Origin of the sequence: Longimicrobium sp. (genome assembly GCF_036399935.1) — a bacterium.
Lineage (GTDB): Bacteria > Gemmatimonadota > Gemmatimonadetes > Longimicrobiales > Longimicrobiaceae > Longimicrobium.
The window spans coordinates 1-112,362 of record NZ_DASWMD010000035.1 but is presented as its reverse complement, the minus strand read 5'-3'; the positions used below and the strand labels follow the sequence as shown (position 1 = coordinate 112,362).

Annotated in this window: 103 protein-coding genes and 1 tRNA gene (1 of these 104 only partly in view); 40 read left to right on the top strand and 64 right to left on the bottom strand. The window is 70.8% G+C overall.

What is annotated here, in order from left to right; translation table 11 throughout:
* The 3 genes from VGB24_RS12050 to VGB24_RS12040 all read right to left on the bottom strand — a co-directional run.
* Positions 1-211: the beginning of a zinc ribbon domain-containing protein gene (locus VGB24_RS12050; RefSeq protein WP_331073193.1), read on the bottom strand. 452 nt of this gene lie to the left of the window's left edge; the window shows 211 of its 663 coding nt (coding positions 1-211); it begins with the start codon at positions 209-211; its stop codon lies beyond the left edge, outside the window.
* A 69-nt stretch (positions 212-280) separates the two neighbouring features.
* Positions 281-1,297, bottom strand: a complete 1,017-nt coding sequence (locus VGB24_RS12045; RefSeq protein ID WP_331073192.1) for a tetratricopeptide repeat protein — start codon at positions 1,295-1,297, stop codon at positions 281-283.
* A gap of 34 nt (positions 1,298-1,331) precedes the next feature.
* Positions 1,332-2,459 carry a tetratricopeptide repeat protein gene (locus tag VGB24_RS12040; protein WP_331073191.1) on the bottom strand — a complete coding sequence of 376 codons (1,128 nt, stop codon included), beginning with the start codon at positions 2,457-2,459 and terminating at the stop codon, positions 1,332-1,334.
* A 205-nt stretch (positions 2,460-2,664) separates the two neighbouring features.
* Between VGB24_RS12040 and VGB24_RS12035 the strand changes: the two genes are divergently transcribed.
* On the top strand, positions 2,665-2,970 hold the full coding sequence (locus VGB24_RS12035) for a hypothetical protein (RefSeq protein ID WP_331073190.1): 306 nt from the start codon (positions 2,665-2,667) through the stop codon (positions 2,968-2,970).
* A gap of 840 nt (positions 2,971-3,810) precedes the next feature.
* Here VGB24_RS12035 and VGB24_RS12030 read toward each other — a convergent pair.
* Entirely contained in the window at positions 3,811-4,257 is a 447-nt protein-coding gene (locus VGB24_RS12030) for a MarR family transcriptional regulator (RefSeq protein WP_331073189.1), read from the bottom strand.
* A 71-nt stretch (positions 4,258-4,328) separates the two neighbouring features.
* Between VGB24_RS12030 and VGB24_RS12025 the strand changes: the two genes are divergently transcribed.
* Together VGB24_RS12025 and VGB24_RS12020 are read left to right on the top strand one after the other, a co-directional pair.
* Positions 4,329-5,018 carry an ankyrin repeat domain-containing protein gene (locus VGB24_RS12025; protein ID WP_331073188.1) on the top strand — a complete coding sequence of 230 codons (690 nt, stop codon included), beginning with the start codon at positions 4,329-4,331 and terminating at the stop codon, positions 5,016-5,018.
* Between the two features lie 65 nt (positions 5,019-5,083).
* Positions 5,084-5,575, top strand: coding sequence for a hypothetical protein (locus VGB24_RS12020; RefSeq protein ID WP_331073187.1), 492 nt, complete (start codon positions 5,084-5,086; stop codon positions 5,573-5,575).
* 106 nt (positions 5,576-5,681) lie between these two features.
* On the opposite strand, the gene VGB24_RS12015 is transcribed toward VGB24_RS12020, so the two are convergent.
* The 9 genes from VGB24_RS12015 to VGB24_RS11975 all read right to left on the bottom strand — a co-directional run bounded on the left by VGB24_RS12015 (position 5,682) and on the right by VGB24_RS11975 (position 12,620).
* A complete protein-coding gene (locus tag VGB24_RS12015; RefSeq protein WP_331073186.1) occupies positions 5,682-6,152 on the bottom strand; it encodes a hypothetical protein in 471 nt (156 codons plus the stop codon).
* 43 nt (positions 6,153-6,195) lie between these two features.
* Positions 6,196-6,699, bottom strand: a complete 504-nt coding sequence (locus VGB24_RS12010; RefSeq protein ID WP_331073185.1) for a hypothetical protein — start codon at positions 6,697-6,699, stop codon at positions 6,196-6,198.
* Positions 6,696-7,049, bottom strand: coding sequence for a 4a-hydroxytetrahydrobiopterin dehydratase (locus VGB24_RS12005; protein WP_331073184.1), 354 nt, complete (start codon positions 7,047-7,049; stop codon positions 6,696-6,698). The genes VGB24_RS12010 and VGB24_RS12005 overlap by 4 nt, the downstream gene beginning before the upstream one ends.
* Before the next feature lie 163 nt (positions 7,050-7,212).
* Complete coding sequence (locus tag VGB24_RS12000) at positions 7,213-7,434, bottom strand: hypothetical protein (protein WP_331073183.1); 222 nt, start codon at positions 7,432-7,434, stop codon at positions 7,213-7,215.
* The gene (locus VGB24_RS11995) at positions 7,435-7,938 is read right to left on the bottom strand and encodes a TlpA disulfide reductase family protein (protein ID WP_331073182.1); all 504 of its coding nucleotides are present in this window, start codon (positions 7,936-7,938) and stop codon (positions 7,435-7,437) included.
* Between the two features lie 13 nt (positions 7,939-7,951).
* Positions 7,952-9,190, bottom strand: coding sequence for a sialidase family protein (locus VGB24_RS11990; protein WP_331073181.1), 1,239 nt, complete (start codon positions 9,188-9,190; stop codon positions 7,952-7,954).
* 9 nt (positions 9,191-9,199) lie between these two features.
* The gene (locus tag VGB24_RS11985; RefSeq protein ID WP_331073180.1) at positions 9,200-10,813 is read right to left on the bottom strand and encodes a putative ABC exporter domain-containing protein; all 1,614 of its coding nucleotides are present in this window, start codon (positions 10,811-10,813) and stop codon (positions 9,200-9,202) included.
* A complete protein-coding gene (locus VGB24_RS11980) occupies positions 10,810-11,562 on the bottom strand; it encodes an ABC transporter ATP-binding protein (RefSeq protein ID WP_331073179.1) in 753 nt (250 codons plus the stop codon). The genes VGB24_RS11985 and VGB24_RS11980 overlap by 4 nt, the downstream gene beginning before the upstream one ends.
* Positions 11,559-12,620: a M20/M25/M40 family metallo-hydrolase gene (locus tag VGB24_RS11975; protein WP_331073178.1), complete on the bottom strand. Its 1,062-nt coding sequence runs from the start codon at positions 12,618-12,620 to the stop codon at positions 11,559-11,561. Before VGB24_RS11975 ends, VGB24_RS11980 begins: the two co-directional genes overlap by 4 nt.
* A gap of 879 nt (positions 12,621-13,499) precedes the next feature.
* On the opposite strand from VGB24_RS11975, the gene VGB24_RS11970 reads away from it, so the two are divergent.
* The gene (locus VGB24_RS11970; protein ID WP_331073177.1) at positions 13,500-13,778 is read left to right on the top strand and encodes a hypothetical protein; all 279 of its coding nucleotides are present in this window, start codon (positions 13,500-13,502) and stop codon (positions 13,776-13,778) included.
* A gap of 59 nt (positions 13,779-13,837) precedes the next feature.
* On the opposite strand, the gene VGB24_RS11965 is transcribed toward VGB24_RS11970, so the two are convergent.
* Positions 13,838-14,296 carry a YaiI/YqxD family protein gene (locus VGB24_RS11965; protein ID WP_331021396.1) on the bottom strand — a complete coding sequence of 153 codons (459 nt, stop codon included), beginning with the start codon at positions 14,294-14,296 and terminating at the stop codon, positions 13,838-13,840.
* A 139-nt stretch (positions 14,297-14,435) separates the two neighbouring features.
* Between VGB24_RS11965 and VGB24_RS11960 the strand changes: the two genes are divergently transcribed.
* Complete coding sequence (locus tag VGB24_RS11960; protein ID WP_331073176.1) at positions 14,436-15,749, top strand: pyridoxal phosphate-dependent aminotransferase; 1,314 nt, start codon at positions 14,436-14,438, stop codon at positions 15,747-15,749.
* Positions 15,750-16,155: 406 nt separating this feature from the next.
* Here the strand turns inward: VGB24_RS11960 and VGB24_RS11955 are convergent, their stop codons facing one another.
* The 3 genes from VGB24_RS11955 to VGB24_RS11945 form a co-directional block, all read right to left on the bottom strand.
* Positions 16,156-17,280, bottom strand: a complete 1,125-nt coding sequence (locus tag VGB24_RS11955) for a tetratricopeptide repeat protein (protein WP_331073175.1) — start codon at positions 17,278-17,280, stop codon at positions 16,156-16,158.
* Positions 17,281-17,372: 92 nt separating this feature from the next.
* Positions 17,373-18,146: a PP2C family serine/threonine-protein phosphatase gene (locus VGB24_RS11950; RefSeq protein ID WP_331073174.1), complete on the bottom strand. Its 774-nt coding sequence runs from the start codon at positions 18,144-18,146 to the stop codon at positions 17,373-17,375.
* Positions 18,143-18,697, bottom strand: a complete 555-nt coding sequence (locus VGB24_RS11945) for an FHA domain-containing protein (protein ID WP_331073173.1) — start codon at positions 18,695-18,697, stop codon at positions 18,143-18,145. Before VGB24_RS11945 ends, VGB24_RS11950 begins: the two co-directional genes overlap by 4 nt.
* A gap of 194 nt (positions 18,698-18,891) precedes the next feature.
* On the opposite strand from VGB24_RS11945, the gene VGB24_RS11940 reads away from it, so the two are divergent.
* Complete coding sequence (locus VGB24_RS11940) at positions 18,892-20,589, top strand: diguanylate cyclase (RefSeq protein WP_331073172.1); 1,698 nt, start codon at positions 18,892-18,894, stop codon at positions 20,587-20,589.
* Between the two features lie 133 nt (positions 20,590-20,722).
* Here VGB24_RS11940 and VGB24_RS11935 read toward each other — a convergent pair whose 3' ends face one another.
* The 8 genes from VGB24_RS11935 to VGB24_RS11900 form a co-directional block, all read right to left on the bottom strand.
* On the bottom strand, positions 20,723-21,859 hold the full coding sequence (locus VGB24_RS11935; protein WP_331073171.1) for a DUF3667 domain-containing protein: 1,137 nt from the start codon (positions 21,857-21,859) through the stop codon (positions 20,723-20,725).
* A gap of 89 nt (positions 21,860-21,948) precedes the next feature.
* On the bottom strand, positions 21,949-22,578 hold the full coding sequence (locus VGB24_RS11930; protein WP_331073170.1) for a class I SAM-dependent methyltransferase: 630 nt from the start codon (positions 22,576-22,578) through the stop codon (positions 21,949-21,951).
* A 9-nt stretch (positions 22,579-22,587) separates the two neighbouring features.
* Positions 22,588-23,334 carry a lysophospholipid acyltransferase family protein gene (locus tag VGB24_RS11925; RefSeq protein ID WP_331073169.1) on the bottom strand — a complete coding sequence of 249 codons (747 nt, stop codon included), beginning with the start codon at positions 23,332-23,334 and terminating at the stop codon, positions 22,588-22,590.
* A gap of 43 nt (positions 23,335-23,377) precedes the next feature.
* The gene (locus VGB24_RS11920; protein WP_331021407.1) at positions 23,378-23,737 is read right to left on the bottom strand and encodes a TraR/DksA family transcriptional regulator; all 360 of its coding nucleotides are present in this window, start codon (positions 23,735-23,737) and stop codon (positions 23,378-23,380) included.
* A gap of 225 nt (positions 23,738-23,962) precedes the next feature.
* Positions 23,963-24,280 (bottom strand): XdhC family protein, encoded by a 318-nt coding sequence (locus tag VGB24_RS11915; RefSeq protein ID WP_331021408.1) that lies wholly within the window; start codon positions 24,278-24,280, stop codon positions 23,963-23,965.
* A gap of 163 nt (positions 24,281-24,443) precedes the next feature.
* Entirely contained in the window at positions 24,444-25,496 is a 1,053-nt protein-coding gene (locus VGB24_RS11910; protein WP_331073168.1) for a hypothetical protein, read from the bottom strand.
* A gap of 21 nt (positions 25,497-25,517) precedes the next feature.
* Entirely contained in the window at positions 25,518-26,342 is an 825-nt protein-coding gene (locus tag VGB24_RS11905) for an XdhC family protein (RefSeq protein ID WP_331073167.1), read from the bottom strand.
* Positions 26,327-26,926, bottom strand: a complete 600-nt coding sequence (locus VGB24_RS11900; RefSeq protein ID WP_331073166.1) for a nucleotidyltransferase family protein — start codon at positions 26,924-26,926, stop codon at positions 26,327-26,329. The genes VGB24_RS11905 and VGB24_RS11900 overlap by 16 nt, the downstream gene beginning before the upstream one ends.
* 317 nt (positions 26,927-27,243) lie before the next feature.
* Between VGB24_RS11900 and VGB24_RS11895 the strand changes: the two genes are divergently transcribed.
* The 3 genes from VGB24_RS11895 to VGB24_RS11885 all read left to right on the top strand — a co-directional run bounded on the left by VGB24_RS11895 (position 27,244) and on the right by VGB24_RS11885 (position 30,875).
* On the top strand, positions 27,244-27,423 hold the full coding sequence (locus VGB24_RS11895; RefSeq protein ID WP_331073165.1) for a hypothetical protein: 180 nt from the start codon (positions 27,244-27,246) through the stop codon (positions 27,421-27,423).
* Positions 27,424-27,873: 450 nt separating this feature from the next.
* Complete coding sequence (locus tag VGB24_RS11890; RefSeq protein WP_331073164.1) at positions 27,874-28,374, top strand: (2Fe-2S)-binding protein; 501 nt, start codon at positions 27,874-27,876, stop codon at positions 28,372-28,374.
* Positions 28,371-30,875 (top strand): xanthine dehydrogenase family protein molybdopterin-binding subunit, encoded by a 2,505-nt coding sequence (locus VGB24_RS11885; RefSeq protein WP_331073163.1) that lies wholly within the window; start codon positions 28,371-28,373, stop codon positions 30,873-30,875. The genes VGB24_RS11890 and VGB24_RS11885 overlap by 4 nt, the downstream gene beginning before the upstream one ends.
* A gap of 751 nt (positions 30,876-31,626) precedes the next feature.
* On the opposite strand, the gene VGB24_RS11880 is transcribed toward VGB24_RS11885, so the two are convergent.
* On the bottom strand, positions 31,627-31,986 hold the full coding sequence (locus VGB24_RS11880; RefSeq protein ID WP_331073162.1) for a DUF3221 domain-containing protein: 360 nt from the start codon (positions 31,984-31,986) through the stop codon (positions 31,627-31,629).
* Between the two features lie 101 nt (positions 31,987-32,087).
* Between VGB24_RS11880 and VGB24_RS11875 the strand changes: the two genes are divergently transcribed.
* Positions 32,088-32,696 carry a YqaA family protein gene (locus VGB24_RS11875; RefSeq protein ID WP_331073161.1) on the top strand — a complete coding sequence of 203 codons (609 nt, stop codon included), beginning with the start codon at positions 32,088-32,090 and terminating at the stop codon, positions 32,694-32,696.
* A 113-nt stretch (positions 32,697-32,809) separates the two neighbouring features.
* Positions 32,810-33,178 carry a hypothetical protein gene (locus VGB24_RS11870; RefSeq protein ID WP_331073160.1) on the top strand — a complete coding sequence of 123 codons (369 nt, stop codon included), beginning with the start codon at positions 32,810-32,812 and terminating at the stop codon, positions 33,176-33,178.
* A 70-nt stretch (positions 33,179-33,248) separates the two neighbouring features.
* Here the strand turns inward: VGB24_RS11870 and VGB24_RS11865 are convergent, their stop codons facing one another.
* From VGB24_RS11865 to VGB24_RS11855, 3 genes are all read right to left on the bottom strand, one after another.
* Positions 33,249-33,851: a hypothetical protein gene (locus tag VGB24_RS11865; protein ID WP_331073159.1), complete on the bottom strand. Its 603-nt coding sequence runs from the start codon at positions 33,849-33,851 to the stop codon at positions 33,249-33,251.
* 172 nt (positions 33,852-34,023) lie between these two features.
* Positions 34,024-34,302 (bottom strand): DUF2442 domain-containing protein, encoded by a 279-nt coding sequence (locus VGB24_RS11860; protein WP_414676725.1) that lies wholly within the window; start codon positions 34,300-34,302, stop codon positions 34,024-34,026.
* Between the two features lie 28 nt (positions 34,303-34,330).
* A complete protein-coding gene (locus VGB24_RS11855; protein WP_331073157.1) occupies positions 34,331-34,591 on the bottom strand; it encodes a DUF4160 domain-containing protein in 261 nt (86 codons plus the stop codon).
* A gap of 223 nt (positions 34,592-34,814) precedes the next feature.
* Here VGB24_RS11855 and VGB24_RS11850 point away from each other — a divergent pair, with 223 nt between their 5' ends.
* A complete protein-coding gene (locus tag VGB24_RS11850; protein ID WP_331073156.1) occupies positions 34,815-37,469 on the top strand; it encodes a DUF5916 domain-containing protein in 2,655 nt (884 codons plus the stop codon).
* A gap of 220 nt (positions 37,470-37,689) precedes the next feature.
* Positions 37,690-38,847, top strand: coding sequence for a calcium/proton exchanger (gene cax, locus VGB24_RS11845; RefSeq protein WP_331073155.1), 1,158 nt, complete (start codon positions 37,690-37,692; stop codon positions 38,845-38,847).
* A gap of 130 nt (positions 38,848-38,977) precedes the next feature.
* Here the strand turns inward: cax and VGB24_RS11840 are convergent, their stop codons facing one another.
* The 10 genes from VGB24_RS11840 to VGB24_RS11795 form a co-directional block, all read right to left on the bottom strand.
* On the bottom strand, positions 38,978-41,806 hold the full coding sequence (locus VGB24_RS11840) for an insulinase family protein (RefSeq protein ID WP_331073154.1): 2,829 nt from the start codon (positions 41,804-41,806) through the stop codon (positions 38,978-38,980).
* 95 nt (positions 41,807-41,901) lie between these two features.
* Entirely contained in the window at positions 41,902-43,296 is a 1,395-nt protein-coding gene (locus tag VGB24_RS11835) for a CHAD domain-containing protein (RefSeq protein ID WP_331073153.1), read from the bottom strand.
* A complete protein-coding gene (locus VGB24_RS11830) occupies positions 43,293-43,811 on the bottom strand; it encodes a SixA phosphatase family protein (protein WP_331073152.1) in 519 nt (172 codons plus the stop codon). Before VGB24_RS11830 ends, VGB24_RS11835 begins: the two co-directional genes overlap by 4 nt.
* Positions 43,812-43,990: 179 nt before the next feature.
* Positions 43,991-44,512 (bottom strand): hypothetical protein, encoded by a 522-nt coding sequence (locus VGB24_RS11825; protein ID WP_331073151.1) that lies wholly within the window; start codon positions 44,510-44,512, stop codon positions 43,991-43,993.
* Positions 44,513-44,598: 86 nt separating this feature from the next.
* Positions 44,599-47,220, bottom strand: coding sequence for a polynucleotide kinase-phosphatase (locus VGB24_RS11820; RefSeq protein ID WP_331073150.1), 2,622 nt, complete (start codon positions 47,218-47,220; stop codon positions 44,599-44,601).
* Between the two features lie 113 nt (positions 47,221-47,333).
* Positions 47,334-48,104 (bottom strand): nucleotidyltransferase domain-containing protein, encoded by a 771-nt coding sequence (locus tag VGB24_RS11815; protein WP_331073149.1) that lies wholly within the window; start codon positions 48,102-48,104, stop codon positions 47,334-47,336.
* Entirely contained in the window at positions 48,086-49,039 is a 954-nt protein-coding gene (locus VGB24_RS11810; protein WP_331073148.1) for a nucleotidyltransferase domain-containing protein, read from the bottom strand. The genes VGB24_RS11815 and VGB24_RS11810 overlap by 19 nt, the downstream gene beginning before the upstream one ends.
* A gap of 54 nt (positions 49,040-49,093) precedes the next feature.
* Positions 49,094-50,683, bottom strand: coding sequence for a HEAT repeat domain-containing protein (locus VGB24_RS11805; protein ID WP_331073147.1), 1,590 nt, complete (start codon positions 50,681-50,683; stop codon positions 49,094-49,096).
* Entirely contained in the window at positions 50,680-52,098 is a 1,419-nt protein-coding gene (locus VGB24_RS11800) for a 3' terminal RNA ribose 2'-O-methyltransferase Hen1 (RefSeq protein WP_331073146.1), read from the bottom strand. Before VGB24_RS11800 ends, VGB24_RS11805 begins: the two co-directional genes overlap by 4 nt.
* Positions 52,099-52,190: 92 nt before the next feature.
* Positions 52,191-52,346, bottom strand: a complete 156-nt coding sequence (locus VGB24_RS11795) for a nucleic acid-binding protein (protein WP_349263916.1) — start codon at positions 52,344-52,346, stop codon at positions 52,191-52,193.
* Positions 52,347-52,642: 296 nt separating this feature from the next.
* On the opposite strand from VGB24_RS11795, the gene VGB24_RS11790 reads away from it, so the two are divergent.
* Positions 52,643-52,936: a hypothetical protein gene (locus tag VGB24_RS11790; protein WP_331073144.1), complete on the top strand. Its 294-nt coding sequence runs from the start codon at positions 52,643-52,645 to the stop codon at positions 52,934-52,936.
* Positions 52,937-52,962: 26 nt separating this feature from the next.
* Positions 52,963-53,535 (top strand): RNA polymerase sigma factor, encoded by a 573-nt coding sequence (locus tag VGB24_RS11785; protein WP_331073143.1) that lies wholly within the window; start codon positions 52,963-52,965, stop codon positions 53,533-53,535.
* Between the two features lie 74 nt (positions 53,536-53,609).
* On the opposite strand, the gene VGB24_RS11780 is transcribed toward VGB24_RS11785, so the two are convergent.
* Positions 53,610-56,234: an RtcB family protein gene (locus VGB24_RS11780; protein WP_331073142.1), complete on the bottom strand. Its 2,625-nt coding sequence runs from the start codon at positions 56,232-56,234 to the stop codon at positions 53,610-53,612.
* A 229-nt stretch (positions 56,235-56,463) separates the two neighbouring features.
* On the opposite strand from VGB24_RS11780, the gene VGB24_RS11775 reads away from it, so the two are divergent.
* Together VGB24_RS11775 and VGB24_RS11770 are read left to right on the top strand one after the other, a co-directional pair.
* A complete protein-coding gene (locus tag VGB24_RS11775; RefSeq protein ID WP_331073141.1) occupies positions 56,464-56,721 on the top strand; it encodes a hypothetical protein in 258 nt (85 codons plus the stop codon).
* 34 nt (positions 56,722-56,755) lie between these two features.
* The gene (locus tag VGB24_RS11770; protein ID WP_331073140.1) at positions 56,756-57,112 is read left to right on the top strand and encodes a hypothetical protein; all 357 of its coding nucleotides are present in this window, start codon (positions 56,756-56,758) and stop codon (positions 57,110-57,112) included.
* A 6-nt stretch (positions 57,113-57,118) separates the two neighbouring features.
* Here the strand turns inward: VGB24_RS11770 and VGB24_RS11765 are convergent, their stop codons facing one another.
* The 4 genes from VGB24_RS11765 to VGB24_RS11750 all read right to left on the bottom strand — a co-directional run bounded on the left by VGB24_RS11765 (position 57,119) and on the right by VGB24_RS11750 (position 60,348).
* The gene (locus tag VGB24_RS11765) at positions 57,119-57,433 is read right to left on the bottom strand and encodes a hypothetical protein (RefSeq protein WP_331073139.1); all 315 of its coding nucleotides are present in this window, start codon (positions 57,431-57,433) and stop codon (positions 57,119-57,121) included.
* Between the two features lie 70 nt (positions 57,434-57,503).
* Positions 57,504-59,153 carry a TROVE domain-containing protein gene (locus tag VGB24_RS11760; protein ID WP_331073138.1) on the bottom strand — a complete coding sequence of 550 codons (1,650 nt, stop codon included), beginning with the start codon at positions 59,151-59,153 and terminating at the stop codon, positions 57,504-57,506.
* Positions 59,154-59,677: 524 nt separating this feature from the next.
* Positions 59,678-59,805: transfer RNA gene (locus tag VGB24_RS11755), tRNA-OTHER, on the bottom strand.
* 330 nt (positions 59,806-60,135) lie between these two features.
* Complete coding sequence (locus VGB24_RS11750; RefSeq protein WP_331073137.1) at positions 60,136-60,348, bottom strand: hypothetical protein; 213 nt, start codon at positions 60,346-60,348, stop codon at positions 60,136-60,138.
* A 447-nt stretch (positions 60,349-60,795) separates the two neighbouring features.
* Between VGB24_RS11750 and VGB24_RS11745 the strand changes: the two genes are divergently transcribed.
* The 9 genes from VGB24_RS11745 to VGB24_RS11705 all read left to right on the top strand — a co-directional run bounded on the left by VGB24_RS11745 (position 60,796) and on the right by VGB24_RS11705 (position 71,343).
* A complete protein-coding gene (locus tag VGB24_RS11745) occupies positions 60,796-61,347 on the top strand; it encodes a Uma2 family endonuclease (RefSeq protein WP_331073136.1) in 552 nt (183 codons plus the stop codon).
* Between the two features lie 118 nt (positions 61,348-61,465).
* Complete coding sequence (gene thiD, locus VGB24_RS11740) at positions 61,466-62,284, top strand: bifunctional hydroxymethylpyrimidine kinase/phosphomethylpyrimidine kinase (RefSeq protein WP_331073135.1); 819 nt, start codon at positions 61,466-61,468, stop codon at positions 62,282-62,284.
* Between the two features lie 546 nt (positions 62,285-62,830).
* Positions 62,831-64,891 (top strand): thioredoxin domain-containing protein, encoded by a 2,061-nt coding sequence (locus tag VGB24_RS11735; protein ID WP_331073134.1) that lies wholly within the window; start codon positions 62,831-62,833, stop codon positions 64,889-64,891.
* Between the two features lie 291 nt (positions 64,892-65,182).
* Positions 65,183-65,533: a hypothetical protein gene (locus tag VGB24_RS11730; RefSeq protein ID WP_331073133.1), complete on the top strand. Its 351-nt coding sequence runs from the start codon at positions 65,183-65,185 to the stop codon at positions 65,531-65,533.
* 32 nt (positions 65,534-65,565) lie between these two features.
* Positions 65,566-67,146 (top strand): aminopeptidase P N-terminal domain-containing protein, encoded by a 1,581-nt coding sequence (locus VGB24_RS11725; RefSeq protein WP_331073132.1) that lies wholly within the window; start codon positions 65,566-65,568, stop codon positions 67,144-67,146.
* Between the two features lie 16 nt (positions 67,147-67,162).
* Positions 67,163-68,224: an alpha/beta hydrolase family protein gene (locus VGB24_RS11720; protein ID WP_331073131.1), complete on the top strand. Its 1,062-nt coding sequence runs from the start codon at positions 67,163-67,165 to the stop codon at positions 68,222-68,224.
* Positions 68,225-68,297: 73 nt separating this feature from the next.
* Entirely contained in the window at positions 68,298-69,110 is an 813-nt protein-coding gene (locus tag VGB24_RS11715) for a DUF429 domain-containing protein (RefSeq protein ID WP_331073130.1), read from the top strand.
* Between the two features lie 4 nt (positions 69,111-69,114).
* Positions 69,115-69,612 (top strand): hypothetical protein, encoded by a 498-nt coding sequence (locus tag VGB24_RS11710; RefSeq protein ID WP_331073129.1) that lies wholly within the window; start codon positions 69,115-69,117, stop codon positions 69,610-69,612.
* A 234-nt stretch (positions 69,613-69,846) separates the two neighbouring features.
* On the top strand, positions 69,847-71,343 hold the full coding sequence (locus tag VGB24_RS11705) for an FAD-dependent monooxygenase (protein ID WP_331073128.1): 1,497 nt from the start codon (positions 69,847-69,849) through the stop codon (positions 71,341-71,343).
* 610 nt (positions 71,344-71,953) lie between these two features.
* Here VGB24_RS11705 and VGB24_RS11700 read toward each other — a convergent pair.
* Positions 71,954-73,669 (bottom strand): AMP-binding protein, encoded by a 1,716-nt coding sequence (locus VGB24_RS11700; protein WP_331073127.1) that lies wholly within the window; start codon positions 73,667-73,669, stop codon positions 71,954-71,956.
* Positions 73,670-74,015: 346 nt separating this feature from the next.
* Here VGB24_RS11700 and VGB24_RS11695 point away from each other — a divergent pair, with 346 nt between their 5' ends.
* From VGB24_RS11695 to VGB24_RS11680, 4 genes are all read left to right on the top strand, one after another.
* Positions 74,016-74,894: an SDR family oxidoreductase gene (locus VGB24_RS11695; RefSeq protein ID WP_331073126.1), complete on the top strand. Its 879-nt coding sequence runs from the start codon at positions 74,016-74,018 to the stop codon at positions 74,892-74,894.
* Entirely contained in the window at positions 74,894-75,868 is a 975-nt protein-coding gene (locus tag VGB24_RS11690; RefSeq protein WP_331073125.1) for a TIGR03885 family FMN-dependent LLM class oxidoreductase, read from the top strand. Before VGB24_RS11695 ends, VGB24_RS11690 begins: the two co-directional genes overlap by 1 nt.
* The gene (locus VGB24_RS11685; protein WP_331073124.1) at positions 75,865-77,508 is read left to right on the top strand and encodes an alpha-amylase family glycosyl hydrolase; all 1,644 of its coding nucleotides are present in this window, start codon (positions 75,865-75,867) and stop codon (positions 77,506-77,508) included. Before VGB24_RS11690 ends, VGB24_RS11685 begins: the two co-directional genes overlap by 4 nt.
* 466 nt (positions 77,509-77,974) lie before the next feature.
* Positions 77,975-78,616 (top strand): hypothetical protein, encoded by a 642-nt coding sequence (locus VGB24_RS11680; RefSeq protein WP_331073123.1) that lies wholly within the window; start codon positions 77,975-77,977, stop codon positions 78,614-78,616.
* A 360-nt stretch (positions 78,617-78,976) separates the two neighbouring features.
* On the opposite strand, the gene VGB24_RS11675 is transcribed toward VGB24_RS11680, so the two are convergent.
* Genes VGB24_RS11675 through VGB24_RS11660 form a run of 4 tightly spaced genes read right to left on the bottom strand, consistent with a single transcriptional unit; the run spans position 78,977 to position 85,035 of the window.
* Complete coding sequence (locus VGB24_RS11675) at positions 78,977-80,299, bottom strand: hemolysin family protein (RefSeq protein ID WP_331073122.1); 1,323 nt, start codon at positions 80,297-80,299, stop codon at positions 78,977-78,979.
* A complete protein-coding gene (locus VGB24_RS11670; protein WP_331073121.1) occupies positions 80,299-82,572 on the bottom strand; it encodes a PAS domain-containing sensor histidine kinase in 2,274 nt (757 codons plus the stop codon). The genes VGB24_RS11675 and VGB24_RS11670 overlap by 1 nt, the downstream gene beginning before the upstream one ends.
* 4 nt (positions 82,573-82,576) lie before the next feature.
* Entirely contained in the window at positions 82,577-84,442 is a 1,866-nt protein-coding gene (locus VGB24_RS11665) for a CheR family methyltransferase (RefSeq protein ID WP_331073120.1), read from the bottom strand.
* The gene (locus VGB24_RS11660) at positions 84,439-85,035 is read right to left on the bottom strand and encodes a chemotaxis protein CheB (RefSeq protein WP_331073119.1); all 597 of its coding nucleotides are present in this window, start codon (positions 85,033-85,035) and stop codon (positions 84,439-84,441) included. The genes VGB24_RS11665 and VGB24_RS11660 overlap by 4 nt, the downstream gene beginning before the upstream one ends.
* Before the next feature lie 245 nt (positions 85,036-85,280).
* On the opposite strand from VGB24_RS11660, the gene VGB24_RS11655 reads away from it, so the two are divergent.
* Positions 85,281-86,312: a chemotaxis protein CheB gene (locus tag VGB24_RS11655; protein WP_331073118.1), complete on the top strand. Its 1,032-nt coding sequence runs from the start codon at positions 85,281-85,283 to the stop codon at positions 86,310-86,312.
* A gap of 691 nt (positions 86,313-87,003) precedes the next feature.
* On the opposite strand, the gene VGB24_RS11650 is transcribed toward VGB24_RS11655, so the two are convergent.
* On the bottom strand, positions 87,004-87,915 hold the full coding sequence (locus VGB24_RS11650) for a lytic transglycosylase domain-containing protein (RefSeq protein ID WP_331073117.1): 912 nt from the start codon (positions 87,913-87,915) through the stop codon (positions 87,004-87,006).
* 211 nt (positions 87,916-88,126) lie between these two features.
* Here VGB24_RS11650 and VGB24_RS11645 point away from each other — a divergent pair, with 211 nt between their 5' ends.
* Both VGB24_RS11645 and VGB24_RS11640 read left to right on the top strand, forming a co-directional pair.
* The gene (locus VGB24_RS11645) at positions 88,127-88,630 is read left to right on the top strand and encodes a hypothetical protein (protein WP_331073116.1); all 504 of its coding nucleotides are present in this window, start codon (positions 88,127-88,129) and stop codon (positions 88,628-88,630) included.
* A 156-nt stretch (positions 88,631-88,786) separates the two neighbouring features.
* Entirely contained in the window at positions 88,787-89,815 is a 1,029-nt protein-coding gene (locus tag VGB24_RS11640) for a hypothetical protein (protein ID WP_331073115.1), read from the top strand.
* Between the two features lies 1 nt (position 89,816).
* On the opposite strand, the gene VGB24_RS11635 is transcribed toward VGB24_RS11640, so the two are convergent.
* Together VGB24_RS11635 and VGB24_RS11630 are read right to left on the bottom strand one after the other, a co-directional pair.
* Positions 89,817-91,190 (bottom strand): hemolysin family protein, encoded by a 1,374-nt coding sequence (locus VGB24_RS11635; protein ID WP_331073114.1) that lies wholly within the window; start codon positions 91,188-91,190, stop codon positions 89,817-89,819.
* 109 nt (positions 91,191-91,299) lie between these two features.
* On the bottom strand, positions 91,300-91,599 hold the full coding sequence (locus tag VGB24_RS11630; protein WP_331073113.1) for a hypothetical protein: 300 nt from the start codon (positions 91,597-91,599) through the stop codon (positions 91,300-91,302).
* Between the two features lie 209 nt (positions 91,600-91,808).
* Between VGB24_RS11630 and VGB24_RS11625 the strand changes: the two genes are divergently transcribed.
* Together VGB24_RS11625 and VGB24_RS11620 are read left to right on the top strand one after the other, a co-directional pair.
* Positions 91,809-92,636, top strand: a complete 828-nt coding sequence (locus tag VGB24_RS11625) for an alpha/beta fold hydrolase (protein ID WP_331073112.1) — start codon at positions 91,809-91,811, stop codon at positions 92,634-92,636.
* Positions 92,633-93,427, top strand: coding sequence for an alpha/beta hydrolase (locus tag VGB24_RS11620; protein WP_331073111.1), 795 nt, complete (start codon positions 92,633-92,635; stop codon positions 93,425-93,427). The genes VGB24_RS11625 and VGB24_RS11620 overlap by 4 nt, the downstream gene beginning before the upstream one ends.
* 69 nt (positions 93,428-93,496) lie before the next feature.
* Here VGB24_RS11620 and VGB24_RS11615 read toward each other — a convergent pair whose 3' ends face one another.
* From VGB24_RS11615 to VGB24_RS11605, 3 genes are all read right to left on the bottom strand, one after another.
* Positions 93,497-94,072, bottom strand: a complete 576-nt coding sequence (locus tag VGB24_RS11615; protein WP_331073110.1) for a hypothetical protein — start codon at positions 94,070-94,072, stop codon at positions 93,497-93,499.
* A 164-nt stretch (positions 94,073-94,236) separates the two neighbouring features.
* Positions 94,237-94,629, bottom strand: a complete 393-nt coding sequence (locus VGB24_RS11610) for a hypothetical protein (protein ID WP_331073109.1) — start codon at positions 94,627-94,629, stop codon at positions 94,237-94,239.
* Positions 94,630-94,715: 86 nt separating this feature from the next.
* The gene (locus VGB24_RS11605; RefSeq protein WP_331073108.1) at positions 94,716-95,105 is read right to left on the bottom strand and encodes a type II toxin-antitoxin system VapC family toxin; all 390 of its coding nucleotides are present in this window, start codon (positions 95,103-95,105) and stop codon (positions 94,716-94,718) included.
* 425 nt (positions 95,106-95,530) lie between these two features.
* Between VGB24_RS11605 and VGB24_RS11600 the strand changes: the two genes are divergently transcribed.
* The 3 genes from VGB24_RS11600 to VGB24_RS11590 all read left to right on the top strand — a co-directional run bounded on the left by VGB24_RS11600 (position 95,531) and on the right by VGB24_RS11590 (position 98,103).
* Positions 95,531-96,043 (top strand): MarR family transcriptional regulator, encoded by a 513-nt coding sequence (locus tag VGB24_RS11600; RefSeq protein WP_331073107.1) that lies wholly within the window; start codon positions 95,531-95,533, stop codon positions 96,041-96,043.
* An 87-nt stretch (positions 96,044-96,130) separates the two neighbouring features.
* Positions 96,131-97,528, top strand: coding sequence for an NAD(P)-binding domain-containing protein (locus tag VGB24_RS11595; RefSeq protein ID WP_331073106.1), 1,398 nt, complete (start codon positions 96,131-96,133; stop codon positions 97,526-97,528).
* 65 nt (positions 97,529-97,593) lie between these two features.
* Positions 97,594-98,103, top strand: coding sequence for an arsinothricin resistance N-acetyltransferase ArsN1 family A (locus VGB24_RS11590; RefSeq protein ID WP_331073105.1), 510 nt, complete (start codon positions 97,594-97,596; stop codon positions 98,101-98,103).
* Between the two features lie 727 nt (positions 98,104-98,830).
* Here VGB24_RS11590 and VGB24_RS11585 read toward each other — a convergent pair.
* From VGB24_RS11585 to VGB24_RS11550, 8 genes are all read right to left on the bottom strand, one after another.
* A complete protein-coding gene (locus tag VGB24_RS11585; RefSeq protein WP_331073104.1) occupies positions 98,831-99,874 on the bottom strand; it encodes a hypothetical protein in 1,044 nt (347 codons plus the stop codon).
* Positions 99,871-100,620, bottom strand: a complete 750-nt coding sequence (locus VGB24_RS11580) for a DUF3108 domain-containing protein (protein ID WP_331073103.1) — start codon at positions 100,618-100,620, stop codon at positions 99,871-99,873. The genes VGB24_RS11585 and VGB24_RS11580 overlap by 4 nt, the downstream gene beginning before the upstream one ends.
* The gene (locus VGB24_RS11575; RefSeq protein WP_331073102.1) at positions 100,621-102,003 is read right to left on the bottom strand and encodes a glycosyltransferase family 2 protein; all 1,383 of its coding nucleotides are present in this window, start codon (positions 102,001-102,003) and stop codon (positions 100,621-100,623) included.
* A 691-nt stretch (positions 102,004-102,694) separates the two neighbouring features.
* Entirely contained in the window at positions 102,695-103,822 is a 1,128-nt protein-coding gene (gene aroB, locus VGB24_RS11570; RefSeq protein ID WP_331073101.1) for a 3-dehydroquinate synthase, read from the bottom strand.
* The gene (locus VGB24_RS11565; protein WP_331073100.1) at positions 103,819-104,967 is read right to left on the bottom strand and encodes a carboxylate-amine ligase; all 1,149 of its coding nucleotides are present in this window, start codon (positions 104,965-104,967) and stop codon (positions 103,819-103,821) included. Before VGB24_RS11565 ends, aroB begins: the two co-directional genes overlap by 4 nt.
* A gap of 41 nt (positions 104,968-105,008) precedes the next feature.
* Entirely contained in the window at positions 105,009-105,551 is a 543-nt protein-coding gene (gene folK, locus VGB24_RS11560) for a 2-amino-4-hydroxy-6-hydroxymethyldihydropteridine diphosphokinase (RefSeq protein WP_331073099.1), read from the bottom strand.
* A gap of 125 nt (positions 105,552-105,676) precedes the next feature.
* Positions 105,677-107,035, bottom strand: coding sequence for a RagB/SusD family nutrient uptake outer membrane protein (locus tag VGB24_RS11555; RefSeq protein WP_331073098.1), 1,359 nt, complete (start codon positions 107,033-107,035; stop codon positions 105,677-105,679).
* Positions 107,036-107,048: 13 nt separating this feature from the next.
* Positions 107,049-110,174, bottom strand: coding sequence for a TonB-dependent receptor (locus tag VGB24_RS11550; RefSeq protein WP_331073097.1), 3,126 nt, complete (start codon positions 110,172-110,174; stop codon positions 107,049-107,051).
* A 383-nt stretch (positions 110,175-110,557) separates the two neighbouring features.
* Between VGB24_RS11550 and VGB24_RS11545 the strand changes: the two genes are divergently transcribed.
* Positions 110,558-110,770: a DUF3343 domain-containing protein gene (locus VGB24_RS11545; RefSeq protein WP_331073096.1), complete on the top strand. Its 213-nt coding sequence runs from the start codon at positions 110,558-110,560 to the stop codon at positions 110,768-110,770.
* 39 nt (positions 110,771-110,809) lie between these two features.
* Here VGB24_RS11545 and VGB24_RS11540 read toward each other — a convergent pair whose 3' ends face one another.
* Positions 110,810-111,469 carry a hypothetical protein gene (locus VGB24_RS11540; protein WP_331073095.1) on the bottom strand — a complete coding sequence of 220 codons (660 nt, stop codon included), beginning with the start codon at positions 111,467-111,469 and terminating at the stop codon, positions 110,810-110,812.
* Positions 111,470-111,843: 374 nt separating this feature from the next.
* On the opposite strand from VGB24_RS11540, the gene VGB24_RS11535 reads away from it, so the two are divergent.
* Positions 111,844-112,362, top strand: a 519-nt coding sequence (locus tag VGB24_RS11535) for an ATPase domain-containing protein (RefSeq protein ID WP_331073094.1), incomplete at its 3' end; no start/stop codon positions are given.

The window sequence follows — 112,362 nt, the reverse complement described above, 5'->3', positions numbered from 1 at the left end:
CCGCGCGGTCCGTTTCCAGGTACTCGCGCTCGCCCGCCAGGAGCCGCAGCAGGGCGTGCTCGTACTCCGCCAGCTCCGCGAAGCCCAGCTCCGAGCGGATCAGCCGGTACGGCACCACCTCCTGGTACAGGTCGCCGATGGTCAGCGCCCGCCCGGGGTCGCGGGCAAGCGCCGTGGCGATGCGCCGGTACAGCCGGTCGAGTGCGTCCACTGAGAGTGCGTGAGTGCGTGAGTGCGGAAGTGCGTGAGTGCGAAAGCGCCGGGACCGGGCTTCCGCGCGTCAGGGTTGCGACTGCGCCGGCGCGCGCGGGGCCGAGCGCATCAGCGTGCGCAGCTCCGCGGGGGCGCGGCGCAGCTCCTGGTCGGCCTCGGCGGCGCGGCCCGACTCGCGCAGGGCCCGCACCAGGCCGCCCCACGCGCGGAGCGATTCGCCGTCGTGCCGCAGGGCCACGCGAAAGCGCTCCACCGCCTCGGGAGCGCGGCGCGCATCCAGAAGCAGGTAGCCGAGCTCTGCATGAAGCTCGGCGTGCTCGGGGTTGGCGTCCAGCCCCGCCTGCAGCTCGCGCCGCGCGTCTGCCGGGCGGCCGGCTTCGCGGTAGATGCGGGCCAGGTACACGCGTGCAAGCGCGTCGCGCGGATGCTCGCCGGCATGGGCGCGGAACTCCCGCTCGGCCTCGGCCACGCGGCCCGCCAGGAACGCCTGCTCGCCCCGCTGCAGTGCCCCGTCGTCTTCGCCGCCGCGCATGCGGACGGCGGCGACGAGCAGGAGGCCCAGGACGGCCAGCGCCAGCAGCGCCTGCCAGGGAAAGCGGCGGCGCGCCTCGGCGGGCACGGCGTGCACGGGCGCTTCGTCGTCGCGCACCAGCGGCTCGTCGTCGTCCGGGAGCGCGGGGTCTTCCAGGTGCGCCGGCGGGAGCGCCAGGACGTGCGATTCGATTCCACCCGCCACGGACACCGCCAGCTCGGCGTCGCGGGGCAGCGCATCCGCCCCGCGGCCGATGCGCTCGGCGGCGCCGTGCAGCTCGTGGAACGCCGCCGCCAGCTCCATGGGCACGCGGTTGCGGCGCCGCAGTTCGGCCAGCAGGTCGGGGGTGGAAAGGTCGTCCTCGGAAAGCGCGCGCAGCCGCAGCTCCACCGGGGCGGTGGTGTCGTCGCGCAGCATGCGGCGCAGCGTGGTGTCGGCCGCGTGTGCCACGCGCACGATGGCTCCGGGCGCGCTGGCGCCCGTGCGCAGCGCGTCCAGGTCGGAGGCGCGCTGGCGCAGCGGGCGAAGCGTGCTCTCGGGGCCGAAGGTCACGGGCGGCGGAGCGGGAGGATGAGGGGCAAGCCGGTCACTCCTCTATGCGCAGCAGGCCCATCCGCGCGCCCGCCCTGAGAAAGGCCTCGGCGCTGTGGACGGGAACGTCGCGGCCGGTGCGCTCGCGGATCTGCCGCGCCGCGCGCCGCATGAAGGCGCCCAGCGGCATCTGCGGCTCGCCGCACGAGTCGCGCATCCCCCGCACGATCTCGTCCCAGCTGCCCTGGAAGATGGAGCCCTCGGCCGTGCGCACGCGGTGCACGGAGGGGAGCGCGGCGTCGGGCGCGGGCGGGCCCAGGATCTTCATCATGAAGTCCATCTGCGCCGACAGCTCCAGCGCGGCCTGCGCCTGCTCGTCGACCGCGCCCTCGAACGAGGCTTCCACCTCGGCCAGCAGGTGGTCGATGTCGTCGGGCTCGGCGTCGAGCTCGGCCAGGCGCTCCTTCCACGGCGCGAACCAGGGGTCGCCCTCGGCCACGCCGTCCAGCTGCATCTTCAGCTCCACGTACCGCCAGACGGAGAGCGTGTCCCAGTGCTCCGCCGGGGGCACCTGCTCCAGCTCGGTGAGGGCGCCGCGCAGGTCGCCGCGGTCGTGAAGCAGGTGCGACAGGTAGATGCGCGCCTCGTGCAGGTCGGCGTCAAGCCGCGTGGCCCGGCGCAGCTCGCGGCGGGCGCCCAGGTCGTCGCCCAGCGCGTGGAGCGTGTAGCCGCGCGCCGCCGCCAGCTCGGCGTTGTCGGCGTGCGTCGTCGACAGGGCGGCGAAGCGCGCCCGGGCATCGGTGAACAGCCCCTCGCGGTACAGCGCCCGGCCCACGGTGAGGCCCAGCTCCAGGTCGTCGCCCAGCCCCATCTCGTCGATCTGCCCGAAGCAGCTGAGCGCTTCCTCCACCCGGCCGAACTTCAGCAGGGTTTCACCCAGCCCCACCCAGGCGTCCTCGTACTCCGGGTCCAGCTCCAGGGCCGATTCGAAGCACTGGCGGGCCCACGCGTACTCTTCGCGGGCGATGCGCGTGTAGCCCAGCCCCACGTGCAGGAGCACGGAGTCGGGATACTGCGTGATGCCTTCGCGAAGCACGCCCAGCGCCTCGTCGTAGTCGCCGGCGTCGTAGTGCTTGTGCGCCAGCTCGTCGTACTCTTCGGAGCTGAGATATGAGGTTCCCATTCAGCCTTTGCCCTGGTCAATCCATCAGGCGGGAAATGGGGCACGGACCCGGAGCGGGCCGTGGGGAACGTCGGGCGGGATCGCCCGGACAAATATACACTGGAACAGCCCCGGCATCCAAGCCCTTGCGCGGCCTTGCGGGTGTGGGGGCCGCCGGTCAGATTGATGGCGCTGCACAACCGGAACGGATCGACAACGGGGGACGATGTTCGACTGGCTGCGGCGCCGCCGCCTGAGCAACGAGGCCAAGCGCAAGCTGCTGATCGCCGCCGCGCGGGCGGAAGAGGCGATCGTGGAGACGCACGTGGCCAACGTGCTGGATCTCATGGCGCTTCTGGGCACCGAGGTGGACGTGGACCGCGGCCTGGAGCTGTACCACGAGATGCTTCCCATGGACGAGCACATCTCGGCGACGGTCACCAACCGCGTGCTTGCGCGCTACGATTCGCCGGGCGTTCCCCCGGCGCCGGGCCGCCGCTTCGAGAACGTGTTCCGCGACGGCGGCCGCTGACGGCCACCTTTTCCGTCACGCGCGCGCCTGGATTCCGCAGGCTTCGCGCCCGGCCAAACCAGAGCCGCCGCCCACCTGTACCCATGCAACGCCGCCCTCCCGGAGCGGCGTTCTTCGTTCCCCTCTTCCCGCTCGCCGGTGCTGCCGCCGGACGGTGGACATACACTCGACGGACGTTCGGGTGCCCCTCCCCCCATAAACTGCGTGCGGAGAGGGGGGAACTTCGATGGGGGTTCGCCTGGACCCGGTGCGGACCGCGGCGCCCCCCATCCCCAGCCCTTCCCCCGCAAACTGCGCGGGGGAAGGGAGCCAGTGCCGTGCGTCAGACCGGCCGCTTCGCACAAGCTTGTCATCCTGAGCCCCAGGCGCATCGTACTCGCCCGCACACCCTGCCTCGCGGGGCGAAGGATCTAGCCCGGGGCACTTCCCAGCCCGGGCGCGGCAGCGGCCACCCGTGCAGAGCCACGACGTTGGGGCGTTTCGAATTGCGCCGGCGCATGCCTCGGCTGCCCTCTCCCCCGACCCCTCTCCCGCAAGCGGGAGAGGGGAGAATTCGATCACCCTTCGGCATGCCTCGCGCGCTCGACTACGCGTGCAGTCCGCGAAGGCGGACTTTGGGCCGTCGTTGCCGCGACTTCAGTCGCCCCAGCAAGGCTGGGGGGGCGCTCCGGCTACGGGCCGCGGCTCAGGGTTCCGTGCCGCTGCCGCGCCCAGGCTCGTTCGTGGTTCAGGCTAGATCCTTCGGCCCGCGTGGTCTTTCGTGCGGGCTGGTCCGGTGCGCTCGGGCCTCTTGGTGACAGGCTCTCGGGCGAGTTACAGATGATCGGGCGTGGCGAGTGTTCATCGCACCACGCGGCCGATCAGCTCCGCGGCGCGCTCCAGGCACTCGATCTCGGCAGGGTCCAAAGCGCGCAGGCGCTCGGCCAGGGAGTGCACGCGGCGGGCGCGGCCTTCGTGCAGAATCCGCCGCCCCTCATCCGTGGCGCGCAGGACGATGGCGCGGCCGTCGCCGGGGTGCGGCTCGCGGGTCAGCAGGCCGTCCGCCTCCAGGTTGCGCACGATGCGCGTCATCGACGGCGGGCGAACCTGCTCGGCGGCGGCCAGCTCCCCCAGCGACAGCGGCCCGCCGAACACCAGGACGGAGAGCGCCGACAGGTGCGGCGCCGACAGCCCCGATCCGTCGTCCTCGCGGCGAAGGCGGCGCAGCAGGTGAATGCTCGCGGAGTGCAGCCGGTCCGCCAGCTGCTCCACCCGCTCGTCCGTGTCTCTTGCGCTCGTCGCGTCCATGCATCACAATATGGTTAGGAAGGCTAACGAAGCAAGTCTCTTTCGATCAACCACGGACGGGAGCGGGCACCATGAGCTTTGCGCAGCTGGCGGAAGCGGTGAAGGCGGGCGATGCGGACGCGCTCCGAACCCTGCTCCAGGGCGATGGACACGCGGCCCATGCGCGGGGAGAAAATGGAGAAAGCCCGCTGCTGATGGCGCTGTACACAGGACGGCGGGACTTGGCGGAGGTGCTGGTGGCGCACGGCCGCGAGCCGGACGGCTTCGAAGCCACCGCCCTGGGCGACCTGGATCGCGTGCAGGCGCTGCTGAATGAGGACGAGGGGCTGCTGACCCGCTACACGCACGACGGGTGGACGGTGCTGCACTACGCGGGCTTCTTCGGCCACCTGCCCCTGCTGCGCCTGCTGCTGGAGCGCGGCGCCGATCCGCACGCCATTTCGCGGAACGGAATGAGCAACACGCCGCTGCACGCGGCCCTCGCCGGACCGCTGCCGCTTGAAGGCGTCCGCCTGCTCCTGGATGCCGGCGCGGACCCCAACGCACGCCAGCACGGGGGATTCGTGGCGCTGCACTCGGCGGCGCAGCGCGGGGCCATCGACCTGATCGACGTGCTGCTGGACGCCGATGCCGACGTCAACGCCGCCACGGACGACGGGCGCACCGCCATCGACTTCGCCGAGGAGAAGGGGCACGCCGCCGCCATGGAGCACCTGCGCAGCCGCGGCGCCGACGAGCCATCCGCCACTCCCGGCGATTGACGGGGTACGACGGCCCTCGGTAGTGTTGCCGGTCGCCAGGAACAGCAGTCCATCGCGGGATCGCCATGCAGGTACGCACCGTTCTTTTCGTTCCGCTGATCGCCCTTGCCGCCGCCTGCACGCCGCGGCAGCCGCCGGCGCCGCGCCCCACCATCTTCATCCCCGCCGCGCCGGTGGACGATGGCGCCGTGCGGATCGAGCAGGCCCGCGTGTCGTGGGAGGAGGGCGTCACCCTCGGCCGGCAGGCGCGCTGGGGGGAGGCATCGGAGGCGTACCGCCGGGCGGCGGAGCTGGATCCGGACGAGGTGCGCTACCACATGGCGCTGGCCGACGCGCTGCTGCAGGGCGGGCGCGACTGGGAATCCGCGGACGCGCTGATGGCCGGCATCCGCGCCGAAGAGGCGAAGCCCAACCCCAACCACCGCGTGCTGGGGGTCGATTACGAGCGGCTCATCCGCCTGCTCACGCGCCTCAACCGCCTGGACGAGGCTCGCACGGCACGCGCGCGGCAGGAGCACCACCGAAGGCTGCGGGACGCGGCGCCGCCCAGGGAGTAGAACGAACGGCGGTGCTTCCGAGCGAAGGGGACGGCAGTGGCGCCGTCCCCTTTCTCGTTTTCGTCGCGTTCTCGTCGTACGCTTCGGGGGGGGCGAATCGCTGGGATCAGAAAGACACCGAAATCGCGGCCATGCCCCCGCGGGACAGGTCCGGAGAGAGGTGAAGCCGAACCTGCTCTCGCCGGGGCTCCTGCCGTTCGGGCGTTCCGATGATGCCTCCGACGACCGCACCCGCAACGCCCCCAACCGCACCACCCAGCATGAAGGAAAGCAGGGCGTACTCGTCACGGGGGCCGCTCGTCGTGAACGCGTAGTTCATTGCCGCGAAGCCGACCCCGCCGGCCAGTGCTCCGACGCCCAAGCCGATGAGCGCGCCCTTTCCGTGGTCCCGACGCTCTACGTCCCGCTTCGCCGGAGCGAATGGAACGGACGCGCTCGCGGACACCACGGCCGTCCCCGGCGCTGGCGTCAAGGCCGCGAGAGGGAGTGTGACCGGCGATGTGCCGAGCTCCTGCGCCTCCGCCGTCCGGACCGACGGCAACAGGAACACCATCGAAAGCAACACGACTGCCCGCATGATGTCTCCTGAGAGGTGGGGGGGCACCATCCCCCGCTCGTGTTCAGCCCCGGACGGCGCCGCCGTGGGTGGTGTTCTCGTACGGTTGGAAGACGCAGCCCGTAGAGAACGGAACGTAGAGCACGTCGGGAACGCCGCTCTCTCCGGCCTCCCTGAACAGGGGCGTACCGCTGTATTCGCCCACGTGCTCCAGGAGGTCGCGGCGGATTTCGCGGGGCAGACCGTACCGTATGTAGCGATGGCGACGGAAGACGAGGGGCTCGTACAGGATGGCCCAGGTCGCGGTCGACGCATAGGCCGGCGGCTCCGCCGGATACGCTTCTCGGAACGGCAGGCCGTTCACCAGCGTGTCCCCCGTCTGCGTGTGGAATTCGGCTTCGACCTCGGCGAGGCTGGCGCCGCGAACGACGCACACCCGCAGCCGCGAAACGCCGCCGTCCAGCGGCGCCGGAGGGGGCTCGGGCTCGGGGTGCACCTCCGGTCCGGGCGCACGGCCACAAGCGCCGATCGTCACCGCGAGAACCAGGATCGCACCACGGATCATCACGCCGGGCGCCCGGAGGAGAACGCCTCGTCCGTCTTCGCGGCCATGACGAAGTCGTTGCGGTGCAGCCCGCGGATCTTGTGCGTCCACCATCCGACGGTGACGCGCCCCCACTCCGTCAGCAGCGCGGGATGATGATCTTCGGCCTCGGCGATGGCGCCTACGCGATTGGTGAACTCCAGCGCGCTCGCGAAGTCGGGGAACGCGAACACGCGCTCCAGCCGCGGGATTCCGCCCGGCTCCACGATGCTCCACTCCGGAACCTGGGGATGGAGTTCCGCGACTTCCTCGGCGGTGACGGTGGGTGCGCCCTTGCGGCACGGCTCGCAGGTGCGGGTCTTCAGCGGGTCCATGGGGCGCCTTCGGTGGATGCGGATCGATGGATTTGGGTGGCCGCGGCGGAGGGGCGCGGCCCGGGTATGTGGCGGGTCCCCTCGGTCGCTGCGTCTTCGGTGTGCCGGCCAGTTCGGCGCTGCCGCTCCGCCGGGATGACATCGCGCGAGCCGCGGGCGATGGTCAGCCTTCCCAGGGCTGCGAGTCGGCGAGGTGCCGGCGGAGGGCTTCGTCGCTCAGGGCCGCCAGCTCGCGTTCGGCGTCGCGTACCGTCTCGGAGGCCAGCAGCGAGGTGCGGTTCTCGTTGTCGGTCCGCAGCGAGAACATCAGCAGGGCCGTGCCGTACGACCCGCGGCCGATCGCCACGTCCCACGCGCGGCCCCGCTCGTCGGTGACGGTGCGCATTCAGGCGGCGGGGAGCGATTTCTCGATCAGCCCGCGCAATTCCTCGTCCGTGGCGTGAACGGGGCCCACCTTCTTCCACAGCAGCGTGCCGTCGGCGCCGATCAAAAAGGTGTTCGGCACGCCGATCGTGCTGAACTGGCTGGTGACGTCGCCGCTGGGGTCCAGCCATACGTCGAACGACACGCCGTGCTCCTGCATGAACTCGCGGACGGCCTGCTGCTCGCTCGCCTGGTCGATGCTGACGCCGACGACGCGCAGCCCCTTGGGACCGTACTCGCGGTGCAGCGTTTCCAGCGCGGGGATCTCCGTCTGGCAGGGGCCGCACCAGGTGGCCCACACGTTCAGCAGCACCGGCCGGCCCTGCAGGTCTGCCAGCGAGGTGCGGTCGCCATCCAGCACCTCCGCCACGTACGGCGGCACCGGCTTGCCCACCGCCACCGTCCCCGGCGGCGCGTCGCCGCAGGCGGCCAGCAGCACGGCGGCCGCAGACAGCACCTTCATCATCCGCATTCCGACCTCAATCCACGGGGAGCGGCATGCGCGCCGCGTTCACGGTGGACGGCTCGCCCGCGGCCGTCCACGCCATCACCAGCTCGTTCCCCGCACGCACCATGCGCGGAAATCCGCTGGACCGCGTGGCGCTCGAGGTGGTGACGGACCGCGGGGCCCCCAGCTTGCCATCCGCCTCCACCCGCCGCACCCGCACCTCCACGCCCTTCCCCGCCGCGCGCTCCATCCAGCTCACCAGCGCGGCCCCGCCATCCAGCATCAGCACGTCCACGCGCCCCTCGGGGTTGCCGCCGTCCACCCGCACCGGCGGGCCGAAGGTGGCGCCCGCGTCGCCGGAGAAGGCCACCTTCACCTGCTGGCTGTCGCGCGCCGCGGTGTACCAGGCCACGGCAACGCGGTTTCCATCCGCCGCGGCCTGGGGTCCGTTGACGGGGCAGGCGTCGATCTTCCACCCGTCCGCGTGCACGGGCCGCCCCTGCGTCCACGCGCCGTTCACCATCCGGCTGTAGTAGATGTCGCGGATTTCCCCAGGCGAGCGGTCGCGGTACACCACCAGGGGGCCGCTGGACGTCATCGTCGCGCCCGTCTGGCAGCAGTCGCAGACACGGCCGTCGATCTCCCGCTCCGGCGCCGCCCGCCCGTCGTGCGCAACGGTCGTGTACTGCAGCGTCATCTCGTTCCCCGGCGCATGCTCCTCGGCCGACGCGCCGTACTTGCGGCCGTCCAGCCACACCAGCCCCAAGGAATCGCCCTGCTGCCACATCGACACGAACCCGTGTTCGCTGGCGGTGCCGTCGCGGTGGGGCACCACGCCCTGGCTCCAGGTGGCGCCGCCGTCGCCGGAGACGGCCACGCGCACGTCGTAGGCGTACTTGCCGCTGCCGCTCTTCTGCAGCCAGTGCGCCGCCATCCGCCCGCCGGGGAGCGGCGCGAGCGAGGGAAAGTCGGCCCAGTTGACGAACCAGTCCCGGCCCTGCGCGATGGTGCGCGGCGCGGACCAGCCGCCGCCTTCCAGCACCGAGAAGCGCAGGGCGTGCGTGCTGTCCGACCCGGGCTCGATCCACGACAGGTACACGCGCCCGTCCGGCGCCACGCTCAGGTTGGGCTCGCCGCTCCCCGGCGCGGCCGGCGCGGGGATCACCTGCACCTGGACGGTGGACTTCGCCGGCCTGGGGTCGTCGCCGGAGCCGCCGCAGGCCGCGAGGGCGATGGCGAGGAGCATGGGGAGGGATGGATGAGCACGCATGGGAAAGAGTCAGTCGGGGTTGTCGACGGCCAGGTCGAAGCTGCGGAAGGCGCGCGCCACCAGCGAGGTGGCGGCCCAGCAAGCCGCCAGCACCACGAGCACGGAGGTGGCCACTCCGCCCGCACGGCCCGCCACCATACGCCCGGGCACCGCCGCCAGCAGCGCCAGACCCACGACCACGAACAGCAGCATGAGCTTGGTGAGCGTCTTCAGGAACAGCCGTCCCGAAAATGAGTTCTGCTCCGTGCCGGCCGGCGTTACCCGGGTGGGGAACAGCAGGAACAGCCAGTTCTCCAGCCCCACGCAGATCCACGAGATGGGCCCGGCCAGCAGCATGGCCAGCAGCAGCATCATCGGCCGGACGTGCCACCTCACGGACAGAGCCGTGCCCGCCAGCAGGAGCAGGCTGGCGACGGTCAGGATGGCGGCCGGGGTGAACACCTGCGCGACGGCCACCGCCCGTGGCCCCAGCGGCAGCGACCGCAGGAAGGCGATGCGCTCGGCGTCGCGGCGGAAGTCCAGGTTCAGCGAGCCGCTTCCGAGGACGGCGAACACGGCCACCATCACCACCAGGGCCACCCCCAGCGGGCGCGGGGTGGACGCGTAGTCGCTCGTCCACGGCAGGACGATGCTGTAAAAGAACGCCAGCCCGGCGGAGAACGCCAGTCCCAGCAGCGGCCGGGGCGCGCGGCCCAGCTCGTACACGTGCCTTCGCGCCAGGGGTGCGGCGGTGCCCAGGAACCCGAAGGAGGGAACGGGAATGCGGCGGTGGGTGGCCGGCCCCCCGCGGCCGCGCACCCGCTGCCACTGCGCCACCTTGCGGGCGCTGAGCGAAAGCGACGCCTCGCGAAAGTCCACCGGCAGCAGCACGGCCGCGCCGAAGGTGACGGCGATCACCCCCGCCGACGCGGCCGACCAGAGAACCAGCGGCACGAGCCCTTCCGCCGCGAACGCGCGGCCGAAGGGCTGGAGCGGCAGCGACAACGCCCGCAGCGGCGCCGAGGCCAGCACCTCGCCCATGGCGTCGCCCAGCCCCACGACGCGGGCTCGGGCGTACAGGAGCACGGCCAGCACCGCCGCCGCGCCATACATCGCGGGCTTGATCGCCTTCACTGCGGCGGGCGCCCGCTGCACGACGGCCATCTTCACCAGCGCCGCCAGCAACCCCGCGACGTTGATGAAGGTGATGGCCAGGATAGCGGTGGAGAGCGCCGCCAGCGGACGCGGCGCGCTCCGCATTCCGATGGTCCCCACCCACAGCCCGGAGAGCAGCTGCAGCCAGGCCCGGCTGGCGAGCTGGTACACCAGCAGCTCGCGCCGGCCGATGGGGGCGGCGAACAGGTGCTGCACCTCGGCGGGCCAGAAGAACGGCGCCTCAGAATTCACCACCGCCCACCCCGTCAGCGCCATGAGCACCAGGGTGAACCCGGCCGCCGCGTCCCCGGGCGAGGTGGGGCTGTCGTCCAGCACCAGCGCGACCACCTGGCTGCCGACGAGGGCGATCATCAGCAGCAGGCCGAGCACGGTGGTGAGAAAGCCGCGCGCGGTGCGCATCCGCCGTCCCGTCCGGCGAAGGACGCCCCGGAAGCCGGCCCTCGCCAGGTAGCGGAGGCCGGGGTTCATTCCGGGGCCTGCGCCGCAGGGGCGTAGCCCTCGGTGACGTGAAAGAAGATGTCTTCCAGCGTGGCGCCCGGCCCCAGCTCGCCCGCGTACCGCTCGCGCAGCTCGTCGCGCGAGCCGTGGAAGAGCAGCTGCCCCTGCCGCAGGATGAGGAACGAGGTGCACAACCCCTCGATCTGCCCCAGCAGGTGCGACGACAGCACCACCGCCGCGCCCGCCGCCGCGCGCCTGCGCAGGGTGTCGTACAGGGTGCGGATGCCGCGCGGGTCCAGCCCCGTCAGCGGCTCGTCGAGCAGCAGGGCAGCCGGATCGTGAAGGAGCGCGCAGGCGACGGCCACCTTCTGCCGCATGCCGCGCGACAGCTCGTCGGCCATGCTGTCGCGGCGGTCCGCCAGCTCCAGCTCCGCCAGCAGCCGCTCGGCCGCGGGGTGCCAGTCGCGGACGCCGTACACGCGGGCGGTGAAGTCCAGGTGCTCCCACACCGTCAGGCTGGCGAACAGGTGCGGCTCGTCGGGGATCAATGCCAGGCGGCGCTTGGCTTCCATCGCCTGCCGCTCCACGTCGAAGCCGCCGATGGACACGTGGCCGCTCGTGGGCGGATGGATGCCGCAGATGGCGCGGAGGGTCGTGGTCTTCCCCGCCCCGTTCGGGCCCACGAGGCCCAGGATCTCTCCGCCCTTCACCTGAAAGCTGAGATCGGCGACGGCCACGCGGCCGTCGTACACCTTCCGGAGCTGCTGGACGTCGATCATCGCGCGGCGGGGCGCCCGCCGGGGGTCCACTGCGGCCGCGCGCCATCCGCCAGCGTGCGGACCGCGTGGATGGCGGCTTCGATCACGCGCGTCATGTGGGCGTAGTCCAGCGTCTCGGGTTCGTCGCTCGGCTGGTGGTAGTCGCCATGCAGCCCGAACGACGACAGCACGTGGGCGGGCACGCCCATCCGCGCGAACGGCGTGTTGTCGCTGCGTTCGAAGAAGTTCTGCGCGGGCCGGGGGTCGGGAACGATGGGCACCCCCGCGGCGGAAAGCAGCGCGCCCATGGTGGAGCGGTCGAACCCCGTCAGCCAGCCGCGGCCGGGGCCGCCGGCCAGCGAGTCCGGCCGGCCGATCATCTCCACGAACAGCCCCGCGACGGTGCTGTCCAGCGGCACGACGGGATCGCGCAGATAGTGCCGCGTTCCCAGCATTCCCACCTCCTCGCCCGTGGCGAAGAAGAGGACGACGGTGCGCCGGGGCGGCGTCCTGGCCAGGGCGCGGGCCACCTCGAGCACGGCCACGGTGCCGCTGGCGTCGTCGTCGGCGCCGTTGTAGATGCTGTCGCCATCCACCGCCCGCCCGATGCCCACGTGGTCGTAGTGGGCGCCCACGATGACGGCCTCGCCCGCCAGCGAGGGGTCCGTCCCGGGGATTCTTGCGACGACGTTGAATGCCTGCCGGACCTGCTCGGGGCGGAGGCGCGACAGCTCGTCGGCCGTGGCCAGCCGCAGCCGGCCGCCGGCCCCGTCCGCGGCCACGGGCACCGTCTGGAAGTACCCGAAGTCGCCCGCGGGCTGCACTCCCAGCGCCTGCAGCCGCGCCGCGAGGTAGACGGCCGCGCGCATGCCGCCCCGCGTGCCGGTGCCGCGCCCCTCCATGCTGTCCGCGGCCAGGTCGTACAGCGCACGCCGCACGTCCTCTTCCCGCACCATGCCCGCGCGCGCCGGCGCCTGCTGCCGCACGGGCGCGGGTTCCGGCCCCGCGGCACGCGCGCACGCGCCGGCAGAAAGCAGGAGGACGGCGAGAAGCGCACGGGGACGGCGGATGAGGGGCATCGGGAGCGTGGGGATGCGGGATGAGGAGCGCAGACGGCAGCCAACGCGGAATATGCCCGGCCGGCGGAAGGTGGGCAACGGCGGGCAGCCGCACCCGTCCCCGCGCACGCTCACCGGAACCTGGACCGCAATCTGTCATCCAGAGGCCCAAGCGCACCCAATCAACCCGTACCTCATACTGTGCGGGCCGAAGGATCTGGCCGCGGACACGTACCAGCCCGGGCGCGGCAGCGGTCACAGATCCGTTCGCCTCGGCTGCCGGGGGGGCCCTCACCCGGCCGCGCTGACACGCGTGCCACCCTCTCCCGCAAGCGGGAGAGGGTGAACTGCGTCATGGTCAAGTCGCGCCACACGGACGATCCCGCGCCATGGCAAGCCAGTCCACGAAGGTGCCACGAAGGTGGACTTCGTGTGGTCGTTGCAGCGAATTCATTCGCCCGTGCAGGGCCGGGGCGCGGCTGGGCAGATGTCGGGCGCGCCGGACTGACGCCCTTCCCATGCGGGTTTGCGGGGGCAGGGTTGGTTGGAGGCGAGGCCTCGGCTTTGTGACCGCTGCCGCACCCGGGCTAGTACGTGCCCCATGCAAGATCCTTCGGCCCGCGACGGATGGAGTACGGGCGAGTGCGGTGCGCTTGGGCCTCTGGATGACAGACCGGGGTGCATGCGAAAACAGCCGGTCGACTCGATTGAAGTTCTCCCCCTCTCCCGCTTGCGGGAGAGGGGGCCGGGGGGAGAGGGCAGCCGGGGAATGCGCCGTCCCGCGTCGAAACGCCCCGACGCCGGCCAGGGCGCCCCCGCACCTGAATCTTTCCCGCGCATCGCACCGTACCACCCGAAAGAACGGAACGGATGAGCCTCGTGAATCGAAGGAGACGACCCATGTTCGGAATGATCGCATTCGCCGCAACCATCGCCGCCACGGTGTTCGGATATCTGCAGAGCCGCAGCTTCGTGCGGCGCCGGCTGGCCTACGTGGACGCCGTCCACAACGTGCTCGCCCCCATCCTCGCGGGTGCCGCGGCGTTCATCGTCGCCATTCCCGTCGTCGGACTCCTTCCGCTGGTGGGCGGCGGCACGGCGCTGCTGTTCGGTGCCGGCGTGGGCGCCGGGGTGGCCGCGGGGGCGCGCGACACGCGTCATCGGCGCATCGGCGTCTGACCCAATCGCGGGACAGAACGAGAGCGGCGCTCCGGGTGGACCGGGGCGCCGCTTTCCGTTCAGCGCCTGCGCAGCGCGCGGGTGAGGATGCGGTCCAGCGAGCCGGCGAACGCCTGCTTGTCCTTGGGCCCGTACGGGCGCGAGCCGCCGGTTTCCACCCCCGCGCCCCGAAGCCCGTCCATGAAGTCGCGCACCGCCAGCCGCTCGCCCACGTTCTCGGCGTCGAACTCGTCGCCGCGCGGGTCGATCACCGCCACCCCCTTTTCCACCAGTGCGGCCGCGAGCGGAATGTCAGCGGTGACGGCCACGTCGCCCGGCGCGGCCTGCTCCACGATGTACAGGTCCGCCACGTCGGGGCCGCCCTCTACCCGCACCGCGGTGACGAACGGGTTGCCGGGCGGCACCGGCATCCGCTGGTTGGCCACCAGCACCGTCTGCATCTCCAGCCGCTTGGCGGCGCGAAAGACGATCTCCTTTACGTCGCGCGGCGCGGCGTCTGCATCGATCCACAGCTTCACGGTCCTCCATCATCGAAAAAGGTCGGTCCATCCGCCCGCCGCGGGTGCAAGACGAACGCCGGGCGCCCTGTCGCGGCGGTGCGCCCCTGGCTACTTTGGCGCCGGTTCGCACACAATCCATCAGCAAAGTGCACGGGCGATGACGGACGGACGCGTTTCGGCGATGGCGGCGGGGCTGGTGGGCTCCGAGATCCTGAAGATCGCCGGGGACATCCGCGCCATGGTGGCGCAGGGCGAAACCATCTGCAACCTGACGGTGGGCGACTTTTCCCCCGCCGAGTTCCGCATTCCCGGCTACCTGGAGCGCGAGATCGTCCAGGCGCTGGGCGCCGGGGAAACGAACTACCCGCCCTCCGACGGCGTGATGCCGCTGCGCAAGGCGGTCGCCGACTTCTTCGAGCGCTGGCTGGGGCTGGAGTACGGGGTGGATTCGGTGCTGATCACGGGCGGATCGCGCCCGGGCATCTTTTCCGTCTACTCCACTCTGGTCGATCCGGGGGACGTGGTGGTGTACCCGGTGCCTTCGTGGAACAACAACCACTACGTGCACCTGTCCGGCGCGCGCGGGCTGCCCGTCACCTGCCGTGCCGAGGACGCCTTCCTCCCCACCCGCGCGCTGCTGGAAGAGGCGGTGCGCGGCGCGCGGCTGCTGGCGCTCAACTCGCCGCTGAACCCGTGCGGCACCGCGTTCACCCCCGAGGCGCTGGGGGCCATCTGCGACCTGGTGCTGGAGGAGAACGCCCGCCGCGGCCCGGGCGAGCGCCCGCTGTACGTGATGTACGACCAGGTGTACTGGATGCTGACCTTCGGCGACACCATGCACGTGAACCCGGTGACGCTGCGCCCCGCGATGGCGGCCTACACGGTGTTCGTGGACGGCATCAGCAAGTCGTTCGCGGCCACGGGCGTGCGGGTGGGATGGACGGTGGCCCCCGTCGACGTCACGCAGCGGATGGCGAGCGTGCTGGCCCACGTGGGCGCCTGGGCCCCCCGCGCCGAGCAGATGGCCACCGCCAGGATGATCGCGGCCACCGACGAGATCGTGGCCTATCACCGCGAGATGAAGCAGGGCGTGGAGGCGCGCCTGGAGGCCCTGTACGCCGGAATCGAAAGGCTTCGCGCCGCGGGCTTCCCCGTGCGGGCCATCACCCCCATGGGCGCCATCTACCTGAGCGCGCAGTTCGCCCTGCACGGCTGGCAAACGCCCGGGGGCGAGGTGCTGGCCACCAACGAGCAGATCCGCGAGTACCTGCTGGCGGCCGCCGGGCTGGCCGTGGTGCCCTTCCAGGCGTTCGGGATGAAGGAGGATACCGGCTGGGTGCGCCTTTCCGTGGGCGCCACGAACCTGGGGGAGATCGAGGTGATGTTCGGACGGCTGGGTGCCGCGCTGGAAGCCCTCTCCGCCCCCACCGGCGTGCGGCGGATGGAAGGCGGCCCCACGGCGGCCGCGTGAGCGGGTAAACCCGCCGCTGGGAGAGCGGAAAGCCCCGGCTCGGGCCGCTGTCGCCCTCCGCCCGGGGCTTCACCTGCACGCGGACCGCGTCTGCCGAAAGCGCGCGTTGTCATCCCGATGGAGCGGTCCCGGCGAACCTGCACTCGCACCATGCGCCGCAGCGACTGAGGGATCCGCCACACACTCGCCCCCGCGCGCCTTAACTTCCGGCTCGTCCCAGCCTTTCTTCCTGCGCGGCGTCAGCTCCGCGTCTGTCGAAGCGCGTTCGAATTCTCCCCTCTCCCGCTTGCGGGAGAGGGGCCGGGGGAGAGGGCGGCCGAGGCATGCGCCGGCCCTGGTCGAAACGCGCCCAACCATCGACGCGTCCACGTTGCACCACGCGAGCAAACCACGCGGGCCGCGCCGGTCAGTCCTGCTGCTGAAGCTCCGCGATCCGCCGCTCGGCGATTCCGATGCCGTTCGCCTGGCGGCGAGGGGCCCGCTCCAGGTAGGCGCGGTACGCGGCCAGGGCCGGCTCGCGGGCACCCAGGTCGTCGTGCGCGGCGCCCAGCCGCAGGTACGGGGCGGCCCAGTACGGCTCCAGCTCCGTCGCGCGGCGGAACGCCGCGGCGGCCGCCTCGTGCCGGCCGGCGGCGGCGAGCGCGTTGCCGTGCTCCAAGTGCATCACCGGGTCGTGGGGAGCCGCCTCGACCGCGGTGGCCGCGTGGCCCAGTGCCTCTTCCACGTTGCGGGCCTGCACCTCCAGCCGCGCCAGGGCCGCGTGCGCGGGGTACATGGCCAGGTCTTCGACCAGCGCCCGCTGAAACGCGTCGCGCGCCTCCGCGCGGTTGCCCTGCACTTCGTAGATGCGCCCCAGCGCGTACTCCCACATCGCCTTGCTCTCGTACGCCGCCACCGCTGCCTCATCACGCTGCCGCAGCGCCGTCAGCAGCTGCTGGATCTCCACCGCGGCGCTGTCTGCCTGCCCCGCGCCCACGAACGAGAGCGCGCGGTAGTGCCGGAAGCGTACGTTCCGGCCGGGGTTGGACCGGACGATCGACCCGAACCGCTCCGCCGCGTCGCGGAACTCGCCCCTGCCGTACGACAGGAAGGCGGTCATGGCCCGGTCCCAGCGTAGCCGCGGTCCAAGGCGTGTCAACAGGGCCACCTCCAGCCCCCGGTGAACGAACGGGTTGCGCATGTACGCCCGCGTGATCAGCGAGTCGTTGGCGATCACGGCCGGGCGCCTCATCACCTGGCGGTCCTCTTCCAGGTAGCCGATCCACGTGCGCTCGTCGCGCGCGAAGAAGGTGGCCCACATCGCCATCAGCGGCTCGGCGCGGGTAGGATCCAGCCGCGAGGCCCAGTAGAACGACGCGTACGCCGCGGCGTTCATGTTCTGGCCGAACATGGCCTCGCCCCGGTCGAAATACGCTTGCCAGTCGTTGGCGTCGGCGCCGCGGGGAAGTCGGGGGCGCTCCGGGAGCTGCGCGGCGGAGGGGGTGGCGAGCGCGAGGGAGAGCGCCAGGGCGAGAAGTGTGGGGATTCTCATGGGACGGACGATGAAGGGCGTTCCCGCAACAATTTGCTTCCGCTACACGATGACGAGCACGCCGCTCCCGCGCAACGATGGCGGGAGCAGCGTCAGCCGTCGTCCGGCGCGGCGTCCGTCGACGGGAGGATCTCCACGACGACGGCGGTAATGTTGTCGCGGCCGCCGCGGGCGTTGGCGGCGCGGATCAGCCGGTCGACGTGCTCTTCGGGAGTGGAGGGGATGGACAGGATGCGGCCCAGCTGCCGGTCGCTCAGCATTCCCGTCAGCCCGTCGGAGCACAGCATCAGCAGGTCGCCGGGGCGCAGCTCTCCCCCCAGCAGGTCCGGCGGCACGTCGAACGGGCCGGTGCCCAGCGCGCGGGTAAGGATGTGCGAAAGCCGGTGCCGGCGCGCGCCCGCCGGCGTCAGCCGGCCCTCGTCTACCTCGCGCTGCACCCAGGTGTGGTCCCTGGTCACCTGCGCCAGCGCATCGCCGCGCAGCAGGTAGGCGCGGCTGTCGCCCACGTGGCCGATGCGGTAGGTGCCATCGGTGCACAGCACGCACGCCGTGGCGGTGGTGCCCATCCCGTGGGTGGCGGGGTGCGCCGCCACGTGCTCGGCGATGGCCCGGTCGGCCGCGGCGAACGACTCCACCATCACCTGCGCCAGCTCGTCGGCCTGCAGGCCGCGGTCGGTGCCCTCGCGCAGGGCCCCGCCCACCGCCTCGGCGGCCAATGCGCTGGCGATCTCGCCCGCCGCGTGGCCGCCCATGCCGTCGGCCACCAGGAACAGGCCGCGCTCGGAGTCCACCACGAAGGTGTCCTCGTTGCCCCGGCGCATCCGTCCCACGTCGGTGCCGCCGGCCGCCTTCCAGGCAAGCTTCACGGGAAGGCCAGCGCCAGCACGGGAAGCCCGGCGGGCAACCCACCCACCGCGGTGGGCGCCGCCACGTTCATGTACACCAGGATGCCCACCACCACCGCGATCACCAGGATCACCAGCAGCAGCCACACCGGGAAGCGCGGGCCGGTGCGCTCCTCGCGCAGGGTGCGGGGCTTTTCGGGGGCCACGTACCCGGCGGCCGCGGCCTGCAGGTCCACCGCCTCAACCTCGCGGAACTGCAGCTGCACGCCGCCCAGGCGCACGGTGGAGCCGTACGGCAGCGGGGTGGGAAGCTGGGGGGCCAGCTTAACCCCCTCGACCGCCGTGCCGTTGGTGGAGCCCAGGTCGGTGATGCGCCAGGCGCCGATGTCGAACTCCAGCCGCGCGTGCTGGGCCGAAACGGAGTCGTCGTCGATCACCACGTCGCAGGCGGCGGCGCGGCCCAGCACGACGACGGGCGCGGGAACGGGCAGCTCCTCGCCGTAGCGCGGGCCGGCCATCAGGGCCAGGCTGGCGAGCGGGCCCGGACGCCCGGACGGGACAACGTTGGCCATCGGCGCGGCTTCTCCTGGGTGGGGTTTTGAATGAAACGGTTGTGGCGCAACGGCTTGCCAACCGGCGCGCAACGTACGCGCCCGCCGCGTCCCCTGCAAGTCGCGGGCACGCGCTTCGCTTGACCTACGCCCCGCCCGCGGGTAGCTTCTCGTCCACACCTTCCCGGCCGCTCCCAATCCCATCCCAGGTCCCGGTGACCGCCGCCCGTTTCGTTCTGGCAGCCCTCCTGCTTTTCCTGTCCCCGGCCGCGCATGCGCAGGCCGCGGACACGCTGTCGCTCGGGGGCGATTGGCGGTTCAAGCAGGGCGACGATCCCGCGTGGGCCGCCGCCGGGCTGAACGACGGCGGCTGGCGCACCATGGCGGTGCCCAGCGAGTGGGAAACCACCATCGGCGAATACGACGGCTTCGGCTGGTACCGCCGCGAGGTGGTGCTGCCCCCGTCGCTGCGCGGCGCCCCGGTGGGCGTGCGCTTCGCCACCGTGGGCGACGCCTTCGAGGTGTTCTGGAACGGCGTGCGGGTGGGCGGCAGCGGCCGGATGCCCCCGAACTTCGTGGAGGGCGCCCTTTCGGTGCTGATCTTCGTTCCCGACTCGCTCCTTTCGCGGGCGGCGGGCGGGCGCCACGTGCTGGCCGTGCGGGTGTTCAACGACTACGCGTACGGCGGGGTGATGGGCTCGGTGCGGGTGGGCCGGTACGACGTGCTGGCGCAGCAGCGCTCGCCGCGCCCCGTGGTCATCGGCGGGCTGGTGTCGTTCTTCCTGGCCATCGGCGTGTACCACTTGGCGTTCTTCCTGCGCCGCCGCGCCGCGCGCGAAAACCTGTGGTTCGCCGGGGTGTGCCTGGCCGTTTCCGTCTACGGCGCCACCTACGCCGACGAGGTGGGGCAGGCGGTGATGCCCTGGATCAACCCGTACCGCCTGGGCGTGCTGGCCATGCTGGCGGGCGGGCCGTTCTTCGTGGCGCTGATCGACGAGCTGTTCGGGCTGCGCGGCGCCCGCCACACCCGCCGGGTGACGACGGTGCTGGCGGCCTGCTTCGGCGCCACCCTGGCGCTGCCCCTGCGGATGCTGGCGGAGCTGGTGCTGTGGATGGACGCCGCCATTGCCGTCGGGCTGATGGTGATCGTGTGGCGCGCATGGCGGATGGGGCGAAAGGGCACGGCGCACGCGGGCACGCTGCTCTTCGGCACGGCGGCGTTCTCGGGCACCATGCTGTACGACGTGCTCAGCGAGTATTCCAGCCTGGTGCCGGTCGCGCGGCTGCTGCCGGGCACGCCCTCGGCGTTCTGGGTGGGCTTCCTGGTGTTCGTGGTGACGGTGGGCATCGCCACGGCGGGGCGCTGGGCGCTCACCGAGGTGACGGCGCTCACCGATCCCATGACCGGGCTGTCGCGCCGCCACGTGCTGGAAGACGCGCTCCGGCGCGAGGCGGAGCGGGTGCGGCGCACCGGGGGCTCGCTGGCGCTGGTGCTGATCGACCTGGACCACTTCAAGCGCGTAAACGACACGCACGGACACCGCGTGGGCGACCTGGTGCTGGAGCGGGTGGGCCGGCTGCTGCGGGCCACCACGCGCAACCTGGACCTTCCCTCGCGCTTCGGCGGCGAGGAGTTCGCCGTGCTGCTGTACGACACCGACCTGCCGGGCGCGCTGAGCTTCGCCGAGCGGTTCCGCGGCACCCTGCGCGACATGCGCTGCGAGGTGGCGCACGGGCAGACGGTGCGGGTGACGGCCAGCGTGGGCGTGGCGGTGGGCACGGACCTGGTGGACCCGCAGACCCTGGTGGAACTGGCCGACCAGGCGCTGTACCGCGCCAAGAACAGCGGCCGCGACCGGCTCGTCTCCGTGACGCTGGATTCCGCCGAGCACGAGTTCGTGGCCGCCCGGTAGTTCCTCGCGCCGGCGGAGTCCGGCAACGGCGGGGGTACAGAGATACAGAAAACGGCCAGAGATACAGAGGAAGATCGATCCTCTCTGTATTTCTGGCTTTTCTCTGCTCCTCGGTACCCCCGCCGTTGCTTTTCTACATGCTGAGCGCGGCGAACACGATCGTAGCGATGCCCCCTACCAGCATCCCGAAGACCATGTACGCGCCCCCCAGCATGGCGAACTTCAGGAACGTTCGAACGATGCCCTGTGCGTAGACCTTCTTCATCGCCAGGAACACGTACAGCACCATCCACAGCCCGAGGATTCCGCGCACCGGGGTGTCCGACGGAACGAGCATCCCCACCGTGAACAGCACGAACGCCATCGCGTGCACGTGAAGCGCAAAGACGAAGTGCTCCACGTAGAACCGCTTCCGCCGCACGTACAACAGCTTCAGGATGAAGGCGAAGAGCGGCATCATCAGGAACACGCCCTTCGGCGCGTTCTCCTCCATCGCCGCCAGCGCGGTCCGCAGCGCCTCGCGCGGGGGCATGCTTTCCAGCCGGTCCTCGGTGCGCTGCAAGCGCCGGTTCAGCGGCTTCAGCCAGCCCGGCACCCGGCTGGTGTCGCTGAACGCCAGGTTCAGGTCCACCTTGCCGCTGTCCGGCTTCGGCGGGACCGGCGGTAGGGGCGGGGCAATCGTGCGGTCCTTGGGCGCCTCGCCGCGCCGGACCGCCGCGATGCGCGCCCTGGCGGAATCGGCCCGCGCTCGTTGGCCGGCGATGCGCGCGGAATCCTGGGCCCGCTCGCGCGCATCGTCCTGCTCGGTCTCCATGGCCACCTCGTCGGCGATGCGGTTCACGTCCGCGACCACGGGGAGCAGGATGAAGAACAGCACCGACGTCACCAGGTACAGCCGGAAGGGCGGCACGTAGCGCATGATGCGCCCCTGCACGTACTCGGCGGTCAGGTGCCCCGGGCGAAACAGCAGCGCGCCGATGGTGCGCGGCAGCGTGGAGTTCAGCGACAGCTGGTCGTCCATCACCTCCATCAGCATGCGCCGCAGCGACACGCGGACGTCGGCCTTGCGCTGCCCGCAGTTGCGGCAGAAGAAGCCCACCGTCGTGTCGCCGCAGTTCAGGCACGGCCGATCGGGCGTACGGCGCGTTTCCGGCGCCCACCAGCGCTGGCGTCGGATGGGTGAGATGGGCGCGGGCGGCTCGCCCCGCGGGTCCGGAAGCCCGGCGGCGGCGGAGGGGAACGGCGGCGGCGCGGCAGTCGGGTCTGGCATGCTGGCGGAGGACAGGAGGGGGTAGTCCGGAGGATCGGAGCCGGCTAGGGGTGCGGTTATTCCGTGGCGCGACTCCGGGCCGGCGTGGGTCAGGCTCCGCCGGAAACCGGCTTGCGCAGCAGGGTGATGGAAAAGAATCCGCCTGTACCGGCAGGCTCGTGGTGCTCGATGCGCAGCGGCGTGGCGGCTACCAGCGGGCCCAGCTTGCGGGTGATTTCCGTCGCCACCACGCCGGAGACGAGGTTGCCTGCGCGGCGCAGGAGCGAAGGCTCGCGGTCGTCGGGTACCCACTTGTCGAACACCACCGCGCGGCCTCCGGGCTTCAGCACGCGGGCGGCCTCGCGGACGGCGGCCACGGGATCGGGCACCACGGCCAGGATCAGGTGAAGCACCACGGCGTCGAACGAGGCGTCGGCGAACTCCAGCGCCTGCGCATCCATCACCCGCGCATCCACCGCGCGCCCCAGCCCTTCGCCGCGCCGGCGGGTGCGATCGACCATCGCCGGCGTGATGTCCGTCGCCACCACCTCCACGCCCGCCGGCAGAAAGGCCAGGTCGGCGCCCGTCCCGCATCCATCGATCAGCACCCGCTCGCCAGCCCGCGCACCCAGCAACTCCAGCGACCGCCGCCGCTGCGGGCGAAAGCCGGCTACCGTGTCGTACAGCGGCGCCAGCAGGGTGTAGCGGACGCGGTTCCAGGCGAGGGTGTTCAGGGGCATTGCGGCCCGTCAGGCCGACTGGAGCTCGCGCATCAGGCCGGCGCGGGCCTCGATGATCAGCTCGCGGACGCGGTCGCGCAGGACTGGGACGTCATCCAGCGTGAGCCCCGCGGTGTCGATGGGAGGCAGGACATGCGCGATGGCGTTGGCCCGGCCCACGATCCACGATCCCTTGGTGATGCAGGCCCGCGTGCCCGCCACGGCGATGGGCAGGATGGGAGAGCCGGTCTCGATCGCCAGTCGAAAGGCGCCGTCGTGGAACTTCTGGATCTCGCCCGTGGACGAGCGCGTCCCCTCGGGCATGATCATCACCGACACGCGCTTGCCCAGCCGGTCGCGGCAGGCGTCCAGCGCCTGCATGCGGCTCTTCACGTCGCCGCGGCGCACGGCGATGTCGCCCGCCATCCTCATCATCCACCCCATCAGCGGGATCTTGAAGATGGCCTCCTTGGAGAGCCACTTCATTTCCCACGGCAGGTGCGAAAGAAGGAAGATGTCGGCGATGGACTCGTGGTTGGCCACGGCCACGTACGGCCGCCGCGGGTCGGGAACCAGGAAGCCCGTCGTGCGGAACTTCCAGAACGGGTTCAGCCGCGTCAGCGTGACGGCGGCGCGGCGAAACCAGCGGCCCACCGTGTAGCGGCCGGGGTCGGACGGCACGGTGGCGGCGTACACCAGGGCCAGCCACGGCACCCAGACCAGGACCACCAGTGCGGCCGATACCCAGACCCAGAGAGAAACCAGGCGCTTCAGCATGAGGGCCTCGTACACCGGAACGGCCGATCGGTGCGGCCGGGGTTCAACCCCGGGCGCAGGTGCCGCAGGCCAGCGTTTCGGGGAAGATCTGCAGCCGCTCGAAGGGGATGGGCGCGCCGCAGCCGTTGCAGGCTCCGTACGACCCGTCTTCCAGCCGCCGCAGCGCCGAAAGGATTTGCTCCAGCTGCGCCTTTTCGCGCGCTTCCAGGTTCTTGGTGAAGCCGGCGTTCTGAAGCGCCTCCACGCGCGACAGGCGGCCCACCGTGTCCTGCTCCAGGTCTCGCGGGCGCGCCGCGGCGCCGCTGGACTTGAGGCTGCGCTCCAGCTTGGTGAGGCTGCGAAGGAGCTCGTCCCGGATCATTTCGCGCTCGTGAGGGGCGAGCGGCTGCTGTACTGCGGTCATGCTGTCCTTCCGTCTTGCTGGTTCTTGCGGGTGAAAACGTCCGCCGGGCCGGGCGCGCAGTGCGGCCGGTCCGGTGTCGTTCGGGGGATTCGGTTGATTCAGGGACGATGTGTCAGGCGGTTGCGGCCGGGTGGCCCATCACGTCGTGGCCGGGCTGGCGGAACCATTCCATTGCACGCGGCGGGCCGCCGCCCAACCAGTGCGTACGGGGATCGCGGCGGGCGTTCACACGCGCTCCAGGAACACGTCGAACACGCCCCCGCAGACGGCGGGGCTCCACGAGAACAGGTCTTCGGTCAGGTCGATGCGCAGCATGCGCGGCTGGCCGGTGCTCACCACCTCGCGCGCGGCCTCGATCACCTCGGCCTCGCCGCATCCGCCGCCGACGGTGCCGGTAAGCCCCCGCTCCGGGTCCACCAGCATTTTGCTTCCTACGCCGCGCGGGGTCGAGCCCTTGCAGCGGACGATGGTCGCCAGCACCACGGGCCGGCCCTCGCGCGCCGCCTCTTCGGCCGCGGTGAACACGGCCATGTCTTCGATCATCGAACCTCTTCCTCCAGGGCGTGGGGGAGCCGGTCGGCGATTTCGGCGATTTCCTCGGCTTCGCGCCACATGGCTTGCAATTCGCCCAGCTCGCCCTCCGCTCGCTTTCCTCGTGCAGCGCGATTTCCAAGGCCAGCGAAAGTCTGCCCGCCACCCTCGGCGTTCAACCGGGAACGATCAGCCGCGAGGGCTCCGGCGCGGGAACGCCGTCCGGGAGCGCGTCGGCGATGGCGGCGATCTCCTCGGCGTCGCGCCACGCGGCCTCCAGCCCGGCCAGCTCGCCTTCCAGCGCGCGGCGCTCCTGCTCCTCATGAAGCGCCATCTCCAGGGCCAGGGCGCCCACGGGGGTGAGCTGCCTGGCTTCCATCCCCTGCCGCCGCCCCAGCACGCTTTCGCGCCGGCCGGCCTCGCGCAGGTATTCCTCGGCGCCGCGCGCGTCAGCCAGCAGCCCCACGGCGTCGCGGACGTGGTCGTGCGAGGCGCCCTTGCGGTTCACGTGCACCATGGCGCGGCCCAGCACCGTGCGCGCCTGCGCGTCGGGAAGCACCAGCACCTCGTCGCCGCCGAAGCGCGCCCGTCCCCATCCGTCCGTCTTGCGGTCCTTGCGTTCGGCATCGGGAAGGCGAAGCTCGATGCCGTCGTCCGCCGCGCCCACCTGCGCGCCCTGCACGTGCCAGCGGCGGATGGCCACCTCCCGGCCGATGGGCGACTGCGCCGCGGGGATGCGGTGGATGACCCGGCGTGCCTGCCGCTCGTTCCAGGCCCCGAGGAAGATGTGCCCGAAGGTCCACAGCCCCGAGGCCGCGCCCAGTGCCATCACCCCGCCCACCGCCGCCGCGCCCGCCGCGCCCAGGGCGGCCCCCGCCACCAGGTACTGCTTCCGGCGCCGCACCAGCTGGCTGCCGTAGCGCCAGGCGGCCAGCTCGCCCGCCAGCGCTTCGCCGATGCGAACCAGGCGCGTTCCGTCCGGCAGCTTGCAGACGCCGATGTTCTGCGACTGCACGCGCAGGCGCGACTCGCGAAAGGCGCGCTCGGCCTCTTCCACCGCCTCCCAGCGCTCCTCGATGGGCGCCAGGTTCCACCGCGCGCACTTGGGGCAGACGGCCCACAGCCGCCCGCGGGCCCCGTCGAAAGCCAGGCTGCGGCCCACGGGAAACGGGGCGATGGCCTCGTTGGATCCCAGGTCGGCGGAGCAGAAGATGCACGTGTGATACATGGCCCCACCGATGGCGTTGTGTCAGCCGCCGGACCGCACCCAGCGCTCGGCGACGCGCTCGCGGTCGCGCAGCGGCTGCCCCGTTCCCCCGCGCCGCACCATCACGATCTCCGCCGCGATGGCCAGGGCGATCTCTTCCGGCGTTTCACCGCCCAGGTGCAGCCCGATGGGGGCGTGCACCCGGCGCAGCCGCTCGTCGGGCACCCCGTCCCGCGCCAGCTGCTCCAGCGCGGCCCGGGTGCGCCGGCGGCTCCCGATCATCCCCACGTACGCCGGCAGCTCCGGGCGATGCAGCACGTCGCGAAGCGCCTCGAAGTCGTACTTGTGGCCCCGCGTCACCAGCACCAGGTACGTGCCGCGCCCGATGCGCACGTCCCGGAACGGGTCGTCGAAGCGCGCAGGCCTCACCTCGTCGGCCTCCGGAAAGCGCTCGCGGGTGGCGAACTCGGGGCGGTCGTCGAGCACCGTCACGCGAAAGCCCAGCATGGCGCCCGTGCGGCACAGCGGCCGCGCGACGTGCCCCGCCCCCACGATCACCAGCTCCGGCGGCGCGCGATGGGGCTCCACGTACACCGTGCAGCGGCGCCCCCCGGCCTCCACGTCGTGCGTCGCCGGCCGGTCCGACTCCGCCAGCGCCGCACGGGCGATACGCAGCGCGGCCTCGTCGAGATTCAGGTCGCCCAGCGTGCCCTCGTGGCGATTGGCCCAAACGGACATCCGCTCCCCCGCCACGGGGCCGTCCTCGGTGGACGACGAAAGCACGGCCACGCTCACCACCGCCTCGCCCCCCGCCAGCGCCTCGCGCGCGTGGCGGAGCGCGTCCGCCAGCGTCAGCCGCTGGGGCACGCGGCCTCGCGCCAGCGGCGGTAGTCGCCGGGAGTGTCCACGTCGGCGGCGAGCGCGTCCACCGGCACCTCGCGCAGCTCGCCCAGGTGCGCGTGGACCACGGTGCGCGCGCCCTCGGGCAGGTCGGTCCGCGCCAGCTCGGCGAAGACGGAGCGCGCGAACAGCACCGGGTGCCCGTGCTTTCCGCCGTGCGAGGGCAGCACGACGGGCGCGCCGGACTCGTCGAACACGCGCGCGAGCTGCAGGGCCAGGGTGGGCGAAACGTCGGGAATGTCTACCGGGCAGGCGATCACGGCGCGCGTTTCGGGCGGAACCGCCGCCAGCCCTGCCTGCAGCGAGCGCAGCTGGGGCGACCCGCGGTCGGGGTTGATGGCCACGGACGCGCCGAGCCGCGTGGCCGCTTCGCGGATGTCGCGGGCAGCCGGCTGGTCGTCGGCCCCCGTCACCACGATCACCCGGTCGCACGCCGCGCCGAGCGCGTGGACCACGTGGTCCAGGAACGTCCCATTGCCGGCGCGCAGAAACGCCTTGGGCTCGCCCATCCGGCGCGAAAGGCCGGCGGCCAGCACGATGCCAACGATCATCAGGGCTGACGGGTACGCGGGCGGGGCTGGCCGGGGCCGGAGCGGGCGGGGAGATCTGGACGACATCAGGAGTATCGCACGCTCGCTTCACGCCGTCAACTGGCTACGGGGCGAACGTGTTGCGCACGATGGAGATAAGGGCGGACGCCGCCGCACCGGACGCCGAAAGCCGCACACACCCGTGAGGCCTGGGCGGGGCTCACCTGGATCGTGGCGAGCGGACGAACTGCTGGAGCATGCGGCGGCGCGGAGCATGCAAAACACGGACGGTGAAGGAGCGGGGATCGTCGACTTCACGCATCTCGGGAGGATACGAAATGACGCGCAAACGCGAACTGATCGAGCCCAACCCCGGCGACAAACGCTACGTGCGGCGCGACGAGAACGGCCGGTTCACCACCGACCAGGTGGACGTGGGCCGTTCGCTGGCGGCGGACCGGCGGCAGCATGCCAAGACCAAGGCCAAGCCCGGCCACGGCGACAAGGGCGACCACTGACCCGTTCGGGTCGACGATCATAGCCCACCGCGAGCGCCGCGCCGGATCATTCCGCGCGGCGCTCGTGCTTATGGTATGCTGATGTTGTCGCGGGTGTGCGTGATGCGGAGGCAAGCCGGCTTGCTAACGGCGGCTTGCTAATTGGCAAGCGATTGGCGAGCTACTTGGCAAGCTGGTCACAAGCGCTTCCGTTCATGGCGGATTCGCGGCTCGACAACCACGGCTTGCCAACTTGCCAACTTGGCAAGCTGTTGGCAAGCAGTCGTTGAGCTGATTGGCTAGGCGGCGATGCGGATGGCTTGACGGCTACCGAACGGGCGTTCGAACCGGCGCCCGCGTTACGTTGACCCTCCCCCGGGCGCGGGTTAACTTCGAAAGCTCGTCAAGTGCTGCCTGGCGCCTTCGTTGCGGCTTCATCGACGGCCGTCATCCACCCGTGCTCGCGCCCCGATGAAGGACCTCGTAACCCTGCACGTGAACGGCGACACGCACGAAGTGGCGGTGCCCACGCACTGGACGCTGCTGGAGTCGCTGCGCTACGCCGTGCAGCTCACCGGCAGCAAGCAGGGATGCGACAAGGGCGACTGCGGCGCGTGCACCGTGTGGCTGGACGGCGTTCCCACGCTGGCGTGCATCACCCCCGTGTACGAGGCCATCGGCCAGCGGGTGACCACGGTGGAGGGGCTGGTGGGGCTGCGCACCGCGCCGGGCGCGCCGCACCCCCTGCAGGATGCGTTCGACGTGTGCGGCGCGGCCCAGTGCGGCTTCTGCACGCCGGGCATCTTGATGAGCGCGGCGGCGCTGCTGGAGGAGAACACGGCGCCCACGCGCGACGAGATCAAGGACGCGCTCAGCGGCAACCTGTGCCGCTGCACCGGCTACACCAAGATTTTGGACGCGGTGGAGATGGCGGCGGCAACCCTGCGCGAGCAGGCGGAGGTGGCGGCATGAGCGCGGAGCGGCAGGAGTTCGAAAGCGGCCGCGGCGGCGTTCCGGCGGATGAGCCCGAGGTGGCGGAGCGCGGCACCCCCGTGGTGGACCACGCGCCCTCGCATGCGGGTGAGAAGGTGAAGCTGTACGGCAGCCGCGAGGAAAAATCCGCGCCGCTGAACGTCATCGGCACGCGGCAGCGCAAGACCGATGGGCTGGAAAAGAGCACCGGACGGGCGCGCTACACCGACGACCTGGTGCTGCCGGGAATGCTGCACGGCAAGATCCTGCGCTCGCCGCACCCCCACGCGCTGATCCGCTCCATCGACACCTCCGCCGCGCAGGCGCTGCCCGGCGTGTTCGCCGTGGTGACGGGAAGCGAGATGCCCATCCCCTTCGGCATCATCGTGTGGACGCCGGACGAGAACGCGCTGGCCACGGACAAGGTGCGCTACATCGGCGACGCGGTGGCGGCGGTGGCGGCGGTGGACGAGGACACGGCCCTGCGCGCGCTGGAGCTGATCCACGTGGACTACGAGGTGCTGGAGGCGCTGCTGGATCCGCACGAGGCCGTGCGCCGCACCGACGTGCAGATCCACCAGGCCAAGAAGGCCGGGCACAACGGCAACATCTCCAAGATCGTCAAGCTGGAGTTCGGCGAGGTGGAGCAGGGGCTGGCCGCGTCCGACGTCGTCATCGAGGGCGAGTACTTCTTCGAGGGCACCACGCACACCCCCATCGAGCCCCACTGCGCCATCGGGCAGTGGGAAGAGGGCGGCGCGCCGGGCGGCCGGCTGACCGTGTGGTCGTCTACCCAGGTGCCCCACTACCTGCACCGCGAGCTCGCCAAGGTGCTGGAGCTGGACCCGGCCAAGGTGCGCGTGATCCAGCCGCACGTGGGCGGCGGCTTCGGCGGCAAGAGCGAGCCCTTCGACCTGGAGTTCTGCGTCGCCAAGCTGGCGATGAAGACGGGCCGGCCCGTGAAGATCCTGTACACCCGCGAAGAGGTGTTCTACGCCCACCGCGGCCGCCACCCGTTCTACATGAAGTACCGGGTGGGTGCCACGGCGGATGGAAAGCTCAAGGCGGTGGACGCGCGCACCCTGCTGGACGGCGGCGCCTATTCGTCGTTCGGCCTGGTGACCACGTACTACAGCGGGCAGCTGCTGGCGGCGCCGTACGAGATCCCGGCGTACCGCTTCGACTCCACCCGCGTCTTCACCAACAAGCCCGCCTGCGGCCCCAAGCGCGGCCACGGCAGCGTGCAGCCGCGCTTCGCCTTCGAGGTGTCGCTCGACAAGCTGGCCGAGCGGGTCGGGCTGGACCCCATCGAGCTGCGCCGGCGCAACTTCATGGGCAGCTTCCGCCGTACCGTCAACGAGCTGCGCATCACCTCCAACGGCTTCATGGAGTGCCTGGACGCGGTGGAGCGCGCCAGCGGATGGAAGGAGCGCAAGGGCCGGATGGGGTACGGGCGCGGGCTGGGGGTGGCGGGCTCGTGCTACATCTCGGGGACCAACTATCCCATCTACCCCAACCGGATGCCGCAGTCGGCCGTGCAGCTGCAGGTGGACCGCTCGGGGCGCATCGCCGTCTTTTCCGGCGCGTCGGACATCGGCCAGGGCTCCACGTCGCTCGTGGCCTACATCGTCTGCGAAGAGCTGGGCGTGCCGCTGGACTACGTGCGGGTGCTTCCGTCGGACACCGACTTCACGCCGGTGGACCTGGGCAGCTACTCGTCGCGCGTGACGTTCATGCTCGGCAACGCCTGCGTCGACGCGGCCCGCAAGCTCAAGGCGCTGGTGCAGGACGCGGTGGGCGCCGAGTGGGAGATTTCGCCCAGGCGCGTGCTGCTGGCGGGCGGCCGGGCCATGGACGCGGAGGACACGGGCCGCAACATGTCCATCGTGCAGGCCTTCAACCTGGCCGAGGCCAAGCACGGGACACTGGGCTCCGTGGGCAGCTACAACACGCCGGACGACGTGCACGGGGAGTACCGGGGCGGGACGATCGGCGCCTCGCCCGCGTACTCGTTCACGGCGCACGTGGCCGAGGTGGAGGTGGATGCGGATACGGGGTTCGTGGACGTGAAGGCCATCTGGGTGGCGCACGACTGCGGCCGCGCGCTCAACCCCACCATCGTCGAGGGGCAGATCGAGGGCTCGGCGTACATGGGGTTCGCCGAGGCGCTGATGGAGCAGCACGTGTTCAAGGACGCGGAGCACGGCCGCGCCGGCCTTCACGACGGCCCGTCGCTGCTGGACTACCGCGTTCCCGGCTCGCTCGACACGCCCGAGCTGCAGGCGCTGATCGTGGAGTCCATCGACCCCGAGGGCCCGTATGGCGCCAAGGAGGCGGGTGAGGGTCCGCTGCACCCGTCCATTCCCGCCATCGCCAACGCCATCTACGACGCCGTGGGGGTGCGGATGGACTCGCTGCCCTTCTCGCCGCCGCGCATGTGGCGCGCGCTGCAGGAAAAAGCCGCGCACGACGCCGAGCCGGAGCGCATCGCCGCGGACTGAGGGTCGGCGCGGATGGATGAGAGGCCTTCGACAAGCCTTGGCGCGTCCGCGGCGCCCCCCATCCCAGCCCTTCCCCCGCAAACCGCGCGGGGGAAGGGAGCCAGCCCGGTGCGTCACGCAGAACCCACTCGCAACCACGAAACCCTGTCATCCTGAGGCCCAGGCGCGCCGCATTCACCCGCAGCACACCTGTCGCGGGCCGAAGGATCTGGCCTGGGGCACGTACAAGCCAGGGCGCGGCAGCGGTCATCGACTCCGAGGCCTCGGCTGCCGTGGGGCCCTCACCCGGCCGCGCTGACACGCGTGCCCCCCTCTCCCACAAACAGCGTGGGAGAGGGGGGACACCCCAGGATCCAGTGCGGTGCACGAGCACAGTAGCGGATGCCCGGGCCCTGCTGGGGCGACTGAAGTCGCGTCTGGAACATCACGAAGTCCGCCTTCGCGGACTGCACGCGTAGTCGGGTGCGCCAGGGCGAGGGAAGCGAGGTTCAGGTCTCCCCCTCCCCTGCGAAGCGGGGGAAGGGGGCCGGGGGGAGGGGGCTACCGCGGCATGCACCCGCTGCCAGCCACATTCGGATGCAGTCGTGGGTAGATCTGAAACCATGACGACGGAGGTTCGGATGGATAGACCGTCGCTGAGGAGCACATTGAGCTCGGCGTCTGAATCGGTGGATGAATTGTTCGAGTAAGCAAGGGCCGCGGCGCCATCGGCTCCGCGGCCTTCTTCATGCTCGATGCAGCGACGAACTCGTCAGCGCAGGATGAGCACGGTGCCGGCGGTGGCCTGAACGGGGAACGACTCCGCGACCGGGCCCGTGAACCACACGCGAACGCGGGCTCCCACCACGAGTTCGTCCGCGGATGCCCGAACGACCGTCTCGCCGCTGCCGGCCAGCACGTCCACACCGGGAAGAACGGTGATGGAGGCGGCTGGCTCCCTTCCGGCGACCTGGGGACTGGCTTCCACGAGAATCCGCCGGCCACCCTGGATTGCGCTGGACTGCTGGATGGTACCCTCGATGCTCGGGGCTTCATCCGGAAGGGTGGCGCCCGAGGGCATGCCGCACCCAGCCGCGAGCACCGCGGCGAGCAGAATCCACGTCCTGTTCATCAGCATCTCCTGTGCAAGCCCATCGATCCATGCCCGAGAACGTGCACGTTCCCACTGTCGCGACAGCCGCTTGGCCCTTGGATCGCCTCCACGCGTGATCGATGCCGGAAAATGACCCGCGGCCGCATCCGCCGCTGAAGGACAGCGGGGGAGACCGTTGGGCGCGGTGGACGGGCGGACGCGCGGGACCGGTGCTGCTGTTCGCGTGCGCGGTCGTGGAGGGCTGCCTGGTTCCCGCGCCCACGGAGGCCGTGTTCGCGGCGCTGGCCATCGCACGGCCACGACGGGCGTGGGCGCTGGGCGCGCTCGCGGCGGCGGGCTCCGTGCTGGGCGGCGTCATCGCGTGGCACCTGGGCGCCACGGCCTTCGACCGCTACGGGCAGCCGCTGCTGGCGCGCTACGGGTTGATGGGCGAGTTGGAGGCCCTCGGCGCGCTCTACCGGCGGAACGCGGCGCTGGCACTGCTCACCTCCGGCTACACGCCCGTGCCCTACCTGCTGTACGGCACCGTCGGTGGCGCTACAGGCGTTCCGCTGGGCACCTTCGTCGTGTTCTGTGCCCTCGGCCGGGGATTGAAGTACGCGGTCCTGGCCGGGGTGGCGCGCATCGCGGGGCCGCCGGTTCGGCGCTGGCTGGCGCGCAACCCGCGGCGGATCGCGTTGGTCGTCACCGCCGTCGCGCTGATCGTGCTCGGCGCCTGGATGATCTGAGGTCCCGCGCGTGCCTCGACCACGGCAGCGCTGACGGCCTGCATTGTCCCCGGAAGTGCGCAGAGTGTTCGCTCCGTGGCGGGATTGGCGCGGGGCATGCACCGTGTGCTCGCATGGCACCGGCGAAGAACACCCCCGATCCGGCCGAAACCATCGGCACGGCGCTGAGCGCGGCGGAGCAGGCCGCCGCGCGCTTCACCGACGCGAAGACCGAGGTGCTGCACCGCCTGGCGGACGTTGACGCGGCGGTGCTGGAGATCGTGCAGCGCGTGTACGACGCCACGCCCGCGGAATTTCAGCGCTCGTTCGTGGCGAGCATCGACGGCGACGACGATGAGGAGCTTTCGCTGCCGGACTTTCTGCGCCTGCTGCTGGAGCGCCCCGGCGGCAGCGAAGGGCGGTTCACCATCAGCGTGATGGAAAACCTGTACGACGACGGTGACGCGGACGAGGACGGCGGAGAAGAAGGCGACGACGGATAAGCATCGAATAGACGAAGCGGCTCCCGGGCGCCCCCGGGAGCCGCGTTTCCGTCGTGCATCCGCACCCGTGCTAGTCGAGCATCGTATGGCTGACGTCGACGGTGCGGCCACAGAAGGTGCCGGTGAGCGTGCGCGTCTGTGACGCGCTGCTGAACGTCCCCGTCAGGTCCACGGTGCAGGTGCCCGTTCCGCCGGTGGACCGCGCCCAGGTGAAGCTGCCCTTCTGCGTGTGGGTGTGCACGCCGGGCACGCCGTTCGTCCACGTGCCGTTTGCCGCCAGTTGAATGTTCGGGCTCCCCGTGATGGTGACCGTTCCCCCGCGGCGGCCGCGCGCGGGAACGGTGCACGCCGAGTCCGTTCGCGTGGCGTTCACCTGCGAGCTGCCGGAGCGAGTGGCTGGGTCGCGCGTAATGACGCGCTGGCCCTCGACGGTGCTGGCGCCACCGCCGGGGCAGGCGTGCTGCCGCGTGAATGCGGCAGACGAACCGCCGGCACCCTGGAACGCCATCAGGAATTGGGAGATCGTGCCGCCGGCGACCCCATCCCAGGCGGCGGCCACTTCCCGCACCTCGGCCGCGCTCAGGGACGCGTCGCCCGGACCGGTGGCTCCGCCTTCGCAGGCGGCGAGGGCAAGCGCGAACGGTACGGCGAATAGCTGGGCGGTGCGGCGCATCGGGTCCTCGCGGTCGTTCGGGTGAGCGGTGGGCGACCGGGTCGCCTTCGATCGTGCGTCAGGCAATACAGCCGGCCGCGCTCACGCGTTGGGGTGCGGACACGGATGGTGGGTACGTTCGGCGGAATGCGCAAGTGTTTGCGGGTCGCATCTTCAAGCCCTCACACGGAGGTCACGGAGGTGGAGCAGGAGACTGGGCACCCTTCGCATTGCGCGCGTCGAGCCAGCGCTGCAGGGAGCGCTGGCTCTCGCCGGAGCGGCTTCCCGCAAGCAAGCCGGCAATGCTGATGTCCTCGTCCACGTCGGGCCAGTGCACGCCCTCCCCTCGCCCGATCAGCCGCCACCGCCCACGCTCCTCCGGCGTAGCATGCGCCAGCCGCGGATACCAGGCGAGAGGAACGGAAACCGTGCGGCCGTCCGTGAGGTCGACCATCAACTCGGTCTCGCTCACTCGAACACTCGTCGCCTCTACGTGCCGCTCAATCGTTGAAGAAGTCATACCAAGCCCCTAGCAGTCGCTCCTGGTGTTCCTCAATGAGGCTGATAATGCGATTCAGTTCCGGCCCGCCGTACCCTCCGCCTTCCTGTGATCGCACTGGCGTCAGCCACACCTTGGCCTTCTTGCTCTCCCGTTCTACGTGAACGTGGGGCGGCTCATTCCCATCCGCCGCGAAGAAGAATATACGATACGGCCCACTCCGAAGAACCGTTGGCATCACCGCCTCCCCGACGTCGAACATTTCTCGGCAACGAATGGGCCAGCTTAGGCCGTCCACTCTGTTCACGCAATAGTCTCGTTGGATTGCGGAAGTTCAGCTGTGGTCGTGTTTTGCACGGGCGGTGGCGGGACGTGGATGAGGCACGCGGCGGCCGGGTGATACCGGCGGATTCGGACGGTACCCCTCGGGCGTTCGCGCCGCTATCTTTCACGGCTGTCAAGATGCCTTTGCGATGGACGAACACGTGGATCGATCCGCTTTCCTGGCGCGCGCCGCGGCGTGCGCCTTTTTCGCTGCCTTGCTCGCCGCCGCCCCCGCCAACGCGCAGGACGGCGCCCGCAAGCGCCACTCCGCGGTGCGGCTGACCGGCGCCGCGCCCCAGATCGACGGCCGTTTGGACGACGAGGCGTGGGCCGCCGCGCCCGTGCTTTCCGACTTCGTGCAGAAGGACCCGGTGCAGGGCGCTCCGCCCACCGACCGCACCGAGGTGCGCTTCGTGTACGACGACGAGGCGCTGTACGTGGCCGCGCGGATGCACGCCGCCGACCCGGCCTCCATCCAGGCGCCGGTCACGCGCCGCGACGAGGGATACCAGGCCGAGCACCTGCTGATCTCGCTGGACACCTACCAGGACAGGCGCACGGCCTACACCTTCGGCGTCACCGCGTCGGGGGTGCGGCTGGACTGGTACCACGCCACGGACAACGAGGACTCGCGCGACATGTCGTTCAACCCGGTGTGGCGGGCGGAGGCGCGCGTGGACTCGGCAGGATGGACGGCGGAGATGCGCATTCCCTTCAGCCAGCTTCGCTTCAACGACCTTCCCGCGCAGGTGTGGGGGATCAACCTGGACCGCTGGATCCCCTCGCGCGAGGAAGACGACTACTGGGTGGTGATTCCCCGCGGCACGCAGGCGTGGGCCTCGCGGTTCGGCGACCTGGAGGGGATCGGCGGGGTGCGGCCGGCGCGGCGGATCGAGCTGATGCCGTACGTGGCGGCGGAGGGCACCCGCTTCGGCACCATCGACCCCGACAACCCGCTGGTGGAGCAGAGGTCCGGCGCCATGCGCGTGGGCGGCGACGCCCGCATCGGGCTGGGGAGCAGCCTGACGCTGGAGGCCACGCTGAACCCCGACTTCGGCCAGGTGGAGGCAGACCCGGCCGAGGTGAACCTGAGCGCGTTCGAGACCTTCTTCCCGGAACGCCGCCCCTTCTTCACCGAGGGGCAGCGCTACCTGGTGAGCCCCAACGCGGGCTACTTCTACTCGCGCCGCATCGGGGCCGCGTCGCGCGTGCGGGTGAACGCCGACTACGTGGACTATCCCCGCGCCAGCACCATCCTGGGCGCGGCCAAGCTCACCGGACGCACGCAGCGGGGGCTTTCGGTCGGCGCGCTGGCGGCGGTGACGGACGCGGCCGATGCGCGCTACGTGGACGAGGACGGAGAAATCCGGCGGACCGGCGTGGCGCCGCGCACAGGATGGGGCGTCTTTCGCGCCGTGCAGGAGTTCGGGCCGGCCACCTCCACGGCGGGGGTGAGCCTGACGGCGCTGCGCCGCGACACGGAGCCGGGCGGGCTGATCGCCTCGTTCCTGCCGCGCAGCGCCGTCACCGGCGGCGCCGACTGGAACCTGCGCTTCCGCGGCGGCGACTACGAGCTGCGGGGGTTCGCGGGCGCCAGCGTGGTGGAGGGCGACACGGCCGCCATCCGCCGCGTGCAGACGGCGCCCGCCCACTACTTCCAGCGGCCGGACCGCGACTACGCCGTGCTGGACCCCACGCGGGGAACGCTGGCGGGATACACGGCGGGCATCGCCATCGAACGCAACAACGCGCGCCACTGGCTGTGGGAGGCATCGGCCAGCACCATCTCGCCCGGCTTCGACGTCAACGAGTCGGGACGGATGTTCGTGGCCGACTACGCCACCGCCGACGCCCAGGTCACCTATCGCGAAACCACGCCGCGCGGTCCGTACCGCCGCTACTCGTTCACGGGGCGGATGGAGAACGGGTTCGACTACCAGGGCATCCGCCGCCACGGCGTGGTGCGCGGCGAGGCGAACGTCACCTGGAGCAACTACTGGCAGAGCTCCATCGAGGGGCGCACGGAGCTGCGCCGCTACGACGCGTCGGCCACGCGGGGGGGGCCGCGGCTGGGGCTGGGGCGCACGTGGGAGATCGAGGCCGACCTGGAGAACCGCGGCTCCTCGCGCTTCCGCTGGGGCGGCGGCATGGGCATCGGCGGTGACGAGCAGGGCGGGCGCGGGTGGGGGATCGCCGGGGGCATTGGTGCCACGCCGGGGCCCAACTGGCAGGTGTCGCTGGAGCCGCGGTACAACCGCCAGCGCGAGGCGCGGCAGTACGTGGTCAACCTGTCCGGCGGCCCCGCGGCCACCCTGGGCCGCCGCTACGTCTTCTCGTCCATCGACCGCAGCACCCTGGCCGCGCCGCTGCGGCTGGCGTACACCATGAGCCCGGACCTGTCGCTGGAATTGTACGCGGAGCCCTTCGCCGCCAGCGGCCGCTACCACCGCTTCGGCGAGGTGCCACGGCCGCGCTCGTTCGAGCTGGACCTGTACGGTGAGGACGGCCCCATCCGCTCGTGCCAGCCGACCGATCCCGCGCCGTGCTCGCCGGGCTCGCACCTGTTCACCGCGACGGAAGACGGAGAGCCGAGCCGCGTGGCCCGCGACTTCAACGTGCGCTCCTTCCGCAGCAACGCCGTCATGCGCTGGGAGTGGCGGCCGGGGAGCACGCTGTACCTGGTGTGGCAGCAGGACCGCTCCTCCAGCCTGGAGAACGGCGACTTCGTGGGCCCCGGCGCGCTCGGCGACGCGTTCGGGGCGCCGGGGAACAACTTCCTGGCGATGAAGGTGACGTACTGGCTCCCGGTGAAGTAGGCGGAGAGTGCGTGAGTGCGTGAGTGCGTGGGTGCGTGAGTGCGGAAGTGCGGAAGTGAACGGCCCCTGTGCGGGGTGCGCTCGGCCGGTTTGCTTTTAACGCACTAACGCACTAACGCACTCCCGCACTTCCCCCCCTCGGTTGCGCGTTGCGGCCGGGGGGCTTACTCTTGCCCGCCGCCGAACCGGTTCAAATCCATCCAGCCCGGAGCACGTTTCCTTGGCCACGACGACCGCAAAGCCCGGCCTGTTCTCGGCCGCCAACCTGCTGAACCTGCTGCTGGTGTTCGTGCCCATCGCCATGATCATGGAATGGGTGCTCCACTCGCCGCCCATCGCCATCTTCATCGTCTCGTGCCTGGGCATCATCCCGCTGGCCGGACAGATGGGGCACGCCACGGAAGAGATCGCCGAGCGTGTGGGCCAGGGGGTGGGCGGCCTTCTGAACGCCACCTTCGGCAACGCCGCGGAGCTGATCATCGCCATCGTGGCGCTGCGGGCGGGGCTGTACGACCTGGTGAAGGCGTCCATCACCGGCTCCATCATCGGCAACGTGCTGCTGGTGTTCGGCCTGAGCGCGCTGGTGGGCGGGCTGAAGTACGAGACGCAGAAGTTCAACCGCACGGCGGCCGGGCTGGGCGGAACGCTGCTGGTGCTGAGCGCCGTGGGGCTGGTGGTGCCGGCGCTCTTCCACGGGCTGGTGGGTGACTCGGCGCCCGCGGCGGAGCGCAACCTGAGCCTGGAGATCGCCATCGTCCTGATGGTGACGTACATCGCCAGCCTCTTCTTCACCCTCAAGACGCACCGCCACCTGTACATGGGCGACGCGGGTGAGGGAGCCTCGATCCACGAGGGACACGCGCCGCCGCCGATGGGCCGCTCCATCGGCAAGCTGTTGCTGGCGACCATCGGCGTGGCGGTGATGGCGGAGTTCCTGGTGGCCGCCGCCAGCCACACGGCCGAGGCGCTGGGGTGGAGTCAGGTGTTCGTGGGCGTGATCGTGGTGGCCATCATCGGCAACGCGGCCGAGCACTCCACGGCCATCATCATGGCGGCCAAGAACAAGATGGACGCGGCCATCAACATCGCCGTGGGCTCGTCCATCCAGATCGCGCTGTTCGTGGCGCCGTTGCTGGTGTTCCTGAGCTACTTCATCGCGCCGCAGCCGATGGACCTGATCTTCACGCCCATGGAGGTGCTGGCCGTGGGGCTGTGCGTGGGGATCATGGCCTTCTGCTCGATGGACGGCGAAAGCCACTGGATGGAGGGCGTTCAGCTGCTGGCCGTCTACGTCATCCTGGGCATCGCGTTCTACTTCCTGCCCGTGGACCCGGAGACCGCGGCGGCGGCGGGTGCGGCCGCGGGGGGCGGACACTAGGGGAAGTGCGTGAGTGCGTTAGTGCGTTAGTGCGTGAGTGCGGAAGTAAAAACAACGGCCCGGGTGCACACCGCACCCGGGCCGTTCCACTTTTTGCACTTTCGCACTCACGCACTCACGCACTCACGCACTATCCTTCCGGCAGCAGCGACACCCGCACGTACCGCCGCCGGTTCAGGTACAGCCTGGCCGCGGCGCGGATGCGCTCCGGAGTGAGCGTTGCGGAGAGCGGGGCGTCGTCGATCCCCCGCACGTCCCACCCCAGGCGCTGGTACTCCATCAGCGCCGTCAGCCACACGTCGTTCTGGCGCAGCGAGGTTTCCTTGCTGCGCCGGTGCGCCTCGCGAACCTTCTGCACCACGTCGGCCGGCACGCCGCGGGCGCGCAGGCTGTCGATCTCGGCGAACGTCACGCGCGTAAGCTCGTCCAGCCGGTCGGGGTCGGTGTTGAAGTCGATCGCCACCACGTACTGCGGCACGGGATCGCGCGACACGTTGGCGCTCACCGTTACGCCATAGGTTCCGCCCAGCTGCTCGCGCAGCCGTTCGCGCAGGCGGATCTCCAGGGCGTCCGCCAGGCTGGTGATCTCGGACCGCGCCTCGCGGGAGAACTGCGCCGGGCCGGTGAAGTAGAGCGTGGTCCGCGCCTTGGGCTCCACCCCGCGGCGCACCGTCTTTTCCACCACGCCGGCGGGCGGACGGATGCCGGGGTCGCGCCAGCGTTCGCGCACCCCGCTGGCGGGAAGGCTGGCCAGGTAGCGCTCCACGAACGGGCGCACCTCGTCCGGCTGAAAGCTGCCCACCAGGAAGAAGGTGAAGTCGCCGGCATTCGCATAGCGCTGCCGGTAGATGGTGATCGCGCGGTCCAGGTCCAGCGAGTCGTACATGGCCGCGGTGAAGGGCCGCGTGCGCGGGTGCCGCTGCGTGAGCACGGCGGTCAGCGTGTCGCCGAAGGCGCTTTCGGGGGTGGCGCCCCGGTTGCGCAGCATCTCGCGCCCGCGCTGGCGGAAGGCTTCCCACGCCGCCGTGTCGCGGCGCGGCGCGGTGAAGTACAGGTGAACCAGCTGGAACATGGTTTCCACGTCGCGCGGCGCCGCGTAGCCGTTCACCGTCTCGTACAGCTCGCCGATGGTGGTGCCCACGCTGGCCGCCTTTCCCGCCAGACGCCGCTGCAGCTCCGTCAGCCCCAGCGCGCCCACGCCGCCCACCTGCACCGCCGCGGTCGCCAGCCGGCCGTGCAGGTACAGGCTGTCGGGGAGCAGCGACAGCCCCCCGGGGCTGCTGGCGGCGAACAGCACCTGGTCGTCCTGGAAGTCCGTGGGCTTCAGCACCACCTGCGCGCCGTTGCTCAGCGTCCACCGGGTGATGCCCGCCTCCGGGACGAACTCTTCCGACACCACGCTTCCCGCCGCCGGCAGCTGGGCCAGGAGCGGCGCGTCCGACGCCGTTTCGCGGTAGGGCTCCACGGGCGCGCGCGCGACCGAGTCGGCGATGGCGGCCAGCCTGCGCTCGTCGGGCAGCGCCGCGCCTACGTGCTCGGGGGCGGTGACCAGCACCGTGCGGTCGCGCATGGCCGCGTAGCCGCGGGCCGCCTCGTTCGCGTCCTGCACGGTGACGCCGGGCATGAACGCGTTCAGCATGGCCCACTCTTCTTCCAGCGTGCGCAGCAGGCCGCCGCGCAGGAAGTGCTCGGCGTACTGGCCGGCGTACTGGCCGCTGGTGGTCTTGTGGCGCTCGGCGTACATCTGCTCCCACATCCGCAGGAACTCCGCCTTTTCGCGCTCCAGCTCGGCCGGGGTAAAGCCGTGGCGCGCCGCGCGCTGCACCTCGGTGAGCACGGCGGCCAGCCCGCGCTCCACCCCGCCCTGCGGGACGGCGGCGCTCAGCGAAAAGGTTTCCACCGGGCGCAGCGAGCCGCCCAGGTACGAGCCCACGTCCAGGAAAGGCGCGTCCGGCAGCAGGCTCATGTCGTTCAGCCGGTCGCCCAGCATGCCCACGAACATCGACTCCACCAGCCCCGCGCGAAACCCGGGGGGCGACCAGTCCCGGCGCGCCGGGCGGAACCAGTTGACGCTCAGGGCCGTGCTGGTGATCTCCGGATCCACCGTGACGATCACGCGCGCGCTGTCCCGCGACGGGATCCCGATCTCCGGCCGCGCCGGCCCGCCCAGCGCGGGGATGGCGCCGAACACCTCGCGGATCTTGCGCTCCATCTCGGCCGGGTCGAAGTCCCCCACGGCGACCACCGCCATCAGCTCCGGGCGGTACCACTGCTGGTAGAAGCGGCGCAGCGTCTCGTGGCGAAAGGTGCGGATGATCTCCGGGTCGCCGATGGGCGAGCGCTCGGCGTAGCGCGAGCCGGCGAACAGGAAGGGAAACTGGCGGTCCGACACGCGCGCGCCCGCGCCCCGCCAGCGGCGCCACTCCTCGATCACCACGCCGCGCTCCGCCTCGATCTCCGCCGAGTCCAGCGAGATGCCGGTGGCCCAGTGCTCCAGGATGCTCAGCCCCGTGTCCAGCACGCCCGCGCTGTCCGTGGGCAGCTGCAGCATGTAGACGGTTTCGTCGAACGACGTGGTGGCGTTCACGTCGGGCCCAAAGCGCATGCCCACGCGCTCCAGGTAGTCGATGATCTCGTTCCGGGCGAAGCGGCGGGTGCCGTTGAAGGCCATGTGCTCCAGGAAGTGCGCCAGCCCCAGCTGGTCGTCGTCTTCCAGCACCGACCCCACGTTCAGCACCAGCCGCAGCTCGGCCCGGTCGCGCGGCTCGGCGTTGTGGCGAACGTAGTAGACCAGCCCGTTCGGCAGCGTGTCGGTGATGACCAGCGTGTCGCCGCGATGGTCGAACCGGATCTCCGGGATGCTGGCCGCGGGACGCGGCGAAGCGGCCGGCGCGGGCGCGCGCGGCGGGGAGCAGGCGGCCAACGCCAGGACCATCGGGGCGATTCGGAAGATGCGCATCTGGATGGATCGGGGTGCGGCGGCGACGCATGCGGAAAACCCGCGTTCGGTGGTATGCCTGCCACCGCCGCGGGTTCCGTCCTTCCGCGGGCCGGTCACCCCGCCAGGTTGAGGTTCACGTACTCCTTCTCACCCGTGACCTCGCGCTCCACACAGGGCGCCAGCCACTCGGGAATGGGCGCGTCGGCGTCTTCCGACGGCAGCTCCACCTCTGCCAGCACCAGCCGCCGGCCGCGAAACCGGTCGATCTCCCAGGTCAGGCCACCCTCCGCCACGCGAAAGCGCAGCTTGCGGATGCGGGCGCCCTTCGTCAGCCGCCACAGGTGGCGGAAGATGCGCTCCGTGGTTTCTTCCTCCAGCTCCATCCGGCTGAGGCCGCTCCCCGTCTTGATGGTGCGATAGTACCGCACCTCGCCGCCGCGCCGCACCCGGCGCACGCGCTCGTTCAGGCGCTCGCCGGGCAGGTAGCCCTGGGCGATGTCGGTGCGGATGGCGCCGTCCGGGAGCGGGGGCATACGGCGGAGCAGGTACTTCCGCTCGATCTCGCGGTTCTCTCCCCCGCCCCGCAACTCGGCGAGCACCTGGCCGACGGCGGCGAAGAACTCGTCCGCATGGCCGCCCAGCCACGCGCCCTGCGCCTCGCGGAACAGCCGCTCCGTTTCCGCCTGCGCGATGCCGGCGAGGGCGTCCAGCCCGGGGAGCGGATCGGGGGGCGGAGCCACCGCCGCGGACTCCTCCCGCGCCTCGGCGATGATGCCGCCGGCCACGTGGGCATCGTGCATGTCGCCGAACAGGTCCTGCATCCCCTTGATGCGCCTGACGACCTCGGCCGCGCCGGGCAGCTCGTCGCGGAACGGCTCCAGCAGGTAGCGCAGGCGCTTGGCGGCGATCCGCGCCTCGTGCGCCAGGTCCTGCTGCGCGGCGCCCTGGACGGCGTCCAGCTTCGCCCGCAGCTCGGCCGCGTGCGTCTCGACCAGCCCCGCCAGCACGGTGCGCATCGGCGGCGCCTCGCGCGGATCGTCGGGCGAGACGTGGGCGGGGTACCACGACAGGCGGCGCGAAAGGCGGCCGCAGGCGCGGGCGAAGTCGCGGACCACCTCGTCGTGCATCCGCCGGAGCACCCGCTGCTGCCTGCGCTGCAGCCCGTCCAGCAGCCATGCGGCGCCGGGCGCCTCCGTCTCGGAAAGGCCGCCGCCGTGCTTCCGCATCCAGGCGATCATCACCTCGCCGTCGCGGCTGTCACCCGTGGCGGCGGCGAGGCGCTTCAGTCGGCGCCGGTCCTTGCCGCCGACGGAATCGTCCAGGTGCTCGCGGTAGGCGCGAACGGTGCTGCGCAGCCGGCGGAGGCCCACGCGAAAGTCGTGGAGCGCCTCCGAGTCCTCCGCGTCGCCCAGGCGCGTGCGCCCGGTGCGCGCCTCTTCCAGGAAGCGCAGCGCCAGCCAGCGGGCGGCGCGCGGGGCGCCCAGGTCCAGCAGCGCGGGCCCGCTCACCGCCGCTCGCCCAGCCAGCGCAGCTGCCGCGGCGCGATGGCCCAGGCCAGCACCGCGTTACCGCCCACCGGGGGATCGTCGAAGTCCAGCAGCACGGCCCCGCCCTTCTTGAAGGCGACGAACGAGTCGTTGCGCCCCGTCAGCAGCCAGCCCACCAGGAAGCCCAGGTGCGGCTCGTGGCCCACCACGGCCACGGTGGCCCCCGGCTGCTGCGCGCGCAGCCAGCCCAGCAGCTCGTCCGGCCGCCGCTCGGGCGAAAGCTCGTCTATCGTTTCGATGGCCAGCGACCCGCCGTACGCCGCGGTGACGATTTCCGCGGTCTGCACGGCCCGTACGAGCGGCGACGAGGCCAGCACGTCGATGTCGGGCACGATGCGGCGCAGCCCGCGCGCGCCGCGCCGCATCCTCCGCCGCCCCTCACCCGTCATCGGCCGCTCGGCATCGGGCTTTCCGCTCCGTGCCGCCCAGTCCTCGCGCTCGCCAGCCAGCCCGTGGCGTATCACCAGCAGTCTCATCACGCCTCTCCGTCTTCGTCGCCCGTCTCTCGTCAGTCGTGCAGATCCCCGGGCGGAGGGTTATGCAAGATTTGTAACCCGTGGCGTGGGCGGCTGAATCCGGGGCACCAAAAGCGAAAAGCCTCCCCAAGCTGCGGGGAGGCGTCAACCAAGGATCATCCGGCGTCGATTGCGCGCCGTCAGCGGGCGTTGCCCGTGGGGAAGGGGCCGGTGTCGATCATCCGCTCGAAGACGAGCGTGTACGGGAGGATGGACTGCTCGGGGCGGGTCATGTAGTGAAGCTTCATCTGGTCGCCCTCCACCTCGATGCGGTGCTGGTAGTTCCACTCTACCGCGTAGTCCGCCTGGTACCCTCCCTGCCCGTGGCGCCAGCCCATCCCGGTCATCGTACGCAGGCCCAGCCGGCCGCCCGCGATCTTCCACGAGCCGGAGTGCTCGAACGTTTCGATCAGCCCGTCTCCCGGCCGCCCGCCCGTGCCGCTGACCTGGGTGGTCCACTGGTAGGTGCCGTCCGCGAGCAGGTCCAGCCACTGCTCCGTGCGCAGCGACTGCAATCCGCTCCCCTGCTGTTGCACCGTCCGCCAGCTTCCCACCACGGCCTCGGGCGAGGTGGCCTGGCCGGGATCGCACGCGGCCAGGAGCAGGGCGCCGCAGAGCGCCAGTGCACGGCGGACGGCCAGGGGCATCGTTCGAAAGGTCATGTTCGTCTCCAGATTTCGCTCGGGTGGGATGCACGGAACAACGCGCATCCCACCCGGTCCGTGACTTCGATCCTCCGCCCCGTGCGTCAGAGCCGCGGGTCCACCGGCTCCGATTCCAGCGCCAGCACGCCGAACACACACTCGTGCACCCGGCGCAGCGGCTCGCCGGCCGCGAACCGCTCCAGCCCCTCGATGCCCAGCGCGAACTCGCGCAGGGCGAGCGACCGCTTGGCCCCCAGCCCGCGCTGGCGCAGGCGCTCCAGGTTTTCGGGCAGGGTGTACTCCGGCCCGTAGATCAGGCGCAGGTACTCGCGGCCCCGGCACTTCACCGCCGGCTGCACCAACCCCTTTCGGCCACGGGCGATGAAGTCCAGCGGCTTCACCACCATCCCCTCGCCGCCGCCGCCGGTCACCTCCTCCCACCAGGCGACGGCCTCGGCCTGGCTCCCGGCATCGGTGACGTCCACCACGCGATACGCGGTGGCGTACAGCACCCGCCCCGCCGCGTCGCGCAGCCGCCCGATCATCTGCATGTGCCACAGGTGGTCGCGGTCGGCGTGCACCGCGCCCTCCGTGGCCAGCAGGTGGAAGGGTGCCAGGCGAAGGTCGTCCACCGACTGCACCGGCCAGCAGTACGCGCCGTAGACCCGGGCGTACGCCTCGGCCGACTGCCTCCGCTCGGCGATGCGCGCCCGGATTTCGCCTACCGGCGCATCCCGCTCCGCCGCCCGGCTCAGCGCCTCGTCCGCGGCGGAAAGGGAGCCGCGGGCCGCGGCACCGACAGAGGCGTACTGCCCGCGGATGAGCTCCTGCGCCTTGGCCGACCACGGCATCAGCTCGCAGTCCAGCACGGCCCAGTCCGTCGACAGCTCATCCCACAGCCCGGCCGCGCCCATCGCGCCGGCGACGATGCCCAGCAGCTCTCCCTCGGTCGACGCGTCGTCGAAGAACCGGCGGCCCGTTCGCGTATAGACGATGCCGATGGCGCCGTCCGCCACGCCGAAGCGCCGGCGCGCCGCCTCGGCGTCGCGGCAGACCACCATCACCGCGCGCGAGCCCATGTGCTTTTCCTGGCAGATCACGCGCGGCACGCCCACGTGCCGGTAGTACGCGAACGCCTCGGCCGGGTGCTCCAGCAGCCCGGGCGCGCGGCTGGTTTCGGACGGCGACATCGTGGGCGGCAGGTACACCAGCCAGCGCGGGTCGGCGGCGAAACGGCTCATCACCTCCAGCGCCGCCGCCGCGTTCTCCTCGCGGATGGTCACCGCGCGGTGAAGCCGCGTCTGCACGATGCGCTTGCCCGTGACGTCCGCCAGGTCCAGCAGCTCGTCCTCGCGCTGCTGCGCCGTCAGCGACCCTTCATCCGCCACGGGAAGGAAGGGCCGCGCCGGCTCGGCGTACACCTGGCGCGCGGGAACGGACACCAGCTCGCGCTCCGGCCAGCGCAGGGCGGTGAGCTTGCCGCCGAACACGCAGCCGGTGTCGACGTTCACGGTGCGGTTCAGCCACTCCGCCTGGGGAACGGGCGTGTGGCCGTACACCACGGCCGCGCGCCCCCGGTACTCCGCCGCCCAGTCGTAGCGCACCGGCAAGCCGAACTCGTCCGTCTCGCCCGTCGTCTCGCCGTACATGGCGAACGCGCGCACCGTGCCGGAGCCGCGCCCCTGCAGCTCTTCCTTCATCCCGGCGTGCGCCACGACCAGGTTGCCGCCGTCCAGCACGTGGTGGCTCACCAGCCCGTCCAGGAAGGTGGCCACCTCGCCCCGGAACTCCGGCGTCTCCGCCTCCAGCTCCGCCAGGGACCGGTCAAGCCCGTGCTTCACCTGCACCTGCTTTCCGCGCACGGCCCGCACCAGCTTGGCGTCGTGGTTGCCGGGCACCGCCAGCGCGGAGCCCGCTTGCACCATCGCCATCACCGTTCGCAGCACGTGGACGATGCGCGGCCCGCGGTCCACCAGGTCGCCCACGAACACCGCCTTGCGCCCCTCCGCGTGGCGGCGCACCCCGTCCTCGCCGGCCGCATATCCCAGCGCGTCCAGCAGCTCGTCCATCTCGTCGCCACAGCCGTGCACGTCGCCGATGATGTCGAAGGGCCCGGTCTCGTGGCGCCGGTCGTTCCACAGGGGCTCGCGAATGATGGATTCCACCGCGTCCGCCTGGGCCGCGTCCAGCACGAACACGTGGCGGAAGCCCTCGCGCCTCAGCTCGCGCAGTGACTTGCGGAGCTGCGCCACCTGGCTGCCGATGGCGTGCGGCGGCACCTGGCGGTCCGTTCGCGCCTCGTTGCGGGCGTGGCACACGCGCTCGTGAACGTTCAGCACGATGGCCACGGGAATGACGTGCGTCTCGCGCGCGAGCGCCACCAGCGGCTTGCGGGCCGCGGCCTGGGTGTTCGTCGCGTCCACCACGGTCAGGCGCGCCGCCTTGAGCCGCTTGCGGGCGACGAAGTGAAGGGCCTCGAAGGCGTCTGGCGTGGCCGACTGGTCCATCTCGTCGTCCGCCACCATCGCGCGAAAGAAGTCCGACGACAGGATTTCGGTCGGCCGGAAGTGCTTCCGCGCGAAGGTGCTCTTGCCGCACCCGGACGCGCCCACCAGCACCACCAGCGACAGGTTGGGGATTCGAAGTGTAGCGGTCGCAGGCGGCCTGGACGCGGACTCGCCGGCCGCGGTGCCGGTGGATTCGGTGCATTCGGTGGACTCGGTCATTTCTTCTATCACGTTCTTTCTCGTCGATCGCGTGGGGTGCCCCTCCCGCCGGCCTCCTCCCCGCACGAACTGCGTGCGGAGAGGGGGAGAAAGTGAGTCGCGTCCGCCTAGATTCAGGCGGCGATGGCTTGCGTGCCCAGGCGGATGCGCACGAGCAGGTCGTGCAGCGCCGCGCGGGTCGCGTCCGACGGCTCGTCGGGGAGCCGGCTGCGCTCGGACGCATCGATCAGCATTTGGTGCAGCCGCAGGTACTCGGCGCGGAAGAAGTCCGCGTCGGCGTCCGCCAGCACCGACTGCTCGGGCCCGCTCGTCTTGCGCGCGATCAGCTCGCCGACGTACGGCAGGCCGATCTCCTCGTTGCACTCTGGCAGCGAGGCGTTCACCCGCCCCGTCTTCATCAGGCGAATGCCCGTAAGCAGCACGCGCAGCACGTACAGCAGCGGCTTTGCGCGGCGGGGCTGCTCGCCCTCGAACAGCCGCCACTGGCTGGCCGCGAAGCCGGCGTAGTGGCGCACGCAGCGGCGGGTGACGCAGCCGCGCGCAACCTGCTTCAGCTCCTGGTGCCACGACGTGGTGTGAACCACCAGCGGCGAGTACAGCTGCTCCAGCACGTAGCCGTTGTTGCGCAGCAGCAGCCCCAGGAACTTGCGGGCCTCGTGCGTCACCAAGTCCAGCTCCGCGCCGCCGCGGACGTGCGAAACCGAGACGGTCTCTTCGCCCGCGGCCAGCCCCACCAGCCGGTCCAGCGGCAGCAGGTGGGCGCCGCGAAGGTCGTAGTCGGAGTCCGCCGAGGGAAACCCGTACAGGTGCGCGCCGCTCACCGTGGCGAACAGCAGCGGGTACGGGTGATCGTTCACCTCGGCGATCAGCCGGGGGTCGCGCATGGGTTCACCTCTTTCAACACCGCGCTCTTCCGTGCGCGGACCAGGTAGTCGTTCGCCCACGCGTAGTCGGGGCGCTCGGGCAGCCGTGACGACGCGTACGCCGCGTCGAAGTCGCGGTGCAGCGCCAGCCGCCATTCGTTCACTTCGTCCCACGGCACCTCGCCGCGCCGGATGGAAAGCAGCCGCTCGCGGTACCGCTCCACGCGCACGGGCACGTGCCCCTCGCGCAGAACGGTGATGCCGCTGATCAGCAGCCGCACCAGGTGCATGGCGTGCTTCCACTTCGGCGCGCCGGTGGTGCGGAAGTCCGTTTCCAGCTTCTTGAACTGCGACAGCACGTAGCCGTTGTAGGTCTGGTAGACCATCCGGGACAGGAACCGGTGCCGCTCCCCGATCAGCTCGCGCGCGGCCGGGGCCACTTCGTCCACCAGCGGCGTGTACAGGCACTCCAGGATGTTGGGATTGGCCTTGAGCGCCAGGACGATGAACTTGCCCAACTCCCAGTAGACCTCTTCCTCCGCCTGGTTTTCCAGCTGTTCCGGCACGCCGTACAGCGACCAGTGAAGGTGTGCCGGGGGCAGGTACACGCCCCGCCGGTCCACGTCCGACGCCTCCCCGTCCAGCCCGTATGCGCGGGAACCGACCACGCGCCGGTAGATCACGTGCTGGTACAGGTCGTGGGCGCCCGGCGCCTGCCCCCCGCCGATGTCGCCGGCCTGGTGGTGCTTGCGGATGGTGAGCTCCTGCCGCTTCAGCGACACCTCGCCGCCGTCCGGCAGGCGGACGCGGTACGCGTGCATCCCGTCCACGGGCGCGCTCACGATCTGGCCCACCGCGCCTGGCGGGCAGATCACCCGCCCCGCCCCGGTCGCCACCTCCCGCCGCACCACCACCTGCGTGCCCACGGGAAGGATCAAGTTCGGCCCGCTGCTCATGCTTCCTCGCTCTCGTTCGCAATGCGGGCGCGCCGATCCCTCCGTCGTGGATCGCTATCCGCCCGCTTTCAGGATGTTCTGCAGCCACTCGCGCATGGGGGGATTCCCCTTTTCTCCGGACGACGTCCTCCGGCGCACCGGGTCTCTGTCCACGTATCCGTCGAGCGCCGCGACGGCTTCGGCCCGCTGCTCCGGCGTGGGCTGCGTAAAGCCGCGATTGAACCGGTCCCGCCACCGGCGGAGCAGGACGCCGGCGTACACGGCGATGGTTTCGTCCGGGTCCGCCGTCGCCCGGACCAGCCAGGGCAGCGCGATCCACTGGCCCCGGGACGCCAGAAGCGAAAGGGCATTCCGGCGGGTCCACGGCGGGAGGTCCGCCGAGAACAGCGCAGCCAGTTCGCTCGGCGCCACCTTCGCGACGCCCGGCAGCAGCAGCTTCGCGGCGGTGCTGGACACGCGGCGGTTCGGGTCCGCGACGGCCAGGATCAGGAAGTCCTCGGCGCCTTCGTCCCCGAACCGGTCCAGCGCCCGAAGCGCCGCCGCGCGCACGCGGGGGAGCGGGTGGTCCACGAACGGGCGGACGAGCGTGGCATCGGACGGATCGCCCGTGTCGCGCAGCCCCTCGATCACCCGCGCCAGCCCCGGCTGGTCCCCGTGCATCCGCTCGCGGTAGAACGCCGCGAAGTCCATCGGCTCCAGCGCCGTGATGCCGCGCCGGGCCTCCGCGCTCACCGCCGCGGACCTGTCCAGCAGCGCCCGGCGCAGCACCTCGATCCCGGCGCGCCCGATCCGCTCCACGGTCAGGCGGATTCCCAGCGCCCGGATGCGCGGAAGCGGGTCCGCGTGCAGCAGCGGCAGTACGTGGCGAATGCCCTCGTCGTCCAGCCGCGCCGCCGCTTCCGCCGCCGCGATTCGCACGTGCGGGTCGGCGTTCCCCAAGCCCTCGATCACCAGCGCCAGGTCGCCGGGACCGACGCCCGAGAAGAGGATGGCCGCGCGCAGCCCGCGCACGTCATCGTCGATGGCGTACAGCGCATCGCGGACGGCTGTCCGCGCCGGCCCCGACGAGAGCAGGGCGAACACGGCTTCGACCAGGGGCGCGTTGTTCGCCCGCCCCGTGCGCCGCAGCCACGCGACCAATGCCAGGGCACGCGCCCAGTGCGGCACGTACTCCGGCGTGAGCCGCGCCTGGAGCGCCGCGATCGCGACGGTGTGCACCTGCGGCACCCAGTCGTTGGCCCGAAGCAGCAGCGGAACCAGCTCGCCTCCGTCCCGGCGCTCGGCCAGCTTCCTGACCACCGACTCGCGCACGAATCCATCGCGATGGCAGGCCAGCAGCCCGTACGCGGCAGACTCCACGGGCGGGGGAAGCGTCAGCTGGCCGCCGTACTCGAAGGCACGCAAGTCCAGCCAGCCGCGCAGGACCTCGTCGACGCGGGGCCATTCGGACATTGGCACGGCCTTCACCTCGCTCCGCAGCGCCGCCTCCGCCCTGGCCGCCTCCGCCGGCGGCACCTTCAGCCGTGAGTAGACCAGCCGCAGCAGCCGCGCCTCGCGGGTGTCGCTGTCCGGGACGTACGGCTGCCTCGCCGCCAGTCCGTCGTGTTTCCCGAACAGCCGGCCCACCCACACTCGGATGCTCATGCGCCGGTCTCCGTCGTATCGTTGCGGGTGAACACCGCCATCTGCGTGGGCGAGCCCACCTCCGGGTCGTACGGGCCCACGGGGGCGAAGCGGACCGCATATCCCCAGCGCTCCGCCACGCCGGCCGCCCACGCCTGGAACTCCGCGCGCGTCCACTCGAACCGGTGGTCGCGGTGGCGGAAGTTGCCCGCCGGCAGCGTGGGCCAGCGCACGTTGTACTCGGCGTTGGGCGTCGTCACGACGACCGAGGCCGGGCGGGCATGCTGCCACAGCACCCGTTCGAACGCGGCGAGCCTCGGCGGGTCCAGGTGCTCGATCACTTCCACGACCGCCGCCGCGTCGAAGCCCGCCAGCCGCACGTCGCGATAGGTGAGCGCGCCGTGCAGCAGGCGGATGCGCTCCCGCTGGCGCGGGGCGAGCCGGTCCAGCTTCAGCCGGTCGGCGGCGAACTCCAGCGAGCGGTGCGCAACGTCCATCCCCACGATCTCCTGGAACTGCGGATCGTCCAGCAGCATCCGCAGCAGCCGTCCCTCGCCGCAGCCCAGGTCCAGCACGCGCCGGGCGCCGGTCGCGCGCACGGCACCCAGCACCGTCGCCAGCCGCTGCTGGTTCAGGCTGATGCGCTCCTCCAGCGCGCTCTCGGCCGCGGCGGCGGGTGCCTCCTCCACCACCGCATCGTCCGCCTCCTCAACGGGCAGCAGGCGCGCGACGGCCTGGCGAACCAGGCTGCGGCGATGCTTCAGGTAACGCGCGGCGATGAAGTCGCGTTCGGGGTGCGCGGCCAGCCATCCCTCGCCATGCCGAAGCAGCTTCTCCACCTCGTCGTCGCCCACCCAGTAGTGCTTGGCCCCGTCCAGCACGGGAACCAGCACGTACAGGTGCGTCAGCAGCTCCGCCAAGCGTACGGTGGCCCGCAGCGTCATCGTGAAGTAGCGGCTGTCGCCCCACTCCGGGTGCACCGGGTCCAGCGGATGCGGCTCGGCGCTCACGTCGTAGCCTAGCGGCTCGAACAGCCGCCGCAGCAGTGCTTCCCCGCCGCGCGCGGGAACGACGGAGATGCGCGCCTCCAGCGGAATGGGCGAGGCGGCCAGCTCCGCCCGTTCGCGGCTGCTACCCGCCATGGCGCTGCGGAGCACCTTGGCGATGGCGACGGACAGGAACGACGAGGCGGCGTACGGGCGGTCGTTGACGTACTGGTCTTCGGCGCCCTCGCCGGCGCCGCGTCCGCGCACCAGGCCCACGGGGTCAACGTCCAGCAGCAGCGCCGCCGTGCACGCCTCGTCCGAGACCTCCGGATAGAAGACGTGCGCGTGGCCGAACGGCATGTCGAACGACTGCGCGCGCGCCGGGTTCTTGCCCAGCAGATAACCCAGGTCCGCCGCCGGCTGGTGCGTGGTACGGATGGTCAGCAGCATGGTCGTGAACTCAGGCCGCGGAGCCCGGGGACTCCGCGGCACGTGTCAGTCTCGGTAGTAGTGATGGCGGTTGGACCCGCCGAAAGCCGCCGTCACGAAGACAGCAGTTCCGGAAACCGCCTCGTGCAGCCGCAGGGGCAGGGGTCGTTGCGCCCCAGCTTCTCCACCAGTTCCTTGTCGCCGTGCACGACGCGGAACCCGCGCTTTACGTGCGTTTCGGACGGGAACCTCTTCCGCCGCTTGCCCATCGTCACACCTCCTCTCCGCAACGTGTTGAGAGCAGCCGGGATGGTGGAGTCACCCGGCGGCCCTGGACGAGCGATCGGGCAGCGGATTCGAACACCTGGCGCCCCGCATGCCTCCAAGTACGTGACGTCGATCGAAAGCCGCGCCGCGATCACCCGAACTGGAGCCAGCGAAATGACCAGCCCCGCGAACCGCGTCCCCCTGTGGGCGATCCTGATGGTCGCCGCCTTCGAAGCCGTCGCCATCGCCGCCGCGCTGCTGTCGCGCTGACGCACCTCCATCCACAGGAGCCCCGACCATGAACGATACGAACCACACCCCCGCCGCCGTCCGCGCCGCGCTGGCTGAAGCCGAGCGCCACGACCGCACGTCGACACTCATACTCGTCGGAGCCGCGATCATCGAAGCCGTCCTTCTCGGTTACGTCCTGGCGGCAATCGACTTCGGCGACCCCACGCACAAGGTGATGTTCCTGCTCGCGATGCTGACGTACTTCACCCTGGGTCTGGGCATCGCCGCGATGGCCGCGAAGACCAGCGCCCAGAACGCGCGACTGATGCACGCCATTCAGCTGATGAGCGAGCGCCGCTGAACCACGGAGCGCGGAGAGCATCCGCCATGAGCGCGGCGGACCGCAGCGGAGCCGGCGAAGTTCCCTGGCTGGTGCTTCGCGCACAGGCCGGGGACCGCGCCGCGCTCGAGCGGCTGCTTTCGCATGCGCATGCACTGCTGCGCCCGTTCACGCGGGTGATGCTGCGCGACGAGGACGCCGCCGACGACGTGCTGCAGGACGTGCTCGTGCTGCTGTATCGAAAGCTCGGTACTCTCCGCGACCCGCGCGCCTTTTCAGCGTGGGCTCGCCGCATCGCCAGCCGCCAGATCTTCCGCGACCTGCGGCGCCATCGAAAGTACGAAGCCGCGCACGAGGAACTCTCGCCGGAGCTCCCCGGCACGGCGCACGAGCCGGCGCTCGATCCAGGATGGGTCGAGCGGCTTCCCGCGCTGCTGGAGCGCGTCTCACCCGCGAGCCGCGCCGTACTCGCCCTGCACTACCTGGACGACCTGACACTGGACGAAGTCGCCACGGTTCTCGACATCCCGCCCGGCACCGCCAAGTCGCGCCTGGCCTACGGCCTCTCGACCCTGCGAAAGCTGCTCGCCTCCACCCCGGAACCCGGAGAAGGTACGTGAGCGCGCGCCACTCACGCACTCACGCACTCACGCACTCACGCACTCACGCACTCACGCACTCACGCACTCCCCGTTCAATCCTTGTACGGATCGATCTCCCCCGCGCCCGCCATGACCACGATCAGCGGCTGGAGCACGTGCTCCACCACGATCGTGGGCCCCTGCGACTGGAGCACCTTCTCCAGCCGGCGATAGGCCTGCGGTGCCTCGTCCAGGCCGCCGCCGCGCAGGATCACGCCCTTCCGCGCGATCCAGTCGCCCATCATCTCGCGGCTGATGCGCCCCGGGCTGATCACCCGCCCCGTCTTGCGGTGCACCTTGCCCGCCGCGGCCGTGCGCGACATCACCCGGCCCGCCCCGTGGACGGTGCTGAACAGCGCCTCGCGCTGCAGCGCAGCCGTCTCCTCGTCCGCCGGCTCGGCGCCGCGCACGATCACCGCGTCGTCGCCCATGGACCCGCCGATGAACCCCTTCTGGCCGGGGAACGCCGGGGTGGCGCCCTTGCGCACCACAACGTACTCCACCGTCTCGCCCTCGGGAGAGGTGTGCGTCTCGCGCCAGGCGAAGTTGTGGTGGTTGTGCACCAGCTCCACCTCCGTCCCGCCGAGGATCTCCACCACCTTGCGCGCCACCCACTCGCGCCCGGCGTACGCGTACTGGCCGGCCAGGTTCATCAGCTGCCAGTAGTCGTGGCCCACGGGCTGGTCCAGCGGAAGCAGCACCTCGGCTTCCTTGGCGCGCTGGCCCCAGTCGCCGCCCTGGCTCAGCGACAGGAAGTCCGACGCGATGGTGTGCCCCAGGCCGCGGCTTCCGAAGTGCACGCCCACCCACACGGTGCCCTCCTCGTCGGCGAACACGTCGACGTAGTGGTTGCCGCTGCCCACGGTGCCCAGCTGGCGGCGCGCCTTGTCCTTGAGCGTCTCGCGGTAGCCGCCCGTGTTGGGGATGGCGTACCAAGCCGGGTCCAGGAACAGCGGGTGATCGGTCGGCGCGTCGTCCGCGTTGTTCTTGCGGCCGATGCCGAACGAGATGGTATGCTGGATCTCGTCCGCCAGCCCGCGCGCCACGCGGTCCTCCGCCAGCCGGTGCGGGTTACGGCGGACCTCGTCCAGCGTCAGCCCGCGGGTGATTCCCCCCACGTTCAGGTTCGTCCGGATCGCCGCGTTTCCGCAGTTGTGTACGACCACGCCAGCGGCGATGAAGTTTTGTGCGGGATCGCCCGTCACCACGTCGTAGACCGCCGCCTCGCCGTCGGGCCGCACGTGCTCCACCGCAACCCAGCAGATCTCTCCGTCGCTGTCCGGAACCGTCGCCTCGCCCGGCACCCGGCGCGACGGTCCACGCTGATCGTAGATGGAGTGGTAGACGAATCCCGGCGACACGTCGAATTCCGCCGACACGTCCGCCATCACCGTCCGCCACCCCACGCCCGCCGTCTTGCGCGAACGTGCCTCGGCCTTTGCTGCGTCGCGATTGCGACAGTACCGCTCCCCCTGCCACGCCACACTGCCCGCCGCCGCAGCGGCCACTCGCTTCTCGACGGAACGGCAGAAGCCGATGTCGCGGAAGAACCGAAGCTGCTCCGCCTGTCCGCCCAGGACCTGGAGGACGGACATGATGCGATCACCGTTGCGTGCTCCACTCTCCGCCACCGACACCTCGAAGCCCAGCGACCGCAGCACGCGCGCGAAGAAACGGATCGCGTGCTGATGCGTTCCCGCCTGCTTCAGCTGCAGGTTGGGAATGGTGCCGCTTCGATGGATTCGCGGCGTCATCATCTCCGCGCTGGCGAACGCGGAAAGGAAGTGCGCGCGCACCCAGGGCGCCGCCTCGAACAGCCACGACATGGGCGACTCCGGCCAGGCCTTTTTACCGACTGGCGAGCCGAGGCCGGCCAGGAGCGCGTGGAGCGCGATGGAATCCACGTACAGGTTGATCTCCTCGCGCCGCCCCTCGCCACGGACGCGGCGGTACTCGTGCGGCTCGAAGCCCAGCCGGCGAATGTCCCGCGCCAGATCCGCCGCGTCCTGGTCGTTGAAGACGTACAGCGACACGCGCTTGCCGTTCCGCGTGAGATGCCCGTCCCCACTGACGTAGCCCAAGATGCGCAGCAGCGCCGGAAGCCGCGGATCGTCACCTCGCAGGGGCAGCAGTCCTCGCGCTGCCAGTTCCTCGCGAGCGCGCGGATTAGTGACGTTCAGCTCCAGCGCCCAATCCTGCGCCTCGAACGGAAGCCCGACGTGGGGAGAACAGGCCACGGCGTCGGCCAGTCCCAGTTCGTCGGCGCGCTTCCACCCTGCACGGGTGAGGATTTCGTGGTCGCGCGTCGCCCGCAGCGTGCGCCCGTTCGCAAGGCCGATCGCCAGCACCTCGCGTGTCCCGCGCGGCACCGCGCCCATGTGCGGCGAAGCCAGTCGCGTCTGCGCGCCGTCCCAGCAAACCACCGCGTGGTGATCCCGGACGTGCTCGATCGGCACGGTGTACCCATCGCCCAGCGTGACGGGCGTTCCTTCGGCGATGCAGGCGATGTCGAAGCCTACCCCCACCACCGACACCTTCTCGCGGTACGCCGCCACCCCGCCGATCGGCATTACATAGCCGAGGTGTCCGTCCGCCATGAGAGCCAAGCGCTCGGCGCGGCTGGCGACGTCCTGCGCCTGGCGGATGGTGTTCTCGTCGTGCTGCCCAAAGATTCGCATCGTTTCCTCACCCGTAGAGCGGCGCACGCAGGTGCCCCGTATTCATCCCGTATCGACCGGCGCTGACGCCGCCCATGCGCACCGATCAACCCTCTTCGCGAGAGCCTGGATCTCGTTATCCGACAACGCTGGTACCAGTTTTTGCTCCCCCCTTGATGGACGGAGTGAACGGCGCAAGATTCCATCCGTTCGCGCGAAACGCTCACACCCCGGACGTGGAGAAAGAACCATGCTCACGCAGACAAACGCTCGCGTCGCGCGCTTCACGCCCGTCCACGGGTTCTCCGCGACTCTCCAGCGCCTCGGCCGGCGCGCCTGGAGCCTCACCGGTTCCCCACGCTCGCCCACGCAGCGGCTCCAGCGCGTAGTGCCCGTTTACGTGTTCATCTCCAACCCGGCGCCGGGCCAGCACGAGCGCGTAGTCCGTGCCCTTGGCGACCTCCTCGCGGAGGTCGGGCTGGAGCTCGAAAGCTCGGCTGATGGCTGAACATCGGAGTTCGTGGGCCCGACTGCGATCACGGGTGAAGGCGTTTTCCAGGCGTGACGCCGTCGCCCAGCGGCTCGCGGAAACCGAGCGCGCGGTCAAGCTCGCCGCGCTCGAGAAGCCCCAATCCGAAGCCGACCACGGACGCCTGATCGGCGCAGCGGCGCTCCTGCAGTCCATCGGCGACAGCAACGCAGTCGTGGTCGTCGGCTCCCTGCTCCTGATCCGCCGTGCGAATCCCACCGCCGCCGGGGAGGTGTACATCCGGACGCTCAGCCAATCCGAGCTGATCTTCCTGGAGCACAACCCGGCCCTGCTCCGAGACCCCGACGCGCTGTACCTGCGGTTCTCCGGTCCTGAATCCCTGCCACGGGAACGCGCCGAGGCGCGGTAACTCTGCTTACTCGTCGTCCCAGCGGCGCTCGGCGCGCACTTCCTTGCGGCGGAGGTGCTGGAACTGGCGATCACGGGTGCGCTGCCGCTCCGTGCTTTCGCTGACGGACTCGATGCGGTCCGCCCGAACCCACGCGCGGCTGCCGGACAGGTCCACCAGCTTGATCCACCGCGGCCTCCACCGGCGCTCCAGCGCCGTGCCGATCCGAGCCGCCGTTTCCGCCGACACGTACCACACGGCGAACTCGGTGGTCACCTCGTAGTAGTCTCCGGGCCCGGCCGGCCGCTCCGGCAGGCCCTGCATGTGCTTCAGCCCGTTCATCTCACAATTTCCAATCGTTGGATGTCCGATCTTCCGGCGGCATGCCCCGGGATCCCGGGACGTGCCGCTTTCAGCGCGCGAAGTCGGCGATCAGCTGGGGCGCGGCGGCGTCGAAGCCCACCACGTCCAGCATTCCCGCGTCGTTCGGGTCGGCGATGGTGAACCCGTTCGACGCCATCCCCACGACCACCAGCTTCGCGGGGATGCCCGTGCGCTCCCGGTACTGGCGGAGCGCCTGGGCGGGGTGGATGGTGCCGGCCCACGTCTCGTTGTCGGTGTAGACCACGAACACGTCCACCTTCCACCCGTGCTTCAGCGCCTCCAGCATCGGCAGGGCGCAGTCGGTGCCGCCGAACGGCATGCCGGAGATGGACCGGACCACGTCGTCCAGCCGCTGCCGCGGGGAGATGGCCAGCGTCGACAGCCCGCTGGTCATTCCTTGCCACTGCGAGGGGTACGACCCGGAGGTGAACGCCGTGAAGAAGTGCTGCGGCTCGCTCGCCGCCGTCACCAGCGCCATCGCCGCCGAACCTTCACGGCAGCTCAGCCCCTCCAGCCCCATCACCATAGCGGCCATGGACCCCGAAACGTCCAGGGCCAGCATGGTGCGCCTGCCCGTGGGCTGCACCGAGGCGAACGACAGGTAGAACGCCGCGTCCAGCGCATCCACCACCTGTGCCACGGGCTGCCACGTGTGCTGCCCGCGCACGCCCCGGCCGCTGGCGTACGTGCGCAGCGCCGACAGCACCTGCACCGGGTGCACCCGCGCCTTCTGCAGCGCGGGCCCGTTCGCCAGGCGCTCCGCTACGGTGCGCGCCGCCTCGCTCCCTGGCGCCACCAGCCCCACGCGGGTCAGGGTTGCCAGGTTGCGCACCAGCGCCGTCAGCGGCATCCGCTCCAGCAGCGCCTCCCACACCACCGCGTGGTTCAGCAGCGCAGTGGGCAGCATCTCCCGCGTCAGCCGGTGCTCGCGCACCAGCTCCGCCGCTTGGCCGGGCGACAGCTCCTCCCGGTGCAGCCGGTCCGCCGCCCTCACCTGCGCCAGTGCCTCACCCTCCAGCGGCACCAGCGCCGCCGCCTCGCGGTTCTTGGCGACGGTGCGCTGGAACAGCGCGCGCTGCTCCGGCGACGCGGGCCGGGGGTGCGCCAGACGCAGCGCGTCCCGGTGCGACCACCCGTCACGCGACGGGTACTTCAGCAGCTGGTACGCAAGGTCGCGCGGCTCCTTGCTGGTGTACCACGCGGCCACCGCCCGGCGCACACCGCGCCCCCACCCGCGGAACCCGCCCACGAACTGCAGCCAGTGGAACAGGTGGGTCCCCGTCCGCGCCACCCGCGGCAGGGCGGCCAGCGCCGCGGCCCGGGTCGCCTCGTCGCCCAGTCCCGCCGCCATCGCCAGGACGAACAGCGCGGGATCGTTCCGGGGGGCGCGCCCCGACTCGCTCATCTCCACCACGCGGGCGACCACGCGGGGCCCGTCCTGCGCGATGCACTCGGCCACGGCGGTGGCGTTCTCCGCCGTGAGCTTCCGCTCGCCGACGTAGTACGTTCCGCCCTCCGAACCGAGGACCAGGAACCGGTCCAGCCGGTCCCAGCTTCCGAGTTGCCAGGCGAACCCGCCCGCCGAGTTGGGAACCTGCGTGGAGCCGGGGATGGGCTCCCGCTGCGGCGTGAGCATCGCCCGGATGCGGATCGCGAAGTGCTTCGTGAAGTCCAGCATGGTACTCGCCCTCCTTTCCGGGCCGGGAGTGGTGTGTACGCCGGGCGAACGTTCGCTCGGCGGTGGAACCCTGGCGCCCCGGGCAAGGGAGCTTCGTCCGGCTGGCCCTCCACCTGGGAGAGAGACGATAACCGGGCGAATTCGGCCCAGGGTGCCAGGTGCGGAGCGCGCGGCCGGTGGGGATTCGAACCCCGGGCTCACCGGATAACCCTCCGCCTTCGGCCCGCCGGAGCGGACGTGGTTGGGGAGGATCGCCACGGCCGAACCGCGGCTCCACTTTCTTTTTGGCCCGGGCGGATAAGGGATCAGCTCGGCCCCCGGGTCGCTTGGTCCGGGGAAGGTTTTGGAGCGATAACCGAAGCTGTTCGACCCACCCGGGCCGATCGTTGTTTCGTCGTGCGCCGCCCGCGGCGGATGAGAGGCGGGGCCGGACCGGCTTTCGGCCGGGACGATTGAGAATCGGTGGTAACCGGACCCATCGACCCGCCGCGGACGGCGCACGCGATCCTGCAACTCGTATCCAGGTGCCCCGGCGGGGTTCGAACCCGCGGCCTCCGCGTCCGATAAGCCTTGCCTGTCGGCCCGCGCGAGGCGGGCGTGGGTGATCCGGCGAGGCAAGCACGGTGCTCTACCATTCTGAGCTACGGCGCACTCCCATTCAACGGTCCTATTCCGTATTTCCCTATTCCCTGAAGTGGACCTGGCGGGACTCGAACCCGCGACCTCTCGAGTGACAGTCGATAACCCTCCGTGCCGGTTCCTGCGATGGGCCGGCGGGAACGATCCGCCCCGGCCGCGGGGGGTCGCGTTTGTCCACCCGGGCGAGGCTTCACGCCCCGCCGGCCCGGTCCTTCACCATCCGCATCCCTCGTCAGCGTTCATCGTCCTCCCTTTCCGTGGATGCCTGAAAAAGAATCGCCCCGCCCGGCAAGCTGCGCGGGCGGGGCGACGTGCATCGCTCCCCTGGTCCGGAACCGGGCGCCTACCGCGCGCCCGCTCCCATCCCCCCGCCGCCGAACATGTCGTCCCGCCGGTCCTGCCCGCTTCCGAATCCAATACCGGCACTGCCCGGCACTTCCATGGCCGCCCAACGATGATCGCCGCTCGTCCGATTGGCGCACGACGCTCCCAACCCCAGTGCGGCCAGGCGGGCCGCGGGGTGGATGTTCGTGGGCTGGACGAAGGACATGGTCATCGAGGCTTCGATCTCCGGTTCATGGTGGATTCTGCTCCACCGGGCATCAACAAAAAAAGAGCCGCGTCATGATGCCGCCGGTCCACGCAACGTGGTCCGGGGGCCGGCCCTCCGCGCGCTGCGAAAGGCTGGCGATCATCGGGACGCGACTCCCAAGGCCGGTGAGTCTAAACGGCCGTCCAACCGTTGTCAACCCCCTTCGTGAACGTCGCTCATGTCGGCAACCCGGTCACCGCTCGCATCGACCGACAGCCATCCAGATGCCGACGATGGCGGCTCGGTGCCTCCACCACCCAGATTCATGGCAGAAATCCTACGGCGTAACTGCTTTCCGCTGAACGGCTTTGTCCCGTCCATGGCGGAAACGATTTTGCTTTGCAACCGCTGTGACGAGCGTTAGCTTTGTCCTCGGTCACACGGCGCCGCAATGCACCACGGAGGTACCGGATGAAAGTTCTCGAGCTCCCCCGCCCGGCCACGATCGACGACCTGTACCGGGTCGAAGGCAAGGCCGAACTCGTAAACGGACAGATCGTCATCATGGACGGAACCGGCTTCAGGCCGATGCGGGCGGCCTTTGTCATCAACCGCTCATTGTGGGACCACGAAATGGCGCACGGTGGAGGATACGCCTGTCCCGGCGGTGGATACGTCGTGGAACTTCCGCACCGCAAGTCGTTCTGCCCCGACGGCGCCTGGTACACGGGGCGCGACACAGGCGGACGGTTCATGGAGGGGGCTCCCGCGCTCGCTGTCGAGGTGCGCAGCGAGGGCGACTACGGGCTGACCGCCGAGCGCGAGATGGTGGCCAAGCGCGCCGACTATTTCGCCGCAGGCACGATGGTGGTGTGGGACGTTGACGTGCTGCGCGCGGGTGTAATCCGCGTCTTCCGTGCGGACGATCCCGCCCGGCCTTCGCTCTTCCGCCGAGGCGACCTCGCTGACGCCGAGCCGGCGGTGCCCGGGTGGTGCTTTGCCGTGGACGAGCTCTTCCGCTGACGTGCAGCGCGGGGCAGCGGCGCGACACGCGGCTCCCGCCACGCACACGTTTTGCGCCGCAGCGACAACGCCTGTACCCTGTGGTCCTCACGATCCGAATCACCCGAACGCCCCGCGCATGACCAGCAGCACGATCGACAAGCCGCCCATCGCACTGACCATCGCCGGGTCCGACTCGGGAGGCGGCGCCGGGATCCAGGCAGACCTGAAGAGCTTTCACGCATTCGGCTGCTTCGGGACGACGGCGATCACAGCGATCACGGTGCAGAACACCCGCGGCGTCACCGGTGTGCACGCGATCCCGGTAGATACGGTGCGCGCACAGATCCGCGCGGTGGCCGAAGACCTGCCGCCCGCCGCCTGCAAGACGGGGATGCTCGCGACGGCCGAGCTGGTGCGAGCCGTGGCGGAATCCATCCGCAAGCACGCCCTGCCGAACTACGTGCTGGACCCGGTGATGGTAGCCACCAGCGGCGATCGGCTACTGGACGAGGACGCCGTGCGGACCATCATCGATGAACTGCTGCCGCTGGCCGCGGTGGTGACGCCCAACCTGGACGAGGCGGCGCTGCTGGTGGGCTTCGCGGTGGAAGATGACGACGCCATGCGCCGAGCGGCCGAGCAGCTGGTGCAGATGGGCGTGCGCGCCGCCCTGCTGAAGGGCGGCCACCTCCGAGGGACCGAACTGGTGGACGTGCTGTGGGACGGGCGCGAATGGCACGAGTGGACGCGCCCCAAGCTGGACACGCGCAGTACGCACGGCACCGGCTGCACGTTGTCGGCGGGCATCGCGGCGGGGCTGGCGCACGGACGCCCGCTGCAGCAGGCGGTGGAAGACGCGCTGGACTACGTGCAGCGGGCCATGCGCGCCGCCCCGAGCTACGGCGCCGGCCACGGCCCGCTGAACCACTTAGTCGGGGCGCTCCCGAGTCGCTAGCCAGCACCTCGTGCGACAGCCGGGCCCCTTACCCTTGGATGCGAGCCGGCGAGCGGGGGCGTTAGGCCGGGCCCCCGTCCGGGCGGTTGAAACCGCGTCTGGAACGTCACGAAGTCCGCCTGCGCGGACTGCACGCGTAGTCGGGTGCGCGACCCAGTCGCAGCGCAATTCAGGTCTCCGCCTCCCCTGAAAAATGGAGGATGGGGGCCGGGGCGAGGGGGCTCCCGTGGCATGAACCGGCACCCCATCGAACCCCAATCCAATTCTCCCCCTCTCCCGCTTGCGGCTCGGTTGCGGGAGAGGCGGCCGGGGGGAGAGGGCGGCCGAGGCATGCGCCGGAGCCAGTCGAATCGCCGCGTAACTCGCCAGGGCGACCAGTCGAGTACACCAAGCCAGCAGCACCCCGACCGAATTCCTCCCCTCTCCGCACAGCTGTACCGTGCGGGGAGGGGCCGGGGGAGGGGCCCACGGGAACGCGGCTTGCCGCGCCGCCCTGCCCGGCCGGCACCCGCCGTCACCGGCCCGCACCCAACCACGCGACGCGCGATGCCCAACCTCCTGGCGAACGAAACCAGTCCGTACCTCCTGCAGCACCTGGACAACCCGGTAGACTGGTTTCCGTGGGGTCCCGAAGCGCTGGAGCGGGCGCGCGCCGATGATCGCCCCATCCTGCTGTCCGTGGGCTACTCGGCATGCCACTGGTGCCACGTGATGGAGCACGAGTCGTTCGAAGACCCGGCCACGGCCGCGATCATGAACGAGCACTACGTGAACATCAAGGTAGACCGCGAGGAGCGCCCCGACATCGACAGCATCTACATGAGCGCGGTGCAGCAGATGACGGGACACGGTGGATGGCCGATGACGGTGTTCATCACGCCCGGCGGCGCGCCCTTCTACGGCGGCACCTACTACCCGCCGGAGCCGCGCCACGGCCTGCCCTCGTTCCGACAGATCCTGCTGGCCGTGGCCGAGGCGTGGCGCGAGCGGCGCGCCGACGTGGACCAGAGCGCCGAGCACATGGCCGAGGCGCTGCGGCAAAGCGGAGAGCTGCGGGCCCCGGCGGGCACGCTCGACACCTCCATCCTGGACCGCGCCTTCCGATCGCTGGCCTCGCGCTTCGATTCCGCGTGGGGCGGCATGGCAGGCGCACCCAAGTTCCCGCAGCCGCTGACGCTGGAGTTCCTGCTGCGCACGTGGAAGCGCACGGGGAACGCGGACGCCATGCGCTTCCTGGACATGACGCTTCGGCGGATGGCGGCCGGCGGCATGTACGACCACGTGGGAGGCGGATTCGCGCGGTACAGCGTGGACGCGCACTGGCTGGTGCCGCACTTCGAAAAGATGCTGTACGACAACGCCCTGCTCGCGCGCCTGTACACGCACGCGTGGCAGGCCACGGGCGACGATGCACACCGCGCGGTGGCGGACGACGTCCTGGCCTGGGTGACGCGCGAGATGACCTCGCCCGAAGGCGGCTTCTACTCCGCGCTGGACGCCGACAGCGAGGGCGAGGAAGGCAAGTTCTACGTCTGGACGCCGGGCGAGATCGATTCCATCGTCGGTGCCGAGGACGGAGCGCTGGTCCGCGCCTACTACGGCGTGACGGAGGCGGGCAACTTCGAGGGCCACAACATCCTTCACGCCTGGCGCTCGATGGACGAGGTCGCCGCCGGGCAGGGCGTCAGCGTCGAGCGCCTGCAAGACGCGCTGGACCGCGCCCGTCCCCGCCTGTACGAAGAGCGGGCGAAGCGCGTGTGGCCCGGGCGCGACGACAAGGTGCTCACGTCGTGGAACGCCATGATGCTCCACGCCTTCGCCGAAGCCGCCCGCGCGTTCGAATCCCACGAGTACCGGCGGATCGCCGTCACCAGCGCGGAGTTCCTGGTGGGCCGCCTGCGGACGGAGGACGGCCGGCTGGCGCGCACGTACAAGGACAGCTGCGCCAAGATCCCCGGTTTTCTGGAAGACCACGCCCTGCTGGCCGAGGCCTTGGTCGCCGTCTACGAAACCACGTGGGACGAGCGCTGGCTGCGGGAAGCCCGCACGCTGGCGGACCAGGTGCTGCAGTCGTTCTGGGACGAGGAGCAGGGCGTTTTCTTCGACACGGCGGCGGACGCGGAGCCGCTGGTGATCCGCCCACGCGACCTGTTCGACAACGCCACCCCGTCCGGCAACTCGGCGGCGGTGAACGCGCTGCTGCGCCTGGCCGAGCTGGTGGGCGACGAGCGGTACTCGCGCTCGGCGCGGCAGGTGCTGGAGTCGCTGGCGGACACGATGGCCCGCGTGCCGGCCGGGTTCGGACACCTGCTCTCGGCACTGGACTTTCACCTGGCTACGCCGACGGAGGTGGCGTTCGTGGGCACGCCGGGGGAGGCGGATACGGACGCGCTGCTCCGCGTCGTCGGCCGCGCCTACCTGCCGAACACCGTCGCCGCCCTTCGCCGCGTGGACGGGGGCGGCGACGAGGAACTGATCCCGCTCCTGCGGGGTCGAACGGCGAGGGAGGGCCGCGCCACGGCGTACGTGTGCGAGCGATTCGCCTGCCAGCAGCCGGTGACGGAGCCGGCCGCGCTCGCCGCGCAGCTGGGCCTGAGGAGTGCGTGAGTGCGTTAGTGCGTTAGTGCGGAAGTGATTTCGGGCGCTTCATCGGGCACTTGCGCCCGTCCGGCCCCGACCGGCACTATGCGCGCTGCACCTCTGGCGCGGCGGAGTAGCAGCGTCGATCCGGTTGTGACCGTAGTTACCGTCTTCACCGTGGTTACCCAGATGCGCAAAGCCGTCCTGCTTACCGTCCTCGTGCTCGCCGCCTGCGCCCGTCCCGCGGCGTCTGACGCGGGCACGTCCGAGCCGCCCGCTTCGCCCGGTGGCGGCGCACCTTCTACCGGAGCCCGGCAAGTGAAGCTCGAATTCCAGCAGGGCCAGGGAGGCAGCGCCAGCGGGGGTGAGCAGGGCGCGACGGCCACCGCCGGGAGCGGCCAGATCGCCATCCGCGGCACCATGCAGACGCCCAACCCGTGCTACAAGCTTTCCGGCGAGCTGCAGCAGCAGGGGCAGACGCTGTCCGTTCGCGTCGTGGGCCAGGCAGACCCCGACGCCATGTGCATCCAGTCGATCGGGTCCGTCCCGTACACCGCCACGCTTCGCGACGTGGCACCCGGCACCTACACCGTCCGGGTGATGCACACCTATCCGGGCACCGGGTGGGACGCCGCCGCCGCCCTGGAGACCCAGGTCACCGTTCGCTGACGCGCCTATCCATCCCCTCGGCCCACACGACGATGTACGCAGCCCTGCGCCGCGCCTTCTTGCCCGTTTTCGCCACGGCGGCGTTCGTGCTCCCGTCGCGGGCCCAAGGCCCGGTTCCGCCCCCGCGCGGCAGCCCCGACCCGTTCACCCTGGCGGCCACGGCCGCGCCCGCGCCCATCTCCGCCCAGGAGCACGCGCGCCGGCGCCAGCAGCTGGCCGCGGGCATGGGCGACGGCGTGCTGGTGGCGCTCGGCGCGAGCGAGCCCGAGACGGACTATACGAGCTTCGCCCAGAACTCTCCCTTCCGCTACCTGACGGGGGTGAACGAGCCGGGGGCCGTGCTGGCCATCGTCAAGCGGGGCGGGCAGGTGACCGAGCACCTTTTCGTGCTGGCGCGCGACCCCTCGCGCGAGGTGTGGGAAGGGCCGCGGCTGGGGCCGGAGCGTGCGCAGGCGCTCACCGGCATCCCCACGCGCACGGTTCAGCAGATGCAGGAGGCGCTGCGCCCGGCGCTCAGCCAGGCAACCACGCTGTACACGCTCAGCCCGTTGAGCCCGGACGGCTCGCGGAGCGAGTTCCTGCGCCCGGACCAGCAGTACGCGCAGCGCCTGCGCGACCAGTACAAGAACCTGACGCGCGTCCAAGACCTGGGCAACGCCCTCTTCCGCATCCGCGCCGCCAAGACCCCGGCCGAGCTGGACCTGATCCGCCGCGCCGTGTACATCACCGTCCTGGCCCACCGCGAAGCCATGCGCGCCACGGAGCCGGGGATGAACGAGTTCGAGATCCACGGGCTGATCGAGGGCACCTTCCGCCGCTACGGCGCCGAGCGCCCCGGGTTCGGCAGCATCGTGGGCTCCGGCCCCAACAGCACCACGCTTCACTACCGCCAGGCCGACCGCTTCATGCAGGCGGGCGAAACGCTGGTGATGGACATCGGCGCCTCGTACGCGGGGTACACGGCGGACGTTACGCGCACCATTCCGGTCAGCGGGCGGTTCAGCCCGGAGCAGCGGCAGATCTACACCATCGTTCTCGACGCGCAGAAGGCGGGGGAGCGCGCGGCGCGCATCGGCCAGCCGCTGACGCGGGTGCAGCAGGCCGCCTTCCAGGTGGTGGCCAACGGGCTGGCGCGGCTGGGGCTCATCGAGTCGGCAGACGCCACCTACGAGTGCTCCGCGGGCAGCCAGTGCCCGCAAGCGGCGCTGTTCTTCATGCACGGCATCGGGCACGGCATCGGGCTCGACGTGCACGATCCCGATCCGTCGTACCCCAACTACGGCGGCGGCTTCAAGGTGGGAAGCGCGTTCACCATCGAGCCCGGCGTCTACATTCGCGCCGACGCCCTGGACTACCTTCCCGACACGCCGCGCAACCGGCAGCTGATCGACCGCATTCGCCCCAAGGTGCAGCAGTACCGCAACATCGGCGTGCGCATCGAGGACGACTACTTCTTTACCGAGGCCGGGCTGGAGCGGGTTACCGAGGGTGCGCCGCGCGAGATCGACGAGATCGAGGCGCTGATGGCCCAGGAGAGCTTCTGGAACCGCGAGCGCCGTCCGCAGGCGGTGGAGTGGTACCGGGCCGCCGTTCCCGCCACCACCACGCCCTGACCGCGGGCCGGGCAGGGTGACGGCCCGTCCCCCGCTCGCGGCCGCAGCCGCGTGCCTCCTGCTGGCGCTGGGCGGGTGCGCGCACGCCATGCCCGCGGCCCAGGCCGGGCCGCTGCTGGACGCGCTGTTCGCCCCGCCCACCGCCGCGGAGATCGCGGCGGTGAATGCCGAGTGGGCGGCGCGCGACACGCGGGTGCACGACTTCCGGGTGGAGCACGTCCGCCGCGAAGGTTCCGCCGGCCGGACCATGGTCGTTTCGCACGTGGTGGACGGGGCGCGGCACTACGGCGCGGTGCGTATTCCAGACGGCGCGGCCGGACCGCTTCCCGTGCTGGTCATTGGGCATGGGGGCGACAGCGGCGCCACGGGCTATCACTTCTTCCACTCCGGCCGGCTGGCCCGCGGGTTCGTGCAGGTGCTCCCGTCGTTCCCGTCCGAGACGCTGCGCCTGACGCCCTTTCGCGGCTGGCGATCCGGCGGCACGGCCAGCCCGTGGGACCGCGACGTTGACGACGCCATCGCGCTGCTGAACGCCGCGCTCGCACACGTCCCGGAAGCGGATAGTACGCGCATCGCCGCGTTCGGCCGCAGCCGCGGCGGTGGCGTGATGCTGCTGATGGCGATCCGCGACCCGCGCATCAAGGCGGTCGTCAGCGCCGTCGGGCCCACGGACTTCCTGCTTCCCGAGGTGCGCCGCCTGGCCGGCCGCGCGCTGGGCAGCCGCGTCGCACGCCTGCCCGGGGCCGGATACCTGGCGGACAGCGTGCTCTTTGCCCTGCGCGACGGACGCACCACGGTGCCGCAGGCCCGCATGCAGCTGCTGCGGCGCTCGCCCGCCTGGTTCGCGCACCGCCTTCCGCCCGCGCAGGGGCACTACGGCGCGCTCGACCCGAAAGTCTCGGTGGATCACGGCGACCGGCTGCACGCCGTGATGCGCGGCATGGGACGCGATACGGTTGCCTGGCAGTACCATCGCTATCCCCAGGGCCGCCATCGATATTCGTCGTTTCCCGGCGCGATGGCGCGCACGGAGGAATTCCTTGTCCGGGCCGTGAACTCGCCCCGGGTCCCGCGCTGACCGCTCATCTCCCCACATCCCGACCGATGAACTTCCCGATGTCCGCCGCCCACGCCCGGCGCGGAGCGCGCGCGTGAGCCGGTTCCGCTACTTCGGCGGTGTTGATTTTTCCGGCGCCAAGGAGCCGCTCTCCACGCTGTGGACGGCCGTCGGCGAGGAGCGCGACGGCAAGCTGTGCATCGTATCGCTCTGCCCGCAGCCCTTTCGCGCAGACCTGGTGTCGTTCGTGGCGGATGGATGGCGCAAGCACGCCGACGCGGGCGCGGAGGACGGAATCCTGTGGGGAGCCGACTTTCCGTTCGGGCTGCCGGTGGCGGTGATGAACGCCATCGAGGGGCTGCGCGAGCGGACCTGGCGCGGGGTGGCGTCGTGGGTGGCGGACCGGCCGCCGGAAGAGATCCGTGAGGGGTTGCCCGCCTTCCACAAGGCTCCGCGCGCGACGGACACCAACGGGGCGATGGCGCCGCTGGACCTGCGCCTGTACCGGCAGACGCTTGAGGGCATCCGCGTGCTGTGGGAACTGCGCGACGCGGCGGAGGTCTCCATCCTGCCGGTGGCGCCGCGGGCGGACGCTGGGACGGTGGTGATCGAGGTCTATCCGGCGGGCGCGGTGAAGGACCTGGGGATCAAGGGGTCGAAGGTGCCGTTCCGCCCGGGAGAGGTGCGGGCGCGGCCCGCGGCGTTCCGCCCGTTCTTTTCGTTCGACCACCCGTCGCTGGAAGCCATCGCCTGCACGCTGGAGGACGCGCGCGACGCGTGCCTGGCGTGCGTGGTGGCCTGGCTGTGCCGCGACGACCTGGACCAGCCGTTCCGCCTGGACCGCGTCCCGCGCCAGACCATCGAGACGGAGGGCTGGATCTACCGCCCACCCGCCGCGCTTGGGTGATCTGATGTGGATCCGAAATAGCGCGAAGGGCCGCATCGCCGCGGCCGCCAGCCTGTGTGTCCTGGTGGCATGCCAGGGCTCCGCGCCACGGGTGCGAACACCGTCGAACGTGGCGGGCGAGTACGTGCTGGTGGAACGGGACGGGAAACGGCTTCCGCACACGATGCGCCTGTCCGAACCTCGTGATACGTGCGACATGACGCTGATCCGCGATGTACTCGTTCTACGGGCGGAGGGCGAATTCGAGGGCGAGTTCGAATCCTACGTGCGGTGCGAGGGCCAGCCCCGCCCCGACAGCACGGACGCGCGCAGCTACGGTGGCACGTTTCGCCTGCACGGCGCACATGGCGATACGGTCGTGCTCGTGGAGAGGGGCCTCGAGTCCCGGGCGAGGCAAAGGGGCGTGCTCAAGGGAGACGAGTTGCGCGTGGAGTTCGAAGTGCTCACCGAGCCTCGCCGTACAATGCGTTTTCGCTACGTCCGGCAGAACGCGACGCGGTAGGCGCCCGGCGGCGTTCCCGCTGGCGAACGCGCAAAGGGCGCGGGGGATGGTCTCCCCTGCGCCCTGTTTTGTTCCGCACGGTGCTGGACATGGTGACAGGGGAATCTCCTCTCCTCGCCACGATCAACATATAGCACGCCCTGGGACTTGCGGCCAGCCCCGGGGAAGGCCGCAGGATTGCCGGGCCGAAATGTCCTCGGCCAAGGCTGACACCTGTGAATGGGAGGCGCGAAGATGACACACCACGCCGTGGTGATCGCGGGAGGCGGCCCGACGGGGCTGATGCTGGCTGGGGAGCTGGCGTTGGCGGGCGTCGACGTTGCCATCGTCGAGCGGCGCGCCAGCCAGGAGCTCGCCGGCTCGCGCGCGGGCGGCCTGCACGCACGCACCCTCGAAGTCCTGGATCAACGTGGAATCGCCGAACGCTTCCTGGCGGAGGGGCAAAAGGCCCAGGTCGCGGGGTTCGCCCAGATCCGGCTGGACATCAGCGACTTCCCCACTCGCCACAACTACGGCCTCGGGCTGTGGCAGAACCACATCGAGCGCATCCTGGCCGGCTGGGTCCACGAGTTGAAGGTGCCGGTCCACCGCGGATGTGAGGTGGTGGGCTTCACGCAGGACGACACCGGCGTGGACGTGGAGCTGGCCGACGGCCGGTCGATGCGGGCGGAATACCTCGTCGGGTGCGATGGAGGACGCAGCGTGGTCCGGAAGGCGGCGGGAATCGACTTCCCCGGGTGGGAGGCGACGACCAGCGCCCTGATCGCCCAGGTCCAGATGGCGCAGGAGCCCGAGCTCGGTATCCGCCACGACGCGCTCGGCGTCCACGCCTTGGGAAAGGTGGAGTATGAGATCCGGGACGGCGAGGTAGTCTACGGTGCCGGCGGAACGGTCAGTGTCATGCTGACCGAACGGCAGCCCGGGGCGAGCGGCGAACCCACGCTGCGCGACATTCGCGAGGCGCTGATCGGCGTCTATGGGACGGACTACGGCGTCCACAGCCCCACCTGGATCTCCAGGTTCACCGACATGGCCCGGCAGGCGGCCACCTACCGCGACCGGCGGGTGCTGCTGGCGGGCGACGCCGCGCACGTGCATAGCCCGGTGGGTGGGCAGGGCCTCAACACCGGTGTGCAGGATGCGGTGAACCTGGGATGGAAGCTGGCCCAGGTGGTCAAGCGGACCTCGCCGGAAAGCCTCCTGGATACCTACCATGCCGAGCGGCACCCGGTCGCCGCCCGCGTGCTGCGCAACACGATGGCGCAGGTGGCGCTGCTCCGCCCGGACGACCGCAGCAAAGCCGCGCGCGAGGCCATGGCCGAGCTCCTTGCCATGGACGAGCCGCGCCGCCGGCTCGCCGCGGAGATGTCCGGGCTGGGCATCCGCTACGACCTTGGCGATGGACACCCGCTGCTCGGCCGGCGAATGCCCGACCTGGACCTGGCCACCGCCGACGGCCCGGTTCGAGTCTTCGCGCTGCTGCACCGTGCCCGGCCGGTGCTCCTCAATCTGGGTGAGCCCGGCGGATTGGACATCACCCCGTGGGCGGATCACGTCCAATCGATCGACGCCCGGTACGATGGCCCGTGGGAGCTTCCGGCGATCGGGGCGGTCACGGCACCCGCCGCGGTATTGATCCGGCCTGACGGATACGTGGCATGGACGGGAGACCGGACCCAGGCGGGGCTCGCCGAGGCGCTGACGACCTGGTTCGGACTGCCCGCGGCGTAGCGCACCGGTCTCGACGAGGTTCGACGGGCTTGGGCGCATGCCTTGGGAGCCCCCTCCCCCCGGCCCTCATCCCCCGCTGCGCAGGGGAGGGGGAGACCTGAAACGCGCTCCGGCTGACTCTAGCGCATGCCGCGGCCGCCCCCCTCTCCCGGCCTCTCCCCCATAAACCCCATGGGGGAGAGGAGAATTCGATGCGACACCGCTGGCCTGGTGCATCGAACTGGCTCCCTTCCCCCGCGCAGTTTGCGGGGGAAGGGCTGGGGGTGGGGGGCGCCGGCCCGAGCACCGGGCCTGCCTGGTCGCACAACGGACCGAAGTGTACCCCCTCTCCCACGCTGTTTGTGGGAGAGGGTGGACGAGCCTAAGCGAGGACGGGTGAGGGCCCCACGGCAGCCGAGGCCTCGGATTCGGCGACCGCTGCCGCGCCCCAGTTTGTACGTGTCCGCGGCGAGATCCTTCGGCCCGCGTAGAATGAGGTACGCGTAGAATGAGGTACGGGCCAGTACGGTGCGCCTGGGCCTCAGGATGACAGGCTGTGGCTGTGAACGATAGAAACCGCGCCGGGACGATGCCTCGTCCCGGCGCGGTTTCGGTGTAGAGCGGGCCGAAGCTAGATCTTCGCCGCCGTGGGCGCCGCACCAGGGGCGCGCAGGTCCTTGCGGATGATCTTGCCGATGGGGCTCTTGGGCAGCTCGCTGCGGAACTCCACCTGGCGCGGCACCTTGTACGCCGCCAGCGACTCGCGGCAGTGCTTGATCAGCGCCTCCTCGGTCAACGCCGCGTCCTTCTTGACCACGAAGGCCTTGACCGCCTCGCCCGAGTGCTCGTCGGGCACGCCGATCACCGCCACCTCCAGCACGCCCGGGTGCCCGGCCGCCACCTCTTCCACCTCGTTGGGATACACGTTGAAGCCGCTGACCAGGATCATGTCCTTCTTGCGGTCGACGATCTTGAAGTACCCGTCCTCGTCCATCAGCGCCACGTCGCCCGTGAACAGCCATCCGTCGCGCAGCACCTTGGCCGTTTCTTCCGGCCGCTGCCAGTAGCCCAGCATCACCTGGTCGCCCTTGCAGATCAGCTCGCCCGGCTGCCCCAGCGGCACGTCCACGCCCGACTCGTCCACGCAGCGCACCCAGGTGGAGGGAAGCGGAATGCCGATCGTTCCTTCCTTGACCTTGTGCACGGGGTTGAAGCTGACCACCGGCGACGCCTCGGTCAGGCCGTAGCCCTCTACCACGGGCGTGCCGACGACCTCCTGCCAGCGCTTCGCGACCGATCCGTGAAGCGCCATCCCGCCGGCCACGGACAGCTTGAGCTTGGGCGGGCTCTGCCGGAACCACTCCTCGTTGGCCAGGGCGTTGAACAGCGTGTTCACCCCCGAGAACCACGAGATCTTGTACTTCGCCAGCGGCTTCTGGAGGTTGGAGGGCGGCCGCGGGCTGGGGATCAGCACGTTGTGCCCGCCGATCTGGTAGAAGAGCAGCAGGTTGACGGTGAACGCGAAGATGTGGTACAGCGGAAGCGCCGTCAGGATGGATTCCGTCCCCGCCTTCAGGTACTCGGCGTTCATCTCGATCATCTGGGCCGTGTTCGCAAGCAGGTTGCGGTGCGAAAGCATGGCCCCCTTCGAGACGCCCGTGGTGCCGCCCGTGTACTGCAGCGCCGCCAGGTCATCCAGGTTCACCCCGTCCAGGTACTTCCGCGTGTCCGTCCCCGACGCCAGCGCCGCCCGGCCCGCCTTGAGCGCCGCCTGGAAGGTGGTGTGCGGGACCGTCGTGGGCGGAAGCTGCTTCTTGGCGTACTTGAGCACCGCGCGGATCAGCGTGCCCTGCAGCGCCGAGAACCACTCGGTGATGCGCACGGTGACCACCGTTTCCACCTTCGTCTTCGGCAGCACGGGGGGAAGGCGGTCGGCGAACAGGTCACTGATCACCAGCACCCGGGCCCCCGAGTCGCTGAACTGGTGCACCATCTCCGGCGGCGTGTACAGCGGGTTGGTGTTCACCGCCACGCACCCGGCCTTGAGCACGCCGAACAGCACCACGGGGTAGGCCAGCGAGTTGGGCATCTGGATGGCCACCCGGTCGCCCGCCTTCAGCTTCAGCGTTTCGCGCAGGTAGGCCGCGAACTCGTCGGAAAAGCGCTCCGTCTGCTCGTACGTAAGCACGCCCGCCATGCCGTTGGGCATCACCTGCGTGAACGCGGGCGTGGCGGCGTAGCGGGCGGACTGCTGCCGCACCATGTCGGGCAGGTGCTTGTACGGGATGGGGCCGATGTCGGGCGTGGAGCCGGGCGCGTAGTGCGAAACCCACGGACGGTCGCTCATTCCTGCCTCCTGAGGGGTGAGAAGGCTGCTGCCCCGGGTGGCTGGGGGCCAATCCCTCCTAGCTTACACCAAACCCACTGCTGGCGCCAGACGGACGTACGTTCGCAAATGAGCACCTACTCAGGACGGAGCGCGCGACGGGTCTCTGAACAGCAGTTTCACGCAGAGGACGCGGAGGGGAAAAGAGAGGACGCAGAGGACAGCCACGGGCCCCCTGCGTCCTCTCCGTTTTCTCTGCGTCCTCTGCGTGAAACGTTTTTTCTCTGCGCTCGTCCGGGTACGGTCCCTGCAAACGGTCCCGCTCCCGAATTTCGCCAACACGCACTCCGAGCGGGAGTTACGAACCATGCTGGACCGCGATCCGATGTCCGGGCCCAAGGTGTCGAAGAAGGACACCGACCAGCCGTACCCCGGCACCGACCAGGACATGAAGCCGGCCGCCGACCACGGGGAAGAGAGCTACACCGGCTGCGGAAAGCTCGAAGGGCTGGCCGCCGTGATCACCGGCGGCGACAGCGGCATCGGGCGGGCCGTAGCCATCGCGTTCGCCAAGGAAGGCGCCGACGTCGCCATCAGCTACCTGAGCGAGGACGAAGACGAGGACGCGCAGGAGACGAAGCGGCAGGTAGAGGCCGCGGGCCGGCGCTGCCTGGTCCAGCGGATGGACGTGCGCGAACGACAGGCGTGCTTCGACTTCGTGCAGGCCGCGGCCAAGGAGTTCGGCCGGCTCGACGTGCTGGTGAACAACGCCGCGTACCAGATGGAGCAGCCGTCCATCCACGAAATCACCGAAGAGCAGCTGGACCGTACCTTCCGCACCAACATCTTCGGCTACATCTACATGGCCCAGGCCGCGCTGAAGCACATGAAGGCGGGGGCCTGCATCATCAACACCGGGTCGATCACGGCCATGGAGGGCAACGTCGGGCTCATCGACTACTCGGCTACCAAGGGCGCCATCCACACCTTCACCAAGACGCTGGCGCAGGCCATCTCCGACGACGGCATCCGCGTGAACTGCGTGGCGCCCGGCCCCGTGTGGACGCCGCTGATCCCGGCCACCCTGGAGCCGGAGCACGTGGCGAAGTTCGGGGAGGACACCATGTGGAAGCGCCCCGCGCAGCCGGTGGAGATCGCCACGGCGTACGTGTACCTGGCCTCGTCGGACGCGCGCTACATCTCGGGCGAGGTAATCGCCATCACCGGCAAGACGAGCACGCGCTGATGGCCCGCATCGGCTACCACGCCAGCCACGAGCAGTACGCGCCCAGCCGCCTGCTGAAGTACGTTCAGCAGGCGGAGCAGGCCGGCTTCCAGAGCGGCATGTCGTCGGACCACTTTCACCCCTGGGGCGAGGGCCAGGGGCACAGCGGGTTCGCATGGAGCTGGCTGGGCGCGGCGCTGCAGGCCTCGTCGCTCTCGTTCGGCGTGGTCACCGTGCCGGGGGGATGGCGGTACAACCCCGCGATCATCGCGCAGGCCTCGGCCACGCTGGCGGAGATGTTCCCCGGCCGGTTCTGGATCGCCCCCGGCAGCGGCGAGCAGTTGAACGAGGGGATCGTGGGCGAGCGCTGGCCCCCCAAGGCCGAGCGCAACGCGCGGCTGCGGGAAGCGATCGACATCGTCCGCGCATTGTGGGCGGGGGAGACGGTGACGCACCGCGGGCTCGTCGTCGTGGAAGAGGCCAAGCTGTACTCGCGACCCGCGGAGCCGCCGAAGATCATCGGCCCGGCGCTCTCGCCCGAGACGGCGGAGTGGATGGGCGGCTGGGCCGACGGGCTGGTGACCGTCGTCGGCCCGCGCGAATCGATGCAGAAGATGATCGACGCGTTCCGCCGCGGGGGCGGCGAGGGCAAGCCCATCTTCCTGCAGGCGCAGCTGTCGTTCGCGCGGACGGAGGAAGAGGCGACCCGTGGCGCGTGGGAGCAGTGGAAGACGGTAAAGCTGCCCAGCCCCGTGCTTTCCGACCTGCGGCTTCCCGCGCAGTTCGACGCCGCGGGCGAAAGCGTGCGCCCCGAGGACATGAAGGAAAAGATGCGCGTCTCCGCCGACGTGGAGCAGCACCTGGCCTGGCTGGCGGAAGACGTGGAGATGGGGTTCGAGGAGATCAACCTCCACTGCGTGCACCGCGAGCAGCAGGAGCGCTTCATCGAGGTGTTCGGCGAGCGCGTGCTGCCGCAGCTGGCGAAGACGGGATGAGCGACGGGCGGGAGGGGGCCGCGGCGGCGCCGCTGGTCGCGGGCGGGAACGGGAGCGAGCCGCGCTGGTGGCAGCGCGGAGTGATCTACCAGATCTATCCGCGCTCGTTCCAGGACAGCAACGGCGACGGGGTGGGCGACCTCCCGGGCATCCTGCGGCGGCTGGACTACCTGAAGTGGCTGGGTGCCGACGCGGTGTGGATCAGCCCGTTCTACCCCTCGCCCATGCGCGACTTCGGCTACGACGTCACCGACCACGAGGCGGTCGACAAGGTGTTCGGCAGCGTCGTCGACTTCGACGCGGTGGTCCGCGAGGCGCACGCGCGCGGAATCCGGGTGATCCTGGACTTCATCCCCAACCACACCTCCAACCGCCACCCCTGGTTCCTGGAGTCGCGGCTGTCGCGCGAGGCGCCGCGCCGCGACTGGTACATCTGGCGAGACCCCGCGCCCGGCGGCGGCCCGCCCAACAACTGGCGAAGCGCGTTCGGCGGCAGCGCGTGGGAGTGGGATTCGCACACGCGGCAGTACTACCTGCACACCTTTCTGCGCGAGCAGCCGGACCTCAACTGGCGCAGCCCGGCCGTGGAGCGCGCGATGCACCACGTCGTGCGCTTCTGGCTGGACCGCGGCGCCGACGGCCTGCGGGTGGATGCCGTGCAGAAGGTGATCAAGGACCCCCTGTTCCGCGACGATCCACCCAATCCCGCGTACGTGGAGGGCACCGACGACCCGTACGATGCGCTGCTGCACGAGCACTCGTCGGACCAGCCGGAAATCCACGACGTGATCGAGCGGATGCGCGCCGTGGTGGATGGATACGGCGGCGACCGCGTGATGATCGGCGAGATCTACAACGAGGTGGAGCGGATCGTCACCTACTACGGCCGCGACGGGCGCGGGGTGCACTTTCCCTACAACTTCCAGCTGATCAAGCTGCCCTGGGACGCGCGGGTGATCGACGGGGCGATCCGGCGGTACGAATCGCTGCTACCCCCCGGCGCGTGGCCCAACTGGGTGCTGGGCAACCACGACCGCGCCCGCGTGGCCACCCGCGTAGGCCCGGCGCAGGCGCGCGTGGCGGCCATGCTGCTGCTCACCCTGCGCGGCACGCCGACCATCTACTACGGCGACGAGCTGGGGATGCGGAACGTCGACATCACACCCGAGCGCGTGCAGGACCCGTGGGAGAAGAACCTCCCCGGCCGTGGCCTGGGGCGCGACCCCGTCCGCACGCCCATGCAGTGGGACGGTTCGCGCAACGCGGGCTTTTCCGAGGTAGAGCCGTGGCTCCCCATCTCATCCGACTGCTCGCGCGTGAACGTGCGCGCGCAGGAACGCGACCCCGCCTCCATGCTGACCCTTCACCGCGCCCTCCTGGCGCTGCGCCGACGCGAGCCCGCGCTGTCCGTCGGCGACTGGGCGCCGGTGGCGGCGGAGGGGAGCGTGCTCGCCTTTACCCGTTCGCACGGCGGCACGCGCTTCCTGGTCGCGCTGAACCTGGGCCCCGAGCCGGCGTCGCTGCGCGTCGGGGGACCGGGAACGGTGGAGCTGGGGACGCTGCCGGGAAGCGAAGGGCAACCGGTCGACCGCACCCTCCACCTCCGCGGCGACGATGGCGTAATCGTGCGGTTGACGTAGGTGCCCCTGACGGAAACAGCCCGGTCGTCACGCGTGACAACTGGGCCGTTTCCTGTTTCCATGCGGCTCCCGCCATCGCGAGGCTCTCCCCCGGCACGCGATCGCCTGCGGACAACCTGATCTTCCCAAGCTTCCTTACTTCTCCTCGTCCTTTCACGCCGCAGGAGGCAGATCTACGCTCTTTTTCGACCCCTTCACACTCCCGCGAAGGCACATACATTAGACCGGCATGTCCACTTCAGGAGGTGAAACGATGCAGAAGAAGCCGCAGCTTCGGACGGTGTTGAAGGGGGAAGAAACTGGCCGTGTCGATCGAGACGAGGCACGAGCCGCGATCACCCGCATACGTGCTGCGAAAGAGGCCGCGCTCATCGCAAAGAGGCAGCGGAAGCGGAAGCGCAGGGGGGCGGCTTCTGCGGATGAGAAGCGGGGCAGCTCCCGTGACGTGGCAGCTTCGTGATCTGTCATGTCAGAGCACTCGTACGAGCGGAGCATCTTCATCAACTGCCCGTTCGACCGTGACTACCAACCTCTTTTCCGTGCGCTCACGTTCGCGGTGCACGACTGCGGATTCATCGCGCGGTGCGCCCTCGAAGCGGATGACGGCGGCGAGGTGCGTATCGCTAAGATCCAGCGCATCATTCGCGATTCGCAGCACGGGATCCACGACATTTCGCGAACGGAACTCGACATCGCGACGGGGTTGCCCCGGTTCAACATGCCCTTCGAACTGGGGCTCTTCCTGGGCGCCCGGGAGTTCGGGGCAGGGCAACAGAAGAAAAAGCGCGCCCTGATTCTGGACCGTGAGCGATACCGCTACCAGAAATTTTGCTCCGACATCTCCGGGCAGGACATCAAGGCTCACGAGGGGAGCCCACAGAAAGCGATCCGAGCGGTGAGAAACTGGCTGATCACCGCACTGGCCGGCAACGAACTCCTGCTCTCAACCGCGACGATTGCCAACCGCTACGAGGAATTTACCGCCGATCTCCCCGACATCTGCGAGGAACTGCTGCTGGATGTAGACGACTTGCAGTTTGTGGAGTTGCGAGCGCTCGCCGAGGAGTGGGTGTTGCTGACACCTGCCTCCGTACCGGCGCAACCCTGATTGGGGCTGGGGCGAGAACCGTCAGCTACAACCGTGGTGTGTCTCATCCGCTACTGTAGCCGTTGTGTCGGGCGGCGGGAGCGGGTAGGGGGGACGCGCGGGCGGGCGTGGTGCGTCCGGCCGAAAGTGCTCGCGGGCTTGCTGCCGCAACTCCTCGATGCGCCGCTGCAGCTCGCGCACTCTCGCTCGCGCGATGGCGATGCGGAGGTTCGTCTCGTCGGTCGGGCACATGGGGCGCGACGACGCCAGCGCCATGCCCCCTTCCGGAACACACCAGCCACCCCGCGGAGCCGTGGCGAGAGATCCCCGCCGGCTTCGCTCCGAACGCGTCCCGCCGTCCGCCCGCCCGCTCGCCAAGACTTACTCGTCCGCGGATTCCTTCTCGTGGCGCGAGCGCGGCGGCGGGATGACGAGCACCTTGTCGATGCGGTTGCCGTCCATGTCCACCACCTCCATGCGGTGGCCCTCGCTCGTGAAGTGGTCGCCCGGGCGGGGAACGTGGCCCAGCGTGGTGAAGATGAAGCCGCCGACCGTGCGGTACTCGCGGTCGTCGTCCCGGCGCTCGGGCAGGTCCATGGCCTCGCGGAACTCGTCGATGGAAAGCGACGCATCCACCAGCACCGACCCGTCGTCGCGCCGCACGATGGCCGGCATGGCCGCGCTCCCCGCCATGTCGCCCGTGATCTCCTCGAGCACGTTGTTCAGCGTCACCAGCCCCTCCGTGCCGCCGTACTCGTTCACCACCACGGCCAGGTGCACGCCCGACTCACGGAACAGCTCCAGCACGCGGAGCGCGCGCGTGCTCTCGGGGACGAACAGCGGCTGCTTGAGGTAGGCGCGAAGGTCGTCCACCGGCTGGCCCGAAAGCCCGGCCGCCCACAGGTCCTTGGCCTCGACGATCCCCAGCACGCGGTCCAGCTCCCCGTCGCAGAGCACGTAGCGCGTGAGCGGGTGCGCCACCATGCGGGCGCGGTTTGCCTCCGGCGTGTCGTTCACGTCCAGCCACTTCACCCGGTGGCGCGGGGTCATCAGGTTCACCACGCGCTGGTCGCCCAGCCAGAACACACGCTCCACCAAGTCCTGCTCTTCTTCGTCGAACACCCCCGCCTGCGTGCCCTGCTCCAGCAGCACGTTGATCTCGGCCTCGGTCACCGGCGGCTCGTCGGATTCCTTCAGCCGCAGCATGCGCATCACCAGGCCGGTGGACCCGGTGAGCACCCATACCAGCGGCGAGGCGATGCGCGACAGCACGTTCATGGGCCCGGCCACCATCGCGGCGATGCGCTCGGGATGGTTCAGGCCGATCTGCTTGGGCACCAGCTCGCCGATGATCAGCGAAAAGTAGGTGATGCCCAGCACGACGAGGGTGATGGCCAGCCCCTGGGCGTACGGCGCGAACGTGGGATAGCCCTTGAGCGTCTCGGCCAGCGGCTCGGCGATGCGCGCGCCGCCGAAGGCACCCGCCAGCGTGCCGACCAGGGTGATGCCCACCTGCACCGTCGCCAGGAAGCGCTCCGGGGTTTCGGCCAGCTCCAGCGCGCGCCGCGCCGCCGCGTCGCCCTTTTCGGCGCGCTGCTGAAGCCGCGTCTTGCGCGCGGAAACCACGGCGATCTCGCTCATGGCGAACACGCCGTTGGCCACCAGCAGCAGCAGGACGAAGCCGATCTCGGTGCCGATACCCATCAGGTGGAAGCCAAGGGGATGGTGAAATGGAAGGTGCTGCCCTGGCCGGGCTCGCTCTCGGCCCAGACCTGGCCGCCGTGGCCCTCGACGATGGACCGCGAGATGGCCAGCCCCAGCCCCGCGCCGGCGCCGCGCCCGCGCTGCGCCTGCCAGAAGCGGTCGAACAGCCGCGGCAGGTGGTCGCGCTCGATCCCCGGGCCCGTGTCGCGCACGAAGAACCGCACGACCCCCGCGCCCTGCACGGCGCCGATCTCCACCGATCCGCCCGCCGGCGTAAACTTCAGCGCGTTGCCCACCAGGTTGCTGAACAGCTGCAGCACGCGCCCGTAGTCCGCCGACACGGGGGGGAGGCCGTCGGACGTGTGGCAGGTGAGCGAAACCCCGCGCTCCCCCGCCAGTGGGCCGAACATCTCTTCGGCGGCGGTGGTCAGCACCCCGGGCACGATGGGGCGCCGCTGCATGGGCATTTCGCCGCTCTCGAACGCCGCCACTTCCACCAGGTCCTGCACCAGGGCGTTCATCTGCTCGGCCGAGCGGCGGATGACGCCCACCTGCTTCCGGTCGCGCTCGTCCAGGCGCCCGCTGCCGAACTCGTCGAGCACCGTGGCCGCCAGCATCACCGCGTTGATGGGGTTGCGGAGGTCGTGCGACACCACCGCCACCACCTCTTCGCGCGCCCGCACCGCCTGCCGCGCCTCCTGGTACAGCCGCGCGTTCTCCACCGCCAGCGCCGCGCGCCGGGCCACCTCCTCCGCCACGGCCAGGTCGCCCACATCGTACGGGGAGCCGCCGGTGCAGGCCAGCGAGATGGTGCCCAGCGTTTCGCCCTTGGCGCGGATGGGCACCACCATGGCCGACGACAGGCCGAGCGCGACCAGCATCTCGCGGTGCTCGGGCCCGGTGCACATCCGGTCGAGCAGGCCGTCGTTCACGTCGGCCGCCAGCTCGGGCCGGCCCGTGCGCAGCGCCTGCACCACGGGATGGGTGGGCGACTCCGGGTCTACCGGAAAGTGCCGCAGCATTCCACGCACCATCTCTTCGCGCGCGGGGTCGGCGTGCGCCACGCCCAGCGCCCGCGCCGAGCTCCCGCCCTCGCGCACGTGGACGATGCAGTAGTCGGCCAGGGTGCCGGCGCACACGCGGGCCACCTGCTGCACCACGTCGCGGTACTCCAGCGACGACGACAGCACCTCGCCCACCTCGGCCAGAAAGCGGTCCGTCTCCTCGGCCTTGAGCGCCCCGGTGACATCCGTAAAGGTGAGGACGGCCGCCACGATCTCGCCGCCCGGGCCGTGCACGGGCGCGGAGCTGCACCGCAGCACGACCTCGGCACCGTCCTGGCGGCGAATGCGGAAGTCCTCGTCCACCACCGTTTCGCCGTCCAGGAGCGAGCGGGCCAGGGGATAGCTGATCGTGGAGACGGGGCGCCCCTGGGCGTTCAGCGCGCCGTAGCCCTCGGCGTACTCCACCAGGTTCACCCCGTGCGTGGGCGGGTGGCCCAGGATGGCCTCGGCCGCGGCGTTATGGCGGACGATCCGGCCCTGGGTTGCCTCGGCGATCACCACGCCGCTGGGCATCTGCCCGATCACCGCCTCCAGGAACCCGCGCTCGCGCTCGGCGGCCTCGTGCGCGGCCTCTTCGCGGACCAGGGCCCGCTGGCTTTCCTCCGCCCGCAGGCGCTCGCTGACGTCGCGAAGAATCCAGCGCAGCGCCGTGATGTTCCCGCTGTCGTCGTGCACGGCGGTGACGGTGCACGAAACGTCCACTGCCTCTTCTGTGCGCCGGGGGCGCAGGCGCACCTCCCAGTCGTCCACGCGGCCCAGCTGCACGGCCTGCAGCAGGCGTGAGCGGAAGTCGCGCCGGGCCTCGACGACCACGAACACGCCCAGCGGCTTTCCCTGCAGGCGGGCGGGCGGCACGTTCAGCAGCGCCGAGGCCGCGAAGTTGGCCTCGCGGATGGCGCCTTCGGGGGTGGTGACCAGGTAGGCGTCGGGAGCCTGCTGAAACAGCTCCAGGTAGCGCAGGCGCTCGGCCTCGACGTCGCCCTGGGCGGCGATCAGCTGCTCGTTCTGCACGCGGAGCTCTTCTTCGCCGACGTGCAGCTCCTCGATCAGCGTGAGCATCGATTCCAGCGCCTCGTCCATCAGGGCGTCGGGCACCCCGCCCTCCCCGGACGCGCGGGCGCGGAGGTCGTCCAGCATCCGGCGCGACGCGCGGACCTGCTTTCCGGCCCACTCGTCCGGCCGCACGTCGTCTGCCTCCGGGCGCGCCATCGTCTCAGCCGACCTGCGCGGGGCGCTCTTCCACCACGATCACCGCGCCGCGCACCTCCTGGCCCGCCGCGGTCAGAGGGGTGACGGTCACCTCGCAGGTGATGGCGCGTCCGCGGCGGTTCACCGCGTCCAGCATCAGCGTCTCGCCCTCGGAGCGCGCGTCCAGCACGGCGCGCAGGACGCCCTTCATCCGCTCCACCGGCAGGCCGATGTCCAGGTGAAGAAAGGGCTGGTCCTGCACCTCGTCGGGCCGCAGCCCCCACAGCTGTGCCATCCGGTCGTTCCACAGCCGTACCAGCATCTCGCGGTCGAGCACCACCACGCCGGCGCGAAGGCTGGCGAGCACCGAGGCCAGGTACACGTTCGACTGCTCCAGCGCCTCGCTGCGGCGCTGCACCTCGTCGTTCAGCGTTTCCATCTCCTCGTTGGTGGACTGGAGCTCCTCGTTCATGGTCTCCAGCTCTTCGTTCGTGCTCTGCAGCTCCTCGTTGGTCGTTTCCAGCTCCTCGATGGTGCTCTGCAGCTCCTCGTTGGTCGTTTCCAGCTCCTCGTTGGTGCTCTGCAGCTCCTCGAACGCCGTTTCCAGCGCCTGGTTGGCGTGCTCCACCTCGGCCTGCAGGCGCGTGTGGCGGGTGACGTCTATGAAGGAGACGGAAACCCCCAGCGGGGCGGCGTCGGCGCTGCCCAGCGGGCACACCTGCACGTCGAAGCTGCGCACCTCGCCATCCGGCCCCGGCTGCTCGATGCCGCTCAGGTACACGGGGTGGCGCTCCGCCAGCACCTGGTCGATGCGCGACCGCAGCTCCACCGGCCGGTACGACACGCGCAGGTCCTGCAGCGGACGTCCCAGGTCGGCGGCGCCAAGGGCGAACAGCTTGCGCGCCGCCTCGTTGGCCAGCAGCAGGTCGCCCCCCGGCCCCACCACCAGCTGCGCGGAGGGAAGGGCGTCCAGGGCCGCGTCGCGCAGCTCCAGCTGCTGCGCCGTGGGAGAGGTGCGCTGCGGCCCCGCGCCGCCTCGCCCCAGCATGAACAGCCGCTCGCGGATGCCGGACGGGGCCCTGCGGAAGATGCGCGCGCCCAGGTTGGCCGGCGCGAACAGGCTGGCGTGCGCGCGGATCATCTCCGCCCGGCCCAGGAACAGCAGCCCCTCGGGCTGCAGGGCGAAGTGGAAGCGCGCGAGGATGCGGCCCTGCACCTCGGAGTTGAAGTACATTAGCACGTTGCGGCACACCAGCAGGTCCAGGTGCGACATGGGCGCGTCCTGGGCCAGGTCGTGCCGCCCGAAGATCACCTGGCGCCGCAGGTCGCTGCGGAACGTCCATCGCCCGGCCGTGGGCTCGAAGTACTTTTCGCGGAACCCCTCGGGAAGCCCTTCCAGCTCCTTTTCGGCGTACGCCGCGTGCCGGGCTTCCGTCAGCGCCTCGTTGTCGAGGTCGGTGGCGTACACCTTCACCTGGTGGCGGAAGGCCTCGACGCCCATGGCCTCGGCCAGCAGCATCACCAGCGTGTACGTTTCCTGGCCGGTGGCGCACCCCGCGCTCCAGATGCGGATGGGCTGCCCCCCCTGCTTGCGGTCCAGCAGCGCGGGAATGAAGTCGTCGCGAAGCGCGGCCCACGCCTCCTCGTCGCGGAAGAACGAGGTGACGTTGATGAGGATGGTGTTGAACAGCGCCTCGAACTCGCCCGGGTGAACCTCCAGGTAATCCCGGTACGCCGGATAGCCCTGCACCCCCACCGTCTGCATGCGCTTGTCTACGCGCCGCTGCAGCGTGGTGCGCTTGTAACCGGAAAAGTCGAAGCTCCGCATGTCCCGTAGGAACACCAGCAGTTCCTCGAACTCGGGGTGCGTCGGGGGTGCCGTGGCCGTCATCCGTGCGGGTGGTTCAAGTTGTGGAGCAGGGCCATCAGGCGCGGGGCGATCTCGGCCAGGGGGAGCACTTCGTCCACTCCCCCGGCCAGCGAGGCGGCGCCGGGCATGCCGTATTCCTCGGACGTACCCTGGTCCTGTGCCAGCACCGTGCCGCCGCCGCGACGAACCTGCACGCTGCCGACGGCCCCGTCCTGGCCGCGTCCCGTGAGCACCACCGCGATCACCGGCTCCCCCGCCGTGGCCAGCGAACGCAGAAGCACGTCGGCGGAGGGACGCGAAAAAGCCTCCGGCGGTGCGTCGCTGAGCGCCAGCGTCCGGGCGGCGGTGATTTCCAGGTGGCGCCCGGGCGGGGCCACGTACACGTGCCCCGCCGCCAGCGTGGCGCCGGCGACAGCCTCGCGAACGCACAGTGGCGTGCGCTCTTCCAGGATGTGCGCCAGCTGGCTGGCCCGCGCCGGCTCCAGGTGCTGAAGCACCAGCACCGCTGCGGGAAAATCCGCCGGCAGCGCGCCCAGCACCTCGCTGAACGCCTGCAGTCCTCCCATAGACGCGACCAGCGCGACTACCGGAACCCGGGGCGAGGGGTGGGTCATCCAGGTCTGCTGGCGGGGGAGACGCTTCGCAATGACCGAAAGTGTGCGGAGTCGGAGTGCGCCGCGATCGGGCGATCGGGCGCGTGCTGTCCGGGACGGGTATGATGGCAAGGTGCGCCGCGGCGTACCAATTGTCAACTGGCGGCACGGGGTCAGGATCGCCGCACGGGTCTTGCGGTTCCGGATGAGAAAAGCGGGCGCGGTGCCCGTAAGTGGCTGACGAAGCGCTTCAAAGGGAACAGCGGGTGGCTGAACGCGACATCGTGGTGATCGGGGCATCGGCGGGCGGGGTGGAGGCGGTGGCGACCCTGGCCGGGGCGCTGCCGAAGGACCTTGCCGCCGCGGTGTTCGTGGTGGTGCACTTTCCCGCGCACGCCACCAGCGTGCTGCCGCGCATCATCTCGCGGCGTGGCGGGTTGCGGGCCGAGCACGCGGTAGACGGCGCGCCCATTGTGCCGGGATGTGTGTACGTGGCCCCGCCCGACCGCCACCTGCTGGTGGAGCGCGGGCACATGCGGCTGGTGCGCGGCCCGCGCGAGAACAACGCGCGGCCGGCGGTGGACCCGCTGTTCCGCAGCGCGGCGCGCGCGTATGGCGCCCGGGTGATCGGCGTGGTGCTCACCGGCAACCTGGACGACGGCACGGCGGGGCTGATGTCCATCCGGTCGGCGGGCGGGCTGACGGTGGTGCAGAGCCCCGACGACGCGCTGTACCCGGGCATGCCCACCAGCGCCATCGCCAACGTCGACGTAGAGAACGTGCTGCCGCTGCCGGAGATCGCCGCGCTGCTGGCGGCGCGGGTGGGGGAGCCGGTACAGGACCAGGAGGAGGGCGCCGTGGCGCGGAAGCAGGCGGACGAGGTGGGGATCTCGGAGATGCGGCGCGAGAGCATGGAGGCCGAGCGGGCAGGCGTGCCGTCGGGGTTCGCCTGCCCCGAGTGCAGCGGGGTGCTCTGGGAAACGGCTGACGACGGCCTGCCGCGGTTCCGCTGCCGGGTGGGGCATGCGTACTCCATCGAAAGCCTGCTGGCCGGCCAAGGCACCGCGCTGGACGCGGCGCTGTGGGCCGCCTACCGCGCGCTGGAGGAGCGGGCGGCGCTGACGGAGCGGATGGCGGAGCGGATGCGCGAGCGGGGACAGGGCCGGCTGGCGGAGCGGTTCTCGGAGCAGACCACCGAAACGCGCGTCCGCGCGGACCTCATCCGCCGCGTGCTGCTGACCGCCCCGGAAGAGATTCCCTTCGTGGAGCCGGAGCCCGAGCGCAGCGCGTCGGACTGAAGGAAGACCGCACCGCGGCCTGTCATCCCGAGCCCCAGGCGCACGAAACCTACCCACACACCATACCTCGCGGGGCGAAGGATCCAGCCGCGGACACGTACCAGCCAGGGCGCGGGAGCGGCCACGGCAGCCGGGGCCTCGGCTGCCGTGGGGCCCTCACCCCGCCGCGCTGACACGCGTGCGACCCTCTCCCACAAACAGCGTGGGAGAGGGGGTACACTTCGGGGCTTGGTGCGCGTGCAACGGGCGGAGCGTCCGACCCGGCCCGGTCTCGGCGGTTGAAACCGCGTCTGGAACGTCACGAAGTCCGCCTTCGCGGACTGCACGCGCACACGGGTGCGCGAGGCCAGTCGCAGCGCAGTCGAATTCTCCCTTTCCCCCGCTTGCGGGGGAGAGGGCCGGGGAGAGAGGGCTGCCAGGGGCATGCGCCCGGGGCGCCCGAAGTGCACGGTTCCCCTCCCTGTGTTCCCCGCCCCGTGCTCCAGAGCCAGCCGAGGCGCGATTCAGGTCTCCCCCTCCCCTGCGCAGCGGGGGAAGGGGGCCGGGGGGAGGGGGCTCCCAAGACATGCGCGATTGCCGGTGGAAAACGCGACCTCCGCACTAACGCACTCCCGCACTCACGCACTTCCGTTCACAAAAAACCGGCCCCCGCGACGTTCGCGGGGGCCGGCTCGTCCGTTCGCCGGGTGCCTCAGTGGCTGCCCTGGCCCTTGAGCACCATGTCCGGGTACCCGTTGTCGGGGTCGCCGCCGCGCTTCAGCACGCGGTCTACCGTGCCGGGGCCGCGGTTGTACGCCAGCAGCGCCAGCTTGGTGTCGCCGTCGTACTTCTTGATCAGGTCGTTCAGGTACTTGAACCCGATCCGCAGGTTGGTGCGCGAGTCGCGAAGGTCGCGGATGGTGACGTCCTTCTGCAGCCAGCGCGCCGTCGCCGGCATCAGCTGCGTGAGGCCGATGGCGCCCACGTGGCTGGTCGCCGCGTTCTTGAACGAGCTCTCGGTGCGCACCAGCCCGAACGCGATGTCCGGGTCGATGTTCTCCTCGAGCGCGATGTCGTAGATGTCTTCCGCGAGCTCGCGGCTGACGTTGTACGACTTGAACGCTTCCAGCTTCTGCTCGATCACCTGGTCGCGCGCGCCCACCTGCTTGTCGGCCACCTCGAGCCGCGCCTCGCGCCACGCCTGCCCCACCGCGCCGTCGTTCAGTACCTTGGGGGCGGCGATCTGCGGGATCACCGAAAGCTGCCGCTCGTGCGACGGGTCGGTGCGCATTTCGTTGGCGCGGGCGATGGCCAGCGGCGTCGCCGTGCCCACCACGCCCAGCCCCATCACGCCGTACCTGACCGCCTTGCTGCCGCGCACGCGCTCGTAGGCGCTGCCCCCGCGGCGGCGCGGAAGGAGCACGCCGCCGCTTACGCGCTGGTCCGTGCTCGTGCCGTTGATGCGGGGGTCGCCGGCGCCGTCGAACGACCGGCGGTAGCGTGCGGGAAGCTGGGGTGCGGCCTCGGCAGCGGGAAAGCGCCTCCGGGCGCGGCCCACCGGGTGCACCGGGTCCTGGCTGGTACGCTGCCAGGGGGGCGTGGGGCGCTTTCTCGAAGTGTGCATCGGCGGCTCTCCTGCTTCTGGTTCTCGCCCGGCGGCCTGTCCCTCATGCGCGCCCGGCAGGCCTCTCGATCGGTGCAGGGTCCGTGCCACCCGGACAAACGTTTGTGTCCACCCGGGACGGTTGCGGGAACGCGGAACCTTGTGCATTGTAAGGGCGTAGCAATCCGCGCGGCACCCGCTTCCGCCTGCCGGCACCCCCCCGCGAGGGCGCATGACCTCTCCCGCTCGGTTCCTCCTGTTCGTGATGCTGGTGATCGTGGGCGTAAAGGCCTCCGAGCAGCTGTACGGCTACGTGGCCTTTCGCGACGAGCGCACGCAGGTGAAGGCGCTGCGGACGCAGCTGGGCGGGGCGGCCCAGGAGCTGGTGGCGGTGCGCACCCGCATGGACAGCCTGCACCGCGACATCGACGCGCAGGACGCGGAGCTCACCCGCGAGCTGGCCGGCCTTCACCGCTTTCAGCGGCAGGCGCGGCACCGGCAGCTGCCCCCGGCCCTGTACGAGTCGTACATGGCCGCGCTGCAGGAGTACAACCTTCACGTGGAATCGCGGAACCTGGTGCACCGCGAGTGGCAGCAGCTGGCGGCCCGCCGCGACGGCCTGGCGTTCCGCTACGACTCGCTGGCCGACAGCATCCACTCGCTCGCGGTGCGCATGGGCCAGCCCTACTACCAGGTTCCCAGCCCGCTCGAAGCCGCCGCCGAATACGCGCACTGACCGAGTTTCAAGACCAGTTTCACGCAGAGGACGCAGAGGGGACCGAGAGGACGCAGAGAACTCAACGAGCCCTCTGCGTCCTCTCTTTTTGCTCTGCGTCCTCTGCGTGAAACCTTCTTTCGATCTTGGGAACGGCTCTTGTAGACGCTCATTCGCGTGGAAACGAAACGAGCGAGCAAGGGACGCAGGAAGGCTCCCGCGGAAAAGCCCTGGCGGCGGACGGGGTCGCCCGAGGAGGGCTTCGTGTACCTGCGTGGCGACGGAAAGCCGCTGCGCAGCGCGCCCGCGCTCGCCCGCATCAAGAAGCTCGCGATCCCCCCCGCGTGGACCGGCGTCCACATCAGCCCCAACCCGGCCGCCAAGGTGCAGGCGTACGGCACCGACGCCGCCGGCCGCAAGCAGTACCGCTACCATCCGGACTACGTCGCCAAGGGCGCCAAGCGAAAGTACCGCAAGCTGCTGGAGTACGCCCGCGCCATCCCCCGGCTGCGGGAGGCGACCGCGGAGCACCTGGGCAGGGAGGGGGTGGGACGGGAGCGCGTGCTGGCGCTGGTGGTGCGGCTGATCATGCGCGGCTTCTTTCGCGTGGGAAGCGAGCAGTACGCCGTCGCCAACAAGACGTTCGGCATCGCCACGCTGCAGAAGAAGCACCTGAAGATCGACGGCGACAGCCTGGTCTTCACCTACGTCGGCAAGAAGTCCATCCACCAGCGCTCCGTCGTCGCCGACACCCCGCTGGTGGAGGTGATCCGCGAAATCCTGGCGCTGCCGGGAAAGCGCCTCTTCCAGTACGTGGACGACGAGGGAAAGGTGCGCCCCGTGACCGCCGCCGACGTCAACGGCTACATCAAGGAGCTCGTGGGCGCCCGCTACACCAGCAAGGACATGCGCACCTGGGGGGGCACGGTGCGCATGGCCACCATCCTGGCAGACCTGGGTCCGCCCACGAGCGCGCGCGACGCCCAGAAGAACCTGGTGATGGCCTGCAAGCTGGTGTCGTCGGAGCTGGGCAACACGCCCACCGTGTGCAAGGCGGCGTACGTGCACCCGGCGGTGATGGAGCGGTACGCGGAGGGCAAGACCATCGAGCCCCTGATGCGCGAAGCTCCCCGCGACGACGAGGAGCCCGGGCGCTACTATCCGGAAGAGGCCGCGCTGATGCGCTTCCTCGCCAGGTGGGGGTAGGCTAGCCCTCGTCCGCGACCGCGGCGGCCGCCCTCGTCGTCAGCCGCAGGCAGGTCACCCGCCGCTCCTCCGTTTCCTCCACCCGCAGCTCCATCTCGCCCTCGGGGCCCCGCACCGCCACCGCGTCGCCCATCTCGGGCACCCGGCCCAGCGTGCCGAAGACGAAGCCGCCGACGGTGTCGAACTCATCCTCCGGGATCCGCAGCCCGAAGCGCTCGTTGACCTCGGAAATCAGCACGCCGGCACCGATCAGCACGTCGCCCTCGGGGGTGGGCTCGAACTCCGGCTCCACCTCGTCGAACTCGTCGTTGATCTCGCCCACGATCTCTTCCAGCAGGTCTTCCAGGGTCACCAGCCCGTAGGTGCCGCCGAACTCGTCGAGCACGATGGCCAGGTGCACCGCGCGCCCGCGCAGCTCCGACAGCAGCTCGTCCACCGGCTTGGTGTCGGGAACGAAGTGCACGGGGCGCAGCAGGTGCTTTACGTCGAAGGGCCCCGCCAGGTCGCCGCGGCGCTCGTGGAGCACGCGCAGCAGGTCCTTGGTGAGCACCACCCCCACCACGGTGTCGATGGTGCCCTCGAAGACGGGAAGGCGCGAGTGGCCCTCCACCGTGGCCACCTCCAGCAGCCGCTCCAGCGACACGTCGGCGGGCACCACCACCATCGACCTGCGCGGCGTCATCACCTCGCGCACCACCGTCTCGGAGATCTCGAAGACGCCGCGGATCATCTCGCGCTCCTCCTGCTCCATCCCGCTTCCCTGCGCCTCGGCGGCGTGCGTCAGCGACAGGCGCAGCTCCTCGGGCGTCTGCACCAGGGGATGCAGCCCCGTGGCGGTGACGCCGAAAAGGCGGACGACGCCGCGCACCAGGAAGTTCAGCGGCCAGGTGACGGGCATCAGCACCCACGCCAGCAGGCGCAGCGGCGCCACGGCCAGGTGGGCGGTGATCCACTCGGCGCGGTGCACGGCGATCAGCTTGGGCACCTGCTGCCCCAGCGTGGCGTGAAGAAGGCTGACGACCAGGAGGGCGAAGAAGACGGCGACGGCGTCGGCGGGGCCCAGCACGAGGCCGGCCACGCGCACGGGTCCCCCCTCCATGCGGGGAAGCGCGTAGGAGCGGGCGAAGACGACGGCCTGGTAGCCCAGCGCCACCGAAGCCAGGCTGCGGGCCACCTGCGCCGCGAACACCAGTTCTTCCAGCCGGTCCAGCGCGGGAAGCACGCGCGCGGCGTTGGCGTCTCCCTGGCGGACGGAGCGCTCGATGCGGATGCGGCGAACCGCGATCAGGGCGAACTCGGCCGCGACCAGAAACGCGTTGGCCGCGATCAGCCCGAAGATGTAGAGAAGGGGGAGACTGCTGGGGTCGGGATCCATGGATGGCCGGGGTTGAACCGCGCCCCGCGGAGCGGGCGGAGCTGCGGCCTCGCGGCGGGGTGAGCGGGAGGCGGACCGCGCCGCCTCCCCGCCCCCGCCACGGTCGCCGTCAGGCGGCGGCGGGCTCCTGCTGCGCTTCGGCGGTCTCGACCGCCTCGGCGTTGGAAATCACCGGGCTGCAGAAGCGCATGCCGATGTTCTCCAGCTCCTTCAGGTCCTTCGGGGTGAGCGACGAAAAGCGCTCGCCCAAAAACTCGATCGTATCCGTCATCCACTCCAGCTGCTGCTCGCGCGAAGCCTTCATGACGCCGCAGCGATGGATGTGGCCAAACAGCTCATTGCGCGCATCGTCGAGCGGAGACGGACGGCTCGGGGCGGCGCGTTGTCCGCGATCCCTGTTTCGGCTCAAGGTTCCTCCTGGTTCATGTAGGTTGCGGCCTTCCGCGGAAGGCCAGGGATTTTGTTTCCGGCTTGCGTACAGCCCTATAAGATAGCGGAACACCGGGCCTGGCGAAACCGGCCGTGCCCGCCGCCGGTCCGGGGATTGCTTTCCCAGTCCGGGTACGCCGCGCGGCACTCGCAGCCGCACGTTCCCTGTTACCCCGCAGCCGCCGGAAGTTGCCCTTTCGCACCCTCGTTCCGCCGCGTTCCCTTCCCGGCCGCCACGTCCGCTGGCGCGACCTGGACCTGCGCACGCACCAGGCGGACTTCGGCGCTTATCGCATCCACTGGGCCGAAACGGGAGCAGGCGACGACGCGCTGGTGCTGCTGCACGGGCTGAGCGGCTCGTCGCGCTGGTGGGCGCGCAACATTCCCGCGCTGGCCGCCCGCTATCGCCTGTACATTCCCGACGTCGTGGGCTTCGGGCGCAGCCGGGTGCCGGCGTACACGCTCCCGGACGTGCCCGCCGTCGCGTCCGTCCTCGCGGAGTGGATGCGGGGCGCCGCGGGCGAGCCCGTGCACCTGGTCGGCCATTCGATGGGCGGGCAGATCGCCATCCACGTGGCCGCGCGCTTCGGAGAAAGCGTCCGGCGGCTGGCGCTGGTGGACGCGGCCGGGCTTCCCCGCCCCCTCACCGCCCGCCACGTGATGCGCTTCGCCTACGAGGTGGCGCCGCCGCGGCGCTGGGGCGATCCCACTTTCCTTCCCGTGATGCTGGGCGACGCCCTTTCGGCCGGGCCGTGGACGGTACTGCGCGCCCTGCGCCACATCCTCCAGGACGACGTGCGTCCCCTGCTGGGCGAGATCGCGCATCCCACGCTGATCGTGTGGGGCGAGCACGACACCATCATCCCGCCGGACCACGGGGTGCAGATGCGCCAGGCCATCCGCGACTCGCGGCTCCTGGTGCTCCGCGACGCCTATCACGTGCCCATGGTTGACCAGCCCCACGACTTCAACCAGGCGCTGCTGGCGTTCCTGGCGGGCGAGGAGGTGGGCGAGTGACGGACGGGGCACGCCTGGGCCGCGCGGCGGCGCAGTGGGCCCGCACGCACCGGGCGCACGCGGGGGGCTGGGCCATGCGCTACCGCACGGCGGGCGAGGGGCCGCCCATCGTCCTCGTCCACGGGCTGGGGTGCTCTGCGGACTACTGGATGAAGAACGGGCCGTGGCTGGCGGCGGCGGGGCATCGCGTGCTGGCGATGGACCTGCCCGGCTTCGGGCAAACGGACGGCCCGCCGTTCCTGAGCATCATCCAGCAGGCGTTCGCCGTTTCGGCCTTCGTCGAAGCGCTCCAGCTGGGACCCGCCGCGTACGTGGGGCACTCGCTCTCGTGCCAGACGGTGCTGGAGCTGGCGGCCACGGAGCCAGGGCGCGTCGCGGGCCTGGTCCTGGCCGCGCCCACGGGCGACCGGCGGCGCAAGCGCCTGCTGTACGAGGCCATCGGGTTCGCGCTCGACGTTCCGCGCGAGCCGCCATCGCTCGTCCCGGTGATCGCCGAAGCGTACATGAGGGCCGGGCCGGTGCGATGGATGCGCACCTGGCTGGGCGGAAAGCGCCACGACACCTTCGGCGCCGCCGCCCGGGTGCGCGCGCCCGCCCTGGTGCTGGTGGGCGAGGACGATCCCGTGTCGTCGCCCAAGTTCGGGGCGGCCCTGGCCCGCGCCATCCCCGGCGGGCGGATGCGGGTGATCCCCGACGCCGCCCACGCCATCATCTTCGACGAGCCGCGGGGGTTCAACGCCGCCGTGCTGGACTTCGTGCGCGGGATCGGTCTCCATCCCGCGCCGGGGTGATCCCCCGAATGGACGCGGCCCGCCGCCGGAGTGCGGGGCGGGCCGCGGTCCATCTCACCAGGACCGACGTTACGGGCGCGCGGCGGGAAGGTACTGCGCCGGCAGCGGCATGTCGGGGCGCTCGTGCTCCCAGTAGATCGAAACCACCCACCAGCGCGTGCCGTCGTTCATCAGCTGGATGCTGTTGATGCCGCGCAGCACGGTGCTGTCCGTTTCCGTGCGCCCCTCGTAGGTGCTCCACACGTGCACGATGTGACCGAACTGCTCGGTCTTGCGGGCGATCTCGCGCTCGCGAAAGCCGTTCGCCTCCAGGAACGCGCCCGAGGTGGCGATGTAGTCGTTCACCTCCAGCAGCCGGATGGCGACGGGGCCATTGGGACGCTGGCCCGTCGGCATCATGCGGGCGTGGGGGATGAACAGCGACCGCATGCGGTTCCAGTCGCGCTTCTGCCCCACGGGGCCGGAGATCACGTCGTACAGCGCGGCGATGATGGCGTCCACGGACTGCACGTCCGCGGGGTTGGCGGCCGGGACGGGAGTCGCGACGGGGTTGGTGGCCTGCGGGGCGGGCGTCTGGGCGTTCAGTCCGCCGCTCGTGGCCAGGAGCAGCCCTGCCGCGAGCGTCCAAACCTTCTTGTGTGTCATGGTGTGGTCCAGGAGGGGTGGTAAAAATTTAGCGCACGGGGAGAAGTCTAGCGTCCGGGCTCCACGCGTCAAGCACGCCGTCCACGGATTCATCCACCGCTAACGACCGCGCCCCGCCCAGGACCTCTGGACGGGGCGCGTCGGCGAGCAGGAGAGCCTGAGGCTCAGCCTGCGCGCGGCGGGATGGTGATGGTCACCTGCTCGCCCGGCCTCACGTGGATCTCGAAGCTGTTGGACGTGCGGCTGCTGCCCAGGGGATCGACCATGAACGTGACGCTGCGGCCCATCCCCACGACGGATTCCGGAAGGCGAAGCACCGTGTTGCTGTTGCCATTCACGTTGCCCAGCCGCACCCGTTGGCCGCTCGCAATCACGTAGACGGTCATTTCCGTCCATGCCTGGTTCTGCACGCGAACGGTCGTCGGCTCTGGCCGGGGCGCGCGTCTGTCCCTGGGGCTGCTCGCGCAGGCGGCGAGCACCACCGCCACCAGCAGCACCAGCAACCTGCCCGCCCGCTGACGAATGCCCGATCCAGTCAGGCGCAGTGTCGTGTTCATGAGCAATCTCCGTTGAATGGCATCGGCAATGTTCAGGGTATCCGGTCGGAGCACGATCTACGCCTCACCTCCGGCACATGTGAATGCTACAAGACGTGAACGTGCGGATACGCGACGATCAGCTGGTCTACCGTGAGAAGCGGACAGTCGAGCACGCGAGCAGTAGCCACAATGATCTGGTCAGCGGGATCCTTGTGAAAGTCCCCAGGTAGTGCCGTGGACTCGGCGGCGATCCGGGGTGACAGTTCGACGATCTGCACGCCTGGATATCCGAGTGCTACGTCCAGCCACTCCAGGGTAGAGCGCGGCAGAACGAGACGCTTGTTCTGCACCAGCTTGGCGACCTCCCAACAGGAAATTGCGCTCACGCCAATGCCGATGCGCTCGTGTGCCGCGATCGCGTCCCGGTGTGCTCGAGTGAGCCGCTCGTCTCCGTGCACCCACCATATCCACACATGGGTGTCGAGAAGGATCACTGGAGAGCGTGCCAGTCCGCCTCAGCTACTGGAGACGTGGGATCGTGATAGACGACCGGAGTACCCCGTAGAGGATACCGCTCGTCAGCGGGATGACGCTCTTCGGAGCGAACCACAACTTCCACCGATGCCCCCGGCTCAAACGGCAGGTTCTCCAGCTTCAGCGATCCTTCAGAAGACACCCGGCCGTGGATTCGGTAAGTCTCTGGCATGCGCGCTCCTCTTCGGCAGGAAGGTCCAATCCTAAGCTGGCAACAAACCGCTTGAAACACAACAACGATCGACGCGCCCCGCTTCTGTCGGTTGGTCGGGGTGAGTACCCCGGAGTTCGCCCCGGTGGTTCCAGCGACACGGCCTTGACATAGTTGCGTGTTGCAACCACTCTTAAGGCACAACCGAATGGGAGCAGGACGATGGCGAATGCGATGGTGGCAGCGAGACGCGCGCTCCCCCTGCTGGGTGAGGACCCTCAGCTGGAGAGCGACGCGGTGGACCTTCACCGCGCGCTGACCGAACTGGTGCGCGTTTACCAGTTTCGCGACCGCGACCGCATCTGCTGCTACGACATCTCGGTGACGCAGTGCTACGCGTTGGAAGCCGTGGTGCTCGACGGCCCGCTGACGCTGAACGAGCTCGCATCGCGGCTGTACCTGGACAAGAGCACGGCGAGCCGCGTGGTGGACGCGCTGGAAAAGAAGGGCTACGTCCAGCGGCACGAAAGCCCGGAAGACCGGCGCGCGCTGCACCTGGTGGCCACGGAGGACGGCCGCGAGCTGCACGCCCGCATCGACTCCGACATCCTGGCCCAGGAGCGCTCGCTTCTCTCCGAGTTCGCGCCCGAGGTGCGCCAGTCGATGTCGCGGCTGATCCTGCAGCTGGCGCGCGCCGCGGGCACCCGCATCGATAACTCCGGCGGCAGCTGCTGCACCATCGGATGATTTCGCGGGACGGTCCTCGCTTGAGGGCCAGTTTTACGCCTGGATAGTTGCAACAGACAACCGCTTGTCACACGAGGAGATACGGCGATGACCGAGCACGAGAGCGGGACCCGGGCGGGGCTGCCGGTGGTGGTGATCGGCGCGGGGCCGGTGGGGCTGGTGGCGGCGGCGCACCTGGTGACACGAGGCGAGAGGCCGCTGGTGCTGGAAGCGGGCGATGCCGTGGGAGCCAGTATCCGCCAGTGGTCGCACGTTCGCCTGTTCTCGCCGTGGAAGTACCTGACCGAGCCCGTGTCGCGCGACATGCTGGAGGCGGCGGGATGGCGGATGCCGGACCCGGAGGCGCTCCCCACCGGCGGCGAGTTGATCGAGCACCTGGTACAGCCGCTCGCCGCGCTTCCGGAAATCGCCCCGCACCTTCGCCTCGGCCATCGCGTGGTTTCCGTCTCGCGCGCCGGGTTCGACAAGACGAAGACCGCGGGGCGCGACGAGGCCGCGTTCGAGGTCGTCGTGCAGCGGGCGGGCGGGCGGCGCGAGCGCATCCTGGCGCGCGCCGTCATCGACGCCTCCGGCACGTACACCACGCCCAACCCGCTGGGCGCCAGCGGTGTCCAGGCGGAGGGCGAGGTGGAGGCGGGCGCCCGCATCTACTACGGCATCCCGGACGTCCTGGCCCGCCACCGCGCGCGCTACGCCGGCAGGCGAACGCTGGTGATGGGCAGCGGGCACTCGGCGTTCAATGCGCTGCTGGAGCTGGCCGCGCTCAAGGAGCAGTCGCCCGCGACGGAAATCGTGTGGGCCATCCGCCGGCGCGACCCCGGGCTGATGTTCGGCGGCGGCGCCAAGGACGCGCTGGCGGCCCGCGGCAGCCTGGGCGAGCGGATGAAGCGTCTGGTGGAGAGCGGCGCCGTGAGCCTGGTCACGGGCTTCCGCGCGGAGCGGCTGGTGGAGCTTCCCGGCGGGCTGCTGGTGGAGAGCGCGGAGGGCACCATTGGCCCGGTGGACGAGGTGGTGGTGGCCACGGGGTTCCGGCCGGACCTGGACATGCTTCGCGAGCTGCGGCTGGGGCTGGACGAGGCGCTCGAAGCCCCGGTGCGGCTGGCGCCCCTGATCGACCCCAACGTGCACAGCTGCGGCACCGTGTACCCGCACGGCTACGAGGAGCTGCGCCACCCGGAGCGCGACTTCTTCGTGGTGGGGATGAAGAGCTACGGCCGCGCGCCCACCTTCCTGCTGCTGACTGGATACGAGCAGGTGCGCTCTGTGGTCTGCGCGCTGACCGGAGACATGGAAGGCGCGCGCGACGTGCAGCTGGTGCTCCCCGAAACCGGCGTCTGCTCCACCGACGTGGGCGGCGCCGCCTGCTGCGCGGCGGAGGGCGACGAGCCCGCGCCGATCGGCGGGTCGTGCGGCATCGCCGGGGGATGCGCGACGCCCGCGAAGCCGGCGGGTCCGGGGCTGCCGGTGGTGGCGTGCTGCGGATGAGCACGCACGCGTTGGTCCTCGCGCGCGCCGCGGCCCGTTCTCATCACCTCCACGCCGGCCCTGCGATGACCGAGCCCATCATCCGCCCCGCCCTCCCGGCCGACGCGCCGGCCATCGCCCGGATCTACAACCAGGGCATCCGCGGGCGGCAGGCCACCTTCGAAACGCGCGAGCGCACTGCGGACGACGTGCTGCCGTGGCTATCCATCGCGGACCGCTACCCCGTGCTGGTGGCGGAATCCGACGGGGAGGTCATCGGGTGGGTGAGCGCATCGGCGTACCGGGCGCGCGAGTGCTACGCGGGGCTCGCGGAGTTCTCGGTGTACGTCGACGAGCGCGCGCGCGGGCGGCGGATCGGCGACGCGCTGATGACGGCGTTCGTGCCGGAGCTGGAGCGCGCGGGGTTCTGGAAGGTGCTGTCGCGCATCTTTCCCGAGAACACCGCCTCGCTGGCCCTGTGCGAGCGCCACGGCTTCACGCGCGTGGGCACGTACCGCCGCCACGCGCGCCTGGACGGCCGCTGGCGCGACGTGGTGATCGTGGAACGGCTGCTCGGAGCGGCGCTCGCGGAGTGAGCGCAGAGGGGGGCGGCATAGGAGGGAAACCCGTCCGCCGCGAAATCTGTCATCCAGAGGCCCGACACGAAATTTGTCATCCAGAGGCCCGGACACGACTTTTGTCATCCAGAGGCCCGAGCGCACTGGACTGGCCCGCAGTTCATACCCCGCAGGGCCGTGGGATCTAGCCTGAATCACGAACAAGCCCGGGCGCGGCAGCGACACGAAAGCCCGAGACGCGGCCCCTGCACGGGAGCCGGCCCAACTATAACTAAAGAGCGCAGCCCAGCCTCCTCGGGCGAATGAATTCGCGGCAACAGACACACGAAGTCCGCCTGCGCGGACTGGCTTGTCTTAGCGTGGGGAGGACCGTGTGGCGCGCCCGGGGCTCGTAATGGTTGGTTGAGATCGCCGGGCGAACATTCCGCCTTGCGGACTGGCCTGCCCTGGTGCGTGGAGGACCGCGTGGCGAGCCCGATGCCTCGCGATGGCGGTTGAAACCGCGGCTGGAAAATCACGAAGTCCGGCTGCGCGGACTGGACTGCCGTGGTGTGGGGAGGACCGTGTGGTGCGCCCGGGAGTGTGTGGCGGATCCCTCAGTCGCTGCGAAGTACGGCGGAGGGGCGAGTTCGACGGGGCCGCTCCATCGGGATGACAACGGCGGCGGTGGGGCGCGCCACCGAGCGATAGAGTGCACGGCAACAAGCCAGTCCACGAAGGTGGACGTGTGGTTGTTGCAGCGAATTCATTCGCCCGTGGAGGCCTGGGGCTCCCTTCCCGGACCGTCCAGCCGCTCCGCGATGGCCCAGGCCAGCAGCGGAACCATGATCTCGTGGTGCCCCGTGATGGAGAACCCGCGCCCCCCGCCCGATCGCGTGGGGCGCTCCACCACGTTCACCCGCGGCCGGTAGTGGCGCAGCATGTCCAGGTCGCAGGTAACGAACCCGCGCGGGCGACCCTCGCCCAGGTTGCGCGCCACCGTCAGCGCCTTGAGGAACACCTCGGGCATCACCACCGCCGACCCCACGTTCACCACCACGCCCCCCTCGTCCAGCCCCGCCAGCGAAGCCGCCAGCCGCCGGAAGTCGCGGTGCCCCGTGTCGCCGATGGCCGCCCCGTTCGCCGCGGGGTGCTGGTGGATGATCTCTGCCCCCAGCGCCGGGTGAAGCGTGTACGGCACCCCCAGCCGGTACGACTGCAGGAGGAGCGAAAGCTCCGGATATGCCAGGTCGGCGCGCGCCGCCAGGTCGCGGGCGAGCGACTCGCCCATCCCCCACCCCTCGCCCATCCCGCGGACGAACGCGCCGTTCATCCCGCGCCCCGTCTCGTCCGCCATCCCGAAGCTGCCATCGGCCAGGCCGGCCTCCACGTCCTCGCTGGTGCCGCCCCAGCGCGCCATCTCGTAGTCGTGCACCCCGGCGGAGCCGTTCGACGCAACGTGGGTGATGGCCCCGCGCTCCATCAGGTCGATCAGCACGGGCGCCAAGCCGGTCTTCACCACGTGGCCGCCCAGCATCCACAGCACCGTCCGGCGCCGCTCCACCGCCGCGGCGACGGCGTCGGCCACGGCCAGGAACGACTCGGCCTGCAGCACGCGCGGCAGCGAGGCGACGAACGCGCCGAAGGTGCGCGCCCCCGGATCGGCCGGCGGCGGCGCGGCGAAGTGCTCGGCGAGCACCTTGTTGGGCCGCCCGCCCACGGGAACGGTGGTCACACGCGAAAGGTCCGCCTCGGGAATCGTTCCCGTGGCGGACCCCGCGTTCCGGTCCGGCTGCCGTTCGGCGCTCACGTGCCGGGGCGGAAGGTGCGCAGCAGCATGGTCAGCGAGCCCACCACCGGCACCCGGCTGCGGATGAGCACGGGAATGCGGTGCTGGTCGTCCGACAGGAACACCTCGGCGCGCCCCCCTTCGCCGAACAGCCCGTCGGTCTTGATCACGGGCTGCACCACGATCGTGCGGAAGCGGCCGGCCGGCACCGTGATCGTTTCGCGCCGCAGCACGCGGATCACCACCGGGTTGCCATCCGCCTTGAAGTACCGCTGCAGCGTGTACGTGGCGCCCACGTCCAGCGGCAGGGTGCGCGCGTAGTACAGGAACGACAGGTCGTCCAGCGGCTGGTTCGTGGGAATGCTGCCCGTGCTCCCGTTCTCGCGCCGGTAGGTGCGCGTTTCCGGGAAGAAGTCGTACGTGCGGTTCCGCCGGTAGCGAACCTCGTGCACGTTCTGGTGAAAGCGGTGCGAGAAGAGCCCGTCGGTGTCGATCCAGCTCTCGTAGATGTCGTTCACGCGGGCCAGCGTCACGCGCCCGTTCAGCGTCATGCGCGTGTGGAAGGTCTGCTGCCCGCGGACGTTCACCATTCCCAGCACCGCGAGCGAGCCCTGGCCCACGGACGCGCCCCCCAGCTTCACCTGGTACGTCGCGAGCTCACCGGCCCGGAACGGGGTGCGGTTCTGCGCATCCATCCCGCCCACGCCCGCCACCACCGCCAGCAGGGCAGCGGCCAGCGGGCGTATCGACATCGAAGACCACTTCATCTATCCCTCGCTTTCGGAGGCCGGGGCATCCCCCCCGCCATCCGCTCCATTCTCGTTTGGTCCCCCCGGCTTTCGCCTGCGCCGGGGGCGGCGGGGCCGCTTGCGGGCGCCCCCTCCCGAGGCCGCCGGTTCGCCGTCCGCCTCGCCAGCTGCCGCTTCCGCGCCCTCCCCGGACGCTTCCTCTCCCGAAACACCCGCGTCCGAAGCGCCCTCGGCGGCGGCCGATGCGTCTCCGCCCTCCGTCCGCCGGGGCTTGCGGCGCCGCGGCTTCCGCTTCTTCGCCGCGGGCTCCGCCGCCTCGGCGGATGCGTCGGCGCCGGGCTCCACCGGCTCCGCGACGGCCAACGTCTCAGCCTCGCCCGTTGGGACGGCGGCGCGCTCTTCCCGCGGCTGGCGCGTCCGCTCCGGGCGGGGCCGCTTCGGCGGAGCCGCTTCGGCGCCTGTCTCGTCCGCGGGGCGGCGCTCGCGGCGAGGACGGGCGGGCCGTTCGTCGCGCGCGGGCTGGCCCTCACGCTCGGGCCGGCCTTCACGCTCGGGCCGCGGCACGGCCGGCCCTTCTTCGCGGCGCGGCGCCGGGCGGGCGGGGGCCTCGGCGGCCACGGGCGCGGGCTCGGCGGCGGCGGGCGCCTCGGCGGCCCGGCGGGGGAGCGTCGAGATGCCCGGTGTGGCGCGGAACAGCGCCCACGTTTCGCGGAGCGCATCCCACGGCCGGAAGCGCGTTTCGCGCTCGCGGTGCGCGTAGCGCAGCCTCACCTCGGCCTCTTCGGCGCGGCGGGCGTGCGGCGCCACGCGCACCAGCAGCTCGGCGTTGGCGGCCCAGCCGGACCGCTCCAGCAGCGGCTTGCCGTCCGCGTCGGAGAGGGCGCGCCGCAGCACCTGCACGCGGTACCCGCGGAAGCCGGAGAAGGGGTCGCGGATTTCGCGCGGCAGGGCGGAGCGCTTCAGCAGCCAGGGCAGCCCGCGCCGCGACCAGCGCATTCCCCGCGTCAGCTCCACGTCCACGGCGGCGACGGTGGAACCGACGATGTCGGCCCCGCCCTCCAGCCGCTTGACCAGCGCGGGAATCTCTTCCGGCGGCTCGGTGAAGTCGGCCTGCAGGAACACGGCGACGTCGCGCTTGGGATGCGTGCTGAGCGCCGCCACCTCGCGGACCAGCGTTTCCAGGGCCGCCGCGTACCCGCGGTTGCGCTCGTGGCGCACCACGGTCAGCGGCAGCACGCGCGTGTACGGCTGCAGCACCTCGGCCGAGGCGTCGGTGGAGCCGTCGTCGACGACGACGATGTGGTAGTCGCGCCCGAACTCGGCCATCACCTGGCGGGTCCGCCACAGCAGGACCCCCACGGTTTGCGCCTCGTTCAGAACGGGGATGCAGATGTAGATCAAGCCTCGTCGTCCTCGTCGTCGTTCAGCGGTCCAGCCAGCGATGGACGATACCCTGTCCCGAAGCGCCGGGTTCCCCCCGCGGCGCCCTTTGGCCGGGGTTATGGCCGCCCACACCGTCCGCGAATGAATGCCGGTCCGGGGCATCGCGCCCCGGACCGGTGCATGGTCCTTCGTCCTTTGCCCCTTCTCCCGGGGCCCCCCTCCCCCCGGCCCCTCCCCCGCAAACTGCGCGGGAGAGGGGAGGACTTCGATCGGGGTTCGACAGGGTGCCTCGCGTGCCGCGGGAGCCCCCTCCCCCGGCCCCCGTCCCCCGCTTCGCAGGGGAGGGGGAGACCTGAATCGCGCTTCGGCTGGCCTGGCGGCGGGCGGCCCCTCCCCCGGCCCCCTCCCCCGGCAAACTGCGTCGGGAGAGGGGAAAATCCACTGCGCTTCGGCCCGCCCCGCGCACTCGATTGTGGTGTGTACCCCCTCTCCCACGCTGTTTGTGGGAGAGGGTGGACGAGCCTAAGCGAGGACGGGTGAGGGCCCCACGGCAGCCGAGGCCTCGGATACGGTGACCGCTGCCGCGCCCGTGCTTGTACGTGTCCGACGCTAGATCCTTCGGCCCGCGACGGATGTGCTGCGGGCCAGTATCGTGCGCCTGGGCCTCAGGATGACAGGCTCGGCTGCCTCTCTGCTCGCGTCGACGACCCTACCCCCGCATCCCCGCGCCGGCCAGCACCTCGGCGACGGTCTCGTCGGGCACCGGGTGGCCCCACACGCCGGCGGGGCCCACGAACGGGCGGCCCAGGTCCTGGATCAGCGAGTATTCCACGCGCCCGTTGCGCGCCTTCTTGTCCACCCGCGTGAAGTCGATCACCTGCGCCGCCTGAAAGTCGATGGGGAGCGAGGTGGGCAGCCCCAGGCGCGTGAGGATGCGCCGCAGGTGCGCGGAGGTGCCCGCCGCGGTGATGCCGCTGCGCTCGCCGATGCGCGCCTCTTCCACCATCCCCACCGCCACCGCCTCGCCGTGCAGCAGCGTGTAGCCCGACACCGACTCCACCGCGTGGCCGATGGTATGGCCGAAGTTCAGCAGCTTGCGCGGGCCGCTTTCCTTTTCGTCCTTGGCCACGATCTCCGCCTTGATCTCTACCGAGCGCATGATCAGCCGCGCCAGCGCGCCGGGATCGCCGGCCAGCAGGGGGTCGGCGTTCCGCTCGATCCACTCCAGGTACTCGGCGTCGGCGATGGCGCCGTGCTTCACCGCCTCGGCCATGCCGGCCCGCAGGTGCGCGTCGGGGAGGGTGCTCAGCAGCTCCGGGTCCACCACCACGCAGTGCGGCTGGTGAAAGGCGCCCACCAGGTTCTTGCCGGCCGGCGTGTCGACCCCCGTCTTGCCGCCCACCGACGCGTCGATCATGGCCAGCAGCGAGGTGGGCACCTGCACCAGCGGCAGCCCGCGCATGTAGGTGGCCGCCACGAAGCCGCCCAGGTCGCCCGGCACGCCGCCCCCGAAGGCGATCACCGCCGTGTCGCGGCCGCACCCGGTCTCCATCATGGCGTCGCTGACCAGCGCCCACGTTTCGCGCGTCTTCTGCGCCTCGCCCGAGGAAAAGGCGAACACGTCGGTGCGGTAGCCGGCGGCGTGCAGCATGCGCGACAGGCGCACCGCGTACAGCTCGGCCACGCGGTCGTCGGTGACCACGGCGTAGCGGTGGGCGGGGCAGAAGCGCGACAGCACCGACGCCAGGGTGCCGAACAGCCCGGGCCCCACCAGCACCTCGTAGCCGCGCGAGTTCGCTTCGGGAAGTGAAACCTTGACCCTGTGGGGCGTGCTCATACCGTTTCCTCGAGTCTTGGCCGCACCCGGCGGTCCATGCCGGCGCCTGCCACCGTTTCGTCCGCCAGCCAGAGTGCCAGCGCCCCCCCGTTCCCCACCTGCTCCGCCCGTGCACGGATGGCGTCGGCCGCGCACCCGCGGTCCAGCAGCTCCGGCAGCCGCGCCAGCTCGGCGTCGTCGCCCAGCGCCGCGGCTACGCCCTCCAGCCGCCCGGCCAGCCGCTCCAGCCACTCCGCCGCCGTGATGGTGCGCGGCGCGGCGCGTTCCAGGTCGGCCAGCACCGCGCGCGTTCCGTGGCGGCTCGTCCGCCAGCCGTTTTCGCTGAGCAGCGGCTGAAGGAACGATTCCGGCAGCGGCGTGTCCGGCAGCAGCCCCTCGGCCGCGCCCGCCACCACGGCCCGCGCCAGGGCGGCGACGGTGATGGCGTCGTCCAGCCGCGGGGTGCAGTCCGTCACCCGCACCTCGAGGGTCGGATACTGGTGGTGCGGCCGCAGTTCCCAGTACAGCCGCCCCGGCCCGTCGATGCTCCCAGACTCCATCATCCAGCGTACCAGCGCGTCGTACTCGTCCATCCCGGCAAAGCGGGGCGGCGCGCCCGAGCGGGGCCAGCGGCGCCACACCACCGAGCGGTACGAGGCGTGGCCCGTGTCGCGCCCGTCCCAGAAGGGCGACGACGCGCTGAGCGCCAGCAGCACCGGAAGGTGAAGCCGCACCACGTTGCACAGCCGTGCGCGATCCGTCCCCGAAGGCACGCCCACGTGCACGTGCATCCCGAAGATCGCCTGCTCGTCGGCCAGGGCGCGGTACTTGTCGCGCAGCTCCTGGTACACGGGGGCGTCGCTGAACGGGTGCCCCGCCGCCGGGCTGAACGGGTGGGCGCCCGCGGCCACGATGCGCAGCCCCTGGGCCTCGGCGGCCACGGCCGCCATGAAGCGCAGCCGGGCCAGGTCGTCGCGAACCGCGTGCGAGCCCCGCCACACTCCGGTGCCCACCTCGATGGTGTGTTCCTGCATCTCGGGCTTCAGCTCGCCTGCCCAGTCGCCCGAGATCACGTACCGCGCACGGCTGCGCAGCGCGCCCGTGGCCGCGTCCACCAGCTGGTACTCTTCCTCCACCCCGATGGTGAAGTCGTGGCTGCGGGACATCCTGCGTCGTGAAAAGGGACGCGCCCGGCGCCACGAAGAGCTTAGCCGGACGGGAGCCCGGGGGCAAGCGCTCCCGGCAGCGGACGAAGCGGACCCACGAGCTCCACCCGCTCCCGCGCCGAGCCAGAAGAAAGCAACTCCCGCGCCGTCTGCCCCAGTACGGGATGCCGCCACTCCGGGGCGATCTCGGCCAGCGGGCGGAGCACGAATCGGCGCTGGTGCATGCGCGGATGCGGCAGTGTCAATCCCGGCACCTCCATCACCCGCCTTCCGAACGCCAGCAGGTCGATGTCGATGGTGCGGGGGGCGTCCGCGAAGGTGCGCACCCGTCCGAGGGAGCGCTCCACCTCCAGCACGGCGCGCAGCAAGTCCTCCGGCTCGCCCGGGGCCGTCCCCATCACGACCAGGTTGTAGAAGTCCGGCTGGTCGCGGTAGCCCACGGGCTCGGTGCGATGGACGGACGACACGCGGCCGATGGTCATCAACGAGGACAGCGCGTCCACCGCGCGCCCCAGCTGCGCGAGGGGGTCGCCCAGGTTGGCGCCCAGGCCCAGGACCACTACGTCGTCGGGTGGATCGCTCATGCGGATGCGGTGGCGTGGTTCGGCGGCGGCGCTGCCCGGCGGGTACCTGCAAAAAAGACGGCGCCCCTCCCGAAGGAAGGGCGCCGCGTACTCACCGTGCCTGCCCGTCGGCCCAACCCGCGGCGTTAGTAGCCGGGGTTCTGCGTCAGGGCGGGGTTGGCGTCGATCTCGCGCTGCGGCAGGGGGAACAGCAGGCGGTTGCCCGTGATCCCGCGCGCCGTCAGCACCGCCTGCGCGGCCGGAACCGCGTCGGCGAAGCGCTTCAGGTCGAAGAAGCGATGGCCCTCGTAGAAGAGCTCGTGGCGACGCTCGTCCAGGTTGGCCGCCAGCGCCTCGGCCTGCGTGTCCACCGCCGCCGGCAGGTCGGCCAGCCCGGCGCGGTTGCGGATCACGTTGAGGTCGGCGACGGCTTCCGCCGGCCGGCCCAGGCGGGCAGCGGCCTCGGAACGGATCAGGTACATCTCGGCAAGACGAAGGACCGGAACGTCGTCGGCGGTGCTGGCGATGTCGGTGTACTTGTAGCCGTACGCCGTGCCGCCGCTGGTGAACTGCACCGCCACCTTGCGGCGCTGGTCGCCCGCTTCGAACGAGTTGCGGAACGCCGAGCTGGGAGCCGCGCCGCGGCGGCCGCCCAGCGAGCCGGGGAAGAACCAGAAGGCCAGCGAACCCGGGTCCGTCACGGTGTACGGAATTTCCAGGATCGCTTCGTCGGTCTGCTCCTTCTCGAACACGTTCTCGTACTGCGGCTCCAGCGCGAAGTGGCCGCTCTCGATCACCTCGTCGGCCAGGTTGTAGGCCTGCTGCCACTCCCGCTGGTACAGGTGCACCCGGGCCAGCAGCGCGGTGGCCGCCTCGTGGCTCGCGCGGCCCGCGGCGTCGGAGCCCAGCTCCGGCAGCCCGGCGCGGGCCGCGGCCAACTCCGACTCGATGAACGCGTAGACCTCGGCCGCGCTGTTGCGGGCCTGGCCCACGTCCGACGGCACCTGGCTGATCGGCTGGGTGACCAGGGGCACGCCGCCGAAGAAGTTCACCAGGTTCAAGTAGTTCAGCGCCCGGATGAAGTGCGCCTCACCCTTCAGCTGGTCGTACTCGCTCTCGTCGTCGAACTCGTCCTGCAGCCCGGGAAGCGAGGCCAGCACGTTGTTCGCGCGGTTGATCCCGCTGTACGCCGTGCCCCAGATCCCCGGGAGGGCGGTATTGGCCGCCGTAAGGGTGGCCTGCCCGACCTCGCGGTCGCTGCTGTACGTGCCGGTGAACGCAAGGTCTCCCACGTACAGGTCGGGGAAGATCAGCAGGTTGCGGCAGTAGCCGCCATCGCAGTCCTGCAGCGCGTCGTACATGGCGTTCGCGGCCACGCGCACCTCGTCGGGCGTGTCCAGCGCCTCGGCCGAGGGGATCGCCTGCTGCGGAGTCGGGTCGAGCGGCTCGTCGCACGCGCCCGCGAGGGCCGCCAGCGCAACGACGCCAAGAATTCTGAGCTTCATTCGCATTCTCCGGTTAAAAGCCCAGGTTGAGCCCGATGGTGTACGTGCGCGCCTGCGGAAGCGTGTAGAAGTCGATCCCGCGGGTGATGCTGGCGGCGCCGTTGAAGTTCACCTCCGGGTCGAACCCGCTGTAGTCGGTCCAGGTCTTCAGGTTCTGGGCCTGTACGTACAGGCGCATGCTCGACACGCCGGCGCGGGTGGAGAACCGGGCCGGGAGGTTGTAGCCCAGCACCGCGTTCTTGATGCGCACGTAGCTGCCGTCCTCGACGAAGCGGCTGCTGGAGCGCACGTTGTTGTTGCTGTCGTCGTATGTGGCCCGGGCCTCGGTGGTGCTCGGGTTCTCCGGGGTCCAGCGGTTGCGCGCGCGCCCCGAGTTGTTGTCGATGAAGGTTCCGAACGCGTCGGTGTACTCGCGGTTCCCGTTGTAGATGTCGTTGCCCTGCGAGAACTGCGTGAACACCGTCAGGTCGAACCCGGCGAGCGACAGGTTGTTCGTCCAGCCGCCCGTGTAGTCCGGCCAGGGGCTGCCGATCTTGCCCTGGTCCTCGGAGGTGATCAGCCCGTCGCCGTTCAGGTCACGGAACCGCACGTCGCCGGGAACCGTGAAGTCCGACTGGTAGCCGAAGCCCTCTTCGCAGTCGGCGCCCGTGGTGTCGTAGCAGATCTCGTCCTCGGACTGGAAGATCCCGTCCATCACGTAGCCGCGGAAGAAGCCCAGCTCCTCGTCCTCCTCCACCCGGGCGACGAAGCTGCCGCTGATGGGCTGCTCGTTGTACAGCTTGGTGACGACGTTCTCGTTGTGCGAGATGTTGAACTCGGTGCTCCACTCCAGGCCGCCGCGGCTCGCCGCGCGGATCGGCTGGGCGCGAACCGCCAGCTCCACGCCGGTGTTGCGCATCTCGCCGATGTTCTCGGTGATCAGGCCGAACCCGGTGGAAAGCGGGATGGGCCGGTTCAGGAGCAGGTCCGACGTGTACTTCTGGTACCAGTCGAACGTCAGGCCCAGGCGATCGTCGAAGAAGCCCAGGTCGGCGCCGATGTTCAGCTGGTCGGTCTTTTCCCAGCTCAGGTCCGGGTTGGCCAGCTGCAGCGGGGCGATGCCGGGACGGTCGTTGTAGTTCTGGCCAGCGGTGAACAGCGCCGACGGCGCGAAGTCGCCCAGCCCCTCCTGGTTGCCCGTGCGGCCGTAGCTCGCGCGGAAGGCCAGGTCGCTGATGAACCTGTTGTCGCGGATGAACGGCTCCTCGGTCAGCCGGTACTGCACGGCCGCCGACGGGAACACGCCCCACCGGTTGTTCTCGCCGAAGCGCGACGAGCCGTCGGCGCGCACGTTGAACGTGGTGGTCAGGCGGTCGCGGAAGCTGTGCTGCACGCGGCCGAAGAACGAGAGCAGGTTGTACTCGGAAAGCGACGAGTTGCCGCCGGTGACCGTCGCGGCCGAGGCCAGCTGCTTGAGGCCCGACGGGAACTGCGTGCCGAACACCGAGTTGAACTCGCTGTCGTTGTCCTCGTACCCCGAGCCCACCACGCCCGACAGGTTGTGGATGTCGCCCAGGTCGCGCTGCCAGCTCAGGGTGCCCTCGGCCAGCACCTTGGTGGCGAACGAGTTGCCCACCTGGCCGTAGCCGTTGCTTCCCGAGCCGGGCGGAACGGTCGGCGAGTCGTACAGGAAGCCGCGCAGGCTGTACTGGTCGAGGCCCATGTTCAGGCGGGCGGTGACTCCCTCGAACAGGCGGTAGTCGGCGAAGATGTTGCCCAGCACGTGGAAGGTGCGCTCTTCGGCCCGGTTCAGCTCGTTGAGCGCCACCGGGTTCACGTACGCCAGCGTGTTCAGGTTATAGTCGCCGTCCTCGTCGCGAACCGGGTCGATCGGCGCGCTGGCGATGGCGTTGGCGAAGGGGCCGTAGATGGTGTTGTCGCCGCGCGAGCGCTCGATCACGCCGCGGGTCAGCGCCACGCCCGTGCCCAGCGTGAGCCGGCTGCTGGCGGTGTAGTCGAGGTTCAGGCGGCCGTTCATGCGCTCGAAGCCGTAGCCCGACACGATGCCGTCCTGCAGGAACCGGGTGCCGCTGACGTAGTACCGGGCCCGCTCGGTGCCGCCGGCGATGCTGGCGAACACGTTGCTCATGGGCGCCGTCGTCAGGATCTCGTCGATCCAGTCGGTGCTTACGTCGGGATCGTAGGTGAGGGCGCCGTCCTGGCCCTCGGGCGCGAACAGCGGAATCTCGAAGGCGTCGAGGTACCCGTCGTTCGCCCACCCTTCGTTGTACACCTCGATGTACTCTTCGGCGTTCAGGAAGTCGGCATGGCGCCACGCCTCCTGGCTGCCCATGTAGGTCTGCACGCGGATGTCGGGGCGCTCGCCCGCGCGGCCGCGCTTGGTGCTGATCAGCACCACGCCGTTGGACGCGCGCGAGCCGTAGATGGCCGCCGCCGACGCGTCCTTCAGCACCTCGATGGACTCGATCTCGTTGGGGTTCAGGTCGGACAGAGCGTCGATGCCCTGCGTCTGCCCGATGGCGCCCTGGATGGTCGAGAAGTTGCCCTGGATGAGGGGCACGCCGTCGATCACGTACAGCGGCTCGTTGCCGGCCGAGATGGACGAGGCGCCGCGCACGCGTACGGAGATGGCCGAGCCGGGCACGCCCGAGTTCTGCACCACCTGCACGCCGGCCACGCGGCCCTGCAGCACGTTTTCCACCGTGGGGGTGGGCGCGCTTTCCGTGACCTCGGTGGGGCGGATGGACGAAATGGCGCCGCCGCCCGCGCGGCGGCGCTCCACCTGGCCGTAGCCGATGACGACGATCTCGTCGAGGCCCAGCACGTCGGTGCCGAGCGCGAAGTTCACCTCGATGGGCTCGGCGCCCACCGTGACGGAGCGCGTCTGCGCCCCGTAGCCGATGCGGGCCGCGCGAAGGGTGCGCGTGCCGGCCGGCACGTTGGAAAGGGCGAAGCGGCCCTCCTGGTTGGTGACCGCCGTCGGGCCTCCGCCCACGACGCTCACCGACACGCCCTGCAGCGGGCTGTTCGAGCCCTGCTCGACCACCCGTCCACGGACGGTTCCCGCCTGCGCGGTGGCCGCCACGGGCGCAAGCGCCAGGGCCAGAGCCACCGCGAGGAGCACACGAAGTCTTGTCATCCTGTCATCCTCCTGGTTTCGCGTCGGCCCGCAGGTAGACCGACGATGCCGGAACAACACCCGCCCGAAGCTGGTACCCGTGCCGCGCGTCTCCGGCGCGGCCGTCCCCCTCCTTCCCGGTCCGGCGTTCGCATGGTGGCACGCCCGCGGCACGCCTGTAGTAGGACGCGCGGCGGCCCGGGAACGTGACGCACCGGGACGGAAGAACGCACGCGGCGCCCCGGGGAGCGGGCCGGCGAACCGGAGGCTGGGCCTCCGCGGCTGGACGTGGGTGGGGTTCCGGGTACTGATAAGGTGGGGAAAGTGTAACCGGGGAAAGCGCTTGGCGCAAGCAGCAGGCATTCCGGTTTTCCCGACACGACCGGCGACGAGGGGGTCAGCGGGTGTTTACGTTCGAGACAACGCACCATGCGCTGTGGGCCGAAGAGGTGGCCCGCGACCACGGGGTGCCGGCCGAGGTGGTTCCGGCCCCGCCGGCCGCGCGGGCGCGGTGCAGCCTGGCGCTGGAAACGCTCCCCGCCGACGTGGAGCGCATGGCGGCGCTGCTCGACGGCGCGGGGGTGCCGTTCGGGCGCTGGGACGGGGTGAGTGCGTGAGTGCGTGAGTGCGTGAGTGCGTGAGTGCGTGAGTGCGGGCTACGGCGCGGGTCCGTCCAGCTGCGCCATCACCTGCTCTTCGCATTCCGGGCAGTAGCCGTGCGTCATCAGCAGGCCGTTGTCGGCCAGGAACGACACCAGGTGCCGCCACTCGCCCCGGCTTTCCTCCCCCGCCGGCACCCTGTGGCACTGGGCGCAGATGGGCAGGAACTCCTGGATCTTCTTCACGTGCCAGTGCGACTCCCGCAGCGCCTGCAGCGCCGAACTCAGCTCGGCGGCCACCTTCGCCCGCTCGCGGGTGATGCGGGCGAGCTCGCTGGATAGCTCCATCAGCTCCCGGGTGACCTGCGAGTCGCGCGCGGCCAGCGGCTCGCCGAAGAGCAGGCACGCTCCCTCCGCCCAGCGGACGCGGCAGGAAAGGGTGAACGCGTACCGCTCCCCGTCCGAAAAGGTCAGCAGCACGCCCTCAGCCGGCCCCGCGCGCGCCGCCTCCATCGTGGCCAGGAGCAGCGACGCGCTGTTCGGCGTCAGCAGCCGCGCGACGGGCGCACCTTCGGCAAGGGGGGCGTGGGCCCGCCGCGCGGCCTCGTTCCACCGCGCCACCGTGGCGCCGGGCGAGAGCACCAGGAGGTGCACGGTTTCCGCCCGCCAGACGAAGTCGTCCGCCAGGGGGAGCGTGTCCGGGCCGGGCGGGGTCATCGGCGAGGGTCCGGGTGGCGGGAGCAGGGTTGCATGTGAACGAATCTGGCGAGAAAAGGGCCGGCGCGGCAGTGCCGGCCCCTTCCGCCTGCGCCTGCCGCACCGGCGGTGCCGGTCGCGGGTGCCGGGATTGCTCATCCTTGCACAAACCCTCCATGGCAAAAGCCGCCTAACGAGCGGCGCCGCACTGGCTTCCATATCTGGCGCATAGGGAGCTACGTCGTTATCATAGTCGTACCCCACCCGCAGAATCGGTGGCCCGACGCGGCCCGTTCACTCCGCTCTCTCCGTTGCGATTCCTGACGATGGCTCCACCGCGCGTGCCGGCATTCCCCGGCGCGTCGCGCGGCCTCGCTCTCCACAGACGCTCCTCCATGACGGAACCATCCTCGCCCCTGGGCCCCAAGGCTTCCACGGGCATCCAGGGATTCGACGAAATGACGGGCGGCGGGCTGCCCCGGTCGCGCATCACCGTGGTGCTGGGCTCGGCGGGGGCGGGAAAGACCGTCTTCGCCCTGCAGACCCTGGTGTGCGGGGCCACCGAGCACCACGAGCCCGGCATCTTCGTGGCGTTCGAGGAGGATACGCGCCGGATCATGGAGAACGCCGACTCGTTCGGCTGGGACCTTCCCGCGCTGGAGCGCGACCGGCTCTTCTTCCTGGACGCCTACGTCTCGCCCACCGTGACGGTGGCGGGCGACTTCGACCTGGAGGGCATCCTGGCCCAGGTGGAGGAGCAGGCCCGGGCCCTTGGCGCCACGCGCATCGTCTTCGACGGCATCGACGTGCTGCTGTCGCTGCTGGACGGCCCCGTGGTGCGGCGCCGCGAGGTGTACCGGCTGTACGAGTGGCTGGCCCGGCGCGACTTCACGGCCGTGCTCACGGTGAAGGCC

Bases quoted from the DNA above. Each gene is read 5' to 3' on its own strand.
- VGB24_RS12040 (WP_331073191.1), bottom strand. From the start codon at position 2,459: ATGGGAACCTCATATCTCAGCTCCGAAGAGTACGACGAGCTGGCGCAC.
- VGB24_RS12035 (WP_331073190.1), top strand. From the start codon at position 2,665: ATGTTCGACTGGCTGCGGCGCCGCCGCCTGAGCAACGAGGCCAAGCGC.
- VGB24_RS12030 (WP_331073189.1), bottom strand. From the start codon at position 4,257: ATGGACGCGACGAGCGCAAGAGACACGGACGAGCGGGTGGAGCAGCTG.
- VGB24_RS12025 (WP_331073188.1), top strand. From the start codon at position 4,329: ATGAGCTTTGCGCAGCTGGCGGAAGCGGTGAAGGCGGGCGATGCGGAC.
- VGB24_RS12020 (WP_331073187.1), top strand. From the start codon at position 5,084: ATGCAGGTACGCACCGTTCTTTTCGTTCCGCTGATCGCCCTTGCCGCC.
- VGB24_RS12015 (WP_331073186.1), bottom strand. From the start codon at position 6,152: ATGCGGGCAGTCGTGTTGCTTTCGATGGTGTTCCTGTTGCCGTCGGTC.
- VGB24_RS12005 (WP_331073184.1), bottom strand. From the start codon at position 7,049: ATGGACCCGCTGAAGACCCGCACCTGCGAGCCGTGCCGCAAGGGCGCA.
- VGB24_RS12000 (WP_331073183.1), bottom strand. From the start codon at position 7,434: ATGCGCACCGTCACCGACGAGCGGGGCCGCGCGTGGGACGTGGCGATC.
- VGB24_RS11995 (WP_331073182.1), bottom strand. From the start codon at position 7,938: ATGATGAAGGTGCTGTCTGCGGCCGCCGTGCTGCTGGCCGCCTGCGGC.
- VGB24_RS11990 (WP_331073181.1), bottom strand. From the start codon at position 9,190: ATGCGTGCTCATCCATCCCTCCCCATGCTCCTCGCCATCGCCCTCGCG.
- VGB24_RS11985 (WP_331073180.1), bottom strand. From the start codon at position 10,813: ATGAACCCCGGCCTCCGCTACCTGGCGAGGGCCGGCTTCCGGGGCGTC.
- VGB24_RS11980 (WP_331073179.1), bottom strand. From the start codon at position 11,562: ATGATCGACGTCCAGCAGCTCCGGAAGGTGTACGACGGCCGCGTGGCC.
- VGB24_RS11975 (WP_331073178.1), bottom strand. From the start codon at position 12,620: ATGCCCCTCATCCGCCGTCCCCGTGCGCTTCTCGCCGTCCTCCTGCTT.
- VGB24_RS11970 (WP_331073177.1), top strand. From the start codon at position 13,500: ATGTTCGGAATGATCGCATTCGCCGCAACCATCGCCGCCACGGTGTTC.
- VGB24_RS11960 (WP_331073176.1), top strand. From the start codon at position 14,436: ATGACGGACGGACGCGTTTCGGCGATGGCGGCGGGGCTGGTGGGCTCC.
- VGB24_RS11955 (WP_331073175.1), bottom strand. From the start codon at position 17,280: ATGAGAATCCCCACACTTCTCGCCCTGGCGCTCTCCCTCGCGCTCGCC.
- VGB24_RS11945 (WP_331073173.1), bottom strand. From the start codon at position 18,697: ATGGCCAACGTTGTCCCGTCCGGGCGTCCGGGCCCGCTCGCCAGCCTG.
- VGB24_RS11935 (WP_331073171.1), bottom strand. From the start codon at position 21,859: ATGCCAGACCCGACTGCCGCGCCGCCGCCGTTCCCCTCCGCCGCCGCC.
- VGB24_RS11930 (WP_331073170.1), bottom strand. From the start codon at position 22,578: ATGCCCCTGAACACCCTCGCCTGGAACCGCGTCCGCTACACCCTGCTG.
- VGB24_RS11925 (WP_331073169.1), bottom strand. From the start codon at position 23,334: ATGCTGAAGCGCCTGGTTTCTCTCTGGGTCTGGGTATCGGCCGCACTG.
- VGB24_RS11920 (WP_331021407.1), bottom strand. From the start codon at position 23,737: ATGACCGCAGTACAGCAGCCGCTCGCCCCTCACGAGCGCGAAATGATC.
- VGB24_RS11915 (WP_331021408.1), bottom strand. From the start codon at position 24,280: ATGATCGAAGACATGGCCGTGTTCACCGCGGCCGAAGAGGCGGCGCGC.
- VGB24_RS11910 (WP_331073168.1), bottom strand. From the start codon at position 25,496: ATGTATCACACGTGCATCTTCTGCTCCGCCGACCTGGGATCCAACGAG.
- VGB24_RS11900 (WP_331073166.1), bottom strand. From the start codon at position 26,926: ATGATCGTTGGCATCGTGCTGGCCGCCGGCCTTTCGCGCCGGATGGGC.
- VGB24_RS11895 (WP_331073165.1), top strand. From the start codon at position 27,244: ATGACGCGCAAACGCGAACTGATCGAGCCCAACCCCGGCGACAAACGC.
- VGB24_RS11890 (WP_331073164.1), top strand. From the start codon at position 27,874: ATGAAGGACCTCGTAACCCTGCACGTGAACGGCGACACGCACGAAGTG.
- VGB24_RS11885 (WP_331073163.1), top strand. From the start codon at position 28,371: ATGAGCGCGGAGCGGCAGGAGTTCGAAAGCGGCCGCGGCGGCGTTCCG.
- VGB24_RS11880 (WP_331073162.1), bottom strand. From the start codon at position 31,986: ATGAACAGGACGTGGATTCTGCTCGCCGCGGTGCTCGCGGCTGGGTGC.
- VGB24_RS11875 (WP_331073161.1), top strand. From the start codon at position 32,088: ATGCCGGAAAATGACCCGCGGCCGCATCCGCCGCTGAAGGACAGCGGG.
- VGB24_RS11870 (WP_331073160.1), top strand. From the start codon at position 32,810: ATGGCACCGGCGAAGAACACCCCCGATCCGGCCGAAACCATCGGCACG.
- VGB24_RS11865 (WP_331073159.1), bottom strand. From the start codon at position 33,851: ATGCGCCGCACCGCCCAGCTATTCGCCGTACCGTTCGCGCTTGCCCTC.
- VGB24_RS11855 (WP_331073157.1), bottom strand. From the start codon at position 34,591: ATGTTCGACGTCGGGGAGGCGGTGATGCCAACGGTTCTTCGGAGTGGG.
- VGB24_RS11840 (WP_331073154.1), bottom strand. From the start codon at position 41,806: ATGCGCATCTTCCGAATCGCCCCGATGGTCCTGGCGTTGGCCGCCTGC.
- VGB24_RS11830 (WP_331073152.1), bottom strand. From the start codon at position 43,811: ATGAGACTGCTGGTGATACGCCACGGGCTGGCTGGCGAGCGCGAGGAC.
- VGB24_RS11825 (WP_331073151.1), bottom strand. From the start codon at position 44,512: ATGACCTTTCGAACGATGCCCCTGGCCGTCCGCCGTGCACTGGCGCTC.
- VGB24_RS11820 (WP_331073150.1), bottom strand. From the start codon at position 47,220: ATGACCGAGTCCACCGAATGCACCGAATCCACCGGCACCGCGGCCGGC.
- VGB24_RS11815 (WP_331073149.1), bottom strand. From the start codon at position 48,104: ATGCGCGACCCCCGGCTGATCGCCGAGGTGAACGATCACCCGTACCCG.
- VGB24_RS11810 (WP_331073148.1), bottom strand. From the start codon at position 49,039: ATGAGCAGCGGGCCGAACTTGATCCTTCCCGTGGGCACGCAGGTGGTG.
- VGB24_RS11805 (WP_331073147.1), bottom strand. From the start codon at position 50,683: ATGAGCATCCGAGTGTGGGTGGGCCGGCTGTTCGGGAAACACGACGGA.
- VGB24_RS11800 (WP_331073146.1), bottom strand. From the start codon at position 52,098: ATGCTGCTGACCATCCGTACCACGCACCAGCCGGCGGCGGACCTGGGT.
- VGB24_RS11795 (WP_349263916.1), bottom strand. From the start codon at position 52,346: ATGGGCAAGCGGCGGAAGAGGTTCCCGTCCGAAACGCACGTAAAGCGC.
- VGB24_RS11790 (WP_331073144.1), top strand. From the start codon at position 52,643: ATGAACGATACGAACCACACCCCCGCCGCCGTCCGCGCCGCGCTGGCT.
- VGB24_RS11785 (WP_331073143.1), top strand. From the start codon at position 52,963: ATGAGCGCGGCGGACCGCAGCGGAGCCGGCGAAGTTCCCTGGCTGGTG.
- VGB24_RS11780 (WP_331073142.1), bottom strand. From the start codon at position 56,234: ATGCGAATCTTTGGGCAGCACGACGAGAACACCATCCGCCAGGCGCAG.
- VGB24_RS11775 (WP_331073141.1), top strand. From the start codon at position 56,464: ATGCTCACGCAGACAAACGCTCGCGTCGCGCGCTTCACGCCCGTCCAC.
- VGB24_RS11765 (WP_331073139.1), bottom strand. From the start codon at position 57,433: ATGAACGGGCTGAAGCACATGCAGGGCCTGCCGGAGCGGCCGGCCGGG.
- VGB24_RS11760 (WP_331073138.1), bottom strand. From the start codon at position 59,153: ATGCTGGACTTCACGAAGCACTTCGCGATCCGCATCCGGGCGATGCTC.
- VGB24_RS11750 (WP_331073137.1), bottom strand. From the start codon at position 60,348: ATGACCATGTCCTTCGTCCAGCCCACGAACATCCACCCCGCGGCCCGC.
- VGB24_RS11745 (WP_331073136.1), top strand. From the start codon at position 60,796: ATGAAAGTTCTCGAGCTCCCCCGCCCGGCCACGATCGACGACCTGTAC.
- thiD (WP_331073135.1), top strand. From the start codon at position 61,466: ATGACCAGCAGCACGATCGACAAGCCGCCCATCGCACTGACCATCGCC.
- VGB24_RS11735 (WP_331073134.1), top strand. From the start codon at position 62,831: ATGCCCAACCTCCTGGCGAACGAAACCAGTCCGTACCTCCTGCAGCAC.
- VGB24_RS11725 (WP_331073132.1), top strand. From the start codon at position 65,566: ATGTACGCAGCCCTGCGCCGCGCCTTCTTGCCCGTTTTCGCCACGGCG.
- VGB24_RS11710 (WP_331073129.1), top strand. From the start codon at position 69,115: ATGTGGATCCGAAATAGCGCGAAGGGCCGCATCGCCGCGGCCGCCAGC.
- VGB24_RS11705 (WP_331073128.1), top strand. From the start codon at position 69,847: ATGACACACCACGCCGTGGTGATCGCGGGAGGCGGCCCGACGGGGCTG.
- VGB24_RS11700 (WP_331073127.1), bottom strand. From the start codon at position 73,669: ATGAGCGACCGTCCGTGGGTTTCGCACTACGCGCCCGGCTCCACGCCC.
- VGB24_RS11695 (WP_331073126.1), top strand. From the start codon at position 74,016: ATGCTGGACCGCGATCCGATGTCCGGGCCCAAGGTGTCGAAGAAGGAC.
- VGB24_RS11690 (WP_331073125.1), top strand. From the start codon at position 74,894: ATGGCCCGCATCGGCTACCACGCCAGCCACGAGCAGTACGCGCCCAGC.
- VGB24_RS11685 (WP_331073124.1), top strand. From the start codon at position 75,865: ATGAGCGACGGGCGGGAGGGGGCCGCGGCGGCGCCGCTGGTCGCGGGC.
- VGB24_RS11680 (WP_331073123.1), top strand. From the start codon at position 77,975: ATGTCAGAGCACTCGTACGAGCGGAGCATCTTCATCAACTGCCCGTTC.
- VGB24_RS11675 (WP_331073122.1), bottom strand. From the start codon at position 80,299: ATGGGTATCGGCACCGAGATCGGCTTCGTCCTGCTGCTGCTGGTGGCC.
- VGB24_RS11670 (WP_331073121.1), bottom strand. From the start codon at position 82,572: ATGGCGCGCCCGGAGGCAGACGACGTGCGGCCGGACGAGTGGGCCGGA.
- VGB24_RS11665 (WP_331073120.1), bottom strand. From the start codon at position 84,442: ATGACGGCCACGGCACCCCCGACGCACCCCGAGTTCGAGGAACTGCTG.
- VGB24_RS11660 (WP_331073119.1), bottom strand. From the start codon at position 85,035: ATGACCCACCCCTCGCCCCGGGTTCCGGTAGTCGCGCTGGTCGCGTCT.
- VGB24_RS11650 (WP_331073117.1), bottom strand. From the start codon at position 87,915: ATGCACACTTCGAGAAAGCGCCCCACGCCCCCCTGGCAGCGTACCAGC.
- VGB24_RS11645 (WP_331073116.1), top strand. From the start codon at position 88,127: ATGACCTCTCCCGCTCGGTTCCTCCTGTTCGTGATGCTGGTGATCGTG.
- VGB24_RS11635 (WP_331073114.1), bottom strand. From the start codon at position 91,190: ATGGATCCCGACCCCAGCAGTCTCCCCCTTCTCTACATCTTCGGGCTG.
- VGB24_RS11615 (WP_331073110.1), bottom strand. From the start codon at position 94,072: ATGACACACAAGAAGGTTTGGACGCTCGCGGCAGGGCTGCTCCTGGCC.
- VGB24_RS11610 (WP_331073109.1), bottom strand. From the start codon at position 94,629: ATGAACACGACACTGCGCCTGACTGGATCGGGCATTCGTCAGCGGGCG.
- VGB24_RS11600 (WP_331073107.1), top strand. From the start codon at position 95,531: ATGGTGGCAGCGAGACGCGCGCTCCCCCTGCTGGGTGAGGACCCTCAG.
- VGB24_RS11595 (WP_331073106.1), top strand. From the start codon at position 96,131: ATGACCGAGCACGAGAGCGGGACCCGGGCGGGGCTGCCGGTGGTGGTG.
- VGB24_RS11590 (WP_331073105.1), top strand. From the start codon at position 97,594: ATGACCGAGCCCATCATCCGCCCCGCCCTCCCGGCCGACGCGCCGGCC.
- VGB24_RS11580 (WP_331073103.1), bottom strand. From the start codon at position 100,620: ATGAAGTGGTCTTCGATGTCGATACGCCCGCTGGCCGCTGCCCTGCTG.
- aroB (WP_331073101.1), bottom strand. From the start codon at position 103,822: ATGAGCACGCCCCACAGGGTCAAGGTTTCACTTCCCGAAGCGAACTCG.
- VGB24_RS11565 (WP_331073100.1), bottom strand. From the start codon at position 104,967: ATGTCCCGCAGCCACGACTTCACCATCGGGGTGGAGGAAGAGTACCAG.
- folK (WP_331073099.1), bottom strand. From the start codon at position 105,551: ATGAGCGATCCACCCGACGACGTAGTGGTCCTGGGCCTGGGCGCCAAC.
- VGB24_RS11555 (WP_331073098.1), bottom strand. From the start codon at position 107,035: ATGAAGCTCAGAATTCTTGGCGTCGTTGCGCTGGCGGCCCTCGCGGGC.
- VGB24_RS11550 (WP_331073097.1), bottom strand. From the start codon at position 110,174: ATGACAAGACTTCGTGTGCTCCTCGCGGTGGCTCTGGCCCTGGCGCTT.
- VGB24_RS11540 (WP_331073095.1), bottom strand. From the start codon at position 111,469: ATGACCCCGCCCGGCCCGGACACGCTCCCCCTGGCGGACGACTTCGTC.